This is a genomic window from Bacillus timonensis (assembly GCF_000285535.1).
Lineage (GTDB): Bacteria > Bacillota > Bacilli > Bacillales > Bacillaceae_L > Ferdinandcohnia > Ferdinandcohnia timonensis.
Window position 1 is genome coordinate 37,660 of record NZ_HE610986.1, and the last position, 98,653, is coordinate 136,312.

At 36.7% G+C, this 98,653-nt stretch carries 108 protein-coding genes, 3 pseudogenes and 3 riboswitches; of the genes and pseudogenes, 38 read left to right on the forward strand and 73 right to left on the reverse strand.

Annotated elements, in window-relative coordinates; genetic code table 11:
- Both BTHG_RS27055 and BTHG_RS08640 read left to right on the forward strand, forming a co-directional pair.
- A partial coding sequence (locus BTHG_RS27055; RefSeq protein WP_010676358.1) for a hypothetical protein occupies positions 1 to 313 on the forward strand: 313 nt, incomplete at its 5' end.
- A gap of 680 nt (positions 314 to 993) precedes the next feature.
- Positions 994 to 1,537 (forward strand): annotated as a pseudogene (locus BTHG_RS08640) (Tn3 family transposase); the annotation flags it as partial.
- Between the two features lie 400 nt (positions 1,538 to 1,937).
- Here BTHG_RS08640 and BTHG_RS08645 read toward each other — a convergent pair.
- From BTHG_RS08645 to BTHG_RS08660, 3 genes are read right to left on the reverse strand one after another with little or no spacing between them, the layout of a single operon-like run.
- The gene (locus BTHG_RS08645; protein WP_010676360.1) at positions 1,938 to 2,159 is read right to left on the reverse strand and encodes a hypothetical protein; all 222 of its coding nucleotides are present in this window, start codon (positions 2,157 to 2,159) and stop codon (positions 1,938 to 1,940) included.
- Positions 2,160 to 2,188: 29 nt separating this feature from the next.
- Positions 2,189 to 2,680 (reverse strand): DUF6060 domain-containing protein, encoded by a 492-nt coding sequence (locus BTHG_RS27330; RefSeq protein ID WP_222860364.1) that lies wholly within the window; start codon positions 2,678 to 2,680, stop codon positions 2,189 to 2,191.
- Positions 2,656 to 2,928, reverse strand: a complete 273-nt coding sequence (locus tag BTHG_RS08660) for a hypothetical protein (RefSeq protein ID WP_010676361.1) — start codon at positions 2,926 to 2,928, stop codon at positions 2,656 to 2,658. Before BTHG_RS08660 ends, BTHG_RS27330 begins: the two co-directional genes overlap by 25 nt.
- Before the next feature lie 755 nt (positions 2,929 to 3,683).
- On the opposite strand from BTHG_RS08660, the gene BTHG_RS24560 reads away from it, so the two are divergent.
- Entirely contained in the window at positions 3,684 to 4,265 is a 582-nt protein-coding gene (locus tag BTHG_RS24560) for a thermonuclease family protein (RefSeq protein WP_010676362.1), read from the forward strand.
- Between the two features lie 15 nt (positions 4,266 to 4,280).
- Here BTHG_RS24560 and BTHG_RS08670 read toward each other — a convergent pair whose 3' ends face one another.
- Complete coding sequence (locus BTHG_RS08670) at positions 4,281 to 5,198, reverse strand: TetR/AcrR family transcriptional regulator (protein WP_010676363.1); 918 nt, start codon at positions 5,196 to 5,198, stop codon at positions 4,281 to 4,283.
- Between the two features lie 218 nt (positions 5,199 to 5,416).
- On the opposite strand from BTHG_RS08670, the gene BTHG_RS08675 reads away from it, so the two are divergent.
- Positions 5,417 to 6,901 carry an aldehyde dehydrogenase family protein gene (locus tag BTHG_RS08675; RefSeq protein WP_010676364.1) on the forward strand — a complete coding sequence of 495 codons (1,485 nt, stop codon included), beginning with the start codon at positions 5,417 to 5,419 and terminating at the stop codon, positions 6,899 to 6,901.
- Between the two features lie 66 nt (positions 6,902 to 6,967).
- On the opposite strand, the gene BTHG_RS08680 is transcribed toward BTHG_RS08675, so the two are convergent.
- Both BTHG_RS08680 and BTHG_RS08685 read right to left on the reverse strand, forming a co-directional pair.
- The gene (locus tag BTHG_RS08680; protein ID WP_010676365.1) at positions 6,968 to 7,579 is read right to left on the reverse strand and encodes a YitT family protein; all 612 of its coding nucleotides are present in this window, start codon (positions 7,577 to 7,579) and stop codon (positions 6,968 to 6,970) included.
- Between the two features lie 117 nt (positions 7,580 to 7,696).
- The gene (locus BTHG_RS08685) at positions 7,697 to 8,218 is read right to left on the reverse strand and encodes a GNAT family N-acetyltransferase (protein ID WP_010676366.1); all 522 of its coding nucleotides are present in this window, start codon (positions 8,216 to 8,218) and stop codon (positions 7,697 to 7,699) included.
- Between the two features lie 263 nt (positions 8,219 to 8,481).
- Between BTHG_RS08685 and BTHG_RS08690 the strand changes: the two genes are divergently transcribed.
- From BTHG_RS08690 to BTHG_RS08700, 3 genes are all read left to right on the forward strand, one after another.
- Positions 8,482 to 9,207 (forward strand): glucosaminidase domain-containing protein, encoded by a 726-nt coding sequence (locus tag BTHG_RS08690; protein WP_010676367.1) that lies wholly within the window; start codon positions 8,482 to 8,484, stop codon positions 9,205 to 9,207.
- Positions 9,208 to 9,328: 121 nt separating this feature from the next.
- Positions 9,329 to 10,093: a CPBP family intramembrane glutamic endopeptidase gene (locus BTHG_RS08695; RefSeq protein WP_010676368.1), complete on the forward strand. Its 765-nt coding sequence runs from the start codon at positions 9,329 to 9,331 to the stop codon at positions 10,091 to 10,093.
- A 92-nt stretch (positions 10,094 to 10,185) separates the two neighbouring features.
- Positions 10,186 to 10,860, forward strand: a complete 675-nt coding sequence (locus BTHG_RS08700; RefSeq protein ID WP_010676369.1) for an SIMPL domain-containing protein — start codon at positions 10,186 to 10,188, stop codon at positions 10,858 to 10,860.
- A 36-nt stretch (positions 10,861 to 10,896) separates the two neighbouring features.
- Here BTHG_RS08700 and BTHG_RS08705 read toward each other — a convergent pair whose 3' ends face one another.
- Positions 10,897 to 11,607: a CBS domain-containing protein gene (locus tag BTHG_RS08705; protein ID WP_010676370.1), complete on the reverse strand. Its 711-nt coding sequence runs from the start codon at positions 11,605 to 11,607 to the stop codon at positions 10,897 to 10,899.
- Between the two features lie 205 nt (positions 11,608 to 11,812).
- Between BTHG_RS08705 and BTHG_RS24565 the strand changes: the two genes are divergently transcribed.
- The gene (locus BTHG_RS24565; RefSeq protein WP_010676371.1) at positions 11,813 to 12,547 is read left to right on the forward strand and encodes a polysaccharide deacetylase family protein; all 735 of its coding nucleotides are present in this window, start codon (positions 11,813 to 11,815) and stop codon (positions 12,545 to 12,547) included.
- A 151-nt stretch (positions 12,548 to 12,698) separates the two neighbouring features.
- Here BTHG_RS24565 and BTHG_RS26210 read toward each other — a convergent pair whose 3' ends face one another.
- The 3 genes from BTHG_RS26210 to BTHG_RS08725 form a co-directional block, all read right to left on the reverse strand.
- Complete coding sequence (locus BTHG_RS26210; protein WP_010676372.1) at positions 12,699 to 12,857, reverse strand: DUF2639 domain-containing protein; 159 nt, start codon at positions 12,855 to 12,857, stop codon at positions 12,699 to 12,701.
- 543 nt (positions 12,858 to 13,400) lie between these two features.
- Positions 13,401 to 14,048, reverse strand: coding sequence for a lysozyme inhibitor LprI family protein (locus tag BTHG_RS08720; RefSeq protein WP_010676373.1), 648 nt, complete (start codon positions 14,046 to 14,048; stop codon positions 13,401 to 13,403).
- A gap of 278 nt (positions 14,049 to 14,326) precedes the next feature.
- Complete coding sequence (locus BTHG_RS08725; RefSeq protein ID WP_010676374.1) at positions 14,327 to 14,506, reverse strand: H-type small acid-soluble spore protein; 180 nt, start codon at positions 14,504 to 14,506, stop codon at positions 14,327 to 14,329.
- Positions 14,507 to 14,632: 126 nt separating this feature from the next.
- Between BTHG_RS08725 and BTHG_RS08730 the strand changes: the two genes are divergently transcribed.
- Together BTHG_RS08730 and BTHG_RS08735 are read left to right on the forward strand one after the other, a co-directional pair.
- Positions 14,633 to 14,887 carry a hypothetical protein gene (locus tag BTHG_RS08730; RefSeq protein WP_010676375.1) on the forward strand — a complete coding sequence of 85 codons (255 nt, stop codon included), beginning with the start codon at positions 14,633 to 14,635 and terminating at the stop codon, positions 14,885 to 14,887.
- Positions 14,888 to 14,911: 24 nt separating this feature from the next.
- Complete coding sequence (locus BTHG_RS08735) at positions 14,912 to 15,904, forward strand: potassium channel family protein (RefSeq protein ID WP_010676376.1); 993 nt, start codon at positions 14,912 to 14,914, stop codon at positions 15,902 to 15,904.
- A 34-nt stretch (positions 15,905 to 15,938) separates the two neighbouring features.
- Here the strand turns inward: BTHG_RS08735 and BTHG_RS08740 are convergent, their stop codons facing one another.
- The 5 genes from BTHG_RS08740 to BTHG_RS08765 all read right to left on the reverse strand — a co-directional run bounded on the left by BTHG_RS08740 (position 15,939) and on the right by BTHG_RS08765 (position 21,249).
- The gene (locus BTHG_RS08740) at positions 15,939 to 17,285 is read right to left on the reverse strand and encodes a glucose-6-phosphate isomerase (protein ID WP_010676377.1); all 1,347 of its coding nucleotides are present in this window, start codon (positions 17,283 to 17,285) and stop codon (positions 15,939 to 15,941) included.
- Positions 17,286 to 17,562: 277 nt separating this feature from the next.
- Entirely contained in the window at positions 17,563 to 18,726 is a 1,164-nt protein-coding gene (locus tag BTHG_RS08750; protein ID WP_010676378.1) for an iron-containing alcohol dehydrogenase, read from the reverse strand.
- A 180-nt stretch (positions 18,727 to 18,906) separates the two neighbouring features.
- Positions 18,907 to 19,293: a S1 domain-containing post-transcriptional regulator GSP13 gene (gene yugI / locus BTHG_RS08755; RefSeq protein WP_010676379.1), complete on the reverse strand. Its 387-nt coding sequence runs from the start codon at positions 19,291 to 19,293 to the stop codon at positions 18,907 to 18,909.
- Between the two features lie 289 nt (positions 19,294 to 19,582).
- Positions 19,583 to 20,752 (reverse strand): aminotransferase, encoded by a 1,170-nt coding sequence (locus BTHG_RS08760; protein WP_010676380.1) that lies wholly within the window; start codon positions 20,750 to 20,752, stop codon positions 19,583 to 19,585.
- Positions 20,749 to 21,249 carry an Lrp/AsnC family transcriptional regulator gene (locus BTHG_RS08765; protein WP_010676381.1) on the reverse strand — a complete coding sequence of 167 codons (501 nt, stop codon included), beginning with the start codon at positions 21,247 to 21,249 and terminating at the stop codon, positions 20,749 to 20,751. The genes BTHG_RS08760 and BTHG_RS08765 overlap by 4 nt, the downstream gene beginning before the upstream one ends.
- 167 nt (positions 21,250 to 21,416) lie before the next feature.
- Between BTHG_RS08765 and BTHG_RS08770 the strand changes: the two genes are divergently transcribed.
- Positions 21,417 to 22,220, forward strand: coding sequence for an alpha/beta fold hydrolase (locus tag BTHG_RS08770; RefSeq protein WP_010676382.1), 804 nt, complete (start codon positions 21,417 to 21,419; stop codon positions 22,218 to 22,220).
- 194 nt (positions 22,221 to 22,414) lie between these two features.
- On the opposite strand, the gene BTHG_RS08775 is transcribed toward BTHG_RS08770, so the two are convergent.
- Together BTHG_RS08775 and BTHG_RS08780 are read right to left on the reverse strand one after the other, a co-directional pair.
- A complete protein-coding gene (locus BTHG_RS08775; protein WP_010676383.1) occupies positions 22,415 to 22,675 on the reverse strand; it encodes a DUF1871 family protein in 261 nt (86 codons plus the stop codon).
- A 15-nt stretch (positions 22,676 to 22,690) separates the two neighbouring features.
- On the reverse strand, positions 22,691 to 22,900 hold the full coding sequence (locus tag BTHG_RS08780) for a hypothetical protein (protein WP_010676384.1): 210 nt from the start codon (positions 22,898 to 22,900) through the stop codon (positions 22,691 to 22,693).
- 139 nt (positions 22,901 to 23,039) lie between these two features.
- Between BTHG_RS08780 and BTHG_RS08785 the strand changes: the two genes are divergently transcribed.
- Positions 23,040 to 23,423, forward strand: a complete 384-nt coding sequence (locus BTHG_RS08785; RefSeq protein ID WP_010676385.1) for a kinase-associated lipoprotein B — start codon at positions 23,040 to 23,042, stop codon at positions 23,421 to 23,423.
- A 168-nt stretch (positions 23,424 to 23,591) separates the two neighbouring features.
- Here the strand turns inward: BTHG_RS08785 and BTHG_RS08790 are convergent, their stop codons facing one another.
- Together BTHG_RS08790 and kapD are read right to left on the reverse strand one after the other, a co-directional pair.
- On the reverse strand, positions 23,592 to 24,911 hold the full coding sequence (locus tag BTHG_RS08790; protein ID WP_010676386.1) for a C40 family peptidase: 1,320 nt from the start codon (positions 24,909 to 24,911) through the stop codon (positions 23,592 to 23,594).
- 121 nt (positions 24,912 to 25,032) lie between these two features.
- Positions 25,033 to 25,656: a 3'-5' exonuclease KapD gene (gene kapD, locus BTHG_RS08795; RefSeq protein WP_010676387.1), complete on the reverse strand. Its 624-nt coding sequence runs from the start codon at positions 25,654 to 25,656 to the stop codon at positions 25,033 to 25,035.
- A 276-nt stretch (positions 25,657 to 25,932) separates the two neighbouring features.
- Here kapD and BTHG_RS08800 point away from each other — a divergent pair, with 276 nt between their 5' ends.
- Both BTHG_RS08800 and BTHG_RS08805 read left to right on the forward strand, forming a co-directional pair.
- Complete coding sequence (locus tag BTHG_RS08800; RefSeq protein WP_042341765.1) at positions 25,933 to 27,114, forward strand: MFS transporter; 1,182 nt, start codon at positions 25,933 to 25,935, stop codon at positions 27,112 to 27,114.
- A gap of 66 nt (positions 27,115 to 27,180) precedes the next feature.
- Positions 27,181 to 29,049, forward strand: a complete 1,869-nt coding sequence (locus BTHG_RS08805; protein ID WP_010676389.1) for a transglycosylase domain-containing protein — start codon at positions 27,181 to 27,183, stop codon at positions 29,047 to 29,049.
- A 131-nt stretch (positions 29,050 to 29,180) separates the two neighbouring features.
- Here BTHG_RS08805 and BTHG_RS08810 read toward each other — a convergent pair whose 3' ends face one another.
- Complete coding sequence (locus BTHG_RS08810; protein ID WP_010676390.1) at positions 29,181 to 29,738, reverse strand: DUF5366 family protein; 558 nt, start codon at positions 29,736 to 29,738, stop codon at positions 29,181 to 29,183.
- Between the two features lie 125 nt (positions 29,739 to 29,863).
- Between BTHG_RS08810 and BTHG_RS08815 the strand changes: the two genes are divergently transcribed.
- Positions 29,864 to 30,433, forward strand: coding sequence for a hypothetical protein (locus BTHG_RS08815; protein ID WP_010676391.1), 570 nt, complete (start codon positions 29,864 to 29,866; stop codon positions 30,431 to 30,433).
- Positions 30,434 to 30,462: 29 nt separating this feature from the next.
- Here BTHG_RS08815 and BTHG_RS08820 read toward each other — a convergent pair whose 3' ends face one another.
- The gene (locus BTHG_RS08820; RefSeq protein WP_010676392.1) at positions 30,463 to 30,684 is read right to left on the reverse strand and encodes a hypothetical protein; all 222 of its coding nucleotides are present in this window, start codon (positions 30,682 to 30,684) and stop codon (positions 30,463 to 30,465) included.
- A gap of 258 nt (positions 30,685 to 30,942) precedes the next feature.
- Between BTHG_RS08820 and BTHG_RS08825 the strand changes: the two genes are divergently transcribed.
- The 7 genes from BTHG_RS08825 to mnhG are packed head-to-tail and all read left to right on the forward strand — an operon-like array spanning position 30,943 to position 36,697.
- On the forward strand, positions 30,943 to 33,345 hold the full coding sequence (locus BTHG_RS08825) for a Na+/H+ antiporter subunit A (protein WP_010676393.1): 2,403 nt from the start codon (positions 30,943 to 30,945) through the stop codon (positions 33,343 to 33,345).
- Entirely contained in the window at positions 33,342 to 33,767 is a 426-nt protein-coding gene (locus tag BTHG_RS08830; RefSeq protein ID WP_010676394.1) for a Na(+)/H(+) antiporter subunit B, read from the forward strand. Before BTHG_RS08825 ends, BTHG_RS08830 begins: the two co-directional genes overlap by 4 nt.
- On the forward strand, positions 33,767 to 34,108 hold the full coding sequence (locus BTHG_RS08835) for a Na(+)/H(+) antiporter subunit C (RefSeq protein ID WP_010676395.1): 342 nt from the start codon (positions 33,767 to 33,769) through the stop codon (positions 34,106 to 34,108). The genes BTHG_RS08830 and BTHG_RS08835 overlap by 1 nt, the downstream gene beginning before the upstream one ends.
- Complete coding sequence (locus BTHG_RS08840; protein ID WP_010676396.1) at positions 34,101 to 35,582, forward strand: Na+/H+ antiporter subunit D; 1,482 nt, start codon at positions 34,101 to 34,103, stop codon at positions 35,580 to 35,582. The genes BTHG_RS08835 and BTHG_RS08840 overlap by 8 nt, the downstream gene beginning before the upstream one ends.
- 5 nt (positions 35,583 to 35,587) lie before the next feature.
- Positions 35,588 to 36,064 carry a Na+/H+ antiporter subunit E gene (locus BTHG_RS08845; protein ID WP_010676397.1) on the forward strand — a complete coding sequence of 159 codons (477 nt, stop codon included), beginning with the start codon at positions 35,588 to 35,590 and terminating at the stop codon, positions 36,062 to 36,064.
- Positions 36,064 to 36,348: a Na(+)/H(+) antiporter subunit F1 gene (locus tag BTHG_RS08850; RefSeq protein ID WP_010676398.1), complete on the forward strand. Its 285-nt coding sequence runs from the start codon at positions 36,064 to 36,066 to the stop codon at positions 36,346 to 36,348. Before BTHG_RS08845 ends, BTHG_RS08850 begins: the two co-directional genes overlap by 1 nt.
- Positions 36,332 to 36,697 carry a monovalent cation/H(+) antiporter subunit G gene (mnhG, locus tag BTHG_RS08855; protein WP_010676399.1) on the forward strand — a complete coding sequence of 122 codons (366 nt, stop codon included), beginning with the start codon at positions 36,332 to 36,334 and terminating at the stop codon, positions 36,695 to 36,697. Before BTHG_RS08850 ends, mnhG begins: the two co-directional genes overlap by 17 nt.
- A gap of 38 nt (positions 36,698 to 36,735) precedes the next feature.
- On the opposite strand, the gene BTHG_RS08860 is transcribed toward mnhG, so the two are convergent.
- From BTHG_RS08860 to BTHG_RS08870, 3 genes are read right to left on the reverse strand one after another with little or no spacing between them, the layout of a single operon-like run.
- A complete protein-coding gene (locus BTHG_RS08860; protein ID WP_010676400.1) occupies positions 36,736 to 37,119 on the reverse strand; it encodes a hotdog fold thioesterase in 384 nt (127 codons plus the stop codon).
- A 21-nt stretch (positions 37,120 to 37,140) separates the two neighbouring features.
- Positions 37,141 to 38,202 carry a PQQ-dependent sugar dehydrogenase gene (locus BTHG_RS08865; RefSeq protein ID WP_010676401.1) on the reverse strand — a complete coding sequence of 354 codons (1,062 nt, stop codon included), beginning with the start codon at positions 38,200 to 38,202 and terminating at the stop codon, positions 37,141 to 37,143.
- Positions 38,203 to 38,215: 13 nt separating this feature from the next.
- The gene (locus tag BTHG_RS08870) at positions 38,216 to 38,818 is read right to left on the reverse strand and encodes a DedA family protein (protein WP_010676402.1); all 603 of its coding nucleotides are present in this window, start codon (positions 38,816 to 38,818) and stop codon (positions 38,216 to 38,218) included.
- Between the two features lie 118 nt (positions 38,819 to 38,936).
- Between BTHG_RS08870 and BTHG_RS08875 the strand changes: the two genes are divergently transcribed.
- From BTHG_RS08875 to BTHG_RS26730, 3 genes are all read left to right on the forward strand, one after another.
- Positions 38,937 to 39,791, forward strand: a complete 855-nt coding sequence (locus BTHG_RS08875; protein WP_010676403.1) for an SDR family oxidoreductase — start codon at positions 38,937 to 38,939, stop codon at positions 39,789 to 39,791.
- A 79-nt stretch (positions 39,792 to 39,870) separates the two neighbouring features.
- Positions 39,871 to 40,302: a DNA topoisomerase gene (locus tag BTHG_RS24570; protein ID WP_010676404.1), complete on the forward strand. Its 432-nt coding sequence runs from the start codon at positions 39,871 to 39,873 to the stop codon at positions 40,300 to 40,302.
- Positions 40,303 to 40,412: 110 nt separating this feature from the next.
- The gene (locus BTHG_RS26730; protein ID WP_157256156.1) at positions 40,413 to 40,574 is read left to right on the forward strand and encodes a hypothetical protein; all 162 of its coding nucleotides are present in this window, start codon (positions 40,413 to 40,415) and stop codon (positions 40,572 to 40,574) included.
- 148 nt (positions 40,575 to 40,722) lie between these two features.
- Here BTHG_RS26730 and BTHG_RS08895 read toward each other — a convergent pair whose 3' ends face one another.
- The 3 genes from BTHG_RS08895 to BTHG_RS08905 form a co-directional block, all read right to left on the reverse strand.
- Entirely contained in the window at positions 40,723 to 41,181 is a 459-nt protein-coding gene (locus BTHG_RS08895; protein ID WP_010676405.1) for a helix-turn-helix domain-containing protein, read from the reverse strand.
- Between the two features lie 87 nt (positions 41,182 to 41,268).
- A complete protein-coding gene (locus BTHG_RS08900) occupies positions 41,269 to 42,036 on the reverse strand; it encodes a sulfite exporter TauE/SafE family protein (protein WP_010676406.1) in 768 nt (255 codons plus the stop codon).
- Between the two features lie 108 nt (positions 42,037 to 42,144).
- The gene (locus BTHG_RS08905) at positions 42,145 to 42,372 is read right to left on the reverse strand and encodes a hypothetical protein (protein ID WP_010676407.1); all 228 of its coding nucleotides are present in this window, start codon (positions 42,370 to 42,372) and stop codon (positions 42,145 to 42,147) included.
- A 147-nt stretch (positions 42,373 to 42,519) separates the two neighbouring features.
- Here BTHG_RS08905 and BTHG_RS08910 point away from each other — a divergent pair, with 147 nt between their 5' ends.
- Positions 42,520 to 43,131 carry a biotin transporter BioY gene (locus tag BTHG_RS08910; RefSeq protein WP_010676408.1) on the forward strand — a complete coding sequence of 204 codons (612 nt, stop codon included), beginning with the start codon at positions 42,520 to 42,522 and terminating at the stop codon, positions 43,129 to 43,131.
- Between the two features lie 38 nt (positions 43,132 to 43,169).
- On the opposite strand, the gene BTHG_RS08915 is transcribed toward BTHG_RS08910, so the two are convergent.
- Both BTHG_RS08915 and BTHG_RS08920 read right to left on the reverse strand, forming a co-directional pair.
- Entirely contained in the window at positions 43,170 to 44,507 is a 1,338-nt protein-coding gene (locus BTHG_RS08915; RefSeq protein ID WP_010676409.1) for a Na+/H+ antiporter family protein, read from the reverse strand.
- A gap of 185 nt (positions 44,508 to 44,692) precedes the next feature.
- Positions 44,693 to 46,198 carry a leucyl aminopeptidase gene (locus BTHG_RS08920; RefSeq protein ID WP_010676410.1) on the reverse strand — a complete coding sequence of 502 codons (1,506 nt, stop codon included), beginning with the start codon at positions 46,196 to 46,198 and terminating at the stop codon, positions 44,693 to 44,695.
- 240 nt (positions 46,199 to 46,438) lie between these two features.
- On the opposite strand from BTHG_RS08920, the gene BTHG_RS08925 reads away from it, so the two are divergent.
- Entirely contained in the window at positions 46,439 to 46,909 is a 471-nt protein-coding gene (locus tag BTHG_RS08925; RefSeq protein WP_010676411.1) for a divergent PAP2 family protein, read from the forward strand.
- A 460-nt stretch (positions 46,910 to 47,369) separates the two neighbouring features.
- Here BTHG_RS08925 and BTHG_RS08930 read toward each other — a convergent pair whose 3' ends face one another.
- The 5 genes from BTHG_RS08930 to BTHG_RS08950 form a co-directional block, all read right to left on the reverse strand.
- Positions 47,370 to 48,053 (reverse strand): 3D domain-containing protein, encoded by a 684-nt coding sequence (locus tag BTHG_RS08930; RefSeq protein WP_010676412.1) that lies wholly within the window; start codon positions 48,051 to 48,053, stop codon positions 47,370 to 47,372.
- Between the two features lie 142 nt (positions 48,054 to 48,195).
- Positions 48,196 to 48,522, reverse strand: a complete 327-nt coding sequence (locus tag BTHG_RS08935; RefSeq protein ID WP_010676413.1) for a YuiB family protein — start codon at positions 48,520 to 48,522, stop codon at positions 48,196 to 48,198.
- Between the two features lie 310 nt (positions 48,523 to 48,832).
- A complete protein-coding gene (locus tag BTHG_RS08940) occupies positions 48,833 to 50,059 on the reverse strand; it encodes an NAD(P)/FAD-dependent oxidoreductase (protein WP_187370790.1) in 1,227 nt (408 codons plus the stop codon).
- Positions 50,060 to 50,415: 356 nt separating this feature from the next.
- Positions 50,416 to 50,781 (reverse strand): HesB/IscA family protein, encoded by a 366-nt coding sequence (locus BTHG_RS08945; RefSeq protein WP_010676415.1) that lies wholly within the window; start codon positions 50,779 to 50,781, stop codon positions 50,416 to 50,418.
- A 250-nt stretch (positions 50,782 to 51,031) separates the two neighbouring features.
- Positions 51,032 to 51,268 carry a YuzB family protein gene (locus BTHG_RS08950; RefSeq protein ID WP_010676416.1) on the reverse strand — a complete coding sequence of 79 codons (237 nt, stop codon included), beginning with the start codon at positions 51,266 to 51,268 and terminating at the stop codon, positions 51,032 to 51,034.
- Positions 51,269 to 51,466: 198 nt separating this feature from the next.
- Between BTHG_RS08950 and BTHG_RS08955 the strand changes: the two genes are divergently transcribed.
- Positions 51,467 to 52,534, forward strand: coding sequence for an NAD(P)/FAD-dependent oxidoreductase (locus BTHG_RS08955; RefSeq protein WP_010676417.1), 1,068 nt, complete (start codon positions 51,467 to 51,469; stop codon positions 52,532 to 52,534).
- Between the two features lie 46 nt (positions 52,535 to 52,580).
- On the opposite strand, the gene BTHG_RS08960 is transcribed toward BTHG_RS08955, so the two are convergent.
- The gene (locus tag BTHG_RS08960) at positions 52,581 to 52,910 is read right to left on the reverse strand and encodes a YuzD family protein (RefSeq protein WP_010676418.1); all 330 of its coding nucleotides are present in this window, start codon (positions 52,908 to 52,910) and stop codon (positions 52,581 to 52,583) included.
- A gap of 262 nt (positions 52,911 to 53,172) precedes the next feature.
- Between BTHG_RS08960 and BTHG_RS08965 the strand changes: the two are divergent.
- A pseudogene (locus BTHG_RS08965) lies at positions 53,173 to 53,431 on the forward strand (NifU family protein).
- 353 nt (positions 53,432 to 53,784) lie between these two features.
- Here the strand turns inward: BTHG_RS08965 and thrB are convergent.
- From thrB to yutH, 5 genes are all read right to left on the reverse strand, one after another.
- On the reverse strand, positions 53,785 to 54,702 hold the full coding sequence (gene thrB / locus BTHG_RS08970) for a homoserine kinase (RefSeq protein ID WP_010676420.1): 918 nt from the start codon (positions 54,700 to 54,702) through the stop codon (positions 53,785 to 53,787).
- On the reverse strand, positions 54,692 to 55,759 hold the full coding sequence (gene thrC, locus BTHG_RS08975; RefSeq protein WP_010676421.1) for a threonine synthase: 1,068 nt from the start codon (positions 55,757 to 55,759) through the stop codon (positions 54,692 to 54,694). Before thrC ends, thrB begins: the two co-directional genes overlap by 11 nt.
- A complete protein-coding gene (locus tag BTHG_RS08980) occupies positions 55,756 to 57,054 on the reverse strand; it encodes a homoserine dehydrogenase (RefSeq protein ID WP_010676422.1) in 1,299 nt (432 codons plus the stop codon). The genes thrC and BTHG_RS08980 overlap by 4 nt, the downstream gene beginning before the upstream one ends.
- A gap of 222 nt (positions 57,055 to 57,276) precedes the next feature.
- The gene (locus BTHG_RS08985) at positions 57,277 to 58,266 is read right to left on the reverse strand and encodes a 2-hydroxyacid dehydrogenase (RefSeq protein WP_010676423.1); all 990 of its coding nucleotides are present in this window, start codon (positions 58,264 to 58,266) and stop codon (positions 57,277 to 57,279) included.
- 56 nt (positions 58,267 to 58,322) lie between these two features.
- Complete coding sequence (yutH, locus tag BTHG_RS08990) at positions 58,323 to 59,327, reverse strand: spore coat putative kinase YutH (RefSeq protein ID WP_010676424.1); 1,005 nt, start codon at positions 59,325 to 59,327, stop codon at positions 58,323 to 58,325.
- A gap of 183 nt (positions 59,328 to 59,510) precedes the next feature.
- On the opposite strand from yutH, the gene BTHG_RS08995 reads away from it, so the two are divergent.
- Both BTHG_RS08995 and BTHG_RS09000 read left to right on the forward strand, forming a co-directional pair.
- Positions 59,511 to 60,008 carry a phosphatidylglycerophosphatase A family protein gene (locus BTHG_RS08995; RefSeq protein ID WP_010676425.1) on the forward strand — a complete coding sequence of 166 codons (498 nt, stop codon included), beginning with the start codon at positions 59,511 to 59,513 and terminating at the stop codon, positions 60,006 to 60,008.
- 95 nt (positions 60,009 to 60,103) lie between these two features.
- A complete protein-coding gene (locus tag BTHG_RS09000) occupies positions 60,104 to 60,313 on the forward strand; it encodes a hypothetical protein (RefSeq protein WP_010676426.1) in 210 nt (69 codons plus the stop codon).
- A gap of 135 nt (positions 60,314 to 60,448) precedes the next feature.
- Here the strand turns inward: BTHG_RS09000 and BTHG_RS09005 are convergent, their stop codons facing one another.
- Both BTHG_RS09005 and hepT read right to left on the reverse strand, forming a co-directional pair.
- Complete coding sequence (locus BTHG_RS09005; RefSeq protein ID WP_010676427.1) at positions 60,449 to 61,219, reverse strand: TIGR01457 family HAD-type hydrolase; 771 nt, start codon at positions 61,217 to 61,219, stop codon at positions 60,449 to 60,451.
- Between the two features lie 33 nt (positions 61,220 to 61,252).
- Positions 61,253 to 61,690 carry a type VII toxin-antitoxin system HepT family RNase toxin gene (gene hepT, locus BTHG_RS09010; RefSeq protein WP_010676428.1) on the reverse strand — a complete coding sequence of 146 codons (438 nt, stop codon included), beginning with the start codon at positions 61,688 to 61,690 and terminating at the stop codon, positions 61,253 to 61,255.
- 162 nt (positions 61,691 to 61,852) lie between these two features.
- Here hepT and BTHG_RS09015 point away from each other — a divergent pair, with 162 nt between their 5' ends.
- Positions 61,853 to 62,119 carry a DUF3055 domain-containing protein gene (locus BTHG_RS09015; protein WP_010676429.1) on the forward strand — a complete coding sequence of 89 codons (267 nt, stop codon included), beginning with the start codon at positions 61,853 to 61,855 and terminating at the stop codon, positions 62,117 to 62,119.
- 119 nt (positions 62,120 to 62,238) lie between these two features.
- The gene (locus tag BTHG_RS24575; protein ID WP_042341771.1) at positions 62,239 to 62,469 is read left to right on the forward strand and encodes a hypothetical protein; all 231 of its coding nucleotides are present in this window, start codon (positions 62,239 to 62,241) and stop codon (positions 62,467 to 62,469) included.
- Between the two features lie 45 nt (positions 62,470 to 62,514).
- Here the strand turns inward: BTHG_RS24575 and BTHG_RS09025 are convergent, their stop codons facing one another.
- Positions 62,515 to 62,790 (reverse strand): YutD family protein, encoded by a 276-nt coding sequence (locus tag BTHG_RS09025; RefSeq protein ID WP_010676431.1) that lies wholly within the window; start codon positions 62,788 to 62,790, stop codon positions 62,515 to 62,517.
- Between the two features lie 131 nt (positions 62,791 to 62,921).
- Here BTHG_RS09025 and BTHG_RS09030 point away from each other — a divergent pair.
- Positions 62,922 to 63,554: pseudogene (locus tag BTHG_RS09030) on the forward strand (YhcN/YlaJ family sporulation lipoprotein); the annotation flags it as partial.
- 227 nt (positions 63,555 to 63,781) lie between these two features.
- Here the strand turns inward: BTHG_RS09030 and lipA are convergent.
- Positions 63,782 to 64,678, reverse strand: coding sequence for a lipoyl synthase (lipA, locus tag BTHG_RS09035; RefSeq protein ID WP_010676433.1), 897 nt, complete (start codon positions 64,676 to 64,678; stop codon positions 63,782 to 63,784).
- Positions 64,679 to 64,981: 303 nt separating this feature from the next.
- On the opposite strand from lipA, the gene BTHG_RS09040 reads away from it, so the two are divergent.
- The gene (locus tag BTHG_RS09040) at positions 64,982 to 65,923 is read left to right on the forward strand and encodes a M23 family metallopeptidase (protein ID WP_042341774.1); all 942 of its coding nucleotides are present in this window, start codon (positions 64,982 to 64,984) and stop codon (positions 65,921 to 65,923) included.
- A 70-nt stretch (positions 65,924 to 65,993) separates the two neighbouring features.
- On the opposite strand, the gene BTHG_RS26735 is transcribed toward BTHG_RS09040, so the two are convergent.
- From BTHG_RS26735 to BTHG_RS09095, 11 genes are all read right to left on the reverse strand, one after another.
- Positions 65,994 to 66,101 (reverse strand): MetS family NSS transporter small subunit, encoded by a 108-nt coding sequence (locus BTHG_RS26735; protein WP_010676435.1) that lies wholly within the window; start codon positions 66,099 to 66,101, stop codon positions 65,994 to 65,996.
- Positions 66,098 to 67,639, reverse strand: a complete 1,542-nt coding sequence (locus BTHG_RS09050) for a sodium-dependent transporter (protein ID WP_010676436.1) — start codon at positions 67,637 to 67,639, stop codon at positions 66,098 to 66,100. The genes BTHG_RS26735 and BTHG_RS09050 overlap by 4 nt, the downstream gene beginning before the upstream one ends.
- A 250-nt stretch (positions 67,640 to 67,889) precedes the next feature.
- Positions 67,890 to 69,473 carry a Na+/H+ antiporter NhaC family protein gene (locus tag BTHG_RS09055; RefSeq protein ID WP_010676437.1) on the reverse strand — a complete coding sequence of 528 codons (1,584 nt, stop codon included), beginning with the start codon at positions 69,471 to 69,473 and terminating at the stop codon, positions 67,890 to 67,892.
- Positions 69,474 to 69,608: 135 nt separating this feature from the next.
- Positions 69,609 to 69,793, reverse strand: a riboswitch (Lysine riboswitch).
- 113 nt (positions 69,794 to 69,906) lie between these two features.
- Positions 69,907 to 70,665: a sporulation protein YunB gene (gene yunB, locus BTHG_RS09060; RefSeq protein ID WP_010676438.1), complete on the reverse strand. Its 759-nt coding sequence runs from the start codon at positions 70,663 to 70,665 to the stop codon at positions 69,907 to 69,909.
- Positions 70,666 to 70,784: 119 nt separating this feature from the next.
- Positions 70,785 to 71,087 carry a YunC family protein gene (locus BTHG_RS09065; RefSeq protein WP_010676439.1) on the reverse strand — a complete coding sequence of 101 codons (303 nt, stop codon included), beginning with the start codon at positions 71,085 to 71,087 and terminating at the stop codon, positions 70,785 to 70,787.
- A 109-nt stretch (positions 71,088 to 71,196) separates the two neighbouring features.
- Positions 71,197 to 72,600, reverse strand: coding sequence for a bifunctional metallophosphatase/5'-nucleotidase (locus tag BTHG_RS09070; protein ID WP_010676440.1), 1,404 nt, complete (start codon positions 72,598 to 72,600; stop codon positions 71,197 to 71,199).
- 240 nt (positions 72,601 to 72,840) lie between these two features.
- Positions 72,841 to 73,689 (reverse strand): DUF72 domain-containing protein, encoded by an 849-nt coding sequence (locus tag BTHG_RS09075; RefSeq protein WP_010676441.1) that lies wholly within the window; start codon positions 73,687 to 73,689, stop codon positions 72,841 to 72,843.
- Between the two features lie 368 nt (positions 73,690 to 74,057).
- Positions 74,058 to 74,948 carry a type I restriction endonuclease subunit R, EcoR124 family gene (locus BTHG_RS26215; protein ID WP_083849073.1) on the reverse strand — a complete coding sequence of 297 codons (891 nt, stop codon included), beginning with the start codon at positions 74,946 to 74,948 and terminating at the stop codon, positions 74,058 to 74,060.
- Positions 74,867 to 75,313 (reverse strand): phage primase, encoded by a 447-nt coding sequence (locus BTHG_RS09085; RefSeq protein WP_010676443.1) that lies wholly within the window; start codon positions 75,311 to 75,313, stop codon positions 74,867 to 74,869. The genes BTHG_RS26215 and BTHG_RS09085 overlap by 82 nt, the downstream gene beginning before the upstream one ends.
- Positions 75,310 to 75,882: a hypothetical protein gene (locus BTHG_RS09090; RefSeq protein WP_010676444.1), complete on the reverse strand. Its 573-nt coding sequence runs from the start codon at positions 75,880 to 75,882 to the stop codon at positions 75,310 to 75,312. Before BTHG_RS09090 ends, BTHG_RS09085 begins: the two co-directional genes overlap by 4 nt.
- Positions 75,883 to 75,912: 30 nt before the next feature.
- Positions 75,913 to 76,203 carry a helix-turn-helix domain-containing protein gene (locus BTHG_RS09095; protein WP_010676445.1) on the reverse strand — a complete coding sequence of 97 codons (291 nt, stop codon included), beginning with the start codon at positions 76,201 to 76,203 and terminating at the stop codon, positions 75,913 to 75,915.
- Positions 76,204 to 76,362: 159 nt separating this feature from the next.
- Between BTHG_RS09095 and BTHG_RS25745 the strand changes: the two genes are divergently transcribed.
- Positions 76,363 to 76,767 carry a helix-turn-helix domain-containing protein gene (locus BTHG_RS25745; protein WP_010676446.1) on the forward strand — a complete coding sequence of 135 codons (405 nt, stop codon included), beginning with the start codon at positions 76,363 to 76,365 and terminating at the stop codon, positions 76,765 to 76,767.
- Positions 76,768 to 76,783: 16 nt separating this feature from the next.
- Positions 76,784 to 77,941: a tyrosine-type recombinase/integrase gene (locus BTHG_RS09105; RefSeq protein WP_010676447.1), complete on the forward strand. Its 1,158-nt coding sequence runs from the start codon at positions 76,784 to 76,786 to the stop codon at positions 77,939 to 77,941.
- Between the two features lie 88 nt (positions 77,942 to 78,029).
- Here BTHG_RS09105 and sufB read toward each other — a convergent pair whose 3' ends face one another.
- The 18 genes from sufB to BTHG_RS09200 all read right to left on the reverse strand — a co-directional run bounded on the left by sufB (position 78,030) and on the right by BTHG_RS09200 (position 98,171).
- Positions 78,030 to 79,427 carry a Fe-S cluster assembly protein SufB gene (sufB, locus tag BTHG_RS09110; protein WP_010676448.1) on the reverse strand — a complete coding sequence of 466 codons (1,398 nt, stop codon included), beginning with the start codon at positions 79,425 to 79,427 and terminating at the stop codon, positions 78,030 to 78,032.
- A gap of 57 nt (positions 79,428 to 79,484) precedes the next feature.
- Positions 79,485 to 79,931, reverse strand: coding sequence for a Fe-S cluster assembly sulfur transfer protein SufU (sufU, locus tag BTHG_RS09115; protein ID WP_010676449.1), 447 nt, complete (start codon positions 79,929 to 79,931; stop codon positions 79,485 to 79,487).
- Entirely contained in the window at positions 79,921 to 81,141 is a 1,221-nt protein-coding gene (locus BTHG_RS09120) for a cysteine desulfurase (RefSeq protein ID WP_010676450.1), read from the reverse strand. Before BTHG_RS09120 ends, sufU begins: the two co-directional genes overlap by 11 nt.
- Positions 81,141 to 82,448, reverse strand: a complete 1,308-nt coding sequence (gene sufD / locus BTHG_RS09125; protein ID WP_010676451.1) for a Fe-S cluster assembly protein SufD — start codon at positions 82,446 to 82,448, stop codon at positions 81,141 to 81,143. Before sufD ends, BTHG_RS09120 begins: the two co-directional genes overlap by 1 nt.
- 17 nt (positions 82,449 to 82,465) lie before the next feature.
- The gene (sufC, locus tag BTHG_RS09130; protein WP_010676452.1) at positions 82,466 to 83,251 is read right to left on the reverse strand and encodes a Fe-S cluster assembly ATPase SufC; all 786 of its coding nucleotides are present in this window, start codon (positions 83,249 to 83,251) and stop codon (positions 82,466 to 82,468) included.
- An 827-nt stretch (positions 83,252 to 84,078) separates the two neighbouring features.
- On the reverse strand, positions 84,079 to 84,921 hold the full coding sequence (locus BTHG_RS09135) for a MetQ/NlpA family ABC transporter substrate-binding protein (protein WP_010676453.1): 843 nt from the start codon (positions 84,919 to 84,921) through the stop codon (positions 84,079 to 84,081).
- Between the two features lie 14 nt (positions 84,922 to 84,935).
- Positions 84,936 to 85,640, reverse strand: a complete 705-nt coding sequence (locus BTHG_RS09140) for a methionine ABC transporter permease (RefSeq protein WP_010676454.1) — start codon at positions 85,638 to 85,640, stop codon at positions 84,936 to 84,938.
- A complete protein-coding gene (locus BTHG_RS09145) occupies positions 85,633 to 86,658 on the reverse strand; it encodes a methionine ABC transporter ATP-binding protein (RefSeq protein ID WP_010676455.1) in 1,026 nt (341 codons plus the stop codon). The genes BTHG_RS09140 and BTHG_RS09145 overlap by 8 nt, the downstream gene beginning before the upstream one ends.
- Before the next feature lie 121 nt (positions 86,659 to 86,779).
- Positions 86,780 to 86,886: riboswitch (SAM riboswitch) on the reverse strand.
- A 132-nt stretch (positions 86,887 to 87,018) separates the two neighbouring features.
- The gene (locus BTHG_RS09155) at positions 87,019 to 88,341 is read right to left on the reverse strand and encodes an O-acetylhomoserine aminocarboxypropyltransferase/cysteine synthase family protein (protein ID WP_010676456.1); all 1,323 of its coding nucleotides are present in this window, start codon (positions 88,339 to 88,341) and stop codon (positions 87,019 to 87,021) included.
- A gap of 69 nt (positions 88,342 to 88,410) precedes the next feature.
- Positions 88,411 to 88,512: riboswitch (SAM riboswitch) on the reverse strand.
- 195 nt (positions 88,513 to 88,707) lie between these two features.
- Positions 88,708 to 89,982, reverse strand: coding sequence for an MFS transporter (locus tag BTHG_RS09160; protein WP_010676457.1), 1,275 nt, complete (start codon positions 89,980 to 89,982; stop codon positions 88,708 to 88,710).
- A gap of 100 nt (positions 89,983 to 90,082) precedes the next feature.
- On the reverse strand, positions 90,083 to 90,388 hold the full coding sequence (locus BTHG_RS09165; RefSeq protein WP_010676458.1) for a thioredoxin family protein: 306 nt from the start codon (positions 90,386 to 90,388) through the stop codon (positions 90,083 to 90,085).
- 83 nt (positions 90,389 to 90,471) lie between these two features.
- Positions 90,472 to 90,825, reverse strand: a complete 354-nt coding sequence (locus BTHG_RS09170) for a toprim domain-containing protein (protein ID WP_042341655.1) — start codon at positions 90,823 to 90,825, stop codon at positions 90,472 to 90,474.
- Between the two features lie 159 nt (positions 90,826 to 90,984).
- On the reverse strand, positions 90,985 to 91,341 hold the full coding sequence (locus tag BTHG_RS09175; RefSeq protein WP_010676460.1) for a YusG family protein: 357 nt from the start codon (positions 91,339 to 91,341) through the stop codon (positions 90,985 to 90,987).
- A gap of 35 nt (positions 91,342 to 91,376) precedes the next feature.
- Positions 91,377 to 91,760 carry a glycine cleavage system protein GcvH gene (gcvH, locus tag BTHG_RS09180; RefSeq protein ID WP_010676461.1) on the reverse strand — a complete coding sequence of 128 codons (384 nt, stop codon included), beginning with the start codon at positions 91,758 to 91,760 and terminating at the stop codon, positions 91,377 to 91,379.
- A gap of 115 nt (positions 91,761 to 91,875) precedes the next feature.
- A complete protein-coding gene (locus BTHG_RS09185; protein ID WP_010676462.1) occupies positions 91,876 to 92,232 on the reverse strand; it encodes an arsenate reductase family protein in 357 nt (118 codons plus the stop codon).
- 195 nt (positions 92,233 to 92,427) lie between these two features.
- Positions 92,428 to 94,212, reverse strand: coding sequence for an acyl-CoA dehydrogenase family protein (locus BTHG_RS09190; RefSeq protein ID WP_010676463.1), 1,785 nt, complete (start codon positions 94,210 to 94,212; stop codon positions 92,428 to 92,430).
- A 162-nt stretch (positions 94,213 to 94,374) separates the two neighbouring features.
- Positions 94,375 to 95,553 (reverse strand): acetyl-CoA C-acetyltransferase, encoded by a 1,179-nt coding sequence (locus BTHG_RS09195; protein WP_010676464.1) that lies wholly within the window; start codon positions 95,551 to 95,553, stop codon positions 94,375 to 94,377.
- Between the two features lie 233 nt (positions 95,554 to 95,786).
- Positions 95,787 to 98,171, reverse strand: coding sequence for a 3-hydroxyacyl-CoA dehydrogenase/enoyl-CoA hydratase family protein (locus tag BTHG_RS09200; protein ID WP_010676465.1), 2,385 nt, complete (start codon positions 98,169 to 98,171; stop codon positions 95,787 to 95,789).
- A gap of 253 nt (positions 98,172 to 98,424) precedes the next feature.
- On the opposite strand from BTHG_RS09200, the gene BTHG_RS26220 reads away from it, so the two are divergent.
- Complete coding sequence (locus tag BTHG_RS26220) at positions 98,425 to 98,574, forward strand: YuzL family protein (protein ID WP_010676466.1); 150 nt, start codon at positions 98,425 to 98,427, stop codon at positions 98,572 to 98,574.
- Positions 98,575 to 98,653 lie beyond the last annotated feature (79 nt).

The window sequence follows — 98,653 nt, forward strand, 5'->3', positions numbered from 1 at the left end:
TCCATTTTTAAGTGAAGTACTGAATGAACAAATATCAAAGGATTTAAATAAGGGTACATTAAAGAAAGTATTTTTAAAGCCTGAATATAAAAAGGAATTTAAAGCCGATAGCGGATCTCAAGTATTGGAAAAAATTGAATTTAGTGATGATATAAACCATCCAAAGAAGTACACAATGTTAGTTAACGGAACTCAAGAATCTTTTATTGAAATTAAAAATATACAAAAACAAGAAAAGTCGATAAAAGTTGAGAATTTTATTGATATTGAAGAATTAAAAAAGGATGGAGTAAGTATTACAGAAATAAAGTAGCTTTAAGATGAATAGATATATTTTGTTGTAGAGTTTACATGAAGTCAACGATATTACACATGAGTTTAGAAGGTAACTATAAAAGTAAATTCTACTAAAAGAGAATCACTTATCCAGTTGGGAGGAGTGGTTCTTTTTACTCTAATTATTATGATTAAATCCACATATGCTGGGACACTTTGAATGAATTTAATACTATTTGTTGCTCCGATAGAATTAAGTAACCTTTCAATCTCATTGGGTGTTCTACCAGAGAAAAGAAAATTTCTTCTATATCGCTACCTCCCTCTATAAAGTTAGTTTATCTCACGAATACTCTCGTTTTCTCAAAATTTCATAACCACCTTTAAAAGTTGACACACCAAAATTAATGGATATTAATTGTATTTCTTTAAATGATTTACAGGTTGGGGGACATCCTATCAACCAAATCAACTTTATTTGGTAATAGTGATTTAACCGTGCTAGGAAATCTCCACTCAAATCACGGTCGCTAACCCTCCCGTGTCTCTCCGGATTGTAATCCATACATTCCTTCGTCCTGCGTATCCATGAGGGTTGGATATGCTCCTTTCCTGGGTCACATGCCCGTATGGTATAAATAAGCTCCAACTCTGCACTAATTTTACGAATATTTAATTGCAAGTTAATATTGATGAAACTGGGGGGTATAAACGAGTATTCTTCGAGGGAGAATTAATACACAAATTATTAAGGAAAATTATGATGATGTATTGCGAGTGGCCCATTCTATTCGTGAAGGTAATCACCGGTTCACTTATCATGGGGAAATTAGGGTCTTACGCAAGGCAAAATAAATTAGCGACTGCATTACGTGAAATGGGAAGAATCGAAAAAACCATATTTATTCTGGACTACATTTCAAATAAAGCCTTGCGACGGCGTGTTCAGCGTGGTTTGAATAAAGGAGAAGCCATGAACGGACTGGCTCGGGCATTGTTTTTTGGAAAACGTGGGGAATTACGGGAACGTGGATTGCAAGATCAACTTCAACGCGCTAGTGCCTTAGATATTTTGATTAATGCAATTAGTGTATGGAATACAGTTTATTTAACAGAAGCCATTAAAGTTTTAAACGAAAATGAGTTGCATCATGAGGAATTAATTCAACATATTTCACCATTAGCATGGGAACATATTAATTTCTTAGGGGAGTACAAATTTAATCTAAAGCAGAACACTAATTTACGGTCTCTTCGATAAGGTATTTAAAGCCGATTCCTCTTAGAGTAAGGAAAATCGGCTTTTTTCATGTCGATTTTTGCTTAGCGTATATTTTCCGCGTTTTTCTGCCGCGACCCCTTATATAAAGGTGTTTGTTGTAGAAATTTGCTAATTTTTATTAGCTATTATTTACTACTAAAGATAGTTTCGTTTATTTCTAGAACACTATAGTAGCTGCAATTTGCTAAAACCAACATTGATTGTCATTCGTGAATACTAAGAATTAGTGAGGAAGAAGAAATTACACATTGAAATTAAAAGAGGGGGGTTGTGTATAAAGAATGAAAGGCAGATTAATCGCAGTGGAATTTAGCCATTCGAGTTATAAATAACCGAGAAGGAGGCTGTATTTATCCTCCCTCTCAAAAACATTTAGTGATTATTTTCTAACTTCAGCGTTTACTAAATATACAGCTCCAATTACGAACGAGATTATGCTTAAAATCAAAAGTACATAACCAGTACCTTCCAAAGCGGATTTAAACATAACTTTATTCCAACTTTCCATGTTAGAGCCAAAAATAGCAGCCACTATATATCTTGTACTAATTAAAAATGCAGCAATGGCAATAAAGGACATACCTGCGCCTCGATGTGTCATAAAATCACCTACAAATTATCTAGATTTATTTAATTACTGTATTCAATAAAGAAAGTTCCATCTGGATCACCTGTTCCTACTACTTTTTTAGGTGATTGAGCATTTACAGACTTTGTTTCTAGTATTGTAGATCCACTCCAAGTTCTCAAAGTACCGTAAGTATAATTAAATTCTGGGAAGAACATCATTCTCCCTCTTTTTCCTGGTTGAATCGGAATTGTATAACTTGTACTTCTGCTGGCGGTTGTATTCCAAGTAAAAGAGGCACTTCCTTGTACAGCAGACTTTGCAGCGGAAGTACTAATGCCAGCACTATAACTCGCACTTACAGACCACCCAGTAGAGCTAGTAATAGAACAATTACTACCTCCACTTGGGCATGATACCCAGGCGCTGACAGCAATACGATTTCCTATTGATGTAGTCCGACCACTTTCAATATACTGATACCATAAATAATATGGTTGAATTGGATTTGTCTCGTTTATCTTTCTATCTAAAGAAATATTTTCTCCTGAAATTCATTCAGTATATCAACTTTACCTTCATTTTCTAATAATTTTTTTAATGCATCCAAGCTGACTTCTTCTAATTCTCCTTTGTCATTATATTTAGTTGCTGAACCATATTCTTTATCAGTTTCTGTGTCATGAACTCTATCACCCTCAATTATAAATCTTTGATCATCACCATTTGCAAATGCTGTTAGTGAAAAACTGAAAAAAAAGACCATAAACAAAATACTAGCTCCCCGCAACAATTTTAACATGTTTTTCCCACCTATTAATTTAAAATTTGTGAATAATTGTTACTTTTCCGATTGTATCATATTTTAAATATTCTAATACCGATATACACAAAGTTAAGTATAAGGTACTAGTGTTGATGAACTCGTTTCTATTTCACAACTTTGTATTAAACAATATCTCCATGTTACTGTTAATACCTTGCATAGGTTTCCAACATTTTGATATTTAAGCAGTTAATAAATAAGGCTAAATACCTAAAGATAAATGAAAAAAATTAAAAAATTTCTTGCTTTAAAATGGACCAATTATTAATTCAATTCTGTATTGTATTTAACCATGTTCACAGCATTTAGAAAATTTTACCTGTAATATCCATAATTTTTTATAGACAACTAGGACCTGTTCCATCCTTTGTACATAAACGCTGTTTCTACGGAAAACATACCTTTTTGATGCAGTCGGAAAGAAACTGGGGATTGAGGAGGATCTGAAACATTGTTTCCCAGAATTCTAGAAGCAAATCCTGTCGATCATATATCCGTAGCATAATTTGTCTATCGCAGCAATCTACTGAATCTTATATTCAATAATTATGTACAATATTAAATATACTATCTACCAAATATGTACACTAAAAAAATATGTACAATTTCAGTTAACCCATTATATATAGTGGTATCAATAATTAGGATATAAATTATATATATATGTGCATTAAACTTTATAGCGATAAGATGGTGACACGGTTGAACTTTCTGATGGCCGGAAGATTCGCTTGGTAGGTGTAAATACACCTGAGTCTACTACTAGACATGAAGTGTACGGAAAAGAAGCAAGTAACTACACGACTTCCGAGTTAGAGGGAAAGAAAGTGTGGCTTCAAAAGGATGTCTCTAACAAGGATCGCTATGGTCGTTACTTGCGACTTATCTGGATTTCTGTCCCATCAAATGTCATGAATGAATCCGAAATACGTTTGAAAATGTTCAATGCACAACTCGTCCTAAATGGATATGCTGAGCCCTCAACATATCAACCGGACGTTACGTATAGTGACTATTTTGTAAAATTTGCGCGTGAAGCTCGTTCAAACAATACAGGACTGTGGGCATACGGGGAAAATGGGACTACAAAAGGAGACCTTGATAAGAGTAGCTCGGAACCAGATACAAAAAAGAATAACTCATCCAAAGATGAAGTAGACACTATTAGTAGTAAAAGTGAAGAAAAAGAAACGTATAAAAATTGTACGGAGCTTCGAACGATATATCCAGAAGGCGTTCCATCCACACATCCAGCATACGACTCTAAACATGACCGCGATAAAGATAATTGGGCATGTGAAAAGTCAGCATAAAAGATTAAGACCCAATCAATTAGATTGGGTCTTCTCCTGTTTTAAAACGCATTCCCTTAAAAATTGAGAAAAGTGTATTAGCTCATCTGTTTGTTGCAGCTCTGGGCACATCCCTAATGATAGAAGCAAACTCTCGATGAGAAAAAGACGAGGGAGTTTATTATTCATGACTTCATCCTGAATAAAATCAACTAATTGTTGGTACTTCACTTTTTCAGGCTCATTTTGATGAATTTTCATTATCGCCTTCTTGAGGGCATTAGATTGAAGTAAAAATTCACTTTGAAAGTTCTTCTCCCCTTCACTTTTTTCAGGTAGCCACGTCTTTAGTAATTCAGGATTTAACAGCGTACTGTTTGTTTTATCAACATCTTCAACTAATGTGATCAAACGGTCAACACAATATTCAATGATCGCCTCATGATTAACTTTCGGTCCATATGTAAAGAAGTGATATTGAAAGGACTGCTGTAGCATTCCAGAAAATAAAATGGCACAATCTAATAAATATTGACGTTTATCTTCTCCAAATAAATCAAGAAAACGAGAATACAGCCATTTAATTTGCATTAATTGAAATCGTTTAATAAATTGCGTTAAATCCGGATCATTTGAAACAAGAACTTCTTCAATCAAAGCATAAAGTTTGTTTCGCTTATTTAATTGGAAAAAGAGATCTAATTGTTTAATAAATATATCAATGTTTGAAAGATTTTCACCCATTAATAATTTATTTCGTTCTTCCTCATTTTTAATTTGGATTGAATTAAAAACGGCTTTGAATAATTCACTTTTTGAAGAAAAATAATTATAAAAAGTCCCTTTAGAAATTCCACTAGAATCAAGAATATCTTGAATTGATGTGGCCTGGAACCCTTTTTCCATAAAAAGTTGGTGAGCTTTCGTTAAAACATATTGTTTTCGTTCATTCATGTTCATCAACCTACTTTTGAACAGTTATCATAGTTCATACTAAACGATTTGAAGCTAGAATTCAATCAGACGTAAGTTTTGTCGAAAAAACCTGTCGTCAATAGTCGGAATTTTTCGTTAAAACTTGGTTGATTACTAGTTCTTACATGTTACCATTATATTGAAGGCATTTTTTTACAATGCTGTTTTACTAGTTTCATATTAAAAGGAGGAAGAAAATGAGCCAATTAATTTTTGCATTACGAGAAAAGGTTGAATCATTTTTACAAGGCACAAAGAAGCTTTACATCAACGGCGAATTTGTTGAAAGTGCGTCTGGGAAAACCTTCGAATCCTACAATCCAGCGACAGGAGAAGTATTAGCTACTGTTAGTGAGGCAGGTCCTGAGGATATTGATCGTGCAGTAAAAGCCGCAAGAAAAGCTTTTGATGAAGGCCCATGGTCAAAAATGACAGCAGCCCAAAGAAGCCGTATCATGTATAAACTGGCAGATTTGATGGAGCTACATAAGGATGAGCTAGCACAGTTGGAAACATTAGATAATGGAAAACCGATTCGTGAAACATCAAATGCAGATATTCCTCTAGCAATTGAACATATGCGTTATTATGCGGGATGGTCTACAAAAATTGTGGGACAAACAATTCCTGTGAATGGACCATTTTTTAACTATACTCGTCATGAAGCAGTTGGGGTTGTTGGACAAATCATCCCATGGAACTTCCCATTGTTAATGGCAATGTGGAAGCTTGGTGCAGCTTTAGCCACTGGGTGTACAGTTGTATTAAAACCAGCTGAACAAACTCCACTATCAGCTTTATATTTAGCTGAACTTATGGAAGAGGCTGGATTCCCAGCAGGGGTTGTTAATATTGTACCAGGCTTTGGTGAAACAGCTGGTCAGCCACTTGTAGACCACCCACTTGTTAATAAGATTGCGTTCACTGGTTCAACAGAAGTAGGAAAAGGAATCATGGAAAGAGCGTCTAAATCATTAAAACGTGTCACATTAGAATTAGGAGGAAAATCTCCAAATATTATCCTACCAGATGCTGATCTTTCAAAGGCCATTCCTGGTGCATTAAATGGGGTTATGTTTAACCAAGGTCAGGTTTGTTGTGCTGGATCACGTGTCTTTATTCAAAAGAAACAATTCGATAATGTTGTGGCGGACATGGCAAGTCATGCTGAAAAGATTAAACAAGGGGCAGGTTTACATTCCGATACAGAAATTGGACCTCTTGTTTCAATTGAACAGCAAAATCGTGTTTTAGGATATATCGAAAAAGGATTAAATGAAGGGGCAGAACTTGTAGTTGGTGGTCAAAAACCATTTGAAGAAGGCTACTTTGTGTCTCCAACAATCTTTGCAAACGTAAAAGATGAGATGACAATCGCGAAAGAGGAAATCTTTGGTCCTGTTATTTCAGCAATGCCATATGATGACCTTGATGAGTTAATTGCACGAGCTAATAATTCTGAGTATGGTCTTGCAGCTGGTGTTTGGACACAAGATGTAGCGAAAGCTCATTATATTGCGAACAATCTACGTGCAGGAACAGTATGGGTGAACTGCTATAATGCATTTGATGCAGCTTCTCCATTTGGTGGATATAAGCAATCCGGAATCGGCCGTGAAATGGGGTCCTATGCTTTAAATAACTACACAGAAGTTAAGAGTGTTTGGATTGCAATGAATTAATAAGAAATGCGAAAGTGCGCCAGCAAGCAGAAGGCGAGAACTTGTTTAAGTTCTCGCCTTTTTTGGTTAATAAGTCGTTGCGTTTTGTTTTTGTCCATTTTGTGAAAATTGCACCTTACATACGAGATCTAATATTCTGGTGCTAATAAATTGACCTACAATAGCATAAATAATAATTCTCCAATCCACTACAATTCCTGTCATAAGCAAAATCGTACCATTGATGGCAAACAAAGTTTTTCCTGGTGAAAATCCTTTTAGTTTTGAAATAATTAATGCTAAAATATCCATTCCACCTGAGGAAGCTCCCATTCGAAATAGTATCCCAATACCGATTCCAAAGATAACGGATCCTACAATTAAATCGACAATCACATTTGATAAAGGGTTTGTAATAAATGGAGTAATCATCCGAATCGTAATCGCTGTTATGGTCACACAATACAATGTCCAAATCGCAGTTCCCTTTCCTAACCATTTTATGGCTGCAAATAGAAGTCCTGCATTTAATACCCATAGTGTGATATCGAAAGGAGTTCCCGCTACATAATTGAACAAGACCGCGACACTTGCCGCACCTCCTGTAGGAATAAAATGAGGAAATAGAAAAGTTGCCATTGCGAAGCCTTGAATAATCGCTGCAATTCCTAGTAAAACACCTTTGTACATTATTTTCATGACGTAAACTCCTAAGATGGATCCTCTAATTTTACTACAATGTTACCATTATTTTTCTACATAAAACAAGGTCTGCTTTACCCCATTATAATGGTAAGCAGACCTTTTTCTTTTTGATTAATCTTTCCAAACAATTTCACCCGATTTTGTTGTAGGATCGATTTCGACTTCGAAATCGTGTTTTTCATAAAAATAGACAAGACGATCTACATGATCCCAATCTCTAGTTGCGATATCACCTGTAATAACAGGAATGTTTTGTTTACGTGCGATATCTTTTAAATGATTCATACAAATTGAACCATAACCTTGATTAGCAGGTCCTTTTATATCGCCAATATGAATTGCATTATCATCTTCCTTGTACTGGGCTTGAAGAGAAAAATCCCAATTACCTTTATAAGCTGATTCACAATCATTCACCATGATTTGGCATCGATATCCGTCATCAAAAGCTGAGACGATTACCCACTTTTCATCCTTCGACTGATCAATACCGATAATTTGGTGTCTTTTGGAGATTTCTTTGATGTTATCTTGCATTCGATACATCTGGAACTGCAATTCCTCTAAATCCTGTTTAACCTCTGACGGGCTCTTATTCAGATCCTCTTTCATAAGTAAACTTTGAAAATACATTATAAACACCTTTCATTGTATATTTTTTGCCTGAACAGCAAATTACTTCCATTTTATTGATAAAAATGGAAAATGTTTACGTTTTTGACAACGAACATACAGTTTCGAATTATACTAGATTTATAGCATAATTGCAAATTACACTTGGAGTCTGTCATATTTTTATAAAGTCCTCATAACACCTTTGTAATACGATTGTCATTTTATTATGTTAGGATAGTTTTCTAAGTAGGAAAAAGGTCTTATGAAGGAGGTAGGATACTTTGAAAATCTCAACTCTAATAATTAAAAAACCGGCCATTCTTTATTTAGTTGGTATTCTATTCATTATAGGAATTAGTGTTTTTGCAACAATTCATCATTCGAATGCTGAAACACTCGAAAAGAATAACACCCCAGCAATCAATCCAGTACAAGAACTAAAGAAAGAAAAAATAAAAAATCCAGAACCTCAAGGTAAACCCGTTGAAATGGCTTCAAAAAATTATAATATTGAGCAGAACAATACAATTTCTAGTTCAGAATTGGACAAGCATTTAAAGGGTAACTTAAAAGGATTAGGAACTAATTTTGTAAAATCAGGTGAAGAACATAATATTGATCCAATATTTCTAGCTGCTCTAGCCGCACAGGAAACGGGCTGGGGAAACTCAGACATTTCGGAATCTCCTTGGAATAATATTGGAGGTATCACTTGCATGCCAGATATTTATTCGGATATTTTTGGAGAGGACTATCCAAACCCTGGGTGCCAGGAGTTAGTAGACGGTGGAACGAATTGGCAAAAATTCCTTTCGATTGAAGATAGTATTCGATTTAAGGCTATCTATTTAAAGAAATACTATGTAGACAATGGGAAAGAGACAATTGGTGAAATTCAAACAGCATATGCTCCGAGTGAAGCCACCAATGATGCGACTGGGTTAAATAATCACTGGGTTAAAAATATTGTATCCATCATGAACGATGTTAAAGATGAACAAGCATAATGGAAGGTGCCATTAAGGCGCCTTTTTGGTTTTTATTTAAAAATGAAATGAACTTTCTTTTCATCTCATTCGTATTATCTACGGAATATAAATGATAACGAATTTGAATGAGGTGCTAAAGATGACAGAGTTCTTTATTTTTTGGATTGCCGCATCCATTGGAGCCATCGCCGTTATGCCATATCAATTTAAAATGCTAAAAGGTCGAATTGAAGAAGAAGGGAAAAAGAATCCGACTAAAAAGGTTCCCCCCACTCCTGTTCTTGCTGTAATCAGCATTATTCAGAGTGTTATTTTGTTAGGAGTATCAGCTTTTATTGGAACATGGCTTGCACCAAAAGTCGATTTACATTGGTGGTTAATTGACAACTGGTTAAATGCTACAACAGTTCCATATCCCATTGCTGGGACAATATTCCTGAGTATTGCTTTTGGGGTTATTGCTTCAATCGTAATCATCTGGTTGGACTTTATGTTCATGAAAAGAATACCAAAAGTCCATATGGATGAACCTTCAAAATTCCAAGCGTTCTTGGCTTCCTTTTATGGTGGTATTTCAGAGGAAGTTTTAACTCGTTTATTTGTAATGACAGTAGTGGTTTATCTAACAAATCTACTAGGTCTAGAAGAGGCATCATATTGGTTAGGAATTATCTTTGCTGCCATTTTATTTGGTGTAGGGCATTTACCAGCTGCTTTTGGACTTTTTGGCAAAACAAAAATTGTTATCTACCGTACGATATTGCTTAATGCCATCCCTGGTATTTTATTTGGGTATTTGTACTGGAAGTATGGCATTGAAATAGCGATGATTGCTCATTTTACTGGAGATATTTTTTTACACGTCATTTTTGGTCCAATTTTTAGAAAAAGAATGGGAAATTAAGCTCACGATTGTTCGTGGGCTTTTTGTTTTACACACCGAAATTTGCCCTACTTAATACAATAAAAAAAGACTTTTTTGGAAGGAGCTCTACAATGTATTATTATGAACCATGGCGCGCGCAGCCTATACGACACAATAATTCTGATTCGTATAGAATGAAAGTTAGTGGTGAAGGCATTGTAACAACAACCCCGAATTCTGCCACGATTACCTTAGGAATAATCACGGAAAGTAGCACAGTTACTGAAGCACAAAAGGAAAACAATCAAGCTACAAACAAGGTGATTGATTCTTTACGAGGACTCGGGATACCAAAAGAACATATCAAAACGGTTGATTATCGAATTGAAATCCTTTATGACTATGAAGATTCGAAACAGACATTGCGGGGTTACCGGGTGATTCACATGTTACAAGTATCAGATGTGGAAGTTCAGTCAGTTGGTATGATCATCGACACAGCCGTTCAGAATGGGGCAAATACAGTTACAAATATTGATTTTACTGTTCGTAATCCACAGGCTTATTATGAAAAGGCACTTCAGAATGCCGTTCAAAATGCGCAAGAAAAAGCAAGGGCGATTGCGAAAAAGTTAGGCGTTCAACTTCAGGATATTCCCCTTAAGATAAATGAACTATCTAAGCAGAGTCCACCTGTTCCATATCAAACCGCAATGTTCGCCAAAACTGAAGCGTCAACTCCGATTCAGCCTGGTGAATTAACCATTACAGCTAGAATTGAAGCGACATTCTTATATACTGTTTAATCCTACTAGCAAAAAAGGCACAAGTAAGTGCCTTTTTTAATCTATTTCAATTAAGTCCCATGATGTGATGATCCCTAATGGCTTTTCTTCGGTTTGTCCATTTTCGGTAATGATGACGGCCTCTAATTTTCTACCATGTGCATGCCGTTTTTCAAACATCTCTTCTACAGCAAATATATCACAATCTTGATTAACAAAATCGATTAGATGTTTTGTTTCGTAAGGAATTACTTCCCCTACTCGAATATTTACTAATTCAATCGTATCATTCGACAATTGCTTTGCCATCCACTTCATAATGGCCCCAGACGTTAACATTCCAATGCAGATACCATCTTTATAAACAGGAAACTTTGTATAAGAGTGATTATGAATCGCTAAAATTACATCTTTAATAGAGGAATGAAAATTAAAATATAGGACAGGGTTATTCGAAATCGATAATGCAGTAACCGGTTTTTCCAAAATCGCTGCTATTTCTTCAATTCTTTCAACTACTTCTTGATGGGGCTCTGCGATGTAAAAATCAGCACGTAGTTTTTCATGGACAATTGCATTTCGGAGCCTTGCGAACTGTAAGAGTTCATCCTTATAAGAACGGATTATCGCATGTCTCTTTGCACCATACGCAACCAATTGACTAAAAATATCCCCATGTACATTCTTGACCATTTTACTTAATGCTTTATGAATTCGATTGAAAGCTACTTCAAAACGTTCTGATAAATCAATTTCAATTGTTTCCATTTCATAACCCTCCTACTCTTCTATTATTATATTTAAAAAACGAGGAGAGTTGGAGGTAAATTTGCATAAAAAAAGCAGCAATTTTACTAGTCACAATTAACCAATAGTACGTGAAATGTAAAATTGAAGAATTCATATAATAGTCCTATGTTTTTGAGGAACAATAATTTGAAAAGGAATAAAAGGATATAAAGCGAGGAGTTTTATGAAAAAAGTTGTCATGCTTTTCCTATGCCTTCTTATATTAAATCTACCATCACAAGTTTTTTCTCAACGTAAAGTACCTATTTTAGTCTATCATTCGATTGACGAATATAAAGGGCATGGTTCTAAAGAGTTATATGTAACACCGAAAAATTTTGAGAAACAAATGATGTATTTAAGAGATCATGGCTACACATTATTAACTTTTGATCGATGGCAAGATATTAATAAAGTCAACAAACCCATTTTCATCACCTTTGATGATGGCTACAAAAACAATCTGCATGCATTTAGTATCTTTCAAAAACTAAGAAACGAACGTTTTATACCAACTGGTACTATTTTTGTGATTTCTGATTTTATCGGTCAATCCAACCGATTATCGAAATCGGATTTAAAACTGATGGCTGATTCTGGGGTCTTCTCAATTCAGTCTCATACTGCTACACATCCTGATTTAACGAAAATGAACAATTATGAATATGAACTGAAAGGGTCTAAAGATATCATTCAAAAAATAACGGGCAAACCAGTTATTGCTCTTGCGTATCCATACGGAAATTTCAATAACAAAGTCGTAGCAGAAACGAAAAAATACTATCTGTTTGGTCTTACAACAACTCCCGAACTCTTTACTAAGAAGGGTATAAACGACGAACTCTATCTTTTACCACGGATTTATATCAAGTATTCAACTACCCTTGATGACTTTGCAAAAATTGTTGATGGCAAATGAAGGCGATTACGATTACTTTCTCCGACAATAAAATAACGCTCAGAGACTTTTTTGTCTCTGAGCGTTTTTATGCTGAATGCTCATGTAATTGTATTTACAATTCGGTTTCAACAATCGAACCCGATACGAGAAGGCTGCTTTTTTGTAGGAATTATTCTTTTGCTTCTTTATCAACAACTAGTTCAAAATATAATTTTCGTAGAATATATGTTTTGTATGTTTCAAGCTTTTTGCGTTCAACTGGATGCTGAAGAATTCCTTTTTCTTTTAATTGTTTGATATACCAACCCTTTGATCCAGGATAAGCCATTTTCAATTCCCCCTCTTTATTTCGCTTGTCCTAAATGTATGCGTAAAAGAGGAAAAGAATGACTATGAATCATTTATAAATTTTTTTCAAAATATCTGCAACCTTTTGAAAAACCTTCCGTCTAATTCTATGAAGTTTTCATTTCTCTCATTGCCTCTAATTACTCTCTCATAATTAGGGGCGTTTTTCCTTGTTCCCCCTATCATTTACATATAAGAAAAAACCCTTTAGGAGTGTTCCTAGAGGATTTTTTTGTATAAACTTTCTCTGTTAGTAAATAGTAACCAAAAAAGGAGTGATTAAATGAATAAAGTGACAATAAGTTGGGTCATAACATCTTTCGTCATCGCTTTTTTTCTTTGCTCATTCTTTTACTTTAGTTCTGATATTTTTGCCAAATTTATTAGTGGATTTTGGGATTAAAAAAACTTCTTTGCTGTTTGTTTATCACGGACTTACTTTAGAGGAGAAAACAATTAAAACACATTGGAATTCCAATGTGCTTTGTTCCAATAATGATTGAATATGATTTATGTTAATCTTTTAATCTGTCATATATTCATTAACTAATTCATAACATCTTTCCTTCGTTGATTCGTATAAGGATATATAAAATGCAACGTTTTCAAAGGTTCCTCCTTCATACTTTAGCCTTTCTTCGTTTGCTTTTTCTTCTTTCTGTTCTATCCATTTAATTTGTTCAGTTTTTAAATCTTGCATTGTGTCTGAAGATAACTCTTTTTTTAGTAAAGCATAAATCTCATTTAATGCTTCGTCGTATTTTTCGTAAGAAATTCCATAATAGTTTTTCATGGCGTTCGTTGCTCCTTTATCGGAGCCCTTCTTATCTGGTAAAGCATCCACTTCTTTTTGGATGTTGTCTAACTTTTTTAAAAACTCGTTTCTTCTTCCCTCTATTACTGTTACTGCATTTATTGTAGTATCTTCCTGAATATTTGTATCTGTCGTAACTTTATTATCTGTATTTTCAGCTTGCTCCGGACCATCTTCTACTCGGGAGTTGCTATTCTCATTTGCTTGTGACGAAACATCTGTACTCTGTGATGTTTTGTCATATTCAGACTGACTTTTCTTAGCTGTAACATCATCAGATGACTTGCTACACGCAGACATTCCGACTAATAAAATGACTAATAAAGTTGCTGCGATAAGAATTTTATCTTTTTTCATATATATCACTCCATTTTCTTAGACTCCATATTAATCCAAGTTTTATTACACTCTCCTCCTTATATACCTTACCATAAATTACTATTTTTCGAGGAATAATAAATTAATCAATTCATTCGTAAAGATGTCAATTCAAATGTCATAGTTAAATATATTCCGTATAAAACTTGATAAAAAAATAAAAGACGTACGCGAATGCATACGCCAATTCTTGTGTCATTTATTATAAAAGCACACAAAATGGAACCCTTTAGTTATATACATAGGGACTTATCTTTTTATAATTCCTCTAATTCAGCCACGGGAACATCATTTTTTTCATGCTCCCGACCTCTTAAGTGCACAGTGCACATATTCCCTACTTCATCGCAACTGTCAATCCATACTGAGGTTCCTTGATAATGAACGGTTACATCATTCGAAGAAGATAAAATTTGCTTTGCTCTACGAATATCCATTCTATTCACTCCCAAAATTATTTTTCTTACCTTCCAATAGTTTCCGAAGATATAGGAATTTTATGCAAAAATACCAAGGTTTTGAACACACTATAAAGGAAAGTACAAAGGAAGAGGAGTAAAAGGATGAAACTTAACGATAATGAGAAAAAATCACTTAGTGACTCTATAGATAAATTAAATGAGGGCTTAGATGTTGTGATTCAGCTATACAATGAGGCGGAAGAAGATAAGCCACTAATCGAATTTGATCAAGAGGTCGTCGTGGCCATTGAAAAAGCCAAGGAAACTTTTGGGGAAGAAGAGATTACTCGAAGAATCAATACCATTATCAAAGAAATCTTTGCCTTTCTACCTAAAGATGCAAAAGAAGAAAAGTAGTCATAGAAAGGAGTGGCATATTTTTTGTTATCTGATATCATATCTTCTTTTTTTAAACGCTTTTTGATTGCAAAGCTGATTGGAATTGTTTTATTGGTTATCATTATTTTTGGTGCGATTATACACTTAATTGAACCAGAAAATTTTCCAACTATTTTTGATGGTGTATGGTGGGCGATTGTTACCGCCGCAACAGTAGGGTATGGTGATTATGCCCCAACCTCCTTTATAGGAAGAATTGTCGGTATGTTACTTATCTTTATTGGCGCTGGTATTGTAACAAGATATTTTGCCGCGATTTCGACCTCAACCTTTGTTACACAAAATGCTTATCTGGAAGGAACATCTGGTTTTCATGGTAAAAGACATATTATTATCATTGGTTGGAATGAACGTGTAAGAGAAACTATTTCGTTTCTAAAAGCTCCCGGTTCGGTAATGGAAATTCTATTAATTGATGATTCATTGGACAAAAATCCGATGCCAGGTTATCATTTTCATTTTATTAAAGGCGATCCGACCCGTGATGAGACATTAAAACAGGCTAATATTCATGATGCGGAATTGGTGTTAGTAACGGCAGATCAAGGAAAAGATGAAGTACATGCTGATATGCTTTCGATTCTTACGTTATTGGCTATAAAAGGGCTAAATCCTGACGTGTATACCATTGTTGAAATCCTTACTACCCATCAGATACAAAATGCAAAGCGTGGTGGTGCTGATGAAATCATTCAAACAAACAGGATTTCAAGTTTAGTGATGGTCAATACTATTTTATCACATGGCGTGTCTGATGCATTACTCTCCATGTTGGTAGATTTAAAAGGTGGAAAACTGCAGTTCTTGGATACAACCTTTGATTTGATTGGAATGACGTTTCAAAAAGCGAGTGAAACGCTATTAAAAGAGGGGAAAATCTTAATCGGGATAAAGCGAAATGAGGGGATAACGATAAATCCACCACTTTCACTTGAAATACGAAAACATGATCAAATCCTTATATTAAAAAGTTAAAAAAGGATTCCTAAAATGGAATCCTTTTCTACTATTATAAGCGTTTTTCTAATTCAGCCTTCTTCTCTTCGTAACCAGGTTTGCCTAGCAATGCAAACATATTTACTTTGTATGCCTCAACACCTGGTTGGTCGAATGGATTTACACCGAGTAAATAACCACTCATCGCACAAGCCTTTTCAAAGAAATACACTAGGTATCCAAATGAATACTCGTCCATTTCAGGTACATGCACAATTAGATTTGGTACTCCGCCATCAGTATGAGCCAACATTGTACCTTCAAATGCTTTTTTATTTACAAAATCCACCGATTTTCCTGCTAAGTAATTTAAACCATCTAAGTCATTGTCTTCCGCCTCAACGATTAATTCATGACGAGATTTTTCAATGTTGATAACTGTTTCAAATAAATCACGTCGACCTTCCTGGACATATTGACCAAGGGAGTGTAAATCTGTTGAGAAGTTTGCAGATGATGGGTAAATTCCTTTTTGGTCTTTCCCTTCACTTTCACCGAATAATTGCTTCCACCATTCAGAGAAATATTGAAGTCCTGGCTCATAGTTGATGAGCATCTCGATTGTTTTCCCTTTGTTGTAAAGAGCATTACGAACCGCTGCATATTGGTAAGCTGCGTTTTCTTCAAGTTCTGACTTAGAGAAATCAACACTTGCTGCTTGTGCACCCTTCATCATTTCTTCAATATTTGCACCGGTAACAGCAATTGGAAGTAAACCAACAGCAGTTAAGACAGAATAACGGCCACCCACATCATCTGGAATCACAAAGGATTCATAGCCTTCTTCTGTTGCTAATGTTTTTAATGCGCCACGAGCTTTATCAGTAGTTGCAAAGATACGGCCACGTGCTTCTTCTTTTCCGTATTTTTCAATTAACATTTTTCTAAAGATACGGAATGCTAGTGCGGGTTCAGTCGTTGTACCAGATTTAGAAATGACGTTAATTGAGTAGTCTTTTCCTTCTAGTAAATCCATAAGGTCCTTCATATAAGAAGAACTGATGTTATTTCCAACAAATACGATTTGAGGTGTTTTCCGTTGCTCCTTCGTTAAGGAGTTATAGAAGGAATGATTTAACCAATCAATAGCCGCTTTTGCTCCTAGGTAAGAGCCACCAATTCCAATAACAAGTAAAATATCAGAATCTGATTTGATTTTTTCAGCGCTTTTTTGAATACGTGAAAATTCCTCTTTGTCGTATTCAGAAGGTAAATCCACCCATCCTAAGAAGTCACTACCTGCACCTGTTTTTTCATGTATAGAATGGTGAGCGACCTTTACTGCATCGCGTAAATATGTAATTTCATGTTCTCCAAAAAAGGATAATGCTTTTGAATAATCGAAACGAACATGTGTCATTTTCAATACCTCCATCCTTGTATTTTCAAAACCTCTATTCACTGTAACCAAACTTTTCTGTTAAATCAAGACCATTGACTTACTGTAAGCGTAACCATGTGAAACTTTTTTAACGTTGGCGTATTTGCACCCATATTTTTTGGAACTTGCTCGAATTTCCTCTTAAAAATCTGAGGAATCGGCATGGATTTTTCCCTTTATTTTGTCGCGGTAAAAATAAAGAAAAAGACCCATACCGGTAGTATGAGCCTTTTTCATGGATTATAAGAATCTTTTTTTATAAAGATGCTTTTAGAATTTCAAGTGAATCTTGTTTATTGAGTACTTTGAAACGGCCAAATTCACCGTATGCAATGGTTTTTTCAGCCATAAGTTCAAGGTTTTCTTCACCAATGCCGTAATCTGCTAATCGTGATGGAGCACCAATGCTGTTCCAGAACTCTCGAAGCTTCTCGATTCCTTCGAGAGCAACTTCTCGATCGGTTTTCCCTTCTGTATTAACATTAAACACACGAACAGCCATTTGCTTGAAGCGGTCTACATTTTCATCCAAGACATGCTTCATCCAATTTGGGAATAGAATGGCAAGTCCGCCACCATGCGGGATATCGTATACAGCTGACACCGCATGTTCAATATTATGGGTAGCCCAGTCTCCATTAAATCCCATGTTCAACATTTTATTTAAGGCAAGCGTTCCATTAAGCATAATGGTTGCGCGATAATCATAGTTTTCAAGGTCATTAATTAGTTTTGGAGCTGTTTCAATTACCGTACGTAGGACAGATTCACACCACTGGTCTTGGGTTAACGTGTTTGGTTCATGATGGAAATAGTGTTCAAACACATGTGACATCATATCAACCATACCATATACAGTTTGGTCTTTTGGTAAGGTGAATGTATTCACTGGATCAAGAATTGAGAATTTAGGAAATACTGCTGGACTTCCCCATCCGTATTTTTCATTTGTTTCCCAGTTTGTAATAACTGATCCAGAATTCATTTCTGAACCAGTTGCTGCAATTGTTAACACTGTTCCCAAAGGTAGAGCGTCTGTAGCCACTGCTTTTCGAGTCATGAAATCCCAGACATCGCCATCGTATTTTGCTCCGGCGGCAATTGCTTTCGTACAGTCGATGACACTTCCACCACCAACTGCAAGTAAAAACTCAATTCCTTCCTTACGGCAAATTTCGATTCCTTTACGAACCGTAGATAATCGTGGATTCGGTTCTACCCCAGATAGCTCATGAACTTCCGCACCCATTTCACTTAGTAGGGCGATTACCTGGTCATACAGACCATTTCTTTTTATACTTCCACCACCATACACAAGCAATACCTTTTTTCCATATTGCGGTATTTCGTTTTTCAGTTCTTGGACTTGCCCTTTACCAAAGATTAGTTTTGTCGGGTTAAAATATGTAAAGTTTTCCATTAAAATCGCCTCCTAGAAAAAATTATGGCAATGTTATTACTCGTTGTAAAGTCGTTTGCTTTTTACCTTTATTAAGCAGAAGTTCACTACGCCCAATGCGCATTTTAATATCCCCTGTTTTTTCCCCATACATGCAAAAAAAGAGGCAATTTTCAGTAATCGCCTCTTTCTTCATTATTCTTAGTTAAAATTAGATTGTTCAATCCACTCTTCAAGCTTATCCTTTAAAGTATTGAATCCTTGTGGTGATTCAGAATTAGCTTGTTGTGCTTGCGCTGGACGTTTTTTTGGTTTAGCTGATCGCTGTGCTGGCTTTTCTGGCGCTTCCTGAGTTGCACGAATGGAAAGGCCAATTTTGCCAGCTTCTTCATCAATTGATAAAATCTTTACTTCTACTTCATCGCCAACCTTCACATGCTCGTTAATATCTTTAACAAAGCCATGAGTTACTTCTGAAATATGAACTAAACCTTGTGTATTTTCGTCTAAAGCAACAAATGCTCCATAAGGTTGTACTCCGGTAACTTTACCTTTAACAACACTTCCTACTTCAAATTTTTCTGCCATAATACCCAACTCCTAAAACTTTAGTTTATTCATCTTTTATATACGCAATAAATAATTATAACACAAAATATCCAGATATTCAAAAGGGAACTAAATCGCATTTATTAGAATTACCATAACTCATCGAAATTATGAAGAGGTAATAATTATCAAAAGTGAGGATTAAAGCGGTTTAAAGTCCTGTTTAAAAAAGGAGAGTAGTGGGTAAACTAGTTTCAAAGGCTTTCTAGTATTCCCCCTTTTGTATGTAGGACAAAACCAAAATAGGTTTTGTCCATTTTTTTGCAGCTTAAACGAGATTATTATTTTTCAGAAACCTTCCCATTCGTTTTACTGCTTCCTGCAATTGTTCTAATGATGATGCATAGGAGCAACGGATAAATCCTTCTCCACTTTCACCAAAAACATTCCCTGGTACAACTGCTACTTTTTCTTCCATTAATAAACGGTGAGCAAATTCCTCAGACGATAGACCCGTTTCTTTAATAGACGGAAAAGCATAAAAAGCCCCACCTGGCACATGGCAGGATAGACCAATCTCTAGTAAAGAAGATACAAAAAAGTTTCTACGCTGACGATAGCTTTTTCTCATATATTCAACATCAGAAAATCCATTTCGAAGAGCCTCAATTGCTCCATACTGAGCCATAGTTGAAGCACACATCATCGTATATTGATGAATTTTTAACATAGCTTCAGAAATTTCTTTTGGAGCAGCTGAATATCCTAACCTCCATCCGGTCATTGCAAACCCTTTTGAAAATCCTGAAACTAGGATTGTCCGTCCAAACATTCCTGGTAGGCTTGAAAAGCTCGTATACTTGCCTTCATAGGAAAGCTCCGCATAAATTTCATCTGAAATTACTAATAAATCATGTTTTTCCACGATTTTCGCAATTGCTTCAAGTTCTTCCTTATTAAGCATCGTACCTGTTGGGTTATTTGGAGAACAAATAATGATTGCTTTTGTACGATCAGTTACCACCTTTTCAATTTCTTCAGGCTGTAGCTTGAATTCATTTTCAGGCTTTGTATGGACAGGTATCGGAATTCCACCTGCTAATGAAACGATTGGACTATAGGCAACGAAGGTTGGTTCCACAATAATTACTTCATCACCTGGGTCAACAATTGCTCGTATTGCCAAATCAATTGCCTGGCTTCCACCAACGGTTACAATGATCTCTTTTTCAGGCGAATATTCCACATCAAAAGAATGATGTAGATATGCCGAGATTTCCTGTCTTAATTCAAGTAGTCCTGCATTTCCAGTGTAAGATGTAATTCCTGCTTCAATCGATTGAATACTTGCTTCTCTAATTGACCAAGGTGTTACAAAGTCAGGTTCACCTACACCAAGCGAAATGACCCCTTCCATCGTTACCGCTAAGTCGAAGAACCTGCGGATTCCAGACGGCTTTAGTTCTTGTACTTTTTTAGAAAGGTATTGGCATGTCATGGTGTCACCACAATCCGTTTATCATCTTCGCCTTGGTCAAAAATGGTCCCATCATGCTTATATTTTTTTAAAATAAAATGAGTTGTAGTTGATAACACAGAATCAAGTGTTGAAAGCTTTTCGGATACAAAGGAACCAACTTCTGACATTGTCTTTCCTTCGATAACAACTGATAAGTCATATGCACCAGACATTAAATAAACTGATTTTACTTCTTTAAAATGATAGATACGCTTGGCAATTTCATCAAAGCCCACACCTTTTTTCGGGGTTACCTTGACATCTATCATAGCAGTTACACCTTCGTGACCTGCTACTTTCTTCCAGTCAACGATTGTGTTATATTCTACAATAATCTTTAGTTCTTCAAGTTTACGAATAATACTATCGACTTCATCGACATTTTTTCCAACTAATTTTGCGATTGTTTCTACAGGAAGTCTTCCATTATTTTCAATAATCTCAAGAATTTCAATTTCATTTTCCTGTAACTGCATAAAGGTCACCCCTAGTATTTTTTGAAATGAATTTTGTCACTTATTATATCAGATAAATGAACAGTATATTGAAAAATTTTTTATTGTTTCAATACTTAATGAGTGTTTCTTCTCTATTTGGAAAAAATAGGGATAAGTCTATCACATAGGATGTGGATTTTTTACAGATGGATACAATACAAATAAAGGGAATTAACCTACATTACGAGTTATACCAACACAATGAAGAGAAGCCTGTTTTAGTATTACTTCACGGCTTCTTATCTTCTTCATTTAGCTTTCGAAGACTAATACCATTTTTAAAAGAAGATTATACAATCCTATCAGTTGACCTCCCACCATTTGGGAAGAGTGAAAAATCAACAAAATTCATATATTCTTATTCAAATATAGCATTTGTAATAAGTGATTTAATTCGTTCTTTTCAATTTTCGAAAATCAATCTGGTTGGACATTCAATGGGAGGTCAAATTTGTTTATACATTGCCAAACAGAATCCAGACTTGGTTAATAAATTGGTTTTATTATGCAGTTCAGGGTATTTAAAAAGAATGCCGAAACATTTAATCTACTCTTCCTATCTTCCCTATTTTCATTTCATTGTGAAGAGAAAGCTAGCAAAGCAAGGTGTACTACATAATTTACGAAATGTCGTTCACAATCATGACCTAATCGACCAAGAAATGATTGATGGATACACAGGGCCTTTCTTAAATAATCGTATTTTTATGGGCTTAACAAGGATGATACGTCATCGCGAGGGTGACTTACCATCTGAGGAATTGAAAAGAATCAAACATCCTATTCTGTTAGTCTGGGGTGAAAAAGATCGGGTTGTTCCAATTTCCATAGGTAAAAAGCTGCACGAGGACTTACCTAATTCAACTTTTGTTTCGATGAAGAATACCGGTCATTTAGTACCTGAAGAATGTCCGGAGAAAGTGTACAAGTATATTTCGGAGTTTATATAGCTAGAAAGAACTATTGGTAACTGAATCATTCAGACTAGTTGAGGGGTTTTTGTGTGGGTCTTGTAAAAATTCAGGACTCACTTGAGGCGTTTTGTGAGGTTTCTGTCAGAGTCGGCTCGTTTGTTGGGGTTTTCCGTTTTAGACTGTACCTTTACAGAGCATGCGCGAAAAAAAAGATGGGTCGCCCCATCTTTTTAAAGTTCACATGTTGCATTATTTATTATGGTAATAAGTTTTTGCGCCATGTTCTCACATTCTTTTAGTGGGATGATTTCCTCGAAGGAGAATTCAAAAATGGACTGTATTTTTCTTGCTAGTTTAGCTGGGTCATCAAATTGATGGGCTGCCTCCAAGACATCTACCGCTTCGGTTTCATAAGATCCAGCACCATAACCAAGTGGATCCCATTCTTGAAGCGTAATCATAATTTGTAAATTAGCTTGTTGATTTTCCATTCAATCACCTAATCATTACTTCGTTAAATTGTTCTTTTCTTGTTTTAAAAGTTGCTTTTCAAGCTCCTCAGCTTTCGCTTGCTCTTTTTTCGAATGCTTGATAAATAAGCGGAACACGATAAACGCAACAATTAAGAAAATGATAGTAGTTATTCCAGCTGGAATGTATTCAGATTTATCTTCAGGAAAATATAGAAACAGGTTTAACACTTGTAAAAGCAGCATTCCTACACACCTTTCAACCGTTAATGATTACCTGTACCATTATAACACAAAGCTTATGACGTGTTATAGATGCCTGTTCGATTGTCGTCGGTTATAATGGAATGAGTTGAAATAAGAGAAACCAAAAGGAGTGTTTGAAGTGTCTGATGAATTCAAAGTGGGTGACATTGTAACAGGGATTTATAAAACAGGAAAATATATTGGAGAAATTACCGCAATCAAACCTGATCATTATCTTGTAAAAGTAAAGGCTGTTTTAAGACATCCCATGCAAGGAGATATACATTCTCCCAAGGATGCAAATGTGCCGTTTTTCCAAGAGCGAAGAGCGCTTGCTTTTAATGAGCAGACAAATGTTCCGAAAAAGATGGTCCGCGCATTTCATGATGAGGTACCAGAGTATAAAGCTTCTTTAAAAGAAGCTGTAGAGAAAACAAAAAATGAATTAGAAGCGGAAGGAACAGAGTGGGCTCACCGTAGTCTCGAAAACATGAAAGTGTTGGAAAAGGATTATTTTAAATAAACCTTATTCTCAAATTTTGGCTAATAGCCATAAAAATTATTTATTGGCTATAAATTGATTTTATTGGCCGTATTTTCTCGGTATCATTCATAACTCATAATTATTGGCCATAAGCCACTTTAAAGCTTAAAAAACCTACGGAAGTTGTCGTTCCGTAGGTTTTTCCTGTTAATAAACTCGCTTTGCTCCTACATAGTACTTAGACCAATAAGAATTATCCATAGAAACAACAGCAATTCCTTTTGAGGATGTAGCCGAGATAAAATTGTTATTGCCTACATAAAAACCAACATGTGATATACGGCCAGTATCATTCACCGCAAAAAACACAAGGTCACCTGGCTGTAAATTTGCTTTCGAAACGGCTGTCCCCATTGAATAATAACCCGCTGATGTGTTTCTAGAGATGTCAATTCCGTGTCTTGCATGCATGAAGGAAACGAACCCCGAACAATCAAATCCAGCAGTTGTTGTTCCTCCCCACAAGTAGGGAATTCCGACAAAGTTATACGAGTCACTCACTAAATCTTGAAGGACCTGTTCTCGTTTTTGCACATCTGATTCTGGTTGAGCATTTCCACTAACTTTTAAGACTTGTCCAACTGAAAGGGTGTTGCTTGTAAGATTATTTGCATTTTTAAGGTCAGTAACACTCATGTTATAAGTTCGAGCAATTCCATATAATGTATCTCCAGCTTTTACTGTATAAGTTGCACTAGCTACATTTTGCTGTGGGGTTGACGGTGTGCTTCCAAGCTTTAATGTTTGACCAACATATAACATTGATGAGGTCAAGTTATTATTTTTCATGATTTGGTCAACTGTTGTATTGGCTCGCTGGGCTATCGAATATAAAGAATCGCCAGCTTGAACCGTATAGGTTTGGTCTTGAATTTGACTTGATTGCGGTGCAGAACCAATCACCTGTAAGGTTTGCCCTACTTGAATGGTGTTTGAAGTAAGATTATTTAATTGCTTTAATTGATCAACACTCATGTTATATGAGTTGGCAATGGAATAGAGGGTGTCACCACGGGTTACCGTATACGTCGCGGTTGTCTGTGGAGGAGGCGCCTCACTTATCACGAGTGTTTGGCCAGGGTAGATCATATCACCGGTTAAATGGTTAAGTTGTTTTAACTGAGACACGGTTAGATTATATTGTTTTGCGATTCCATAAAGCGTGTCTCCATTTGCAACTGTATGTGTTGCTACAGATTGGGTACTCTCGGTGCTTGCAGCTTTTACTGAGGAATGGTGTCCTCCCACTAAAGAGACTGTAGCGATTACCATCGTCCCCATTACAACTTTTACGAGATTTGGATTTAGGTTTGGAACTTTTTCTTTTAGATACACTCGAATACTTTCGTTAAAATGAAGTTTTTTCCCTTGCTCTTGTGTAGCAAATTCACTGGAAAACTCCTGTAACCCAGGGTCCATATATAAAGTAACTATTTGAGGATTTTCTATCTTATGGCCAATAAACATTGAGCATCCCTCCTTTTCCAATTAGGATATCCTATCGGGATGCGATTATTTTTTGATTCACCTGTAAAATGTTTCTTACATAAAAATAAAAAACCAATTCACTTTTTGAGCGAATTGGTTTTTATAATGCGAATTTGTTTAATACTTTTGAAAAATCAACACGATCTCCAATTGTAGTTGGCTCTGGTTTTGCTAAATAGCGTTTATCATTTTCCACTAACTTGAATATATTAAACGTTGTCAGTGCGTCATCAAGTGCACAGTGGTGTTTACCAGTTCCTTCTTTGCCATACTCTTGAACTGCCTTCCAAAGACCTGTCTGATTTTGATCCCCAAAAAAGCGTTTATACTCCATGGACAAGTCTCTTTGCTTTCCTTTGAAAGGAAACGGTAATCCGGCTTTTTGAGAATTATGACGCAGGACTTTCATATCCATATTTCCCCATGTAACGATTGTGCTTGATGATAAATTTTCATACCCTGAAAGCTTACTGATTAACTCATTAAATGTGATTCCACTATCGACTTGTTCTTGAGAAATGTTTAAAAACGATTTGCATCTTTCTGTTAACGTAGGAAATTTTATTGGTTGCACAAAAGATGAGTATTTTTCAATTATTTTTTGGTTCTTTACAGAAACTAGACCAACTTCGATAATTTCGGGGTAAAATCCTTGTGGGTTTCCTTTTCCCTCTGGCATTGTAAATTCAAAATCAATGAACAAATATTGATGCTGATTATCCACTCCTAAACCTCCTTTGTCATATTACTCTATTAAAGTGAAATGCTGGCCTTTTCCAAAAGCATCAACTTAAAATTTTTGTAAGGACAATCAAAAGGTAAACGAACATCTTTTAAAATATTATAGCACGGTTCTTTGCATTTTTCAGAATATATTTATAATATATATGCTTTTTACCCTTTAATTAAGCAGGATAATATTCTATAATATTTAGTAAATCGAAATATTCGGATTGAGAAGGTGTTACCCATTCAAACAGCAAAGCGAAATCTCTTGATTATGTGGTTTGCCAATTTCTTTGTTGCTGCAAGTGCAACAATGATCATGCCATTTCTCTCGTTATACATTGAAACATTCGGAGAATACTCAGATAGCTTTGTGCAAAGATGGGCTGGGTTGGTGTTTGCAGCTACCTTTATCACGGCTTTTTTTATTTCTCCGATTTGGGGACGTTTTGGTGACCGAAATGGTTACAAAAAGATTCTTTTAATTACGGGAACTGGTATCGCTGTCAGCATCTTTTTAATGGGGTATGTGAACACTGTTGAGCAATTATTTTTCCTAAGGCTTTTCATGGGTGCCGTCACGGGATTTATCCCAACCTCACTCGCCCTTATTTCTGCACAAACACCAAAGGAAATTGCAGGAAAAACATTAGGAACTCTTCAAATGGGGAATGTATCTGGTGCATTATTTGGTCCATTATTAGGTGGTATGTTGGCAGATGCGGTCGGATTCCAATATACGTTTGTTCTTACAGCAGTCGTCATTTTAGGTGCAGTTGGTTTAGTTGGTGTTGGTATTAAAGAAGTACGTGGAAACGAAACAAGTAGCACCATCAAAAAGTATTCTCGTAAAGAGGTTTTCTACCATATCATCAAACATCCTGTGTTATTAACCATCATGCTTATCTCAACGCTTATCCAAGTGGCTAATTTTAGCATTCAACCCCTACTTGCAATATATGTTACGCAATTAACAGACAGTAGTAATATTGTATTTTTAGCTGGAATGGCTTTTTCCGCGACTGGATTTGGAAATTTACTACTTACTAGGCAGTGGGGAAAATTTGGTGATCGAATTGGCCATGACAAAATAGTAACAATTCTTTTGCTGGCTTCCTCGATTTTATTTATCCCTCAAGGACTTGTAACCGAATTGTGGCAGCTTGTGATTTGTAGATTTTTATTTGGGATGGCAGTTGGAGGGCTGATTCCATGTATGACAGCTTATATTCGTCAAGTTGCACCTCTTTCCATGCAAGGTGAGGTTCAAGGGTATAATGTCAGTTTTCGCTTTTTAGGGAACGTAATTGGCCCGATAACAGGTGGAATCCTGAGTGGATTTTTTGGAATCTCAACTGTCTTTTTCGTAACAAGTGGTCTCTTTTTAAGTGGAGCAATTATTTTATGGCTTAGTGTAGCGCGACGTTCAGAAAAATCTCACCAACATGCAGCATAAACAGATGGCGATTGCCATCTGTTTTTTTATATAATAAGAGAATAGTAATTTTGAGAGAGTGTTTATATGAGAAGAAAAACCGGGTATTTCATCACCTTTTTACTTTTTCTGTTGTTTATCTTTGTATTAATTCAAGTAAATGGGGAATTAAAGACTACCAAAACCTTTCCTGCTGTTTTGGATGAAAAAATACCGATTGACAAGGTTGTGTTATCACAAACGAGCTATATTAAGGATGGGAAAGGTAATGTAATTTCCGAGATTAACCAGAATGTGAATCGAATCACCCTTTCGGCGGACGAGATTCCACAAATAGTGAAAGATTTGTTTATTACGATTGAGGATCAGCATTTTTATGAGCATTTGGGCTTTGATATTGCTGGCATCGGAAGAGCAGCTTTGACAAATCTACAAAATGATTCTATTGAACAAGGTGGTAGCACAATCACACAGCAGCTTGCGAGAAATCTTTATTTATCAAATGAAAAAACCTATAACCGTAAATTAAGTGAGCTCCTTCATTCCTATCAACTGGAAAGAACTTTTTCGAAAGAGGAAATTTTAACATTGTATATCAATGCCATCTATTTTCAAAATGGGGCATATGGGCTAGAAACAGCTTCCCAGCTTTATTTTAACCAGTCCATTAAAGATGCGTCATTGGCAAAAATCGCATTTCTATGTGCAATACCAAATAATCCTTCTTTGTATAACCCAGTTACCCAATTTTCACATACAAAGGAAAGACAGGAGCGAATTTTACAAAGTTTACTAGAGACAGAGAAAATCTCAGCTGAGGAATATGAGAAGGCCATTCAAGAGCCGATTACGCTTACCATGAAGGAATCAGTTGATTTGTATCCCAATTATACGACCTATATTTATCATGAGTTTAAGGACTTAATCTCTGAAAAAGAAGGATTTACGAAAAAAATTGATTCAGCGACTTCAGACAGCGAAAAGGAAAAATTGCAAAAGGAACTTGATAAGAAAGTAAATGAGGTTAAAGAGTCAGGGATAATCATTGAAACGGCGCTAAACCAAACTATTCAAGAAAAAGCCGAACAATCGATGGAAAAATTTTTACCATATTCCAATGTTCAAGGTGCTGCTGCAGTTTTAGACAATTCAACGAATCGCCTTGTCGCCATTGTAGGTGGGAAGAAGTTTGAAAAGTTGTCATTTCATCGGGCTTTCCAAGCTTTCCGTCAGCCAGGTTCTGCGATTAAACCATTGCTTGTTTATGCACCTTATTTTGATCAAACGGGCGCTTCCATCTCACAAACAGTAAATGCAAACAATTATTGTAAAAATGGATATTGCCCGCGAAATTACGGGGGTGCACAGTATGGAAATGTTAGCTTACGAACCGCTTTTAAGTATTCATATAATACACCAGCTATTCGATTATTAGAAAAAATCGGGATTAATAATGCATTTTCTTATTTAGATAAGCTGCAATTTTCGAATGTGATAAAAGAGGACCAGAGTTTACCGGCAGCAATTGGCGGTTTTACTTACGGAATGTCACCCTTGGAAATGACTAACGCTTTTGCGACATTTGCAAATCATGGTCAATTTATTCAAGCACGTGGGATTACAAAAGTAACAGACTTACAAGGAAATACTTTATATGAATGGAATGAGCAGCCTACACAGGTTTGGAGTGATTCAGCTAATCAAAAGGTTAGGTCGTTACTTACAGATGTTGTAAAATCAGGAACCGGTAAAGCAGCGAATTTTTCAACGGGGTATATTGGTGGGAAGACAGGGACAACGAATGATGTAAAAGACCTCTGGTTTATGGGTCTAACCGAAAAATATACCGCTGGTGTGTGGGTAGGAAATGACGAAAACAAAAGTATTCAATATATGGAAGCACGAAAACCTCAAATGTATATTTGGAAGGAAATAATGAAAGCGAGCCAAAGGTAGGCTCAATTTTATCAAATATGCCTTGGCGTTATTTGCGCCCGATTTTTTTCTGGCTTGCTCGAAAAAAAATCGTGGCATCCGCCGGAGGCTTTAACTTTATTCAGCCGGGGTTCCAACCCCACTGAATAAAGTTAAATGGGAAGACTTGCAATGATACTATTGTAGAGCCGTAAACACACATAAGTCACAGTCATAAAAAAAGTGAACCAACACAGTGTATGAAATAGCACCAAACTAATTAAGCCTCTAAAGGTTAATGTGTCTTGAATCTTATAAACGAAAAATATAAAGTACCCCAGAGTCGCTAATAAAAGCACAATAATGATACCGTAAAAAGATTGAACAAAGGCCATTGAAAGTGTTCCTCCACCAAGATAGAAAAAGGAACCCGCTCGTATTTTCGGTAAACTTTCTCCACTGCTATCCTTCGTAAAAAACAAAAGGGAAAGCTCAAGTAAAGTGTTGGCTATTAACTTTAATGCTGCAAATACCATAAAATAAATCAAGAAAAACACAAAAAAGATTGCGAAGTTAATCCAAGTTGGTGAGAAAAACTCTTGCATACCACGGTAGATGCCAATTTGTTTTAACAGCTCTAATGTTTTCAATTCAGTTAAAATCGCAAAAGAGACACTAAATAGAATGATAGAGATTAGCGGAAAGTAGCTTGTAAAATATGTATTTTTCATTATAAAAACCTCATGAATAATGTACTTCGGTATTCTTTACGATTTTAACATACATTTTTTTGTAGTAAATCTCTTTTTCATAAATACACATAGATTAAAGACAACTTTAGGAAAAGAGGGGTTCTATGAAAAAAGGATTCTTATTTATGGTGCTTGTATGTGGTTTAGCATTTTTTACCTTCTTAAGTGCAGTAAGTGCTTCTGGGGAATCAGATTTTACAAAAGCGGTTAATGGGAAACTGAAGGAAATCAACTATTATGCTAATGGCTCCGCTACAGTAGTTAATTCCATTTCAAAGGAAGCCGAAATTACAAAGATTATCACACCTGACGATCCAAACACGAAGGAAAATGAAGAAGAAATTGATACGTATACAGCGAATGTAGTTGTGGGACATATAGCATACAAATTAAAACGCGACAGTATTTTTTATATTCAAAAGCATGAATTCTTTTTTTATGATGTCGACAACAAGGAGTTCCTTATGCTCGGAAATTTCCCTGACGACCAGGAAATCGCCACTTTTTACAATGATTTTATGGATGCGGGTCATACAGCCGGGATTACTTTAACATCAAACTTGTTATTCAGTTTATTCGTCATTATGGCCATTCTTGTAGGTCCAATATTAGTCATGATGTTCCATAATAAATCCATTCCAGTTCCAATGGTAAGAAATAACAGCGTAATGTAGGATGAGACGTTTTTTGTCTCATCCTTTTTTTAATCCCGATACTCAATTCGAATATATTCACGCGGCTTGAATTTTGGAAAAACCATTGTTTCCTCTGTATGTGTAGAATTGATTGTTTGAATTTGAAATTGTTGCCGATTTTCCACCTGGATGTCTCCATATTCCCTCTTCGTCTGTTCATGAATCCACCATGCTCCACTAAAAAGGAAAACAAAAATGGCGATTGCGACAATTCCCTTTTTTGCGTTCACAAAACTTCACCTCTTGCTACTAGCATTCATTCCAACAGGAATTTTTATACAATTAATTTAATGTTTTTACATAATTCGACTTAGTTTTTTATACATTAGGGACTTTTTCAGAAAAATTTTTTCGTTCAAAAAGACGCCTCCCTACATATTTAATACCAAATGAAAATCTTGGTGACACTAGAAGTTGCAAGGCATGCAAGTTCTATCTAATTGTTATATAATTTTAAAAGATACAAAAATGATTAAGGGGGTACTGTTTTGTCAATTGTACATTGGGCCATTTTATCTCCATTCATAATGGCTATCTTTATTCCTTTCTTCCGCAAATATTTGCGAGGGATTCATACAGGGTGGTTTGTACTAATTCTACCTGTAGTCCTATTCTCTTATTTCTTTCCATTCATGAAGGAAACGATGAATGGAAACCCGATAATCCGTACTGCAGAATGGATGCCTTCCATTGGCGTAAATTTCACAGCGTATATTGATGGATTAGGACTCTTATTTGCTTTACTGATTACAGGCATTGGGGCATTAGTTGTCCTCTACTCAATTTATTACCTTTCGAAGGAAAAGGAATCCTTACATAATTTTTATGTGTACTTACTTTGTTTCATGGGTGCTATGCTCGGGGTTGTTCTTTCAGATAATGTGATTGTGCTTTATACATTCTGGGAATTAACAAGTCTTTCTTCATTTCTATTAATCGGGTATTGGCATAATCGAGAAAAATCAAGATATGGTGCACAAAAATCAATGTTAATCACGGTCTTCGGTGGATTAGCCATGCTAGCTGGATTTGTTTTACTATCAATCATGACCAATACATTTAGTATTCGAGAAATGATTGCACAAGTGGATACATTACCGTCAAATCCGCTCTTTGTCCCTGCGATGCTTTTAATTCTATTAGGTGCTTTTACAAAATCAGCACAATTTCCATTCCATATTTGGTTGCCAGATGCGATGGAAGCACCGACACCAGTCAGTGCATATCTACACTCTGCAACAATGGTAAAAGCAGGTATCTATTTAGTTGCGCGACTGAGCCCTATTTTTGCAGGATCAAGTGAATGGTTTTGGATTATTTCAACCTTTGGAATTGTTACCTTGTTCTGGGGATCATTTAGTGCGGTTAAACAAACCGATTTAAAAGGAATCCTTGCATTTTCAACGGTCAGTCAGCTGGGAATGATTATGTCGTTACTCGGAATTGGCTCAGCTGCACTACACTATGGTAGTAATAATAATATTTATCTTGCAGCAATCGTCGCTGCCATTTTCCACTTAATTAACCACGCAACTTTCAAAGGAAGCTTATTCATGGTTGTTGGGATTATCGACCATGAAACAGGTACGCGTGACATTCGCAAGCTCGGTGGATTAATGACCGTTATGCCAATTAGCTTTACATTGGCTGCAATCGGTGCATTTTCAATGGCTGGATTACCACCATTTAATGGTTTCTTAAGTAAAGAAGCGTTCTTTACTGCACTGGTTAATGCAACAACTCTTGATGTATTCAATATGGAAACGTTCGGGGTTCTTTTCCCAATTATCGGTTGGGTAGCAAGTGTATTCACATTCATTTACAGCATGATTCTTGTTTTTAAGACCTTTACTGGAAAAGCTCAGTTTGAAAAGCTCGATAAAAAGCCACATGAAGCACCGATTGGGATGTTAATTTCTCCTATTATCCTGGCTTCACTTGTGATTATATTCGGGTTCTTTTCAAACATATTAGCACCAAGTGTAATTGAGCCTGCTGTGGCATCCATCCTTCCAAGCTTACTTGATGGCGGTTCAAGCTTTCATGTTAAATTTGAATATTTTCACGGATGGAATACACCACTCTTTATGTCAATTGGCGTCATTGTGTTAGGAACACTTATGTTTCTCTCACTTGCAAAGTGGACAGGCATTTATAATGTCTTTTCCAAGCGTTTAACCTTAAACAATCTTTATGACAATGGAATTTTGTCGATGGAAAGATCTGCTTCAAAACTAAATCGTTTCTATATGACCGGAGTTATTCGCGATTATTTAGTGATTATGTTTGCATTCTTTATCTTGGCGATTGGAAGTACACTCATCATTAAAAATGGATTTGCGTTTGATGTAACTCATGTTGCACCGATTCGTTTCTATGAAGCTGTGCTTGCATTTGTTCTTGTTGGTGGAGTTGCAACAACGATTTTTGCCAAGTCAAGGCTCACAGCCATTATTGCACTTGGTTCTGTAGGTTATACGGTTTCGTTATTCTTTGTGTTATTCCGTGCACCTGATCTGGCTTTGACTCAGCTTGTGATTGAAACTGTATCTGTAGCCTTATTCCTACTGTGTTTTTATCACTTGCCAAAGCTTCAAAAAAAGGAAAAGCCAATGCGTTTTCGATTAACGAATTTACTCATTTCAATTGGAGTTGGATTAATTGTCACGCTTCTTGCAATCTCAGCAAATAGTACAAGACTCATTGATTCTATCTCTAGTTACTTTGTAGAAAATAGCTACAAAGAAGGCGGAGGTACAAATATCGTTAACGTGATTTTAGTTGATTTCCGTGGTTTCGATACATTGTTTGAAATTACTGTACTTGGTATCGCCGCTCTAGGTATATTCACAATGATTAAATTACGATTAACAAGGAGGAAAGAAGGATGAAGACAAATGATTTAATCCTGCAAACAGCAACCAAAATAACTGTTTTCATCATTCTTGCCTATTCTTTGAATCTCTTTTTTGCAGGTCATAATACTCCTGGAGGAGGATTTATCGGTGGACTCATTTCAGCTGCGGCAATCGTCCTTCTCCTTTTAGCATTTGATATGAAAACAGTAAAAAAAGCCTTACCTTTTGACTTTAAAAAGGTGGCGGCTCTTGGTTTATTAATTGCAGCATTAACAGGGATTGGTTCATTCCTATTCGATGTACCCTTTTTATCCCATACATTTGGTTACTTTGATCTACCAATTTTCGGACATACAGAACTTGCCACTGCTGTATTATTCGATACCGGTGTGTATCTAGTTGTTGTTGGAGTAACCTTGACCATTATTCAAACAATCGGGGAGGATGATGATTAATGGAGATTTTAATGGCAATTGTCATCGGGATTCTTTTTACGGCAGCGACATATATGATGCTTTCGAAAAGCCTAATTCGAGTGATTATTGGGACAGGTTTGCTTAGTCATGGAGCTCATTTATTGATTTTAACAATGGGTGGGTTAAAGCAGGGGGCGGCTCCCATTTTAGTAGAAGGTACGAAGGCTTATGTTGATCCACTTCCCCAAGCCCTTATCTTAACTGCGATCGTAATCAGCTTTGGGGTAACATCGTTTATCCTAGTGCTCGCGTATCGATCCTATCAAGAGCTGGGAACGGATAACATGGATAAATTAAGGGGAAATGATAGTAATGAATAATTTTGTAATCCTTCCAATACTGATTCCTCTCCTGACGGGGATCATACTCATATTTGTAAACAAATATACGAAAGCATCAAGAGTGATAAGCTTATTATCTACACTTTTGACCGTCATCCTGTCATTAATACTTGTCAATCAGGTCTATCAGAATGGCATTCAAACCCTTAACCTCGGGGACTGGGATGCTCCTTTCGGTATTGTACTAGTAGCAGATTTGCTTGCTTCTTTACTTGTGACAACAGGTAGCATTGTTGTCTTAGCATGTATTCTATATTCGTTTAAGAATATCGGACAAGAAAGAGAAAAATTCTTTTATTATGCTGCTGTTCAATTCTTAATGGTTGGGGTACTAGGTGCATTTTTAACAGGGGACATTTTTAACCTGTTCGTATTTTTTGAGGTCATGCTGATGGCTTCCTATGTTCTAATTGTACATGGTGGAACAAAGCCACAATTACGTGAGTCGATTAAGTATATCTTAGTAAACGTAATCTCATCTGCCCTATTTGTTATTGCGGTTGCTTATTTATACGCAGTGACGGGAACGGTTAACATGGCAGATTTATCTGCAAAAATAAGTGAACTAGGACAACCCGGCATTGTAACTGTTATCTCCATCTTATTTTTAGTGGTATTTGGATTAAAAGGAGCTATCTTCCCGTTATTTTTCTGGTTACCAGGTTCCTATAATGCTCCCCCAACGCCGATAACAGCACTATTTGGAGCTTTGTTAACGAAGGTTGGGGTTTATTCAATCATTCGTACGTTTACAATTATTTTCTACCATGACACCGGTTTTACCCATACCCTAATTGGCATACTTGCAGGTTTTACAATTGTTGTAGGAGTCGTTGGCGCAGTTGCTTATTGGGATGTTAAACAAATTATCATTTATAATATTTTAACAGCGGTTGGTGTTATATTAGTTGGTGTTGCAACCCTAACACCGACATCACTTACAGGATCTATTTATTATTTAATACATGACATGATTATCAAGGCTTCCCTCTTCTTATTAGTTGGAGCCATGGTTGTAATAACTGGTACGAGCAATTTAAAGAAAATGGGTGGCTTAATTAACCATCATCCATATTTAGGCTGGATGTTCTTCATTGCTACTATTTCACTTGCAGGAATCCCTCCATTTAGTGGATTCATAGGGAAGCTTCTAATTGTCAAAGGAAGCCTTGCTGCAGAGCATTACGTACTGGTTGCAGCAATTTTAATTTCAAGTCTTCTTGTCCTATATTCGGTAATGAAAATCTTTATTAACGGATTCTGGGGTGAAGCAAAGCTTAGGAAAGAAGAAGAAAAAGGATCGACAAAAGGACTGCTATTCCCGATTACTCTTCTACTTTCACTCTCAATTGCACTTGGATTTGGTGCTGAATGGTTCTATCCGTATATCTCTCAAGCAGCGCAAGACTTGACAGACCCATCCATCTATATCCAAGCTGTTTTAAAGGAGTAGATCTTATGTTGTTGCAATTAGTTTTAAATATTTTTATTGCCTTTTCGTGGATGTTTATCTCAAACTCCTATGAGTTTAGCGCGTTTTTTGGCGGATATTTGATTGGTCTTTTACTTATTTTTGTTTTACGTCGTTTTTTCTCTCAACGTTTTTACCTTCATAATGTGTGGGCTGTGATAAAGCTAATCTTGATTTTCTTTAGAGAGCTAATTCTTTCAAACTATGCCATTATGAAAGTGGTTATTAAACCCAAGCTCGATGTAAAACCTGGGATTTTCGCAATGCCAACGGAACTCACAAAAGATTGGGAAATCCTAACGCTTTCAAATCTGATCACATTAACACCTGGAACACTCGTTGTTGATATTTCAGATGATAAAAAAATACTGTATATCCATGCAATGGACATACAAGACGTAGATGAAGCCATTGATTCGATTAAAAATTCATTTGAAAAAGCAATTATGGAGGTGAGCCGATAATGTTTGAAATTTTACTTAATCTCGCACTAGTCTTCTTATCGGTTTCAACGATTGCTTATATATACCGTGTGATAAAAGGGCCATCAATCCCTGACAAAGTTATAGCACTTGATGCAATAGGGGTCAATTTAGTGGGAATTACTGCAATTGTTTCCATTATCCTACGCTCCAATTCGTTCCTAGAAGTTATTTTATTAATTGCAATTGTAGCTTTTGTTGGTACTGTCGCCTTTTCAAAGTTCCTTGAGAAAGGAGTCGTAATTGAACATGACCGAGATGCTTAAGATTTTCTTTGCTGTTATAATCTTGTTCGGAGCGCTTCTAAGCATAATAAGTGCGATTGGCATTGTTCGATTACCTGATGTGTACACACGGAATCATGCGGTATCAAAAAGTGCGACATTAGGAGTTCTAGCAATCCTACTTGGAACATTTTTATACTTTTGGATCATTGAAGGCTATATGAACTTTAGGGTCATTTTAGGATTTGTCTTTCTTTTTCTAACGTCACCAGTTGCCGGACATTTAATTAGCCGTGCCGCCTATAATTCTAAGGTTCCATTATGGGAAGAAAGCTCCCAAGATGACTTAAAAGACAAGGTAAGTCATGAAAAGGAAAAGGTAAGTCAATAAAGATAAGCGAGGACTTTTGGGTCCTCGCTTTTTTAGAGTCACTTTTTCAATTTTATAATCGCCATTGTGCAACGCGATACACATATGAGGTTTTCTTCTTCATCGACAATTTTGATATCCCAAACCATCGTTGTTTTTCCTTTATGAAGCGGGGTTCCGATTGCTTTTACAATGCCGTTTCTTTTTGCTCGAATATGATTGGCGTTGATTTCGAGTCCTGCACAACCTTCTGTCTCTTGATCAACAAGGTTGTATGTCCCTACACTTGCAACAGTTTCCGCTAAGGCAACAGATGCACCTCCGTGTAGAACGCCAAATGGCTGGCGTGTGCGATCATTGACTGGCATGGTCGCTGTTACTCGATTAGGAGTCACTTCTTCAATCATTATCCCTAAAGCCCCGATTAACGTATCTTCTACCATTCTTCTCCCTCTACTCTCGTCCTATTTCCGAATCCCTGTCAATGGAAGTGAAAGAAGTTTGTCATCATCTTCCTTCGGATTTCCCCGTCCATCACGGTTGTTTGTAATCGTAAATAACTTGCTCTCTTCTATGTAGACATCTCTCATTCTGCTCTTAATATCGAGCACAACATCAATCCTACCAGTCTCAATATCATAGCTTCTTACTTTTGAACCTCTTAATGTGGCAATATAAAGCTTCCCATTAGCATAATCAATGCCCGATGGGGCCCAAGTTTCTTCACCTGTTTGAAAAATGGGTGTCACCATGTTTGTCTTTGTTTCGTTCCCTTCAATTATTGGCCAGCCATAATTCTTACCTGGTTCAATTACATTAATCTCATCATGTGCACTTTGTCCATGTTCTGTGCTATAAAATGTTCCTTTTTCATCCCATGCCAGCCCCTGTGGATTGCGATGACCATAAGAATAGATATAAGTATTAGTAAATGGATTGTCACTTGGAATTGAACCATCTAGATTCATTCGCAATATTTTCCCAGCAAGTTTTGTTAGGTCTTGTGCATTTTCTGGAACCCCTGCATCTCCTGCTGTGACGTAAAGCTTCTGGTCAGGGCCAACTTTAATCCGGCCCCCGTTATGAATTCTTCCTCCTGGAATACCATCCAACAACACCCTCTTTTCTTCCCAAGTATCACCATTTCTCTCAACAAGGATGACGCGATTTACTATTTCCCCATCCTCTTCATATGTATGATACATAAATGCTTGGTTTGAATCTGAAAAATTGGGTGCAAGTGTAAACCCTAAAAAGCCTCCTTCTCCTTCGTGCAAAATTCTTCTTTTCAGCAATAGCTGCTGAGGGATTACTTTGCCGGTTGCCTCCTCTATTTCAGATAACTTTCCTACTCGTTCAGGTATAAGAAACATACCGTCTGTTTTTGTTATCATCCATGGAATTGTTAAATTTGTTGCAATAATAGTCGGATTTGAAATCGTTTCCTGCACAGGTTCATCAAGTTGCTGTTTATTGGAACAACCGACAACTATAAAAAATAAAAGAAGTAAAGAAATCTTTTTCAATGTCCACTTCCTCCTAATGTGAAAGCTTTCTCAATTTTCTAGTCTTCTTTATCTTAACCAATATATATATCACCAATGCCGCAACTCCTGTGGTAATGACAATATCGTAATATTTTATAAATATTTCAATGAATTCCTCGCCAGCAAAATACCCAACTGAAAAAATGAAAGAAACCCAAATAAAAATGGCTGTATACAGGGTAGTTGCAAATTTTACAAAGGACAATTTACTAAAACCAAATAAGAATGGAAACAGTACCCGAAAGCCTGGAACGAAATAGCAAAATGCCAACGCAAATGTATTGTATTTTTCAATAATGGATATAGCACGTGAGATTTTTCTTCTCATTTTATTTTGTTTACTGAGGAGTAAAACCATCGCGCGTCCTGCAAAACGTCCAAATACATAGCTAGTTGTGACAGCTGTGATGATTCCCCCGTACGTAACAATGAAAACCTTCCAAGGTATGAAAACCTCCTCCGAAGCAAAAAATCCAATTGTTGACACGATAACCTCATTTGGTATAGGGATTATAAATGCACCAACCCATAACCATAAAAAAAGTCCACTATAACCATGTTCCTGAATGATTGTCACTACATCATTTATATCCATCATATCCCTGCCTTTTTTGGGTCGATGTACGTAATTCTAGATAGATATCATGTTCTATTATAAGATTAAATGGATAATAATAGAAACTATTTTTGAATGATAAAAGGGGAAACAAAACATGGACAAACCGATTGTAATTATTACTGGTGCATCTAGTGGATTTGGGCTTTTAACTGCCATTGAATTTTTAAAAAGAGGATTTTTAGTTGTCGCGACAATGAGAGATATGAAAAAAAAGGAACATTTATTACAACAACTTCAAAATCAAACGTTAGAAAAGAGCCTTCTTTTTTGTAGATTGGATGTCACTGATATTAATTCCTTACTAGCTTTTCAAACAACGCTTCAAAAGCTTGGTAGAGTTGACATTCTAATTAATAATGCTGGGTTTGCTACAGGTGGATTTGCTGAGGAAATTTCACTTGATGAATACAGAGCTCAATTTGAAACGAACTTTTTCGGGTTAATAGAAGTGACGAAGCTAATCCTTCCTTATATGAGACAACAAAAATCCGGAAAAATTATTAATCTGAGCAGTATTAGTGGCCAAATTGGATTTCCTGGCCTCTCGCCATATGTTGCGTCTAAATATGCAGTAGAAGGGTGGTCTGAGTCACTACAACTTGAAGTAAGGCCATTTGGTATAGATGTCGCATTAATCGAACCTGGCTCATTTCAAACGAATATTTGGAGTAGTGGAACAAAGATTTCAGATAAGTCGTTGCGTTCTTCATCTCCATATTACGATATGATGAAAAAGATTAAAGCTAGACTTGAAAAGGGGCAAACATCATACGGAGACCCAATTGAGGTTGCGAAATGCATTGTACAGCTTTCCATAAAGCCCTCCTTAACCAAGCTTCGTTATCCCGTGGGAAAAGGAAGTAAGACATCCATTTTATTGAAAAATTTACTGCCATGGAAGATGTGGGAAAAGATCGTTTTTAAGATGTTAAGCATTGGCAAAAAGTGAGGCCACCATACAGACAAAATTCACCTTATCTGAAAATTAACATATATTGTAAGGGAATTTTCACAAGGGAGGTCTACCGTTGTATCATCATCCTTTTATCTATGGACGTCAAGGACCACCAAGGACTGTTTTGTATCCCGGCTATTATTCAAATATTACAAGACATTCCGTCTTTCCTGACCATGAGTTTTATTACCCATACCCAAATTATAGAAAATACCCTGATGTCGATCCATCTTTATTTAATGAATCAGCAATAGAAATGAAAATTCTTATGAAGGATGCTAGTCTAATACTTACTAAGTTAGCTGAATCAAAGGCTTTCGCAAAAGAGGTAATGGCTGCTGCACAAGCCTCAAATAATAAGGAAGTAGAACGTCTACTTAAAACTACAGGAATTAAGTCAGATGTTATTACTACTTTTAATCCAGATGGCATTAATTTTAAACTAATGGCGAGTGTAGGTGGGACTAAATCTAGTCAGTTAACATTGGCATTGAGATGGCGATAAAAAAAGTGTAGAGGAGCGAAGGTAAAAATTTGCCTATCGTTCTTTTTTTGAATAATAGAATGAAAATTATAAGGTTTAGGACATTATAAAAACACGAGGAGGTAATATCAATGGAATACAGAGACAGAGACACACTTAGACTAACACAAAGTAAAGAAGAACAGCTTGTGAATCAACTTGATCCAGAGCTTGACCTTCGAAATATAAATTTCGCAACTGGCGAAAATGAATACCTTAATGAACGTTATGACGATTTTTCTATCGATCACTAATTGAAAACTGGAGGAAGTTATATGGCAAAAAAGGAACAACTTAATGAAGAAGCGGCTATGAATAATAACTTAACTTCATCTTCGTATTCAAAAAGCAAAACAACTAGAAAGAAGAAAAATGGGGCCAAGTAAAGTTTGTGCCCCATTTTTATTTGGAATCCATTGAAATTTCTTTTAGCCTATTATAGGCTTCCTCTTTATCAAACGAAGAATACCACCTGAAATGAGCATCGTCTAAAATGCGAAAATGCTGGCTAATTAAATTTTGTTGAAGGCGAAACTTTCCTATCTTCTGAAGATCTTTCCACCAAACCTTACCACCCATAGTACGTTCTTTTGCACGGTCAATTCCGTTGCGTCCGATGATTTCAATTACATCAATAGGGTCTTCCCCCAATGCTGATTGGAGAATCTCACTATCCCGAAATAATGCACAAATAGCTACTATACAAGTCCAACCCGCGGTTATCCGCCCTTTTTCTATTTGCACCAGGGTCTTTTTCGAAATTCCCAAAATTTCAGCCATTCTATCTTGTGTATATCCCTTTTCAATTCGAATTAGCTTCATTTTTCCAGAGAGCATTTTTGTTATTTGTTCCTTATCCATTTATCTCACCTATCTTAAATTGACGTTCTCTTTGAAAAAGGCAAAAACCTTAGTGTAATTTTACACTAAGGTATCGATGTAACGCAATTAATAGATAAGTTTTAAACCACTTATAAAAATGATAACGCCAATTGCAGTTTGCAATGGTTTCATCGGAACCTTTGCTGACAGAGAGCTTCCGATGATTACTCCAGGAATCGAACCGCAAAGTAAATTTGCAACTAACAAAAAGTCAACATTTCCAAAGCCCACGTGGAAAAAGCTACTTACCGTGACTAAGATAAATGCATGTGCGATATCTGTTCCAACTAGTTCAGATGCTCGTAATTGGTAAAATAACAGCATTGCTAAAGCAAATAGAGACCCTGAACCAACTGATGTTAATCCGACAATAAATCCAAGCAAAGCACCTAAAAGAATAGTTGTCTTTGTTTTATCTTCAATGGGTTTTGCACTATAGGAGCTACTCGAAAAACGAGAGCTAAACAATGTTTTTATCACAGTTGCAACAGCCACCATCATGAGTACATATCCCAGGGCGTGCTTAACAATTTCCCCCTGTAGAAATTTATCTCCTCCAGCAAAATGCAATGTCGTTACAGCTATAATTGCACTAGGTACACTACCTATAGCCAAATACTTTACGAGCTTAAAATTAATGGTTTTTTGCCGAAAATGCTGCAAAGATCCAAAAAATTTTGTGATTGAGTTATAGACAAAGTCTGTTCCAACTGCAATTAGGGGATTGATTCCAATTAAAATTAAAAATGGGGTTAATAATGCCGCTCCACCTACACCTGTTAGTCCGACCAAAAAACCGACAAAAAGGCCCATCAATACAATTCCAATACTCATTTCCGACCGCTCCCAACATTTTCGGATATGGGCATTATATTTACAGGACATCCCTTTTGACACATTTTTCTTACATTGGACAATAAAATTATTTTTTAGCTATAACAATTAATTGAAGTTTCGGTATGCTATTTTGAAGCATTGATACTGAAAAAGGAATTCATCTACAAATATTTTATCTACGTTTTCAAAATCATATGACTCAAAAAATGTTTCAAGCACTTCTATTTCTTCATCATCCATTGTACCTTTTATCCATAAAGGATAATAAAGTTTTTCGTAAAGGCGGTGAAGTCCAAACGTTTCAAATGTTTCTTCAAGCTGGTATGGTGTCATATATCTCAACCTCCTTGTAAAAGTATGGTTGAGACAAGACTTTTTTAAACACTTTATTTGTTAACTTGTTTTATTTTTGTGTTGACATATAATTATTCTTGTTTTACGATTTTGTTAACTACAAAAACACGGAGGTTAACAGAAAAAATGACAACAGTTTCGAAACCACGAATTCGCGCAATTGAAATTACATATGTTGGAATGTTCGCAGCGTTAATGGCGATAGGTGCAAACATTACATCAATGGCACCTTTTTTACAAATTGCTGGGGTTCCATTAACCATGCAAACCTTTTTTGCAGTATTAGCAGGGCTTCTCCTCGGAAGTCGTTTAGGTGCAGTTTCAATGACGGTGTATATGTTAATTGGGATTGCTGGAGCACCTGTTTTTTCAGGATTTGAAGCAGGAATTGCTCCTATAATTGGAAGTACAGGCGGATTTATCTTATCATTCATCGCAACAGCTTATTTTTCCGGAAAGGTTGTTGAGCATGCTAAAGGTAACCCAACCTTAAAAACATTCATATTAGCTGCTTTTGTAGGTCTGTTCATGAACTATTTCATTGGAACAAACTATATGTACTTTGCGTTAAATTTTTGGCTAGAAGTTAAAATGGGCTATGGAGCAGCATGGGGCGTCATGGCATGGTTTATCATAAAAGACCTTGCTTTCACTATTTTCGCAGCAATTATTTCTCCAAGAGTTTATCGTGCAGTAACAAAAAATGCAATGAATCAAATTTCAACAAAGGCTTCATAAAAAAATTCCCCCACGATTTTTTCGTGGGGGATGTCTTTTTAAAGGATGATTGCTGCAATCCAGCCGAAAATGATAAGTGGAATATTATAGTGTAAAAATGTCGGTACACATGTATCCCAAATATGATTATGCTGACCATCCACGTTAAGTCCAGCAGTTGGACCAAGTGTACTATCAGAAGCTGGTGACCCAGCGTCACCTAAAGCAGCTGCAGTACCTACAATGGCTATAGTAGCCATTGGACTAAATCCAAGTTCTAGACATAATGGAACAAAAATCGTTGCAATAATTGGAATCGTTGAAAACGATGAACCAATCCCTAATGTAATCAATAGACCAACAATTAACATTATTAATGCAGCAAATGCCTGATTTCCACTCATTAAGGCTGCCGATTGCTTAACAAGCTCTTCTACATCTCCCGTTGCACTAATAACAGCTGCAAATCCGGATGCTGTGATCATTACAAAACCTATAAATGCCATCATTTTCATTCCGCCAGTAATCACTTCGTCTGCCTGATTAATTTTCATAGAGCCGCTTACATATAGAACCGCGATACCGGTTAAGGCCCCAAAAATCATGCCATCTACATCAAACACTTGAGAAAGTGTTAATTGTACACCTAATGTAGCAAGCACAGCAAGAAGAGCAAAAGTAATACTCTTTTTAGTATAATTTACCTTTGATTCTGACTCATTAGCGCTTTCGATAACTTGATATTGTCTTGATTTCCGATAAGAAATAAAGATGGCGAACAGTAAACCAACAATCATACCTGCAGTTGGAATCAACATGGCAACTGGAATATCTCTTTTAGCAACATCTAGCCCACTGTCTAGCATATATTGCTGTAAGAGTCCGTGGAAGATTTCTCCGAACCCTACAGGAAGTGCAATATATGGTGCTGTTAAACCAAACGTAATAACTGTTGCAATTAATCGTCGATCAATTCCTAACTCGTTAAACACTTTTAATAGTGGTGGAATCAAAATAGGAATAAATGCAATATGAACAGGTACAAGGTTCTGTGATGAAATCGAAATTGCTAAAATAATAAATATGATCAAAACCTTTGAGTAGGTTTTACGTTTACTGTCCCCTTCCTTCCCTACCATTTTGATGGCGAGGTCCACCATTGCATCTGGTAATCCTGTTTTAGAAATAGCAACTGCAAAACTACCTAATAGTGCATAACTCAATGCGACTGTAGCATTACCGCCTAGACCTTCTGTAAAAGTGGACACTGTCGTTGTGACATCTAAACCACCTGAAAGTCCCCCAACAATTGCACCAATTGCAAGAGCAACTACAACATTTATACGAAATAAACTTAAAATAAGCATGATAAGAACTGCTAAAACAACTGCGTTCATGATGTAAACTCCTCTTAGTTTGATACTTTTGATACTCTATACTTTAGTTTGTTAAATTGGTAGAGAATTAAAATACCAAACTACAATATCATATGTTGTGATTGGTCGTCAATGGAATGTTTTTCACAGAGCGGAAGGGATGTTTCTCATAAAAAAGCCTACCAAAAGGTAGACTTTAAAATATATTATTCATTTGTTTCTCCAAATCGTTCTACTAGTGTTGCGAGTGTGCGAACCATCACTCCAGTTGCACCGGCAGGGCCTAGATTATGGGAAGAGGTTGTTGTTGCAGTACCTGCAATATCAAGGTGTACCCATGGGGTATTTTCCGCAAATTCACCTATGAAGGTACCTGCGAAAATCGCGTGACCATCACGTCCTGGTGAATTGTTCAAGTCAGCAACCAGGCTTTTACGAACACGCTTCTTATGGTTTTCTGTGATTGGAAGACGCCAAATAGGTTCACCAGCTTCTAAGGATGCTTCTAACACCTGTTCAAAGAAGAGTTCGTTATTTGTCATAGCACCTGTAATATCATTTCCAAGCGCAACAATCACTCCACCTGTTAATGTTGCTACATCTACTAAATAAGAAGCACCGTGGAATTTAGCATAGGTAATTCCATCTGCTAAAGCTAGGCGACCCTCTGCGTCTGTGTTTAGGATTTCGATCGTTTTTCCATTCATGGATGTGACAACATCATCTGGCTTAAAGGCATCACCACTAATCATATTGTCAGTAGATGGAATTACGGCCACTACATTTTTTTCAGGTCGTAATTCACCAATAATCTCCATTGCTCCCAAAACAGCAGCCGCACCTCCCATATCGGATTTCATACCAACAATGCCGTCCTTTGGCTTAATAGAATAACCACCTGTATCAAAGGTAATTCCTTTCCCTACCAATCCGATGACATCCTCCCAGTCCTCTCTTCCTTGGTATTTAAGGACAATCATTTTAGGTGGTTCAGCAGAACCTTTATTTACAGCCAATAGAGCCCCCATTCCTAGCTTTTCCATATCCTCTTTTTCTAGAATTTCGACTTCAAATTCGTATTTTTTGCCCAGTTCAGTTGCATAGTTTGCTAAATCCGAAGCTGTCAGCATATTTCCTGGAAGATTTACAAGCGTTCTTGCAGAGTTAGTGCCTTGGCCATATGCAAAACCGACAGTTAAACTTGCTTTTACCTCTTCGGGACTTTCTTCCGTATAAACAACAATTTCTTCAATTTTCTTTTCTGGTTCATTTGACTTTTGCCTATAATCTGCAAATCTATAGGATGAGAGTGCCAGGGCTTCTCCAAATGCATGGGCGACATCATATGTATTCAGTCCATCTGATTTAAATGAATCTAGTTCAATTGCAAAACTTTCAACTTTCGCTTCAGAGATTGTTTTTATAGCTTTTCCAAAAGCTTCTCTAAGTGATTCAAAAGTTTGCTTAATTTCCTTTCCAAGCCCTAAAAAATAAACACGTTTAATAGGAGTTTTTCCTAATGTATGTAGCTTCGAAACAGTCTGTTGCTTCGTTGAAATATCCCCTTCTTTTAAAAGCTCTGTGATTTGGCCGTCTAACTGTGTATCTAATTCATGCGTAAATCCAGTTAGCTTTTGATTTTTAGAAAATATACCAATAAGTAATGCTTCATGCACTTCTTTTAGTTTTACTTCATTTTTAACGGTAAACATTTGCGCAGCACCTCCAACTTATTTTCACCATTTTATTATAAACTTCGAGGCACTAAATTTCATCTAACAATCATCTGATGAAGATTTCTTTTTGCAGGCTTCTGCAATTTCTTTTATAATACTAACTAAGATGGCACTTTCTTAGCCAAGTTTCAATACTATCATTCTTACTATTCCTAAAGTTACACATACAACTAAATACAAAACAGTAGTGGATTTTGACGAGAGGAAGTATTTTACATGGAGCTTTTTACTAATTTCCCCCTTTGGGCTGCCCTTGCTGCAATTGGATTTGCGCAGTTTGTAAAAGTCCCCCTGCATTTTATTGTGACAAAAAAAGTGGATTGGTCGCTGATTACAAGCACTGGTGGGATGCCAAGCTCACATTCAGCCGCAGTAACTGCATTAACTACAGGAATTGCCATTGAGCAAGGATTAGATTCTCCTTTATTCGCTATCTCAACAGTGTTTGCTGTGATTGTCATGTTCGATGCTTCTGGTGTTCGTAGACATGCAGGTGAACAAGCAACAGTGTTAAATAGACTTGTTGCAGATTTTCAGAAATTTGCGGAAGATGCAAAACTATGGCCAAAACTTGATGAAGAGAAAAAAAGAAGCGAACTAAAGGAATTATTGGGTCATAAGCCAATCGAAGTATTTTTTGGTGGATTAACCGGAATCTTATTAACACTCTTACTTCATATTCTGTAATAAAAACAGGCTAATTATGAATTAAGTTTGTCGGTTGTGACCTCAGAAGGTCAATATCAAGTTAAATCGCATACGTTTACACAATATAATGACACAGAAAAACGCAGAGGTTTAGTATCCTCTGCGTTTTTCTTATCTAACGAAAGTGATTTAACTACTATTCTTTAGTTAATGAGGTAAATCAGCAATAGTATAATAAGCGGAGATTTTCCAGTTACATGCAGTCTGAAGCTCTTTCTTGGGACATAAGGGGAGTTTTTCCGATTATGCAATGCAAAATCCCCCATTTTGGAATTTTTCGGGTCAATAGGCAGAATCTCTCCGTTTATTTTTAGCTTTTTTATTACTAATTACGAATTAAGAGGAATTTGTCCGTCTATTAATCAGCCCGGGTGCACAACCTATCCCCAAACCAATCAGTATGACATTCTTAATCCAAAAAGATCATTCATTAGCACGTTTAACTTTTCTGTCCTAATATTTGTTGACGGAAAACCTGCATCGACTTATCCTCATTCATTGCAGCAATTTCTTCTTCAGATATTTTACCGTCACCCATTTTAATTACATACACATCTAGGGTTTTCTTCCCCCATTTGTTATAAACATCATGAACCGTGTCATAATACAAATCAATTTTATTGCCTTTAATGGCGCCACCTTTGTCAGCCACAACACCATACCCATAATCAGGGATAAAAAGGATTGTTCCGATTGGAAAGACAGTTAAATCGGCTGCAATTGTAGAATACAGGTCGCGCTTTACTTTTACACCTGAATAGGTAATCCCGTACGATGGATGATCTGCATCTTTACCTGTTGATTCAACTCCTGCCGTGTATCCAGTTGCGACAACTGTTTTCGTCGGATATTTAGAAAAATCTATAGCTTCTTCAATCGGTAATGTGCTTTCTACACTAGAAGCCAAAACCACTTTATTTCCATTTATAAGATATAAAAATTTTGATGCCAATTCTACACTTTTAATTGCCATTGTTTGCGACTTTTCTTTTATATGGTCGCCTAACCAGTTTGTAAGATCTTTCGTCTGCACTCCCGAAAATGATTGGAACGTCGTAAATAGTGCTAATGCAAATAAAAAAGTCATTGCACTTCTTCTTAGAATTGTGTTTAAATGAAACACATTTTTCCACTCCTCTCACGACTCTATTTCTTTCCAATTTGGTTAGAAAATATTCGTTTAAGGGTGGAAATTAATTCTAAACAAAAAAGAAACATAAGGATTCCCCACGTTTCTTCTTGTACCTTTTTTATGAAATTTTCCCCTAAAACATTCTGTATCCTTTTTTTCGAAGCAGCTTAATGACCACCCCAGATAATATTGCCCCTGCAAGACCACTTAGTAAAATCGTAATATCGATAGGAGCTAACGTCATGATGCTTTCACCTAAAGAGCGAAATGCACTTGCTGGAGAAGTGAAATAATCAAGAAAAGAAACATCTTGAATAATTGCTAAGGCAATTATTGGATAAATTACGGCCATGATCCACGACATCCGTAAAAGCATGTTAAGAATAAATCCAATTCCGAAAAATAAAACAAAAAACAATAGCATTGAAATTAATAAAATCGGTAAAAAACTGAGTGACATGGCATTCACCTCCTAGACACAAATGCGCAAGCGCCTTAATAGCCCCGACAAGCACAAGACGAGCTGGCTAGAAGGTTGTTCTTATACTTAACCTTCTTGACAGATTGATTGTGACCTAGAGCTGCTCAAAACGTAGCTTTTCGCAAGATACTCACTGAAGCCTATCCAAGGTGAAAACTTGCTAGGCGCTTGAGCTGGACGTACAAATCCCTTCCTAGTGTACTAAAGGGGTGTGGCTTGAGTCAATTGATTTTGCTTGCTATACGTGTAAAAAAAGGAATGCCATTGCAGCATTCCTTTCCATTATTTCTTATAAGAATTTTAATTTACCTTTTTTAAGAACAAGTGATGGTCCGCCCACAATCAATAGTGCACGATTATCTATTACTTTCTTCATAAATGCTGCTTTTGAACCCCAAATTTTTCTTCCAAAAACAACACCTATTCCATCATGCTCACCAAGTGAACATACAGTTCCTTTGTTATCAAACGTAAAGGCACTAAGTTCACCTTGGCCACGAACAAGGACGGAAATATTTTTCGCTACCACTGCACCTTGTTGCATTGCGATTTGTGCAGTTGGAGGGTATGGACGATTAATTTCTTCATTAATGACTAATGAGCTATCTCCAACAAAGAAAATCTCATCATGTCCTGGGGCACGAAGATGTTTATCAACCTTCACACGTCCACGCATTGCTTCAAAACCAGAAGCTTCGATTACGCTGTTACCGCGTATACCCGCTGCCCATACAACAGTGCCTGCTTTAATTTCTTCAGTTACATCGTCTTTCCCTACGATGATTCCTTCTGGTGTACCTTCTTTAATAGCAGTGCCAATCTTGAATTCTACACCTTTTTTCTCTAAGTGGTTAACCGCATATTCAACTAATTCAGCGTCAAAACCAGGTAGGGCAGTTGGTGCCGCTTCAACACAGATGATTCTTACTTTATTTTGATCAACATCATAGTCACGGCAAAGCTCAGGTACTCTATTAACAAGTTCTCCTAAGAACTCAATACCAGTAAATCCTGCTCCACCTACAACGATTGTTAATCTTGTATCATCTTTTTCTTCTTCAGTATTATAAGTTGCAAATTGATACTCAATATGTTCTTTAATTTGACGAGCTGTATTTACATTAGAAATTGAAAATGCATGTTCTTTTAATCCTTTGATTCCAAATGTCTCGGATTCTCCGCCCAATGCAACCACTAAATAATCATATTCAATCTGTGAATCGTCTTCTAGGATTACACGCTTACCTTCACGGTCAATCTTAACTACAGATCCCTTAACAAATTTTACTTTATGTCCACTAATAACATCTTCAACTTGATAACGTACACGGTCAGCTGGTAAAGTACCCGCAGATGCTTCGTGTAACCAAGTGGTCTCATAATGATAGTCATTTTTATTAACTAGTGTAATATCAGCTTCATTTACACCTAATGTTTTTTGTAGGTTAACAACGGTTGTTAATCCACCGTATCCTGCACCTAAAACTACGATTTTTGGCTTTCTCACTTTAATCACGCCCACCTTTTCTTTTTTGCATTAAATAAAAATCAATTACTCCTATTTTCAACTGCAATCTCTGATTTTATTGATAAAATAGTTTGTGATATCTTTCACGTAAGATACCATAGTTGGACAAAAAAATTTACGGAATTTGACATAAAAATGTACAATATAAATATCTACATATCATAATATGCCTTTTACATTGATTTTTCAAGTACTTAAAGGCCCTTTTGAATGTTAATGATATTAAAAAAACAACATTTTTTAACAATTGTTGAAAAAATGTTGTTTTCGCGACAAAAAAGTGCCATATTTTGTATCTTTGGTTTTAAAAAAGTTGGGCTCATTATAGTAGCCCAACTTTTGAATTAACAATTCTCAGGTGTTCCTGCTACTTTTGCCGTACGGAAGGATGAACCACATCCGCAAGATGCAATGGCGTTTGGATTATCGATGGTAAATCCGCCACCCATGAGGGATTGTTTGAAGTCTATTTTTACACCGTTTAAGATTGGAGCATCTTCTTTATTGATGATAATCTTAATTCCATGTTGTTCATCTTGTACATCGGCTTCATTTACTTCCTGTTCAAAGCCCATGCCATAAGAAAGTCCACTACAACCGCCACCTTTAACGGCAACACGTAAAAATGCTCCTTCTTCCTCATTCTGTTTCATCATATCTTTAATTTGAAAAGCAGCTGCTTCGGAAATAGTCAGTACACGCTCAGTCATATTTGTAACCTCCTTCTTTTAAGCTTTCAAAATAGGTTATTACTATAAGTATAATGTTTAATTGCATTTGTTACAATCAATCCGTTTTATTCCATTATTTTTATATTTTTAGTATAAATTGGTATTCTTTTGTGCACAATAAGAATATCCCCCGTTTTTTTTAGAAACTCTTCATTATTTAATGGAGGGTTTTTTTGTTTACAAAAAAAGCAGGACAATACCTGCTTTTCTAAATTTATATAAAATTGTATTAGAACATTGGGTTTTCTTCTAAATAGGCATAGATGTTTTCAACTAGCTCTTCAGCTGTTTCACCAGTAACTACATCCCCATTTACAAGAGCATATAGCGACTCAAAGCATTGGCCACAATAACTTAGACATCCATATTCAATCACATCAAGATTTGGATCCTGTTCAAGGATTTCCTTTGCTTTTTGTGAGCCACTAGCCAAATTACTAACACAAAATTCAATGATAGGGTTCACTGGTTCTTCACCTCACTACAACTACTTATCGTACTCTCTTTTTTGCGTCTCGTCAATTTTTAGAATATAAGTTGTTATTTTGTCACAAATTCGCTATACTTTTAGTGACTTTGTCAAGAATAGCAGATATAAAAATTGCAATAAAAAATAGTGAATACGGTTCAACTATAGAGAGGAACAAAAAGGGGATAAATCATCATGAAAAATCTTGTCATATTAGGTGGTGGGTATGGTGGAATGCGAATTTTACATCGACTCTTACCTAATCACTTACCCGAAGATATTCAAATTACCTTAATTGACCGTGCGCCTTATCATAGTTTAAAAACTGAATTTTACGCGCTTGCAGCAGGAACAATTTCTGATTCGCATGTTCGTGTAACCTTTCCGGAACATCCACGTTTGCATGTGAAATTTGGAGAAATCAAGGGAATTGATTTAAATGAAAGACTAGTTCATATCAAGGATCTTGAGTCAATAAAGTATGATGATTTGGTCATTGGTTTGGGGTGTGAGGATAAATATCACAATGTCCCGGGTGCAAAGGAATTCACCCATAGCATTCAGTCCATTGATAGTGCAAGAGAAACTTATCAAAAACTTAATAATCTTCCTGCTGGAGCTACTGTTTCCATCGTGGGTGCAGGGCTAAGTGGGGTAGAACTTGCAAGTGAATTGCACGAAAGCAGACCAGATTTACAAATCAAGATATTCGATAGAGGAAACCATATCCTTTCAGCATTCCCAGAAAAATTAAGTATGTATGTTGAAAACTGGTTTGATAAAAATAATGTTGAAATCATCAATAATTCAAATATTACAAGAGTCGAAGAAAACGTCCTATTCAATAATGACCAACCTGTTCAAAGTGATGTTGTTGTATGGACAGCTGGTATCCAACCAAACAAAATTGTTCGCGACTTAGATGTTGAAAAAGATGGAAGTGGTCGTGTTGTCTTAACAAAACAACATAACCTTCCAAATGATGAACATGTATATGTTGTTGGGGATTGTGCAAGCTTGCCACATGCACCTAGTGCACAACTTGCAGAAGGCCAGGCAGAACAAATTGTACAGGTACTTCAAAAGCGTTGGAAGGGTGAAGAACCACCAGCCGAGTTTCCTAAGATTAAACTAAAAGGTGTACTTGGTTCTCTTGGCAAAAAAGAAGGCTTCGGTTTAGTAGCAGAACGTCCACTAACTGGTCGCGTGCCCCGTATGTTAAAGTCCGGAGTATTATGGATGTACAAGTATCATAATGGATGAGAAAAAGAAGCACAGTTGTCTCACTAAAGACTTCCGTGCTTCTTTTTTAATTTGCTGCTTTGTATCCGTATTTCTCCATTTCAGCATAAATCGTTTTTAGTTTTGGACTTCCTTCTCCGACAATCGTACCTTCTAGGACCACCACAGGGTAAAACATATCTTCTTCAATTACACGTGTGGCAAATGTCTTTTTCTTTTCATCCTCAGGTGGGTCAAAAATATCAATATGTGTAATTTCGAAGGGTTGATTTGGAAACTTTCTGCTTAATGCTGCTTCAAGCCACTCATACGTTTCCTTAGATGAAGGAAGATTCACACAGCTTGGGCAAAGTACTTCTGCACCATACACACAGATTTCGACCTTTTGCTTTTCCATCTCATGTTCTCCTTTTCCCTCTAGGCAATTTTGGAATTATTTTGTACTTATCCCTACTTATCCGAAGTGGGATCTCCTCCTGATTAAGTTTCAATCATTTCTTTTTTCATTGTACTAAAAATCTGGTAAAATAGACACTGAAAGATTTCAATGCATCATCACAGATTTTCTCAATAAGCATATGTAATTAAAAGTTGGAAAAATGATGCTTTCGGTTTTAATAGATTTTTTCCAGTAAACAGATTATAATAATTATAAAGGTATGAGGAAAGGAGTCAATCGCAATGGCTGAATTAGATATTAAAGACCAAGTTCAAGAAGTATTAGACAAACTTCGTCCATTCTTACTTCGTGATGGCGGAGACTGTGATTTAGTTGATGTAGAAGATGGCGTTGTTAAGCTTCGTTTATTAGGTGCTTGCGGAAGCTGCCCAAGCTCTACAATCACACTAAAGGCTGGAATTGAACGTGCATTATTAGAAGAAGTTCCAGGAGTAGTTGAGGTTGAACAAGTATTCTAATAATTAAATGATAATAACAGTGCCTCAAGTTTTTGAGGCATTTTTTTATGTTTTCATATGTAGTAGTGGCAGTATTTTACACATAGCTGCAGAATCTCATCAAAAAAAAGCGAAACCCTATTTTCGCTTTAGAGTGTAGACAAAGTCAGTGCTGACTTTGTCTACACGAATTTTTAAGGTTATCTAAATTTCAACTCAAGTCCCAGACTGTCTTGAAAGCGCTCGTCAGACAAGGCGCGCAGCTGAGCGAAAACGCGAATAGAAGTTGCCTTCATGAGCGGACGAGCGAGGCAAGCAACGCAGTATGCGAGCGTTTGTCTACAGTCTGAAGCGAAACCCCTAGGTTTCGCTTTTTATTCATGTAGTGATAATGAAGTTAACCTACTACCGTTTTTCTCAATTGATACTTCTTCTACTTGATATCCTTCAAATACAAGAGAAAGGTCGGTTTGTAGCTGTCTTCCTCGTCCACTTTCTGTGAAGCAAATGACTGTTGGACCCGCACCACTTATCGCTACCCCAAATGCCCCCGCTCTTTTAGCAACCCTACAAATACTGTTGAATTCAGGAATAAGCTTAGCACGATATGTTTGATGGAATAAATCAAGTTCCATCATTTTCCCCATCAACTCAAAATTCTTTGTTAATAGAGCTGCGACCATCACATTGCTTATGGAACTAGCTTTTACTGCCTCTTGGTAGGATAATTCTTTCGGAAGTACATTACGAGCATCTTTTGTTTTTAACTCGTAAGGTGGGATGACAACCGCCATGTCAAAAGATAAATCATTCACATGGATGAGATCAGTTTCCTCACTTCCACGATGACTTCCAATAACTAAGCCACCATATAATGACGCCCCTACATTATCGGGATGCCCCTCGAATTCACAGGCTAAATCAAGCTTTTGTTTATTAGTTAATTGGAGATTACATAGTTCATTAACAAGCTCAATTGCTGCGATAATAGCTGCCGCACTACTTCCAAGTCCTCTTGCTAGCGGAATATTACTATGAACATAGACTTTGCATGGAGGTAGCTCACATGAAAAAATGTGGGCTACCTTTGCTGCTATTTGATAAATAAAATTAGCTTTATCAGTTGGAGTATCTATAATTTCTTCTGATTGTAGGACAAACTCCCACTCTTCACTTGGTTCGACCTGTAGGGTTAAATAGCGATTCACTGCCAACCCTAATGAATCAAAACCAGGTCCAAGATTAGCTGAGCTTGCTGGTACTTTTATTTGAAAAGGTTGATTAGACCTCATGTAAAACGGCCCCTCTGATATGATCATAAACTAGCTTTTCATCGTTAGGCAATACAACAGGCTTGATTGATGTTGCTTCAATTGCAATATTCGGGTCTTTTAATCCATTACCAGTTAAGACAGCAACCACTCGGCTTCCTTTTTTAATTTCACCACTACGAACTTGCTTGATTACACCAGCGATAGATGCGCAAGAACCTGGTTCTGCAAACACACCTTCTTTTCTCGCTAATAATCGATATGCTTCAAGGATTTCATCATCTGATACCTCGTCAATTTTACCATTCGATTCATTTGCAGCTAGGACAGCTTTATCCCAGCTTGCAGGGTTTCCGATACGAATCGCTGTTGCAACTGTTTCAGGATCTTCAATGACTTTATTTTTAACTATTGCTGCTGCACCTTCTGCTTCAAATCCTCGCATCTCAGGTAGGCCAGTTTTATGACGTTCGTTATATTCCTTAAATCCTTTCCAGTAAGCTGTGATATTACCAGCATTTCCGACTGGAATTGCTAAGACATCAGGAGCTCCGTCTAACTGTACACAAATTTCAAATGCTGCTGTTTTTTGACCTTCAATTCGATATGGATTTACAGAGTTTACAAGAGTTATAGGTGCAGTTTTACTAATATTACGTACCATTTGAAGGGCATGATCAAAGTTTCCTTCAATAGAAATAATCTCAGCACCATACATGACGGCTTGCGCTAATTTTCCCATTGCAATTTTACCTTCAGGAATAACGACGATACAGCGAAGTCCTGCACGTGCTGCATATGCCGCCGCTGCAGCAGACGTATTACCAGTAGATGCACAAATGATTGTGTCACTGCCTTCCTCAACGGCTTTAGCTACTGCCATCACCATCCCACGGTCCTTAAAAGAACCAGTCGGGTTTGCACCTTCTACTTTTACATATAATTCAACACCAAGATCCTCTGAAAGAGAATGAAGCGGAATTAATGGTGTATTTCCTTCATTTAATGAAAGCATCGGAGTATTTGTGTTTACCGGTAAATATTCGCGAAATTGTTGTAATAGACCCTGCCATCTCATGCTAAATTTCCTCCTTCAACTCGATAAGAGCTTTTTACTTCTTGAATTATTTGTAAATCTCTAAGCTGTACTAAAATTTCTTCATAGTCTTGTAATGATGCCTGATGTGTAATAAGAACAATTTCAGCTAAATCTTTATTCTTTAACGGTAATTGAAGAATTTTCTCAAAGCTTACACCACGTTCAGAGAAAAGAGATGTAATGTTTGCAAAAGCACCAACTTGATCCTTTACATGAATACGTAAGAAGTATTTTGAGAAAATTTCAGATTCCGCTTTTAACTTTTTCTCATATTGAGGGGATACTGCACTAAGTCCATTAACTCCAAGTCTCATATTTTTCATAACAGCAACTAAATCTGAAACAATTGATGTTGCAGTTGGTAAACTACCAGCCCCCGGACCATAAAACATTGTTTCTCCAACTGCTTCTCCGTACACATAAACTGCATTATATTCATCATTTACTCCAGCAAGTGGATGTGATTCTGGAAGAAGTGTTGGTTGAACACTCACCTCAACCTTTTCTCCCTTACGGTGTGCATTCCCAATTAACTTCAGAACATAACCCAATCGTTTACTATATTCAATGTCTTCACTTGTTACCGAAGAAATTCCTTGAACACGAACGTCCTTAAGGTCGATATTCATTGAGTAACCTAATGAAGCAAGGATTGCCATCTTTCTTGCTGCATCTAGCCCCTCAACATCTGCAGTTGGATCTGCTTCTGCATAACCAAGTTCTTGTGCTTCCTTTAACACCTCTTCATAATCACTGCCGAATTTGCTCATTTTTGTTAAAATAAAGTTAGTTGTTCCGTTAACGATTCCCATCATTTTAATGATCCGGTCTGATGCGAAACCGTCCACTAAACCGCGAAGGATTGGAATCCCACCAGCAACACTTGCTTCATAGAATAAGTCACAACCATTTTCACTTGCAACATTTAATAGTTCTGGACCGTATAATGCCATTAAGTCTTTATTAGCTGTTACAACATGTTTTTTATTACGTAAAGCTTGAAGCACTAGCTGCCTTGTATTATCTACTCCACCCATCACCTCAATGACAACATCAATTTCTGGATCTTCAATTACCTCGTTTACATTTGTTGTCAAAAGTGAAGGTTCAATTTCAACTGAACGATGTTTATGTATATCTTGGACTAATATCTTCTTTACTTCTATTGGGCAACCTACTTGGTGCATTAATTTATCTTGATGATTCTTTAATATCGTAACAACGCCACTACCAACCGTACCTAATCCTAATAATCCAACTGAAATACTTTTCATTATTTGCCGCCTCCTCTGTATTTCCTAGAAATACATTTGTCCTTCTATAAAAGACATTATAGTAGTGATACTGTATTTTTACAAGTATTATTTTTCTGTATTTTCCGTTGAAAACGCTTAACACCCTGTTGTAAAAGGACATTTTTTTATAAAAAATTTTTTTATAAAAACTTCAGCTATAAAAAAAAGAGCACCTTCCTTGCGAAGGTGCCTTAGGAAAATCTATTTTACTGACAGTCCCCACTCTTTATTAACCAGTGTCTTTGGTTGTTGATTGTTAAGAACAAGCTGAATGTTCTTACAGCATAATTCCATCATGGTTCCACGAGTTTCTGTACTTGAGCTTCCGATATGAGGTAAAGCAACGACATTAGGAAGTGTTAGTAAAGGATGATCGACATCTACCGGCTCTTTTGCAAATACGTCTAATCCAGCTCCAGCAATCTCACCACTTGCTAATGCTTGATATAAAGCGTCTTCATCAACGACTGGTCCTCTTGATACATTTATAAAAATTGCGGATTTTTTCATTTTCTTAAAGCTTTCCTGATTAAATAAGCCTCTTGTCTCCTCTGTAAGAGGCGTTAAGCACACAATAAAATCAGATGTTTCAACTAACTCATCTAGAGAGGTATAGGAAGCACCAATACGTTCCTCGGCTGCAACATTGCGAGAACGGTTATGGTACAAAACATCCATATCAAAACCGGTCGCACGCTTTGCAACCGCTTCCCCAATTTTGCCCATTCCAACGATTCCAATTGTTTTATGATGAACATCATGACCTGCAAGCAATAGTGGGCTCCAACTTTTCCATTCGCCATTTTTAACAAATTCAGCTGCTTCAACAATTCGTCTTGCTGTTGCTAGTAACAACGCAAAGGTCAAATCAGCAGTTGTATCTGTTAAGACATCTGGTGTGTTGCATACCGCAATTCCCTTTTGATTCGCATATCCTACATCAATATTATCAAAACCAACTGCTAAGTTTGCAATAACTTTTAATTTCGGTGCTGCATCAAGAAGCTCTTTATCAATTTTATCAGAGAGCATGGTTAAAAGTGCATCGGCCTTTTTTACCTCTTCAAGGAGAATCTCTCTTGGAACTGCTTTTTCTTCTTCATTCCAAATATGTACATCTGCTACTTCCATTAGTGGTTTCATTGCTTCTTCAGTAAGTTTTCTGGTAATAAAAACATATGGCTTTGTCATTGTTCCACCTCTTAGTAAAATTTGTTAGTAGGATATTATTATAGTACCATATATTTCTATCTTTGGAGCCAGTTAATGTTTGGAATTGTTAGTCTTTTTTCATTAATTCCTACGCTTGAAAAAAAGGTGGCCAACAGACGTTCGTGTTTACTAGATTGGCTTAAGATTGATTCTAATTTTTGAAGTTGGTTTTCCTTTTGGTTCTCCGATTCTGTCATATAATACCCTTCAATACATTCGAAAAAATGAACCGGGAATAATAATCGTGCATACAGAAGCCTCCAGGAAAAAGTGGAAAGAGGGCTGACTTGCTCATACTCTCTCAAAAATTGAGTGATTTTTCCATTTGGTCTATAATCACCACCTACATATTGATCACGAATATATTCTGCTAAGTCCCGAGAATAATGGTCAAACACCCACTCGGTAGGAAGCTTTGTATATGAGTCCCCGTCCCATGACACTTCCGTAAAACGATGATGGCAAATAGTAGCTGAATCAATTGCAGTGGGTTGCACATCCATTTCTGTATCGACAAGGTATTGGATGGCATTTTCGGTTAAACCTATATAATACGGAAAAGCTTCAACAAATAATGTTTCAAAACGGGTTTCAGGATGCTGCTTCACTTTTTCTTTCCAAAATAATTCCATTTGATCTACTCTTTTTTCCCATAAATATTTCCATTGTCCAATTCGATTGAGTTTATTTACACGGTAAGGGAAACTTCTGCCTCTTTTATGAAATCGAGCTAATTCATATCCCAAAGAATTAGAAACTCTGTGGTTGTATACTGGACATCTAATGATAGCAACTTCTTCATCATTAATGTTGGCGCTTAATTTCCCATCTGTTGTAGGTAAAATCGATCCTACTCGAATATCCCCTTTTTGAACCATATAGTCGCTAAGATATTTTATTTCGTTTAACTCTTCATGTTCCAAATTTGGTATTGGCACAATACAATATACTATATTTCGATAGATGAACGCTTCATAGCCAAATGCCTTTATGGAACGATCTACTTTTAATTTGTATTCTTTAAAGAGCACTTCTTTCATAAATCATCACCCCTCGCACATACTATGTAACTACCCACATCAATTTTTGCACCTGCAAAAATTGATGACTTTTCCACTAAAATGAAGTTAATACATCTATATGAAACAAAACCCCATTACTTGTGATAAACTAGTAAATATTAGTAAAATTATTCCGAAATCATAAGAAATTAGGTGAAAAAAATGACTGAAAATAAAATGAGTGAGATTGAGCGAACTGCTAGAAGATGGTTAGAGGAAAGAGGTGTAACCATTCAAGACATTGCGGATTTGGTGTACTTTTTACAAAGCAAATATCATCCAGATTTAAAAATGGAGGAATGTGTTCACAATGTTGATCGTGTATTAACGAAACGTGAAATTCAAAATGCTATATTGACAGGGATTCAATTAGATAAGCTTGCAGAAAAAGGCTTGCTTGAAGAGCCACTTCTTTCTACAATAAAGGTTGATGAAGGACTGTACGGTGTTGATGAGATTCTTGCATTTTCAATTGTAAACGTGTATGGTTCAATCGGTTTTACAAATTACGGTTATATAGATAAGAAAAAGCCTGGAATTTTAGAACGGTTAAATGACAAATCCACTGGAGAATGTCACACATTTTTAGATGATATTGTGGGGGCAATTGCAGCTGCCGCATCTAGTCGACTTGCACACAGAGCAGCAAATACGAATTAAAGGATAAAAGATCAAATCGGTGCGATTTGGTCTTTTTTATTGGATAATAGTAGTATACTGAATTTACAAACTATTATATCCGAGGTGGATGTGAAATGGACCTTTTATTTAAAATTGCCGGCCTTATTTTTATTGTGATTGCGATAGTTATAACCTTTACATTAAAAAAAGAAGTTAAAAGCCTTAGTGGCCCCGTGTTAGATAAGAGTATTGCCAATCGATGGACGAGACGCTCCAAAACATCAACCATTTTGATGGGGATTGGTTGCATTTTCACAATAATTGGACTTATTTTGTCCCTATAAAAAAGCTTGCATTCTGCGTAGCTTTCGTGACAGGGCTTTTCAAGACAGGCTGAGAAAGTACATATTATTCTTTAAAAAGTTCCTGTAGCCAAAGTCAGTTAGACTTTGGCTACACTCTGGTACGCTAGATTGTTTTTAAATTCTATCCATCCATTCCTTTAAGCTGTCAATCGCATAGGTAGGCTGTCGGTCATAGCCCTTTAAAAGTTCCGCAGTCGTAACACCTGTATGGACTAGAAGTGTATCGATACCAGCTTTCATTCCTGCCATGATATCAGTGTCGTAATAATCACCAATCATTAATGTATCTTCCTTCGCGATTCCTAACTTCTTTTGGGCTTGCTCCATGATTACTTTTTCGGGCTTTCCGATAAAAATCGGTTGAACAGTAGTGGAGACTGTTACAACTGATGTTAGTGAACCATTTCCTGGTAAAAGTCCTCTTTCTGTCGGAATCGAAATATCACCATTTGTTGAAATAAACGTTGCCCCATTGCGGACTGCAAGACAAGCTAGTGCAAATTTTTCATATGTAACGGAGCGGTCAATTCCGACAACAACAAAATCTGGGTTTTCCTCTTGAATTGTAAAACCTTTTTCTTGTAGCGCTTGACGAATCCCCTCTTCACCAATGACAAAAACTGTGCCACCTTGCTTTTGTTCGTACATATAGTTTGCAGTCGCCTGGCTTGTTGTGAATACTTGTTCTTCCGTACATGCAATGTCAAAATCGCGCAGCTTTGCAGCAACCTGTTCCGGTGTTCTTGATGAATTATTAGTAACAAATAAATAGGGAATTTGCTTTTCATTTAGGGCATTTACAAAATCACACGCTTCATTAATGCGCTCAGTTCCACGGTACATCGTACCATCTAAGTCAATTAAGTAGCCTTTATACGTTTTCACTAGTGAAATCACCTTTTTGAACTTATATTTTAGTTAATTTTTAAATGCTGACACAGGTCCTAATTCATTTTCAAGATAGGATCTGACAGCGTCTGGAAAGCTTTTTAGACTTTCATTATTTTTTTCTAAACTTGAAAGAATTTCATCATGATTGATTTCCAGATAATCTTGAACAATCACCTTGCGGAAACGAATGATCTCTTTTAGCTCATTTGCAGTTTCTGTTGATACCACTTTTTCATCTTCAAGAATGTCAATGATATCCTCATAACTCCCCGGATCACGCATTATAAAGCCATCAATCATTGAATTCCCTACATCTAAAATCGCTTCAATTAATAGTTGAGAAATGCGTTCTAATGCTTTCTTATCAAGAATGCTTGTCCAATTTGTTTCCGTTTTTAACAATTCTAAATTCTCTTCGTAAAAAAGAAGGGTTTTCTCAATCTTTTCTCGGTCAACAAAATACACAGTATCACCCTCTATTTATCAATATCTTTACGTCCCTCATTATTTTACCATAAAGTTTATAATCATTCATGGTAAGCCTTATTGTATGATAATTTCGTTTTCTATTTCCTATACCTTTGTTATGATAATTGTAAATGATTGTTTTAAAAAGGAGAATCCATTATGTCAGAACGTTTTTTCTTATATGATGATACGATTGACACACAAACTCGATTTGTAAGCTTTATGGGCGAACACCAGCGTTACGACTTAGCAATAATTAGATCTGACCGATATTATGGAAAGCAGATTGTGTTAAATATTTTAAGCAATCGCTTTGCAATTATTGGTAGAGATGATCTTGATGAACCAGGTTATATTGAACATGCTTATCAGCTGCCTGAGGATGAAGCAGAGGAATTACGCTCTTTCCTGTATGAAATTGTCTAACATATTCTCGGAAAACCCGGAAAACACTATAGAGTAAGAAGTGAGGTGTTTTACAGGTGGCAGAAAATGAAAAAGACAAGGAAGAAATAAAGTATACAGATTTTTCAAATGTAGAGACGATGAGAAATTTTTTAACCTTTGAGGAATACCCAGAAGGCCCATATGGTACCCCACGTGGCAAAGATACACCTGTTGAAAATAAAAGCACTCCATGGGAAGAGGGACAGCGAACGTATAGTAACTTTAACTATGAGTTCAAATCACTTCACCAAGACCTACCAAGACAATTCCCTGGCGCTCATCCTACACATGATGACAAGAATGAAAATGCCGAACCTCCTTATGACTAAAGATGATATACGACAAAAAATAAAAGTACAGGCGCAGCCTGTACTTTATTTCTTTACCTTTTTTAGGACAAAATAAGCGCAACCGAAATTGCAATATTCGTATAAATACTCGGAAAGGGTACTTATTTTTGTATCGAAGGACGCTTTTTGGTTCTTATCATCAAAGAAACCTTTTAATCGAAGCTGTTCATATCCCCAATCTCCGACAATATAGTCATATTTTGCAAGGATATCACTATATCTTGCCCGAAAGGCCTCTTCATTAAATCCATCTTTCAGCTCATCTACAAGCTCATATGTACTATTGTTAATGCTAATCACTTTATTTCACCTCGTACCCCTTACTAGAGATGTTCAACATTTCTATATTTCCATTATAGCCAATCAACCCATCAATTACTATGCGAAATTTTTGATGAATTGGTCAACCTACAACTGAGGGGGTGTCAAGATTGAAAAAATACACAATCATTTCAGGCTTACTTGCGTTAACTGCTTTATCAGGGTGTGGTGCTTCTGACGACAACGCAGGAGTTTATCACGAAAATGGAAATTCAATCTATCGCATTGACCAAAATGAGCTTTATAATGCAAAAGGTGTTAAAAATAATGGGAAGGAAATGACGAACTTTGGCTATGTTCGTCACCAAAAAAATCCAGTCCCTGGCCGTGCGAATGTTTATAGCAACATCCCAACGATGGATAGGGAAAAAGTTGCGGATTTGATTAGTAAAATCTGTACAACCATCCCAAATGTAAATGATGTTGGTACTCTCGTTACTGATGAAGAAGTGTTAGTTGCTTATGATACCGATTCAAAGGACCGGATGTTAACCGCTGACCAGGTAAAACGCTCCGCTTTATCTGTTGTCCCAAGGTTCTATCATGTGTACGTTTCTGACGATCCGGATATGATCAAACAAATAGAACGATTCGGTACACTTGATTCAGACAGTCGAAATGTCGACCAAATCATTACCTCTACCATTCAACAAATGATTAAGTCTCCACAAGGATATAAAGTAAGTGATGGAGAAAATGAAAACGGGGAAATGGAAGGTGGGCTTAACCCTGAATATGAACGAAGGGCAAAGGAGAATCAAGATTTCCTTAAAAACCCAAGTTCTAATAACAAGGGTGGGGATGTACATGATACCGGGAGCGGCCGTACACTAAATCAAGATAATGAAAAAATCAATTTAAATATAGATAAAATGGGCGAAAACGTTAATACAAACCGAGAAGAACAGCAGAAATATAATCGTATATTACAAAAAGGAACACATTAAAAAAAGGGGGAATTTCCCCCTTTTTATGCTTCCTTAAGTTGATTTGATTTTGCAGCATTTACTTGTTCGTCTGCATGGTAAGAAGAACGAACGAGTGGACCAGCTTCACAATGGCTAAAGCCTTTGCTTAAAGCAATCTCCTTTAATTCTGCAAATTCATCTGGATGATAGTACTTTTCAACCTTTAAATGCTTTTTCGATGGTTGTAGATATTGTCCGATTGTCATGATGTCAACATTATTTGCACGAAGGTCATCCATCGTTTCAATAATTTCTTCCTTCGTTTCACCAAGACCAATCATGATACTCGATTTTGTTGGGATATCTGGGTTCATTTCTTTTGCACGGCGTAAAAATTCAAGGGAACGGTCATATTTTGCACGTGCACGAACGCGGTCAGATAAACGTCGAACGGTTTCAATATTATGGTTCATAATGTCGGGCTTCGCATCCATTAATGTTTTTAAGTTTTCGTATACCCCACCCATATCTGATGGTAACACTTCAATAGATGTAAATGGACTCTTTCTACGTATTGCACGAACCGTTTCAGCAAAAACTGCTGCTCCTCCGTCCTTTAAATCGTCACGGGCTACAGTAGTAATAACTACGTGCTTTAATCCCATGGTTGCAACAGAATCTGCTACACGTTCAGGTTCTGCCCAATCTAATTCATTTGGAAGACCAGTTTTTACCGCACAAAAACGGCAGGCACGGGTACAAGTATCACCTAGAATCATGAAAGTTGCTGTCTTACGAACAGCCCAACATTCATGAATATTAGGACATTTTGCTTCCTCACAAACGGTATGTAATTGTTTTTCTCTCATCATTTTCTTTAAGCCTGTGTAATTTTCATTAGTATTTAGCTTTATTTTTAGCCATTCAGGCTTTCGAAGATATTCTTGTTTTTTTGACATACTTCATCACTCCATTGCAAAGGCTATCCCTATTATACTCCTAACGTTTAAAAGAATCCAAGTATTAGGCATTATTCACGGCTTCCAACAATTAGTTATTATGAAAATTGGATGATTTAACAAACTAACAAGGGAAGAGTACTTTATTTCTTTATTCAAAACTATCCTACATCGCTAATTGGTACCGAAATGATAAGCAACATAGAAATATAAATATCCTTTAGGCTATTAAGAGAAAGGAGATTTGCGTGCGTGAACAGAAAACTTGGAATAGTAGTTATTATTTGTTTATTTCTTTCAGGAATGCCTTTGATAGCTAACGCTAACGACGATCAGCAAAAAATCTTTCAGGAACGAATGAACCTCTATACGAAAATGGAAACAGTGACCCAGATTCCTTGGTACTATTACGCAGCAATTGACCAGTATGAACGAAGTATTCGTCGTGCCCGCAAGGACATCCCGAAGGAAAGTGGATTAATTGGAATCTACATTAAACCTGAAGTATGGGCGGGGGCATTAAATCCAAATCCGAATGATACAAGTCCATATAGTATCCAGCTTTTTGGGGGAATTGGTTTAGATGGCAATGGGGATGGTGTTGCCGATCAAACAAATGATGAAGATATTTTATTCACAATATCCGAGCAAATTTTAGCCTACGGAACTGACCCCGATAATTTAAAGATTGGTTTATGGAATTATTACAAACGGGACAAATCAGTTTCCTTAATTATGGGAATTGCCAAAGTCTACTCAACATATAACACTCTTGATTTAGATAGCCATGCCTTTCCTGTTCCACTTGGGTATAATCATAGCTATAAAAACACATGGGGGGACGCACGAGGTTGGGGTGGTCGAAGAATGCATGAAGGGACAGATATTTTTGCAAGTTACGGTACCCCTGTTCGTGCAACCTCATATGGGGTTATTGAAATGAAGGGCTGGAATCGTTTTGGTGGATGGCGGATCGGAATTCGTGATGTTAATAATACGTATCACTATTTTGCCCACTTAAATGGATTTGCAAAGGATATTGCAATTGGACAAGTTGTTAAGCCAGGTACAATCATTGGATCGGTTGGAAGTTCAGGTTATGGACCACCAGGAACAGCCGGAAAATTTCCTCCTCATCTTCATTATGGCATGTACAAAGACAATGGATATACAGAATGGTCCTTTGATCCTTATCCGCATTTACGTTCTTGGGAAAGAGAAGAAAGAAAATCGAAGAAACGATAAAGTAAAAGGCTGCGGTAAGTAACTACCACAGCCTTTCTTCCGTTCTAAGTGACCCTCTTTTTATATTTTTTTATTTCGCCTGTTTGGCCTTTTTTGCTGCATATCCAATACTGGCTATCAGTCCACCCCACAAAATAACCATTCCAATGATCATCATCGTAATTGCGCCACCGGTCATAGTCCTACCTCCTTGTCACTACTTGAAGAGTAATTTTCATTTAATGCTGCTCTACTCCACTTTTTGAGTGAAAATACAATTCCAAGAACAATTACCGCAACTGCAATAAATACACCTGGGAAGAGGATAAATGAGGTTGCATACCCTTCATAGTTTCCTGTTGCATTATCAAATTGTTGTAGGATATTTTGCTTTAATAGGTCAAACATCATGTATCCTAAAACGATAGGTGTTACGACTCCAAGACAGAACTTCCACCAACCACCTGCTCGAATATCCGAAACTGCATTGGCATGCGATTGCAATGGATTCATTTGCTTGAAGACCCATGCAATTAGAATTACCTCAACAAGTCCTGCAACAGCAATACCAAATTGGTTAATGAAGTAATCGACAACATCTAGGAAGTATAAACCTCCATTTGTTGAATAAAGGATAGAAACAAGAGATGCTAAACCAGCACCATATAATACAGATTTGTTACGACTAATCTTAAATTTATCCTGAACAGCTGCGATAAATACTTCACAGATTGAAATAAGGGAAGTTAACCCAGCAAATACTAAGGATAAAAAGAATAGAGCTCCAAAAAATTCACCGAAAGGCATTTGATTGATAATCTGCGGGAAGACCGCAAACGCAAGACCAACACCTGCACTTGCTACTTCGTTTACAGGTACACCAGCTTGGGTAGCCATAAAACCTAAGGCTGCGAACACACCAATACCCGCTAATAATTCGAATCCAGAGTTTGCAAAACCAGTAATAAATGCGTTGTTCACTACATCGGACTTCTTCGGTAAGTAACTTGCATAAGTAATCATAATTGCAAAACCAATTGATAAACTGAAGAAAATATGTCCGTATGCTGCAACCCAGACCTTACCATCCATAATTGCATCCCAGTTTGGTTGGAAGAATGCATTTAATCCCGCGCTTGCACCTTCAAGTGTAACTGCACGTATGACAATGATTGTAAAAATTACTAGTAGTGTAGGAATAAAGATTTTATTGGCTTTTTCAATACCTTTTTTAACACCTTTAAATAAAATAAATAAAGTAATCGCCCAAACAACTACTAAAGGTCCAAAAACTCCTAGCACTGGTGTTCCAATATCCCCTGGTGTTTCCGCCAAATGCAAATAGTTAGAGAATAGAAAACCTCCCGTATCTTCTCCCCATGCTTTGTTAAACGAAAAGAACGTATACGAAATTGCCCATGCGATAATAACTGCATAATAGGTGGCAATGACAAATGAAATGAGTACTTGCCACCAACCAAGCCATTCCATTTTTTTATTTAATCGAAAAAATGACAAAGGCGCTGATCCTCTGAACTTTTGTCCGATGGTAAACTCGAGAATGAGGATTGGAATACCGGCAGTTAAAATGGCAAACAGGTATGGAAGAAAGAATGCTCCCCCTCCATTGTCATAAGCGACATATGGAAATCTCCAAATATTACCCAAACCAACCGCAGAACCGATTGCAGCTAATACGAATCCTGCCCGTGTCCCCCACTGTGGACGATTATCCATAAATGAAACCTCCCCTTTTCCACTTTAGTCCATTGCCGTGGTAGTCTTTTAGCACTAGACCGAAGTTAGAAACTTTTATATTTTCAGATTATTTTCTATAATCTATTTATTAGTATAGCTAGTCTTTATCCCCATGTCAAAAGTTATTTTAAAATTTAAATTACTTTTCTTAAAAAAGAGGCAAAGGTTCTAAAACCCTTGTCTCATGCATACTATATAAGATTTAATTAGTAAATATTGAATAGTAATTTTATGCTTTTCCCCAGTTTTTCACAGTGATAACAAAAACAACAAATAGTAATAAAGTCGTCACCAACCCTAGCATAGTACTACCAGTTAGACCTAATACGACATAACCAATTCCAGCGAGAACTGCAGAAGTTATGGCATATGGTAACTGTGTCATAACGTGATCGATGTGGTGACTTCCTGCCCCTGTTGATGAAAGAATGGTTGTATCTGAAATTGGTGAACAGTGGTCACCAAAAACAGAACCAGCTAATACGGCTGCTAACGCTGGAAGCAACAAATTTATATCGGAAGCTGCAACGATATCCCCTGCAATTGGAAGCATCATCCCAAAAGTTCCCCAAGACGTTCCAGTCGCAAAAGCCATAAAACCTGCAACAATAAAAAGAATAACTGGTAAAAACGCAATATTTAAATCGGACTTTTCTACAAGACCAGCGAGATATTTTCCTGTTTCAAGTTGACTAATTAAATCAACAATCACCCAAGCAAATATCAAAATGTATACAGCTGGGAGCATAGATTTGACGCCTTCGATAACTCCCTTTGGAAGAAGTTCGATAGTTAACGCACGTTTTGCATATACTTGAACAAAGAATAAAATGAGTGTGACAATGATTCCAAGTATTCCCCCATATAGAAGCGATCCGGTAACATCGGTATTTTCAAAAATTGTAAAGATTGTGATTTGCCCTTCAGAAGCTCTATAACCTGTCCAAAATAATGAACCAACTGTCCCCACCACTAATGCAATAATCGGCCATACTAAATCCCCCACTGAGCCTTTTTCACTTTGAGGTAATTCTTGTTTCAACTCACCAAGAACCGGTTTCGTTGGGTCGGTAACCTCTCCTGTTGTCATTGCTCGCTTTTCATGTTCTTTCATACTTCCAAGATTTAAATTAAAAACAGCAACTGCAATTACCATTAAAACAGCAGTCAATACATATAGATTCATTGGAATTATTTGAATGAAAGCTGATAAAGGAGAGTATTCCATAACGCCATGTGTTGCCAGGATTGGTGCAAGAATTGCGATAATATATGCACCCCAGCTTGAAATTGGCGAAATAACACAGATTGGTGCTGATGTAGAATCAATAATATAGGCAAGCTTAGCACGTGATACTTTATTACGATCTGTTATCGGTTTGCTCACCTGACCAACTGCTAACGCATTAAAATAATCGTCAATAAAAATAATGATTCCTAGTACAGCGGCTAACAGCTGTGCACCTGTTCTCGTCTTCACCTTTGTTTGAGCCCAGTCTCCAAAAGCACGACTGCCTCCTGATATGGAAATAAACGCTGTAATAATCCCTAAAATAAATAGAAATAAAATGATAGAAACATTCCAAGAGTTCAGTCCATCTTCAGAAACAAAAATCGCTTTTACACTTTTCCAGATTGTAAAAATGACGTCTTGCAGCCAAGCTCCGACTCCTTCACTTTTTAAAACCTTTCCGTGTAAAACGACTGCAGCCGAGACAATTCCCACTCCAAGTGACAGTAGGACTCTGCGGGTTAAAACAACCATCAAAAGTGCAATGATTGGTGGGATTATCGAATAGATAGTTCCAGACATGATGTGTTCCTCCAAAATTGAATTTTCATGTAGGGCTATTATATGTGTGAAAGAAGATATCTTTTGCAAATAAAAAGAGAGTAATGATAGAAAATAACTATCATTACTCTCGGTAATGTTTTGTTATCCTCCATCACGATCAGTAGCCCTCCATTATAGAAATAAATTCTATAATGACAGTGTTACCCTTTTTCAAGGCAACCCCAACAAAAATAACATTGACCTGTCAATTTTTGCTTCGGCGGAAAATCCTTTCAACTATGATCACCGTTGTCATCCTCACATAGTATACTCTTATTTACCGCACCTCTACCTCATCGATCCGATAAGGTGGTTTATTCACTTTTAATCCTCATGTAGTATAATTCATTTCACCCTGCAAATCAACTATTCTAGTATAGTATTTTTTTACATCCAGCTCAGTGCCTTGTTCTTAATTTGTTGGAAATTCAATTGAAGGAGAAGACTCCCCACCATCGTTATAGAAATCAGGAACATCATGCAAAATGTTTTGATTGATAACAGGGATAATGGTTTCAATTTCTACTTCTCCTGTTGAGAATGGTAAAATAACCTGCATCGTCACTGTTGCTAAAACATTATACTGGAACCATCCATTATTAATACCCCATTCATCTATCCTACCTTGAGGCGTTGTTTCTCCAAACCCAATCATATGGAAGCGAATCGGAATTTGTGGTCCCAAATTTCCTAAAAGAGCATTGTTAGTTGCCTCTCCAAGTGGCACTTCAAATACAAAACCAGTCTGACCTGTAGACTCGTCGGTTTCAATTTCTAAATCAGGGTACTCCAGTTTATTAATTTCACCTTCATTTACATACTTTAAGTATCTTTCAATATTACCGAGTGTTTTTGTTGCCATTTTGTTAACGACTTGAGTATTGTAACTAATTACTTTTCCAGTCTCATCTGTTTGTACAATGCTTAAATCCTCCTGCACCAATTCTTCCTCATTTATTTGCTGGTTTATTGCATTTTTGATAACAGTTGCAGCTACCTTTTTGGTTTCATTTTCAGCATATGCCATAAGTGCTGGCTCTATCGCTTTGTTAATAATAAATAAGCCTATGGCTGTCGAGAAGATAAAAAATACAAATGTTAGTAAAAAGACGTATTGAAAAGGTAAAGGCCCCTTCCTTCTTGGTTGCAGGCGACGTTTGTATTTTGCCAAACGAAAATCCCCCCTTACAAGCTAATTGTATGCAAGCAAGAGGGGATGTACGATAATTATTTTATTCGACAAAAATTCGTTGGTGACACGTGCTTATTTATATTGAATACCTTCTCAGGTTAGATCATTTTTAATAAGGCATCTTTGCCCTTCATTCCTACAGTTATGCCTCGTTTTTCGGCTTCATATGTGATTGATTCAAGAGGGGCATCCAGCAATTGCTCGATTGTCCGAACACCAACTGCCCTACCGGCAATAATGCCACGATCTTTAAGTTTTTCATTTAATAGTGCAACATCAAGTGCTCCACACATAATATAGCCATTTTCATTTGTGACTGCCATAAAATTCGTCTTCGGTAGTTTAACGGTAATGGCTGTAAATTGATGGTTATCAATCAATAGTGGTGTCATTGAGACCATTCCTAGCACACTCCTTTCCTTACCAATTTATGTTTAACGGAAATGAATTGTGTTAGAAATGGGTATCCATCATAGACCTATCTTTGTATACTACTTTTGACTATGAATATTAGACCGTTTTACCAATTGCTTTTAGTTTATAAGCTAAAAGGTCTCGTAAAAATTCAGGCATATAATATTTTTTATCTTTTGCATCTCGAATGACAGGAAAAAGCAATCCGAACGTGAACATATCAATGGTTGCAATGGAATAAGTTTTCTCAGGATCAAGTTCCTCACCATTAATGTTAATTTCTGTGATATGGTCTACTCCATCAGAAAGCTTTGTCATTGTAAGCTCTACTCCGTTATATACCATTTTACCCATTACTTTTCCACGGAAGCCAAGACCCTTGATTTTGAGATTTTCCATTTCCTTCGTGTTTGCCTGCAAGATAATCTCCTTTAGTTCATCACCTTTTACCCAAACCTTACAAGGATTTATGGGATGTGGGCAAATACGATGCAAGTCTTCTCTTGTTACTTTTCCTTTTGGAAGAGAATCAAGCAACACCCCTGCATTAACCATTGAAAGGTCTCCATCACACCATTCTCGTAAGACCTCTGCTAAAAGTTTAGAAAATGGAGTTTCAGCAAACCAATCACTTTGTAGTGGTTTATTAATTTCCGCAATCACATCATTTTGTAAAGTGTGCGTACTTTCTAACAGATACTGAGAAAGGGTTTGGTTCATTTCCTTACTCTCAGGTAGTGAATTTGTCGGAATTACATTGGCCGTACTTTCAATAAGTTTCTTTTGTTCTGAATCGATTTTAAGGACAACATGACCAAGATAATTTCCATATTTTTGAGCGCAGCACAGTAACGTATTGTTAATACGCTTCCCTTTTTCTAGAAGATGGTGTGTATGCCCTCCAAGCAGTACATCTACTTCAGGGAAATCTCTTGCAATTTGTTCATCTTCATTAATTCCTAAATGCGACATCAATATAATCATATCTGTTTTATTTTTTAATTCATCAAGTGTTTCCCTTAAGATAACGAGCGGGTCTTTGATGTTCCATCCAAGGAGCTTATATAGCCCAATGTAATGGACGGTTAAACCAATAATTCCAATTTTAAAGCCGCTTGGCAATACATGTATATCATAAGGTTGTGCCCAGTTTGGCAACTTTTCTTCCCGATCAAAAAGATTTGCAAGCAATACCTTAAACTCTGCTTCCTCGTATAAGGAATCGAGGTGGTCATAGGACATCGTAATTCCCTCGTTGTTTCCAATTGTTACGTAATCGTATTGTAGCTGATTTAAGAGCTTAACATTTATTTTTCCATAGGAAGCTTCAGAGATTGGGTGAAAACGATCGATATGATCTCCGATATCGATTAATAGCATTTCTTCATTATCTTGTTGGTGAAGCTGTCGCATTTTTGTTATATAGTTTGTTATTTTAGGCCAGCGGTCAAAATGGCTATGGAGATCGTTTGTGTGGTAAATATGTACTGTTTCAATCAATGCCTTAACTCCTTATACCAAATTAAATAGTTGTTGATTTCCGTTGCGAGCGTTCCGGGAGCCTCCCGTCGCTCCATTCCTGCCGAGTCTCCCCTGTCCACACTTTTGCTGCAAGGGCGTTAAATATACTTCTTCGAAATATCACCGCACGAAGAAAATGCCTGCATTTTCGAGCATCTCTCGCCTTCCGCTCCAATCAACAAGTTTCATCACCTATATATAAACTCTACTTTTTATGGATTAACTAAAAAAGTCTAATTGCCTTGGGGCTAAACCTTGGTATTCAATACCAAGCATTTCAATAAATTGTCTCGCATTGCCTGCTGCATCTCCGCCTGAGTTATTATTAAATAACACGTAAATGATTTCACTCGATTGATGGAGGTTATTGACGTGATTCACCCATTCTCTTAGCTCTTCTTTATTATACTTGTATAAGTATCGTACATCACGCCAGTTACCCTCTTTTGGTTTGGTCCATCCATGAACATTACGGCCATGGAATCTTACGAGTGTCTTCTTTTGATTAGTTGGCTGAAGGACTGTCGGAATAGACCCTGACCCTGCCTGCGGCTCATCACAGATACTATGAATCCAACCTTCATTTTCCATAAACTGTAGTGTTTGTTCTTTTAATTGTGGCGAAAACCATGATTGGTGACGAAATTCTAGAGCAACGGGGACATCCCCCATTTGCTCCTTACACCACCTTAGATAGGTTACATTTTCACGTTTACAATCATACCACGGTGGAAATTGAAATAAAACCATAGCAAGCTTGTTTGCTTGTTGATAAGGCTGAAGTGACAAACGAAAGGCCTCAAACATGTCTTTTTTTGATTCAAAAGGAATTTCACCGCGCTGATGACCAGTCATCCCCTGATAGGCTTTGACAATGAATTGAAAGGATTCGGGTGTGTCTTTCACCCATTTTTCCACGTTCCGTTTTGGTTGAATCGCATAGAAAGACGCATCAACTTCAACAATTGGAAAATGACCAGCATATTCCTTTAGTTTATCACCTGATGAGGTTCCTGTAGCATAAAGACTGTCATGGTCTCCCCAACCAGTAACACCGATATAAATCAAAGAGTCACCTCCGTTTCATTTCTTTGTCCGAATTCCTTTGCCTAAGAGAACAAGATTCTACATGTATGTATAAAAATAACCCGTTTGAGAAATTCTCAAACGAGTTATTGTGGGTACTCTCTTATCCGATTGAACCTTCCATTTCGAACTTGATTAATTTTGCTTGAAATGGCACGAACTGATTAACAATAAATCCAGTCAAACCTTTGATATAAAGCCATTCCTTCAAATGGTTTAAAATCGATTATAATTTCAACTTGGCACGGACTTGGCACGGTGTTGGCACGGTGAAAGAGGGTGAAAAGAGAACTCACAATCTGTGGGGTTCTCTTTCATTTGCTTATTTTTTAAATCTAACCTTGTTTTATCTATATCTTTTGCAAAGGTAAAATATCATGTATCATCATTTCTTCAAAAGCTTGTTTGACAGATTTCCAATAAATTAAACGCTTTACGGGATTTTCAGTATGCTCTTTATAACCTTCGTAATCACTTGTTTCTTTTAATTCGGCTTCCCCATTTTGTTTCTTACGAGCTGGATTATAATTAGCGACCATAAATGCTAATTCATCATTCTGAACCCACCATGTTTTTGCAAAGTCATCAACGAGTGTGTTAATCGTTTGCTGAATCATTTGTTCTAATAAAGAGGATACATGTTGATCACGATAAGCTTCTGGATTCGCTTGAATGTTCGACCATAATGTTTCCATTAGTCCAGCAAGTGTTGGATTACCTTTTTTCAATCTTGCTAAATATTGATTAATTTCTTCCACTGTCTTTTCAGCTGGTGGTTGTTTTTCTGATTCATCGTGCGTATTCTGTAAATAGGCTTGGATTAGAAGTAAAATATATTCGTAATTGATTTCTTCTGTTTTTACAGATTCCAGCTCATACTCAATATTAACGTCCACATTGTCTTTATCTTCTTTTTCCTTCCGAAGTTTCTCTAATACATTGACATATTTGCCATGATATTCTTCAATCTGGTCCAGTTGGATTGGATATACTGAACCAAGCTGCGCTTCACTATATTCGGTGTATACCTGAATATTCGCAAAGGCTTTATCTAAAGCTTGATAGGCTTTCGCAAATTTCTTTAATTGTGCTGGTCCTAAGCTCTCTATGTCTATTCCTTCAGGTGTTGGAGCTATTTCACGTAATTCCTTAATTGCTGTTAGAAAGGCTTCGTGTGCTTCTTTCCACGCTTTACATGGATGTCTGTAATCAGAGAATGAGCCATGACTTCCGGGATGAATTGAATGTAGGCTTCATCATTGCCAGTGAAAGTTCTAAGGAACTCGTCCACCACTGGCACAGGTGCAGCCTCTGGATCATATAAAATATCAATGTAATAAGGTGTAAAATCTGTATAGTCAATATCCAACCACTGCCCGTTATACAAACACCCATTTTTAAATTTTATAACCCATCCAAACGGTGGTGCTTCGACTGATGGCGCACAAATTTCTATTTGTCTTATGACTTCGTTTACATACCGAATTTTTTGACCTTCAAGTTCTTGAGCGACACTACGTTTAACATAGTCCCCATTACGATAATGAATTTGGTCATAGGAATATAGGGAATCATGAAATTTTACAATTCTTAATTTATCTATCAATAATCTAGCAACTTCATATTCATTATTTTTTCAACTTTAATCTTGTCATCTTGAATAATAAGGTCTAAATCTTTTTGATGTAATGCAAAGGTAGGTGAATTGGTATTAATAAATTTCAATATTTTCTCAAAATTTATTAAATGCCTTATTTTGAATTTATGAGTGAATAACATATTCCTTCTTTTGTCTATTTCTTTTGTTTCCTCATCATAGAACCTCTCATCTGAATCGCTTGTCTCTTCATAAAACTCCTTTGCATCTTTAATGCAAGTTAAAAATTCGGGTAATTCTTGACGAACACCATCATTGTCAATATCTTCTTTTTCTACTATTTCATTTTCAGTACATTTGACTATCTCCCATTTAACCTTGAAACCTAATGCACATATTCCTTCTGATACATGTTTATAAAAAATAGGTTTTTTGAACCACATACGAATGCCGTCATCTGTCCAACACATTTCAGTTTCAATATTAAACGTATAAATCATATCATCAATAAGATCAAGGTCGGCATCTGATATATCCACCATTACTTCATATTCGCCTGCTGCTTCTCTTGCTCGCATCTAGAAGTTCTCCTTTTATCTCATTCCGATTTAGTCGCAATCCACACTTCCGCCTTTTTTTCTTACATCTATTGACCAACGTTTGATATATTCCTCTACTTCTTTACGAGGAAACAACCACTTCTTACCCACACGCATAGAAGGAAAATCTGAATTGTATATAAATAGTTTTTCTACCGTTGGTCTGCTTAACGAAAGCATTTTACAAAGTTCTTTCATATCCATAAGCAGCGTTTGTTGTTCCCAATCTTCTAAACGTTTCTGAACTTCTTCAATATAAATCGTTTTTAATTCATCTTCATTTAAGCTGATGTTAAACATTAGTGAACCCCTTTCAGTTAATTATTTACTATTTGCAACCACGCTCACATAATAACATTTTTTGTTATTCATTTGCAAACATATCTAAAAAACGGTTTACTTTTGCAACCAATTGAATTAAAATGAAAGAGAATTCAAATAGGAAGAGGAGATGAAATAGTGAACGAATTTGGAGAAAAATTACGGAAACTAAGAAAAGAAAAAGGATTTTCTATTAGAAAACTTAGTGAATTATCAGGAGTTGCACACTCTTATCTCTCTCAAGTAGAAACAGGAAAACGGGGGATTCCAAAAGTCGAAACGCTTGAAAAGATTGCGACGGGGCTAAATATCCCAAGTATTGATTTAATAAAAGCCACAGGATATATATCTACATTTGCAAACGTATTTTCAGACAAAACACAAGAATACTCTGAAAAAGTTGACGAAATATATGATGAAAAACAATTTGAACTCGATTCTTTATTAGCTTCCGATCATCACATATTTTTTAAAGACAGACTTCTGTCAAAAGAAGAAAAAACAAAAATAAAAAGCCTTATCGAAATCGTTTTAAAGGATTGAAAGGGGAAAAGGAAAGATGGCAAACTTCAGAAAGTTAGCCAGTGGAAAATGGCAAGCACGTATTCACAAGGATGGAAAATTAGTAAGCCTTGGCACATTCAGAACAAAAAAGGAAGCAGAAATTGAAGCTGCAAAAGTTGAAGAAAGAAAATATTATGGACAAACAATAAATGATAGAAACATGCTTTTTGATGAAGTTGTGGAAGATTGGCTTGAGCATAAAAAGGCAAATGTAAAGCCAACGACATTTAAACAAATTGAAGTAATTATAAGGAATCACGTTTTGCCCACTTTTGGACATAAAAAAATCATGACAATTCATAGACCTGAAATAAAAAGATGGATTGCTACATTTGGTGAGCTAGATGAAAACGGTAAAGATAAATATTCTTTTGGTTCAAGATTAAAATATCTATCATATATGAAAAGCATTTTGCATTATGCTGTTCACGAATTAGAAGTGCTTGAAAAAAATCCGGCTGATAAATTAAAGGTTTCTGTTCAAGATTCTGTTGCTATAAAGAAAGAAAAAGTAAAATATTTCAGCCTTGGAGAATTAAATCAGTTATTGGATTTCATGAAAACATATAAGCATCAACGCTTTCCTGATTACCAGCTTTATCATATGCTCATGCTTTTTTTAAGCAAGACTGGTTTAAGGATAAGTGAAGCATTAGCCTTAAGATGGGAAGATATTAATGGCGATAAGGTAACGATCAATAAACAAACAAGTCGTGATGATAATAACACTGTAACATTGATAACATTAAAAAATTCTTCATCATATCGTACTATCAAAATTGATAATGATTTAGTTCGTGAATTGAAGAAGTTCAGGATGAAGCAAAATGAATTGATTTTAGGAAATCCGAGATTTCGCAAAAATGAAGATGGCATTATCTTTCAAAATTATAACGGGCATTATTTAACGCCTTCTACTATTCGTGAAACCATGCAAGATTACTGCAAAAAAGCAGGTGTTGATTATAAGGGCACCCATGGCTTTAGACACACACATGCGGTTCTGCTGCTTGAATCAGGAGCAAGCCTTAAATATGTATCAAATCGCTTGGGGCATAAAACCATCAAAACAACAGCGGATACTTATCTTGATATTACCGAAAAAATAGAAGAAGACGAACTTCAAAAGTTCGCCTCCTATACTAAAAGATGATTTCAACTTGGCACGAATTTGGCACGCCACCAAGTTGGCACGATATAAAATTCCCTCAAACCCGCAATATATAAAGGTTTTTTGGATATTATCCGATACTGCCTTCCATCTCGAACTTGATAAGGCGGTTCATCTCAACTGCGTATTCCATTGGAAGCTCTTTTGTAAATGGCTCGATAAAGCCCATTACAATCATTTCAGTTGCTTCTTGTTCAGAAATACCACGGCTCATTAGATAGAATAATTGTTCTTCAGATACTTTAGATACCTTTGCTTCGTGCTCTAATGAAATATTATCATTTAAGATTTCATTATAAGGAATTGTATCAGATGTTGATTGATTATCCATAATTAATGTATCACATTCGATATTTGCACGAGCTCCGTGTGCTCTACGTCCGAAGTGTACAATACCACGATATGTTACTTTACCACCGTGTTTAGAAATTGACTTCGACACGATAGTTGAAGACGTATTTGGAGCAAGGTGAGTCATTTTTGCACCTGCATCTTGGTGTTGACCTTTACCAGCAATCGCAATAGAAAGTGTCATACCACGAGCTCCTTCACCACGAAGGATAACTGCAGGGTATTTCATCGTTAATTTAGATCCAATGTTACCATCGATCCATTCCATTGTAGCATTTTCATCACAAACAGCACGTTTTGTAACTAAGTTATAAACATTGTTTGCCCAGTTTTGGATCGTTGTATAACGGCAATACGCATCTTTTTTAATGATGATTTCTACAACCGCACTATGAAGTGAGTTTGTTGTATAAACAGGCGCTGTACATCCTTCAACATAGTGAACACTCGCACCTTCATCAACAATAATTAATGTACGCTCGAATTGCCCCATGTTTTCAGAGTTGATACGGAAGTATGCTTGAAGTGGTGTATCCACTTTAACGCCAGGTGGTACATAGATGAATGATCCACCAGACCATACTGCTGAGTTCAATGCGGCGAACTTGTTATCAGTTGGAGGAATTACTTTTGCCCAATGCTCACGGAAAATATCTTCATTTTCTTTTAGAGCTGAATCTGTATCCTTAAATACGATTCCAAGAGCTTCTAGGTCTTCCTTCATGTTGTGATAAACAACCTCTGACTCGTACTGAGCAGAAACACCAGCAAGATATTTTTGTTCAGCTTCAGGAATACCTAACTTATCAAAAGTTGCTTTGATTTCTTCAGGTACCTCATCCCAAGATTTCTCTGATTTCTCAGATGGTTTTACATAGTACGTAATCTCATCAAAGTTTAAGCTATTTAGGTCTCCACCCCATTGTGGCATTGGTTTGCTGTAGAAATGCTCTAAGGATTTAAGACGGAAGTCTAACATCCATTGCGGCTCTTCTTTCATACGAGAAATTTCTTCAACAATCTCTTTTGTTAAACCACGTTTTGAACGGAAGATGGAAACGTCTTTATCTGCAAAGCCATATTTATAATCGCCAATTTCAGGCATTTTCTTTGCCATTCTACTTCACTCCATTCTTAGCAAGCAACCCTCTAACGTAATGTTATGAGAAATCACTCACGATTCATTTTGTTCGCTCTTAAATCCCTTTTCCATTGCTTTCCAAGCTAATGTCGCACATTTTATACGCGCTGGGAATTTTGAAACGCCCTGAAGTGCTTCAATGTCTCCTAAATCAATGCTATCATCATATTCATTCCCAAGCATCATTTCTGAGAAGATTTGTGACATTTTGAGTGCATCTTCAATCTTTTTGCCTTTAATCGCTTGAGTCATCATCGAAGCAGATGACATTGAGATGGAACATCCCTCACCGTCGTATTTTGCATCTTGCACAACGCCATCTTCAACTTTTAAAGTTAGATGGATACGATCTCCACAGGTTGGGTTATTCATATCGATTGTTAACGCACCTTCTTGAATAACTCCTCGATTTCTAGGCTTTTTATAATGATCCATTATTACTTGTCGGTATAAGGTATCAAGGTTTATGTTAGAATCCATTGCTGAAATACTCCTTTGTTTTAATGAGTCCTTCAACTAGTTTATCAATTTCTTCTTCAGTATTATAGAGGTAAAAACTTGCACGAGCAGTAGCTGATACCTTCAACCATTTCATTAACGGCTGTGCACAGTGATGACCGGCCCTTACAGCGATACCATCTGCATCCAAGACTGTCGCAACATCATGTGGATGAACATCTTCAATATTGAAGGTTACAAGTCCAGCACGATGTTTAGGTCCATATATGGTTAGGCCCTCTACCTGAGATAAGCGTTCCATTGCATAATTTGCTAACTTGTGCTCGTACTCAAGAATATTATCTAGACCAACATCCTCTAAAAAGTCAATTGCAGCACCTAATCCAATAGCTCCAGCAATAATTGGTGTACCAGCTTCAAATTTCCAAGGAAGCTCTTTCCATGTAGATTCGTATAAATCTACGAAGTCTATCATTTCACCACCAGTTTCAACTGGTTCCATTTTTTCAAGTAATGCCTTCTTACCATATAATACACCGATACCTGTTGGGCCGCACATTTTATGACCAGAAAAAGCAAGGAAGTCACAATCTAAGTCTTTTACGTCAATTTTCATATGAGGAGCAGCTTGTGCACCATCGACGACCATGATTGCGCCATTCCGGTGTGCTATTTCAGTAATTTCTTTAATAGGGTTGATTGCACCTAAAACGTTAGAAACCATTACTACGGAAACAATTTTTGTTTGATTCGTGATAGTAGCTTCTACATCCTTCAAATCAATTGACCCATCCTCTTGAAGAGGAATATATTTTAATTTCGCACCAGTGCGTTTTGCAATTTGTTGCCAAGGGATAATATTGGCATGGTGCTCCATGTAGGTGATGACAATTTCATCGCCTTCTTTCAGATTTTCTCGCCCATAACTTTCTGCAATTGTATTAATTCCAGTTGTTGTGCCACGGGTAAAAATAATCTCTTGAATCGAGGAAGCATTGATAAATTTACGAACCTTTTCACGAGCATTTTCATAGGCATCAGTTGCTTTTGTTCCAAGGGTATGAACCCCACGGTGTACATTAGAGTTAATTTCTCGATAGTAGCGATCAACCGTTTCGATAACAGTAACAGGTTTTTGAGATGTAGCAGCACTGTCAAGATAGACAAGTTTTTTTCCATTTACCTCTTGATCTAAAATCGGGAACATGGAACGAATATCTTGGATATTCATTATCTTACTTTCCTTTCGATAACCTCAACAAGTTGCTTTTTAACTCCTTCAATTGGAAGTTGATTTACAACTGGTGCAAGGAATCCGTGAATAACTAAACGCTCTGCTTCCGTTCTTGGAATACCACGGCTCATTAAATAATATAATTGAACTGGGTCAACCCTACCAACAGATGCAGCGTGACCTGCTGTTACATCATCTTCGTCAATTAGTAAAATTGGATTTGCATCTCCACGAGCTTTTTCGCTAAGCATCAATACTCTTGATTCTTGTTCTGCGTTTGATTTAGAAGCGCCATGTTCAATATGCCCGATACCATTAAAGATTGAGCTTGCGCTGTCTTTCATAACACCATGTTTTAAGATAAATCCTTCTGAATTTTTACCATGGTGAGTAATTCTTGTAGTGAAGTTTTGCTTTTGTTCCCCACGTCCTACAACGACTGTTTTGGAATCTGCAAACGACCCATCACCGACTAAATTTGTGATGTTTTCAGAGATTGTATCTCCATCATTCATTAGTCCAAGTGCCCACTCGATTTTACTATCTCGGCCAATTACACCACGACGAGTTACATAGGTTGTATTTCCTGCTGCTAAGGAATCCACAGCACCATAGGTAACCTTCGCATTTGCCCCAGTAATAACTTCTGAAACAATATTGACAACTGTATTTACAGAGTCAGTTGTTGAAATATAGTTTTCAACATACGTAACAGAACTATTATCTTCAGCAACAACAATTACATGGTTAAAAATAGACGCTTCACCATTTTCTTGAATAAATACAGCATGAAGTGGAACTGTAACTTCCACATTTTTTGGAACATATACGAATGCTCCACCGTTTATTAATGCAGCATGTAATGCAGTTAGACGGTGTTCGTCGACCTTAACAGCTTCTGTCATGAAATACTTTTGTAGAAGGTCACTATGTTCACGGGCAGCGGTATGAATATCTGTAAAAATAACGCCACTCTTCTTTACTTCTTCAGAAAGAGAAATAAAGGCTGGTGTGTTGTTACGTTGAATGTATATATTCTTTTCTTCTTCAACATGAATTAATGATTTAATTTCATCAGGTAATTCATCGATTGAATTATATGGAGCACTTTCCACAACATGTTTTGCAAACTGTGTAAAGTTCCATTTATCTATTTTCGTTTTATCTGGTCTTGGCATTGGAAGGTCTTCTGCTTTTTCAAGAGCTTGTAAACGAAGTTCCTGTAGCCAGCTTGGTTCACCAAGAGTAGACGAAAAACCTCTGACATAATCTTTATCAAATGGTAATTTCGTATCGATTGTCATAATAATCCTCCTAACGCTTACGCTTCTTGATCTACAGTTTCATCTTCAATTCCTAATTCTTTCTTAATCCAATCATATCCTTCTGCTTCTAGACGTTGTGCAAGCTCAGGACCACCAGATTTCACAACACGACCTTGCATCATTACATGTACTTTATCTGGTGTAATATAGTTAAGTAAGCGTTGGTAGTGAGTGATGATTAAGCAACCAAACTCTTCTCCGCGCATTTCATTAATCCCTTTTGAAACAACCTTCAATGCGTCGATGTCAAGACCTGAGTCAATTTCATCAAGAATAGCAATCTTAGGCTGAATCATCATTAATTGTAGGATTTCGTTACGTTTCTTTTCTCCACCTGAGAAGCCTTCGTTTAGGTAACGTTGAGCCATGTCAGGGTCCATTTCTAAGAATTCCATGTTTTTATCCATAGTGCGGATGAACTTCATTAAAGAAATTTCATCACCTTCTTCACGACGTGCATTAACTGCGGAACGAAGGAAGTCAGCATTTGTAACGCCACTAATTTCACTTGGATATTGCATTGCTAAGAAAAGACCAGCACGTGCACGCTCATCTACTTCCATTTCTAATACGTCTTCACCATCTAATGTGATGCTTCCACTAGTAACTTCATATTTTGGATGACCCATGATTGCAGATGATAATGTTGATTTACCTGTACCATTTGGTCCCATAATTGCGTGAATTTCTCCACCTTTTATTTCGAGATTTACTCCTTTTAAAATCTCCTTGCCTTCGATTTCGACATGAAGATCCTTAACAACTAAAGTTGATCCTGCCATAACTACTACCTCCATTAGACAAAAAATATTTTGTATAGTTTTGACAAATTAAGTCAAAACTCTATTCTCATTTTATTCTCATTACAATCTTATAACAAATTCAAAGTGATATCAACCTTTACACATTGCTAATGAAGATACATTTTTACAACGAGAAGAAGGTATATTAACTGTGAATTTCGGTCATTTTTTGAGTATGAGAATAAGACCTAAATAAATTGCATTCCTTTAAGTCTTGTCCATCATTAAGATAACATAAATTTATAAGATATGTAAGGAAGAAAGGTTAGTGTTTTGTTAACGCCCCTAGTCCTCCGTTTATTTTTCACACATTAGGTTAATTCATTCTATAATATAGTATCCATGGTAAAAACCCAGTGCTCTAAACACTGGGTTTGTACTCAACATCTCTATTTTATATATGAACTCTTCGGTCTATTTGTGAAACAATCATCCTGCCTTGTTTGTATTCCTGTTCGCGGTTTTTCTCAACCCGCAAACGCTCCCTGAACTTTCGACAGTAATCTTCATAGCCAATCCCATGCGCCTGATGCATTGCCTTTTCCATTTCGCCCGTATAATTTAAACGGATTCGATTGATAATGAACCAATCCCTTCAATTTAATTAACACAGTATTAATCGTAGCATCTTCTTCTTTTTAGCTCAATGACGGTATCTTGCAGTATTTAATGCTGCTTATTCTTATTTCGCTGTATGGGTATTAAAATAAACACGAGATAAACAATTAAGGCAGATTCCTTTGTTTTACTCGTAAATATTCAAAAATTGAAAAGAAGCTTACCATTTGGCAAGCTTCTGTTAATCTTTATTTTACTGAAATAACGGCACCAGCATATTCTTCTTCAATGAATTTTTGAATTTCTTCAGATTTCAATACTTCAACCAATGCCTTAATTTCTTCACGATCTTCATCACCTTTGTTAACGACGACTAAATTTGCAGGTACGACATCTTCACCTTCAAAGGCAATGCCATCCTCTTCAATATTTACGCCACCCTCAAGTGCATAGTTTGTGTTGATTACTACTGCATCGCCTTCACCATTTTGAAATGCTGATGCAAGTAGCTTTGCTTCAATCAAATTAGAGAAGTCGAGATTTTTTGGATTTTCAACGATATCTTCTACTCTAGCTTGGTCACCAACACCTTCTTTAAGTTTGATGAGTCCTTCTCTTTCAAAAATTGGTAAAATACGTCCGTGATCACTGAAGGAATTGCTCATAATGATTTTTGCACCATCTGGAAGTTCATTTAAATTTTTATATTTCTTAGAATAAATTCCAATTGGCTCTTTGTGAATTTCTGCAATACTTACAAAATCAAAATCAGGATTGTCCTTTAATTGTAAATCTAAATAACCTGGAGTTTGGAAGTAGTTTGCATCTAATTCTTTTTCATGAAGTGCTACGTTCGGTAAAATGTAATCTGTAAATACTTCTATTTTTAGGTCAATGCCTTTTTCCTTTAATAAAGGTTTTGCTTGCTCTAATACTTGAGCATGTGGTACTGCTGAAGCGCCTACGATAAGTTCTTTATTTCCTTCAGCTTCTTTAGTGTCAGTACCCTTGTCTGCATTATCATTTGACCCACATGCAGCTAATGTAAAGGCTAGTAATCCAATTAGTAGTACATAAAGTAGTTTTTTCATTTGTGTTCCTCCTGTTATCTCTTGTCTGTATGTTTTGTAAAATAATCACCCACAAATTGAATGATAAATACCAAAATTAATATCGCAACAGTGGCGATAAATGTAATAACCGGTTTGTTACTTTGGAAACCATATAGATAAGCAAAGTGTCCTAATCCACCGGCACCAATTACACCTGCCATAGCTGTGAAGCTAACCAATGAAATCGCAGTTACTGTAATCCCTGATATTAAAGCGGGAAGGGACTCAGGTATTAGTACTTTAAAAATGATTGTTGAGTTCGTAGCCCCCATTGAATGAGAAGCCTCAATCACACCTTTATCAATTTCACGTAAAGCAATTTCAACCATTCTTGCGTAGAACGGTGCTGACCCGATAATCAAAGATGGCAGCGCGGCATTTGGCCCTAGCATTGAACCCATTACAATTTTCGTAAAAGGAATTAATAATACAATTAGAATAATAAATGGTATAGATCGAAAAATATTTACAAGTGCCGATACAATTCGATTGACCACTGAATTTTCCCACGCATTCCCTTTATCTGTCAAAAAGAGAACCAATCCTAAGAATAGACCTATAATAAAAGTCGCAAGTACTGAAATCGCGGTCATGTATAATGTCTCTAGAGTTGCTTCCCAAAGATTTCCCCAATCTAATGCTTGATAATCATTAACCTGCTTTTCCCATTTAAGTAGTTCCTGGAATTGTTCAAGCATTTTCAATCACCTCAGCTTCTACTCGTTGTTGTCGAATAAATTCAATGGCTGAAGTGACTTCATTGATATCACCAGCAAGATGAATAAACAATGTTCCATAAGATCCATTTTGGGTTTGTGAAATCTTTCCTTGTAGAATATTCACTTCCACCTTAAAGTCTCGGATTAAATGAGTGATTAATGGTTTCTCAGCATCTTCCCCAACAAAAGTAAGTTGCACCACTTTTCCATTTGGAAAACGATCAAGTAAATGCTCAATTGTTTCCTTTGTTTCTTCAGGCTCTGTAACTTGCTGTACAAAACGTTTTGTAATATTAGCTTGAGGCTTTTTAAATACATCAAGCACTCGTCCTTGTTCTACAAACTTGCCATTTTCCATAACGGCAACTCGATGACAGATTTTACGAATAACATGCATTTCATGAGTAATTAATACAATCGTTAAACCTAAACGTTCATTTATATCAACAAGCAAGTCCAAAATGGAATCAGTTGTTTGCGGATCTAGCGCAGAGGTCGCTTCATCACAAAGTAAGACCTTTGGATTATTTGCAAGTGCCCTTGCAATTCCTACCCTTTGTTTTTGACCTCCACTTAGTTGTGATGGATAAGCATCTTCTCTTCCTTCAAGACCAACAAGCTTAATGAGCTCTGTTACCCTTTGATCGCGTTTTGTCTTTGGTACATTTGCAATTTCAAGCGGAAACGAAATATTTTCCCTTACAGTTCGTGACCACAAAAGGTTAAAGTGCTGAAAAATCATACTAATTTCTTTTCGCGCATCACGTAATGCCTTTCCTTTAATGGAGGTAATATCATGACCTGCAACTGAAACAGTTCCTTCCGTTGGCGTTTCAAGTCCATTCAGTAGACGGATGAGTGAGCTTTTCCCAGCTCCACTGTATCCAATAATCCCAAAGATTTCACCTTCATTGATTTGCAAGTCAACATTGTTAACGGCTGTAACGGAATTCGTTTTTGTTTGATAAATTTTTTTAACATTTTTTAATGTTATCACGTTGTCACACCCTTTATTCCAAGAAAACTATGCTTAGTTTATGCGATAAAGTAAATAAATAAAAATAAATTGGAAAAGCCTTTCTGCAAAAAGAGCAGAAAGGCACATATGTGATTCCTTCCTCTCATCTTCCAAAGCTCTTGCTTTGTGTGATTTGGCACCTTTTCAACATAAGTTGACGGTTGCTGGGTTTCATCGGGCACATCCCTCCACCTCTCTAAATAAGAGTCATCAAATTTATTTATTTAATTATTATTATCATACTAACAACACGAAAGTTATCTTATCACCTTACATTGTTAAGTGTCAATGGAAAAAATGTGACTATTTCTACCTTTTTAGACTTAGGTTATCTAAAAATTAAACAGTTGGAACTGATAAGCCTGAGCTTGTTCCGTTTGCTGCCTTAATCGCTTGTTCTAGATCCTCTAAAATATCTTCAATATTTTCAATACCAACAGATAAGCGAACTAGGTCCTCTGTAACACCTGATGCTTTTAAATCTTCTGGACTTAATTGCTGGTGTGTTGTACTAGCTGGGTGAATAATTAGACTCTTTGCATCCCCAACATTTGCAACATGTGACCAAAGTTCAACATTATTGATTAGCTTTTCACCAGCTTCTCTTCCACCTTTAATTCCGAACACAACTACTGCTCCTGCCCCTTTTGGTAGATATTTGTCTACTAAATGTTTTTGAGGGTTATCGTCTTCTCCTGGATACAGTACCCATTCAACCCCAGGGTGCTTTTTAAGATAAGAAACAACTTTTTTCGTATTTGCAATATGTTCTTTCATACGTACATGTAGTGTTTCAAGTCCTAAGGTAAATTGAAATGCATTATATGGGCTTAAAGCTGGCCCTAAATCACGTAGGAGTTGAACTCTAGCTTTAATGATATAAGCTACAGGCCCTAATGCATCAGCATAGACCAAATCATGGTAACTAGGGTCTGGTGTTGTAAATCCAGGGAATTTTGGTGAATTCCAATCAAATTTACCACCATCTACAATTATTCCACCCATTGTCGTTCCATTTCCAAGTAACCATTTTGTAGCAGAATGAATAACAATATCTGCACCATGTTCAATAGGTTTACATAAGTAAGGTGTTGCAAATGTATTGTCAATAATCAGTGGAATACCAGCTTCATGAGCGATATCAGCAACAGCTTCAATATCAAGGATATCTAAGCTTGGGTTTCCAATCGTTTCAGCAAAAATAGCTTTTGTATTTGGGGTAATCGCTTGTCGGAAGTTTTCCGGATTTGTTGGTTCTACCAAGTGTGCTTTGATTCCATATTTAGGAAGTGTATTAGCGAATAAGTTATAAGTTCCACCATAAAGTGTTGAAGCAGATACAATCTCATCTCCAGCACCCGCAATATTTAATATTGCTGTTGTAATTGCAGCCATCCCACTTGAAACAGCTAACGCACCAACTCCACCCTCTAATTGCGCTACTCTTTCTTCAAAAACAGTTGTCGTTGGATTGTGAATTCGAGTATAAATATATCCGTTTTCTTTTAACCCAAATAGATTTGCTGCATGTTCAGTTGTATTAAATTTAAATGCATTGGATTGATAGATTGGTACTGCTCTTGCCCCAGTTACTGGATCTGCCTCAAGTCCTCCATGAACTGCAATTGTTTCTGGTCGATAGTTTTTTTGCTTTTCACTCATTTAAATCTCTCCTTTTTTTATGCAAATAAAAAACCTCTTCGATAAGAAGAGGTGTATGTATGGTTTCTCTTCTTATCTTTCAGACAAAAAACGTCTGTTGGATTTAGCACCGTGTAAATTACCGGTTGCCGGGCTTCATAGGGCCAATCCCTCCACCACTCTTGATAAGATTATCGATATAAAATTTTTTAATACTTTAATAGGTTAAGATAATGGTAACTCTTCTGCTCATACAAGTCAATAAGAATTTTTAGAAAAAATGAGAAATTCAAAATTTCGCATTTTTATAATATTTTGACGCAAAAAAGGAACTTATTCATGTCATTGCTACAAAATTCGTACCTTTTTCCCGGGAAATATGACATATTACGATATTTTAGCAAGTGTTTTTTCTTCATTTTGAAATGATTTTCTAGTAAATACAAGTAGGAAATAAAGAGATCCGATTAGATACAAGACAGACGTTATTGAAAACACATAAGCATAACCCCAATAAGCACCATACATCATTACGATTGAGGTAGATACTGGCCCCATCAATGCCCATCCTAACGAAAATACCATCTGATTAACGGAATTAGCTAGCCCCTTCATTGAATTATTTACTCGCCCCATAACAAGGGATGCTTGAATCGGATTACCTGCATTCATTAGTGCCTGTCTAAATAAAAACCCAATTGCTGCGATGTAAAGATTTTCAGTATATCCTGTTAACAATAGAAATGGTAATGATGATAACTGCAAATAAACCACAGCACGAACCTCTCCAACCTTATTAACAATTGCTGGTCCAATAATCATCGCTATCGCTGTTGCCGCTTGCCCTAAGGATAAAATGATTCCAATTATCGTATTGCTTGCTAAAAAGCGATCTGCAAAATATAAATTTAAATATGGAATCACTAATCCAGAACCGAACCCTATTATCATTTGAGCAATAGCAAACATCGCAATTAACTTAATTTGTGATCTATTAGTTTTTAATTTTTCCCTAAAGGGTTCAATCGGTTTACTCGTAGGTTGTTTTCTTTGTTGTTCGTTCATCTTAATGATAGGTAAAATACCTACAATATAGATTACTGTTGCAATTAGAAGCGTGATCCTTACACTCCAAAGTCCGCTCAAATGAAATAAATATTGAAATGCATCGGAAAATGCACCACCTGCAATGTTCCCAATAACTTGTGCTACCATCATAATCGCCGAATGAAAACTAAAGAGATGGACCCTTTGCGACGCTGTGGAGTTTTCTGCTAACCAAGGAACACCTGAAACTTGAATAAAAGCAGTTGATAAGCCTGTTAAAAATGCTGTTGCTACAAGTAGTTGCTCAACATCCAAAACGCTTCTAGCAAAGAAGGAAAATGTTGAAACTGCAATCCCAATGACCATAACTTTCTTTCGTCCAAATTTGTCACTCATTAGCCCTGCAGGAACGAGAATGATAGCGGATGCCAAAGCTGTCATTGCAATAATGGTTCCGTTTGTTTGCTCTGAATAGCCAAGTTCCCGCACATAAAAGTTATACATGATGGTGAACATACCCATGCCTAACTGTGTAAAAATGGTCGCTAAAATAAATAGCTTAATATTTTGATTGTATGATTTGTAATGTGTTTTCCATCCTGTGACTATGCTCATGTTCGCTCCGACTGAAAAAAATTAATATTTCGACTTCCTAAATATCATACATCTTTTCCTAAAAAAAGCAATAAAAATAACGCCGATTTAGGCGTTATTTTTATTGCTTCGTCAGCACTTCAACTAAGTATGGAACCGAGTGAAATGCATAAAATTTTTGGGACACTTTTCCGTCTTTTACATGCAGTAAACAAGGGACACTTTCAATTTGCCATTCAATTGCCTTTTGAGGTAGATAATTAAGGTCACTCTTTCCTATTAGTACGTTTGGAAGTAGTTCGTCTACTACCATGATCATTTTAGATGCTACTTGGCAGGTTCCGCACATAGGTGTGTATAAATAAAGCCAAAACTCATCCTCAGTAATGAGTTGGGTATTAATATCATTTGCATTCCATTCTTTCATCTCAACTACAACCTTTATATTATGAATTGCTTTTTATTGTACCATGAATTTATAAATCGTTTTTCATTTATGCTTTAAGCCTACTATAGTAAAAATTCTGCGTGAACATCAATATTCGCTGATAGAAGGACAGTTGCGATATGCTGTTCGGGTGCTGTTGCTACCTCGCGATACATTTTATCAATAAACAAATGACGTGCTTCAGGAAATTCACGTTTGAACTGTTTTCGTAACTTATCACCCGCACTGTCAGCATCCACCAAGATATAAACATCTTTATTAAATAAATGTTCAATTAATTCATCAAGCTTTGCTATACTAATCGTTCCATTTGTACAAATAATTTCAACCGGTTCATTCACAACCGTCTCGACTTTCTTCTTGTCTGTTCTTCCCTCAACAATGATTACCTTATCGATATCGTCAAAAGCCACCATTTCATCACCTTGTTTCAAGTGTACATTATTCAGCATTTTTGCTTACATCACTGTATTCGATGTGTACAACTGCTTTTCCTTCATTTTATAACAAAGATTATCTTTTGGTGAATCGATCGGAAAGATTATGGAAAAAAAGACAGTGGGTATCCACTGTCTTTAGCACCAACCATTTTCATCATCACAATCTACATACTTCATATCTGGGTCAGTAGGTACATCTGCATAGGTGAAAATTTTATTGGATTCCTGCTCATATCCTTGCTTTAATTCATATTGGGGACCATTATTTGTAAATGAAATTTTTCCGATAGGTTCTTTTTCAACAAATAAATTCATTTCGTTATTACCTAGTTTTCCAACAACTCGGTCAGTCACTTCAATTCGAGTATGTTTCAATACCATTATGAACACCCTTCCTACGGTATTTAAGTTTAGATTGTCCATTAAGAGAAACTTCATTCGGTCTGTCGCAACTCTCCAAAGAGATGGAAATAAAATATAAAAAAGAGCCAAATTAGGATTTCTCCTTAATTGGCTCTTGCTTTAAATTAGTCTTCTTTTATCATTTCTTCGTACTGCTCAGCAGTCATTAGCTTCTCAACATCTCCAGCATTTGCAGGTTCAACAACAATCATCCATGCTTTTTCATATGGAGATTCGTTTACGAACTCTGGGCTGTCATCAAGTTCTTCGTTAATTTCAACAACTTTACCGCTGATTGGTGCATAAAGCTCAGACACGGTTTTAACAGACTCAACACTTCCGAATGGCTCGTCTGCTTGGATTTCGTCGCCAACCTCTGGAAGTTCAACGAATACGATATCACCTAATTCAGATTGTGCGAAATCTGTAATTCCAATACGTACTTTATCCCCTTCAACTTTCACCCACTCGTGTTCTTCAGAATAACGTAATTCTTTAGGTGTGTTCATCCTGTACCCTCCATTAATACGATTTTATGAAATAAGTTTGTACCCATTTTGATGAGTAAACTCAACAAAATGATTTATGTAAAAGCCCTTTATAAGGTCTTTCATCCAAATACTTTCATGCCCAGGTTTCTTCAAACTTCGCCTCATTAAATCCAACTGTTACTTTTTTCCCATCTGTAGTGAGAGGGCGCTTGATTAGCATTCCGTCTGATGCAAGTAGGTCTAACAATTCGTCCTCTGATGCAGAACTTACTTTGTCCTTAAGCCCAAGTTCACGGTATTTTTGCCCACTTGTATTAAAGAATTTCTTTATTTCCAATCCACTATTTTGGTACATTTCTTTTAATTTCTCTTTTGATGGTGGATTTTCAACAATATGAATTTCCTCAAATGCAACCTGATGTTCCTCAAGCCATTTTTTTGCTTTTCGACAGGTTCCACACTTCGGGTACCAATAAAATGTTAATGCCATTTTCTCACCACCTTAAAACTTATTACTAATACATATTTTAGCATATACAAATTTTAATTAAAAACCATTCGCAACGTACCCCTTGGATTAATTTCGACTTATTTCCAGTTTATCCTGCATAGAAAATGAAAAAACCAGTCCTTTTTCAAAAGAAAAAGCTCCCTATTAAAAAGGAGCCTCTTCTAATGATCTATTTTACACCGTATATTTTTCGGCTTCGATTAAGGTTGCAGCTATTTCGCGTTTTTTTGCAATTACGTTTACTGGTGTAAAGCGTGTCAATTTACGTAATGCAGAAGTCATCATGCGTAGTACATCGCCTTCTTCTGTAGCAACAAGTGTTTCTTTTGCATGTGCTTCAATTTCATTGAATGCTTCTTGTACAAATACTTGTGTATAAAGAATTTTTTGCTGATTCTTGTCCTCACCAGACTTTTTGATTGCTTTTTCAGTACGTAGGACTACAGATTCCATTGCATAAATATTTGCTGCGATATCTGCAATATTTGCAAGGATTTCTTGTTCTTTTTCTAGTTTTGGACCAAATTTTTGAGCAGCAAGTCCGGCAATCATAAGGCCTACTTTCTTCGCATTGCGAACAAGGTATTTCTCTTGTTCTAGAACGCCTTCTCCAACTTCTTCAGGCATTAGCATCATAAGTTCTTCTTGAAGTTGTGTTGCTTTTTCAAGTAATGGTAATTCTCCTTTTAATGCCTTTCGAAGGAATGTTCCCGGAACTAATAACCGGTTAATTTCGTTCGTTCCTTCAAAAATACGGTTAATACGGGAATCACGGTATGCTCTTTCAATTTCATATTCTTGCATAAATCCATATCCACCATGGATTTGAACACCTTCATCGACTACATAGTCTAATACTTCTGTGTTGAAGAACTTATTGATGGAGCACTCAATTGCATATTCAGCGATTGACTTTGCCACTTCTTTACCATTGTTAACTTCTTCTTCAGTTAATTGACCCATACGGTCCTCAAAATATCCAACTGTACGATAAACACTAGATTCAGCTGCATATATCTTTGATGCCATATTCGCTAATTTTTCTTGAATTAAGCCAAACTTTGAAATTGGTGTTTTAAATTGCTGACGTTGGTTAGCATATTTTACAGCCAGTTCAAATGCACTCTTTGCTCCACCTACTGCACCTACACCTAGTTTATAACGACCAATATTTAAAATATTAAATGCAATCACGTGACCTCTTCCAACTTCACCTAGTAGGTTTTCTACAGGCACCTCGGCATCTTCAAGAATTAATGTACGTGTTGAGGAGCTTTTAATTCCCATTTTCTTTTCTTCAGCACCTGTAGACACACCCGGAAATTCACGTTCCACAATAAATGCAGAGAATTTATCACCATCAATTTTCGCATAAACTACAAACACATCAGCAAAGCCTGCATTTGTAATCCATTGTTTTTCACCATTTAGGATATAGTGAGTTCCTTCTGCGTTTAATTTTGCTGTTGTTTTTGCTCCTAATGCGTCAGAACCTGAACCTGGCTCAGTTAATGCGTATGCAGCAAGCAGTTCACCAGTTGCTAATTTTGGAAGGTATTTTTGTTTTTGTTCTTCGTTTCCAAAAAGAACAATTGGAAGTGATCCTATCCCAACATGTGCCCCGTGGGAAATTGAAAACCCACCAGCTCTTGCCATTTTTTCAGCAATTAAGGCCGAACTTACTTTATCTAGACCTAATCCACCATACTCTTCTGGTACATCTACCCCTAACAACCCAAGTTCTCCTGCACTTTTAAGTAATTTTACAGATCGATCAAATTCATGGTTTTCAAGATGTTCTACTTGCGGAAGCACTTCATTTGCTACATAGTCCTCTGTTGTTTTTGCAATCATTTTATGTTCATCTGTGTAATCTTCAGGAGTGAAGACACGATCTGCTTCAAGATCTTCGATTAAAAAGCCCCCACCTAAAACGACTTTATCAGTTGCATTTGACATTTGGTTTCCCCCTAAAAGTTTTATTCTGAGGCTAACCATTTAGGTTAGCCCTATATTGTCTAGCTCCAGCGCCTAGCCCCTCGAGGTCGCTTCCCCCATCCTGCTCCTCGTTAGGGTTCCAGCGCTTGTCGGGGCTGTTCAAGGCGCTTTCGCTTTTCCGATTTAAGCTAATAGTTCAAATACTCCGGCAGCTCCCATTCCGCCACCGATACACATTGTCACGACACCAAATTGTACGTTACGTCGCTTCATTTCATGCATCAATGTAAGTGTTAATTTTGCACCTGTACATCCAAGTGGATGTCCTAATGCGATAGCACCACCGTTCACGTTGACCTTTTCTTCATCAAGTCCTAATTCACGGATGACTTGAAGAGATTGCGAAGCAAATGCTTCGTTTAACTCAAATAATCCAATATCTGAAAGCTCCAGGCCTGCCATTTTAAGAGCTTTTGGTATTGCCGCAACAGGTCCGATACCCATAACCTCTGGTGGTACCCCCGCAACTGCAAACGATCTGAATTTCACGAATGGTGTTAAGCCTAAGCTAACTGCTTTTTCACGGTCCATCACCATAACAGCTGCTGCTCCGTCACTAGTTTGAGAAGCATTTCCTGCAGTTACAGAACCAGTTACTGAAAAAGCTGGTCTTAACTTTGCTAATATATCTAGATTTGTATCTTCACGCACGCCTTCATCTTGGGAGAACTGGACGTGCTTTTCTACCAATTGATTTTTAGCATCAACATGACGAAGTGTTACATCCACAGGTACAATCTCATCCACAAACTTTCCAGCTTTAATTGCTGCTGCTGCTTTTTGATGACTTCTTACTGCAAAAGCATCTTGATCTTCACGACTGACAGCATACTTTACCGCAACTTGCTCTGCAGTATGGCCCATGCCCATGTAATATTCAGGTGCTGTTTCTGCGAGTTTTGCATTTGGCCGAACCACATGACCCATCATTGGTACTAAACTCATAGATTCTGCTCCACCCGCAATTGCAGTGTCAGAATGACCTAACATGATTTTTTCTGCTGCATAGGCAATTGATTGAAGACCTGATGAACAATAACGATTGATTGTAATAGCCGGAACGGTATGTGATAATCCAGCTAACGCTCCTATATTTCGTGCCATATTTAGACCTTGTTCTGCCTCAGGCATGGCACATCCAATAATTAAATCATCAATATTTCCATCATAATTTCCTGCACGCTTTAACGTTTCTTTTACAACCAATGCCCCTAAGTCATCTGGTCTTACATTGGCAAGTGTACCTTTTTTTGCTTTTCCAACCGGGGTTCTCGCACCGGCAACGATGACTGCTTCTCTCACAATATTCCCCCCAAACTTTTTTGAAGGTAAAAGTACGGATAAAAATCTCTGTCGAAACTCTTCGTTTCTCTGCCCGTCCGGTTCACACGTTAATCCTAAATATTCCGGTCCTCGGTACGTCGTTCCTAGACCTTTCGACGCATAAAATGTGCTAGTGTCGGCATCGCAACAGGACGTGGCACCTTTGCGGACGGGAATCTTTTCATCCACCTTTTACCTTTTTTATTTTGTTTTTAGTTACGTAATGGTTTTCCTTTTACAAGCATGTGCTGCATTCTCTGCTGTGTCTTTGGTTCACCGACAAGGCTTAGGAATGCCTCACGCTCCAAGTCTAGTAAGTATTGTTCATCCACTTCGGTGCCGTATGGGATATTTCCACCTGCAAGTACCCACGCAAGTTTTTTCGCAATCTTAAGATCATGGTCTGAAATGTAACCAGAATACTTCATTGCTTGTGCACCTAATAGTAAAGTTGCATAACCTGATTCACCAACAACTGGTACTTTTTTTCGAACAGGTGCTTTATAACCTTGTGCAGACAATGCCAATACGGATTCTTTTGCATCATGAATGAGATGATCACCATTGAAACTTATACCATCTTCTTTTGTTAAGAAGTTATTTGTTCGCGCCTCTTCAGCTGATGTTGAGACCTTCGCCATGGCAATTGTTTCAAATACCTTATTTGCGACATTTTGAAGATTCACTTCTACCCCTGTTGGCATTCCTTGTAGATGGTTAATATATAATTCTTTATTTCCACCGCCACCAGGGATTACACCAACACCTACTTCTACTAGTCCCATGTAGGTTTCACTTGAGGCTTGAATCTTGGCAGCTGGCAGACAGAGCTCTGCTCCTCCACCAAGGGTCATACCAAATGGAGCTACAACCACTGGTTTTTCACTATACTTAATGTTCATCATCGCTTGTTGGAACTGACGAACTACTAATTCGATGTCATAGAAATTGTCATCCTGTGCTTCCATTAAAATCATCGCAAGATTTGCACCGACACAGAAGTTTTTCGCCTGATTTCCGATAACTAAACCTTTGTAGTTTTTCGCCACTTCTTCAAGTGAGTAATTGATCATTTGAATGATATCAAAACCAATTGCATTATTTGGCGATGTGAATTCTAATAATGCAACATCATCACCTAAATCTATTAAACTAGCACCACTATTTTTCTTAATGACGCCATTTGTTTCTTTTAAAGACTTAATATTAATATTTTTTGGATTTACCTTAACTGCTTTGTATTCACCGTTATGATAATAAGAGACTGAGCCATTATCTTTTTTATAGAATGAAGTATTCCCGTTCGCAAGCATCTCCTTTATCCATGCCGGAATTACAGCTCCTTCTGCTTCCATCTTCTTCACAGAGTGTTCAAGTCCGATTGCATCCCACATTTCGAATGGACCTAATTGCCAGCCGAAGCCCCATTTCATTGCCTCGTCTATCGCAACAATATCATCTGCTATTTCTCCTAAAAGAGTGGCAGAATAGATAAGAGCTGGGGATGTAATATTCCATAATAGCTTTCCAGCACGATCTTCTGCATAGAAAAGGGTCTTAAGCTTATTTGCTGTCCCTTTTACTTGTTTAATGGATGCTGTGACTGGTGTTTGTAACTTTTTGCGCTCTTCGTATTGGAGTGTGTCAGGATTTAATTCAAGAATTTCCTTGCCTTTTTTCAAGAAGAAACCTTGACCTGTTTTACTTCCAAGCCATCCTTTTTCCAGCATTGCTTTCATGAAATCAGGAACATTGAATACCACTTTTTCTTCTCCCTCAACCTGTTCATAAACATTGTTTGCAACATGAATAAATGTATCTAGTCCCACAACATCTAGTGTACGGAAGGTTGCGCTCTTAGGACGACCAATCATTGGACCTGTAACAGAGTCTACTTCTCCGATACTGTAACCACCTTTAAGCATTTCACGAACGGTAACAAGCAACCCATATGTTCCAATCCGGTTTGCGATAAAGTTTGGTGTATCCTTTGCTTCAACGACTCCTTTACCCAGTACATCTTCACCAAATGTTTTCATAAAAGAAAGTACATCTGGGCTTGTGTTCTTTGTAGGAATTACTTCGAGCAATTTCAAATAACGTGGTGGGTTGAAAAAGTGTGTGCCTAAAAAGTGTTTTTGAAAGTCCTCTGAACGACCCTCAGCCATGGCTTCAACCGAAATACCGGATGTGTTAGAACTAACAATGCTACCTGGCTTTCGTACCTTATCGATTTGACTAAAAACCTTTTTCTTAATATCAAGGTTTTCAACAACCACTTCAATAATCCAGTCAACCTCTGAAAGCTTTTCCATATCATCTTCAAAGTTCCCAGTTGTAATAAGAGCGATGTTTTCCTTAGAAGTAAGGGGTGCAGGCTTTTGTTTCAACAACTTTTGGACTGCCCCACTACTAAAACGATTTCTTACTTCCTTATCTCCAAGTGTAAGCCCTTTCTTTTTTTCTACTTCTAAAAGTTCCCGAGGAACAATATCTAATAATAATGTAGGTATTCCGATGTTTGCTAGATGCGCAGCAATTCCCGATCCCATAACTCCCGAACCAAGGACTGCAGCTCTTTTAATGCTTTGGATCATTCACAGTTTCCTCCTTTTACTCAATTTGAGTATTTGAATGAATACTCATTCATTTTACTGTCAAAAAAAAATATTCCTTACTCGGTTTCACCTCATCGATGTTTGCACATCCAAAAGAATGAGTTTCTTTATAACTTAATATAAAACAATTTTTAAATTTTCGCAATATATTCAAGAAACAAATTTTCTATTTCTTTCTTTTCGAATTGAAAATGGGTAATCAGGTGATTCTATGAATGGAGGTGACAATGAGATGGCTAAAGTTGATAAAAATCCGTCAAAACGCGCAGTTGGTGCGGCGAGTGTAAAAGGAAATGCAGGCCCTGATACAAGAGCTAGAAGTGGTAAAACACAATCAACTAACCAACAGTATGGAGCGCAAAATACTGGTGGAGAAGAATAAGTAGGTTTTTAGTGGACTAGGTATGAAGTACTCAGCTGGGAGCGGTTAGGGGACTATTAATTTTGATGAAGGGGATTTC

Bases quoted from the DNA above. Each gene is read 5' to 3' on its own strand.
- BTHG_RS08645 (WP_010676360.1), bottom strand. From the start codon at position 2,159: ATGACACATCGAGGCGCAGGTATGTCCTTTATTGCCATTGCTGCATTT.
- BTHG_RS08660 (WP_010676361.1), bottom strand. From the start codon at position 2,928: ATGTTAAAATTGTTGCGGGGAGCTAGTATTTTGTTTATGGTCTTTTTT.
- BTHG_RS08670 (WP_010676363.1), bottom strand. From the start codon at position 5,198: ATGAATGAACGAAAACAATATGTTTTAACGAAAGCTCACCAACTTTTT.
- BTHG_RS08675 (WP_010676364.1), top strand. From the start codon at position 5,417: ATGAGCCAATTAATTTTTGCATTACGAGAAAAGGTTGAATCATTTTTA.
- BTHG_RS08680 (WP_010676365.1), bottom strand. From the start codon at position 7,579: ATGAAAATAATGTACAAAGGTGTTTTACTAGGAATTGCAGCGATTATT.
- BTHG_RS08685 (WP_010676366.1), bottom strand. From the start codon at position 8,218: ATGTATTTTCAAAGTTTACTTATGAAAGAGGATCTGAATAAGAGCCCG.
- BTHG_RS08695 (WP_010676368.1), top strand. From the start codon at position 9,329: ATGACAGAGTTCTTTATTTTTTGGATTGCCGCATCCATTGGAGCCATC.
- BTHG_RS08700 (WP_010676369.1), top strand. From the start codon at position 10,186: ATGTATTATTATGAACCATGGCGCGCGCAGCCTATACGACACAATAAT.
- BTHG_RS08705 (WP_010676370.1), bottom strand. From the start codon at position 11,607: ATGGAAACAATTGAAATTGATTTATCAGAACGTTTTGAAGTAGCTTTC.
- BTHG_RS24565 (WP_010676371.1), top strand. From the start codon at position 11,813: ATGAAAAAAGTTGTCATGCTTTTCCTATGCCTTCTTATATTAAATCTA.
- BTHG_RS26210 (WP_010676372.1), bottom strand. From the start codon at position 12,857: ATGGCTTATCCTGGATCAAAGGGTTGGTATATCAAACAATTAAAAGAA.
- BTHG_RS08720 (WP_010676373.1), bottom strand. From the start codon at position 14,048: ATGAAAAAAGATAAAATTCTTATCGCAGCAACTTTATTAGTCATTTTA.
- BTHG_RS08725 (WP_010676374.1), bottom strand. From the start codon at position 14,506: ATGGATATTCGTAGAGCAAAGCAAATTTTATCTTCTTCGAATGATGTA.
- BTHG_RS08730 (WP_010676375.1), top strand. From the start codon at position 14,633: ATGAAACTTAACGATAATGAGAAAAAATCACTTAGTGACTCTATAGAT.
- BTHG_RS08740 (WP_010676377.1), bottom strand. From the start codon at position 17,285: ATGACACATGTTCGTTTCGATTATTCAAAAGCATTATCCTTTTTTGGA.
- BTHG_RS08750 (WP_010676378.1), bottom strand. From the start codon at position 18,726: ATGGAAAACTTTACATATTTTAACCCGACAAAACTAATCTTTGGTAAA.
- yugI (WP_010676379.1), bottom strand. From the start codon at position 19,293: ATGGCAGAAAAATTTGAAGTAGGAAGTGTTGTTAAAGGTAAAGTTACC.
- BTHG_RS08760 (WP_010676380.1), bottom strand. From the start codon at position 20,752: ATGACATGCCAATACCTTTCTAAAAAAGTACAAGAACTAAAGCCGTCT.
- BTHG_RS08765 (WP_010676381.1), bottom strand. From the start codon at position 21,249: ATGCAGTTACAGGAAAATGAAATTGAAATTCTTGAGATTATTGAAAAT.
- BTHG_RS08770 (WP_010676382.1), top strand. From the start codon at position 21,417: ATGGATACAATACAAATAAAGGGAATTAACCTACATTACGAGTTATAC.
- BTHG_RS08775 (WP_010676383.1), bottom strand. From the start codon at position 22,675: ATGGAAAATCAACAAGCTAATTTACAAATTATGATTACGCTTCAAGAA.
- BTHG_RS08780 (WP_010676384.1), bottom strand. From the start codon at position 22,900: ATGCTGCTTTTACAAGTGTTAAACCTGTTTCTATATTTTCCTGAAGAT.
- BTHG_RS08790 (WP_010676386.1), bottom strand. From the start codon at position 24,911: ATGTTTATTGGCCATAAGATAGAAAATCCTCAAATAGTTACTTTATAT.
- BTHG_RS08800 (WP_042341765.1), top strand. From the start codon at position 25,933: ATGTGGTTTGCCAATTTCTTTGTTGCTGCAAGTGCAACAATGATCATG.
- BTHG_RS08805 (WP_010676389.1), top strand. From the start codon at position 27,181: ATGAGAAGAAAAACCGGGTATTTCATCACCTTTTTACTTTTTCTGTTG.
- BTHG_RS08810 (WP_010676390.1), bottom strand. From the start codon at position 29,738: ATGAAAAATACATATTTTACAAGCTACTTTCCGCTAATCTCTATCATT.
- BTHG_RS08815 (WP_010676391.1), top strand. From the start codon at position 29,864: ATGAAAAAAGGATTCTTATTTATGGTGCTTGTATGTGGTTTAGCATTT.
- BTHG_RS08830 (WP_010676394.1), top strand. From the start codon at position 33,342: ATGAAGACAAATGATTTAATCCTGCAAACAGCAACCAAAATAACTGTT.
- BTHG_RS08835 (WP_010676395.1), top strand. From the start codon at position 33,767: ATGGAGATTTTAATGGCAATTGTCATCGGGATTCTTTTTACGGCAGCG.
- BTHG_RS08840 (WP_010676396.1), top strand. From the start codon at position 34,101: ATGAATAATTTTGTAATCCTTCCAATACTGATTCCTCTCCTGACGGGG.
- BTHG_RS08845 (WP_010676397.1), top strand. From the start codon at position 35,588: ATGTTGTTGCAATTAGTTTTAAATATTTTTATTGCCTTTTCGTGGATG.
- BTHG_RS08850 (WP_010676398.1), top strand. From the start codon at position 36,064: ATGTTTGAAATTTTACTTAATCTCGCACTAGTCTTCTTATCGGTTTCA.
- mnhG (WP_010676399.1), top strand. From the start codon at position 36,332: ATGACCGAGATGCTTAAGATTTTCTTTGCTGTTATAATCTTGTTCGGA.
- BTHG_RS08860 (WP_010676400.1), bottom strand. From the start codon at position 37,119: ATGGTAGAAGATACGTTAATCGGGGCTTTAGGGATAATGATTGAAGAA.
- BTHG_RS08870 (WP_010676402.1), bottom strand. From the start codon at position 38,818: ATGGATATAAATGATGTAGTGACAATCATTCAGGAACATGGTTATAGT.
- BTHG_RS08875 (WP_010676403.1), top strand. From the start codon at position 38,937: ATGGACAAACCGATTGTAATTATTACTGGTGCATCTAGTGGATTTGGG.
- BTHG_RS26730 (WP_157256156.1), top strand. From the start codon at position 40,413: ATGGAATACAGAGACAGAGACACACTTAGACTAACACAAAGTAAAGAA.
- BTHG_RS08895 (WP_010676405.1), bottom strand. From the start codon at position 41,181: ATGGATAAGGAACAAATAACAAAAATGCTCTCTGGAAAAATGAAGCTA.
- BTHG_RS08900 (WP_010676406.1), bottom strand. From the start codon at position 42,036: ATGAGTATTGGAATTGTATTGATGGGCCTTTTTGTCGGTTTTTTGGTC.
- BTHG_RS08905 (WP_010676407.1), bottom strand. From the start codon at position 42,372: ATGACACCATACCAGCTTGAAGAAACATTTGAAACGTTTGGACTTCAC.
- BTHG_RS08910 (WP_010676408.1), top strand. From the start codon at position 42,520: ATGACAACAGTTTCGAAACCACGAATTCGCGCAATTGAAATTACATAT.
- BTHG_RS08915 (WP_010676409.1), bottom strand. From the start codon at position 44,507: ATGAACGCAGTTGTTTTAGCAGTTCTTATCATGCTTATTTTAAGTTTA.
- BTHG_RS08920 (WP_010676410.1), bottom strand. From the start codon at position 46,198: ATGTTTACCGTTAAAAATGAAGTAAAACTAAAAGAAGTGCATGAAGCA.
- BTHG_RS08925 (WP_010676411.1), top strand. From the start codon at position 46,439: ATGGAGCTTTTTACTAATTTCCCCCTTTGGGCTGCCCTTGCTGCAATT.
- BTHG_RS08935 (WP_010676413.1), bottom strand. From the start codon at position 48,522: ATGTCACTCAGTTTTTTACCGATTTTATTAATTTCAATGCTATTGTTT.
- BTHG_RS08945 (WP_010676415.1), bottom strand. From the start codon at position 50,781: ATGACTGAGCGTGTACTGACTATTTCCGAAGCAGCTGCTTTTCAAATT.
- BTHG_RS08955 (WP_010676417.1), top strand. From the start codon at position 51,467: ATGAAAAATCTTGTCATATTAGGTGGTGGGTATGGTGGAATGCGAATT.
- BTHG_RS08960 (WP_010676418.1), bottom strand. From the start codon at position 52,910: ATGGAAAAGCAAAAGGTCGAAATCTGTGTGTATGGTGCAGAAGTACTT.
- thrB (WP_010676420.1), bottom strand. From the start codon at position 54,702: ATGAGGTCTAATCAACCTTTTCAAATAAAAGTACCAGCAAGCTCAGCT.
- thrC (WP_010676421.1), bottom strand. From the start codon at position 55,759: ATGAGATGGCAGGGTCTATTACAACAATTTCGCGAATATTTACCGGTA.
- BTHG_RS08980 (WP_010676422.1), bottom strand. From the start codon at position 57,054: ATGAAAAGTATTTCAGTTGGATTATTAGGATTAGGTACGGTTGGTAGT.
- BTHG_RS08985 (WP_010676423.1), bottom strand. From the start codon at position 58,266: ATGACAAAGCCATATGTTTTTATTACCAGAAAACTTACTGAAGAAGCA.
- yutH (WP_010676424.1), bottom strand. From the start codon at position 59,327: ATGAAAGAAGTGCTCTTTAAAGAATACAAATTAAAAGTAGATCGTTCC.
- BTHG_RS08995 (WP_010676425.1), top strand. From the start codon at position 59,511: ATGACTGAAAATAAAATGAGTGAGATTGAGCGAACTGCTAGAAGATGG.
- BTHG_RS09000 (WP_010676426.1), top strand. From the start codon at position 60,104: ATGGACCTTTTATTTAAAATTGCCGGCCTTATTTTTATTGTGATTGCG.
- BTHG_RS09015 (WP_010676429.1), top strand. From the start codon at position 61,853: ATGTCAGAACGTTTTTTCTTATATGATGATACGATTGACACACAAACT.
- BTHG_RS24575 (WP_042341771.1), top strand. From the start codon at position 62,239: ATGAGAAATTTTTTAACCTTTGAGGAATACCCAGAAGGCCCATATGGT.
- lipA (WP_010676433.1), bottom strand. From the start codon at position 64,678: ATGTCAAAAAAACAAGAATATCTTCGAAAGCCTGAATGGCTAAAAATA.
- BTHG_RS09040 (WP_042341774.1), top strand. From the start codon at position 64,982: ATGCCTTTGATAGCTAACGCTAACGACGATCAGCAAAAAATCTTTCAG.
- BTHG_RS26735 (WP_010676435.1), bottom strand. From the start codon at position 66,101: ATGACCGGTGGCGCAATTACGATGATGATCATTGGAATGGTTATTTTG.
- BTHG_RS09050 (WP_010676436.1), bottom strand. From the start codon at position 67,639: ATGGATAATCGTCCACAGTGGGGGACACGGGCAGGATTCGTATTAGCT.
- BTHG_RS09055 (WP_010676437.1), bottom strand. From the start codon at position 69,473: ATGTCTGGAACTATCTATTCGATAATCCCACCAATCATTGCACTTTTG.
- BTHG_RS09065 (WP_010676439.1), bottom strand. From the start codon at position 71,087: ATGGTCTCAATGACACCACTATTGATTGATAACCATCAATTTACAGCC.
- BTHG_RS09090 (WP_010676444.1), bottom strand. From the start codon at position 75,882: ATGCGAGCAAGAGAAGCAGCAGGCGAATATGAAGTAATGGTGGATATA.
- BTHG_RS09095 (WP_010676445.1), bottom strand. From the start codon at position 76,203: ATGTTTAACATCAGCTTAAATGAAGATGAATTAAAAACGATTTATATT.
- BTHG_RS09105 (WP_010676447.1), top strand. From the start codon at position 76,784: ATGGCAAACTTCAGAAAGTTAGCCAGTGGAAAATGGCAAGCACGTATT.
- sufB (WP_010676448.1), bottom strand. From the start codon at position 79,427: ATGGCAAAGAAAATGCCTGAAATTGGCGATTATAAATATGGCTTTGCA.
- sufU (WP_010676449.1), bottom strand. From the start codon at position 79,931: ATGGATTCTAACATAAACCTTGATACCTTATACCGACAAGTAATAATG.
- BTHG_RS09120 (WP_010676450.1), bottom strand. From the start codon at position 81,141: ATGAATATCCAAGATATTCGTTCCATGTTCCCGATTTTAGATCAAGAG.
- sufD (WP_010676451.1), bottom strand. From the start codon at position 82,448: ATGACAATCGATACGAAATTACCATTTGATAAAGATTATGTCAGAGGT.
- sufC (WP_010676452.1), bottom strand. From the start codon at position 83,251: ATGGCAGGATCAACTTTAGTTGTTAAGGATCTTCATGTCGAAATCGAA.
- BTHG_RS09135 (WP_010676453.1), bottom strand. From the start codon at position 84,921: ATGAAAAAACTACTTTATGTACTACTAATTGGATTACTAGCCTTTACA.
- BTHG_RS09140 (WP_010676454.1), bottom strand. From the start codon at position 85,640: ATGCTTGAACAATTCCAGGAACTACTTAAATGGGAAAAGCAGGTTAAT.
- BTHG_RS09155 (WP_010676456.1), bottom strand. From the start codon at position 88,341: ATGAGTGAAAAGCAAAAAAACTATCGACCAGAAACAATTGCAGTTCAT.
- BTHG_RS09160 (WP_010676457.1), bottom strand. From the start codon at position 89,982: ATGAGCATAGTCACAGGATGGAAAACACATTACAAATCATACAATCAA.
- BTHG_RS09165 (WP_010676458.1), bottom strand. From the start codon at position 90,388: ATGAAAGAATGGAATGCAAATGATATTAATACCCAACTCATTACTGAG.
- BTHG_RS09170 (WP_042341655.1), bottom strand. From the start codon at position 90,825: ATGGTGGCTTTTGACGATATCGATAAGGTAATCATTGTTGAGGGAAGA.
- gcvH (WP_010676461.1), bottom strand. From the start codon at position 91,760: ATGAACACACCTAAAGAATTACGTTATTCTGAAGAACACGAGTGGGTG.
- BTHG_RS09185 (WP_010676462.1), bottom strand. From the start codon at position 92,232: ATGGCATTAACATTTTATTGGTACCCGAAGTGTGGAACCTGTCGAAAA.
- BTHG_RS09190 (WP_010676463.1), bottom strand. From the start codon at position 94,212: ATGTCAAATGCAACTGATAAAGTCGTTTTAGGTGGGGGCTTTTTAATC.
- BTHG_RS09200 (WP_010676465.1), bottom strand. From the start codon at position 98,171: ATGATCCAAAGCATTAAAAGAGCTGCAGTCCTTGGTTCGGGAGTTATG.
- BTHG_RS26220 (WP_010676466.1), top strand. From the start codon at position 98,425: ATGGCTAAAGTTGATAAAAATCCGTCAAAACGCGCAGTTGGTGCGGCG.